Here is a 115,343-nt window from a genome sequence, read left to right on the forward strand (position 1 = left end):
TGCGCTGCCGGCGACGCTGCAGGTGCCGGTACTGGCCGTGCTGCACCTGCCGCGTGACCGTACCAGCCGCATCGCCGAGGTGCTGGCGCCGTACTGCGCGCTGCCGCTGCGCGAAGCCGAGGACAAGCAGCCGCTGCGGCCGGGCACGGTGACGTTCGCGCCGCCGGATTACCACCTGCTGGTGGAGGACGAGGGGGTGGTGGCGTTGTCGGTGGATGCGCCGGTGCTGTTCTCCCGTCCGGCCATCGATCCGCTTTTCGACTCCGCTGCTGCGGTGTTCGGCAGGCGGGTATTGGCCCTGCTGCTGACCGGTGCCAGCAGTGATGGAAGCGAGGGCGTTGCCGCCGTGCGCCGCGCCGGTGGCCGTGCCTGGCTGCAATGTCCCGAGGAAGCCGAAGCGTCGATGATGCCGGCCTCCGCCCTGCAGTACGCCGGCGCCGATGCCGTGCTGCCCCTTGAACTGATGTGTCGTCGCCTGAAGGAGTTGTTTGCATGAACCTGCTGCCACCGGACCCTGCGCAGTCGCAGTCCCCGGTCAACCTGCTGATCGTCGATGACGTGCCGCAGAACCTGGTGGCCATGCAGGCGCTGCTGCAGCGCGAAGGCGTGAATCTGCTGCTGGCCGGTTCCGGCGCGCAGGCGCTGGAGCTGCTGCTCGAGCACGAGGTGGCACTGGCCCTGCTGGACGTGCACATGCCGGAGATCGATGGCTTCACCCTGGCCGAACTGATGCGCGGTTCGCATCGCAGCCGCGACGTGCCGATCATCTTCCTGACCGCCTCCCCGGATGATCCCCTGCGCGTGTTCAAGGGCTACGAGAGCGGTGCGGTCGATTTCCTGCACAAGCCGGTGGCGCCGCAGGTGATCCTGAGCAAGGTCAACGTCTTCATCGAGCTGTACCAGCAGCGGCAGCTGCTGAAGGCGCGCAACGAGGCGCTGGAACGCGCGCTCAAGCTCAACGAAACAATGGCGGCGGTGCTGACCCACGACCTGCGCACGCCGCTGTCGGCGATCCTGCTGTGCAGTGACAAGCTGGCGATGGAGATCCCGCAGGACAATGCGGGCGCGCAGCAGACCCTGCAGTACCTGGAGGCCAGCACTCTGCGCATGGCACGCATGGTCGAACAGCTGCTGGACTTCTCACGGATCCGCAGCGGCGGCCTGCGCCTGCAGGCCAGTGCCTGCGATCTGGCCGACGTGACCCGCGCGGTGGTGGCCGAAGCGGGCAGCGCGCATGGCGCGGACCGGATCCATCTGGACATGCACGGCGATACGCGGCTGCAGGGCGATCTGGACCGTCTCGGCCAGGTTGCCGCCAATCTGGTCGGCAACGCGCTCACCCATGGCAGCGAGGCGAGGGTGGAGGTGGACGGGCGCGACCCGCGCAGCGTGCTGCTGCGGGTCAGCAATGCCGGCCGGATCGACGACGCGCTGCTGCCGCGGCTGTTCGAACCGTTCAAGGCCAGCTTCCACCAGAGCAAGGGCCTGGGGCTGGGCCTGTATATCGTCGATCAGTTCGTGCGTGCGCACGGGGGGCGCATCGCAGCGCGCAACGAGGCCGGGCAGGTGGTGTTCGAAGCCCTGCTGCCGAGACGCGCAGAAGGGCTGCCTGCAGCGGCAAACTGAATTCTTCAGGAAACATCCACGGGCACTGAGACGGACTCGTCCGCAACTGCTACCGTGGGTGTACATCTTGTCAAGGAAGCACCATGCCACTGCGTGCCATCGCCTACGTCAGCCAGGCGTTGCCGGATCTTTCCGCTGAACGGTTGCAGGCGCTGGTCGACGACGCCGCCCGCTTCAACAAGATGGCGGGCGTGACCGGTGTGCTGCTGCATGACGGCGGGCGATTCCTGCAGTACATCGAGGGGCCGCCGGACGGTATCGATTCGGTGTACGAGCGCATCCTGCAGGCCGGCAGCCATGTCGACATCATCGAGCTGGCGCGCGGCCGCCTGGGCCAGCGTCAGTTTCCGTACTGGTCGATGCGCGCGTTGCCGGTGGATGCAGCATTGCTGCGCCAGCTGTCGGCCAGCGACTGGTCGGGTTTCAGCCGGGCGCTGGAAGGTGATCGTTCGGCGCCGACCCCGGTGGATCTGCTCGACAACGTCGTGCAGCCTGCCCTGCACGCCGGCTGAGCGTCAACGCGAAGTGCCGCCGCAGTAGGCGGCATGCAGCGCCTGCAGCACGCCTAGTGCGGGCCCTTCAATCACGCGGTAGTGGATGGCCTGCGCTTCGCGACGCGTCGCGACAATATCCAGTTCGCGCAACACCGCCAGATGCTGTGACAGCGCCGATGCGCTGAGGCCGGTCAGTGCCTGCAGTTCCGGCACCGGTGCCTCACCTTCGACCAGGCGGCACAGCACGCGCAGCCGCGCAGGATGGGCCAGGCTTTTGAGCAGGGCTGCAGCCTCGGCGGCGTGTTCGGCCATGGCGGCGCTGTCGAGCGGGGTGCGGGCCATGGTTGACCTTTTTGTTTAGAAGTGTCTAATTTAGATAAATCTAAATCAAAGGGCAATCCCATGAGCGGCGTGAAAGAGGGCAGGGCATGAACCTGCCATGGACTGCGGTGGCTGGCGGAGCGCTGATCGGCGCCGCCGCGGTGTTGCTGCTCGCCACTGTCGGGCGCGTGGCGGGTATCAGCGGGATCGCTGCGGGCAGCCTGCGCGCAGCGGAAGGCGAGCGTGGCTGGCGCTGGGCATTCCTGCTGGGGCTGCTCGCAGCAGCGGGGCTGGTGCTGTGGTGGCAGTCGCTGCCCGAGGCCTCGCCACGTGTGCTGCTGCGCGATGCCTTGCCCGCCTGGCAGTTGATCGGCGCCGGCCTGCTGGTGGGCTTCGGCACGCGCCTGGGGAGTGGTTGTACCAGTGGTCATGGCGTCTGTGGCATGGCCCGCGGCTCGAAGCGCTCGCTGCTGGCAGTGCTGGTGTTCATGGCCTGCGCGATGCTGACCACGTTCCTGGTCCGTCACGGCGGAGGCCTGGCATGAGTCGCGCGGTCGTGGCCGCCGCGGTGGCAGGTGCGCTGTTTGGCGCGGGGCTTGCGCTCTCGGGCATGACCGACGCGCGTCGGGTACTCGGCTTCCTCGATGTGGCCGGTGATTTTGATCCGACGTTGATGTGGGTGCTGGGCTCGGCACTGCTGGTCAGTGCCGTCGGGCAGCGCTGGGTACTGCGACGCGCGCAGCCGTGGTTCGCGCTGCGCTTCCAGCTACCCAGTGCGCGTGATGTCGATGCTCGCCTGCTGCTGGGTGCTGCACTGTTCGGTATCGGCTGGGGATGGGCTGGTTACTGCCCCGGACCGGCCATCGCCGGGCTGGCTGTCGCATCGCGTGAAGCACTGTGGTTCGTGCCTGCCATGGTGGTGGGCTTCTGGCTGCACGATCGCTTCGTGCGCTGAGGCTTCACCCCTGTGTCACCATGGATCGGGTCAGATCGACGGACCACGGGGAAAGGAGCGTAACGACATGGCACGGATGAAGTGGAAGGGAAAGGCAATGCTGGCCATGGCGCTGGCATCTGCGATCACGCCGGCACTGGCCTGCACGCGTGCGGTGTATCGGGGCGACAACGGCGATGTGATCACTGCGCGCTCGATGGACTGGAAGGTCGATGTGGCGACCAACCTCTACGTGTTGCCGCGTGGCATCGCGCGCACCGGCCTGGCCGGTCCGAAATCGCTGGCCTGGACTGCGCGCTACGGCAGCGTGGTGGCCACCGGCTACGACGTGTCGACCACCGATGGCATGAACGAGAAGGGGCTGGTGGCCAACCTGCTGTGGCTGGTGGAATCGGAGTATCCGCAGCAGCGTGGCAACAAGCCGGGACTGGCGATCTCGCTGTGGGCGCAGTATGTGCTGGACAATTTCGCCACCGTGGACGAGGCGGTCGCGGCGCTCAAGCGTGAGCCGTACTCGATCGTCACCGACAAGGTGCCGGGCGAAGACCGCCAGGCGACGCTGCACCTGTCGCTGTCCGATGCCACCGGCGACAGCGCCATCGTCGAGTACATCGGCGGTCGCCAGGTGATCCACCATGACCGGCGCTATCAGGTGATGACCAACTCGCCGATCTTCGAGCAGCAGCTGGCCCTCAACAGTTACTGGCAGCAGATCGGTGGCACGGTGATGCTGCCGGGCACCAACCGCTCCGCCGATCGTTTCGCGCGCGCCTCGTTCTACATCAACGCCATTCCCAAGGCCGAAGACCCGGTGGAGGCCCTGGCCAGTGTGTTCAGCGTGATCCGCAATGCGTCGGTGCCGTATGGCATCACCACGCCGGGTGAGCCGAACATCTCATCCACGCGCTGGCGCACGGTGGCTGATCACAAGCGGCGGCTGTACTTCTTCGAGTCGGCGTTGACCCCGAACACCTTCTGGGTCGATCTGAACAAGGTCGATTTCGGCGGCCAGGTGCTCAAGCTCGATCTTGGCAAGGACCAGCGCAACACCTTTGCCGGCGATGCACTGGGCCAGTTTGTACCCAGCGCACCGTTCACCTTCCTTGGCGTCGAGGGTTAGTTCGACGCCTGGCTGGAGGCCGGGTAGACCGCCTGGATCGCGCAGCTGCCGCGGGTGTACTGCGGCAGCGGGGCGATGCTTTCACCGCGCAGATCGTCTGTCTCGAACTCGGCAGTCATGATCCGATCGCCGGGATTGCCACAGATCAGGCCGTTCTGCAGGCCCGAGTGGAAGCTCAGCTGCGGCGCACGGTCGAGCTGGCGGCAGTGGCTGCCGAGTTCGACCCGGTAGTAGCGGTGGCCGCCATTGCGGCGCGGATTGGTCTCCACCAGCACGCCCTGCGGGTCGGACGACCACGCGCGGACGTTGCGGGTGGCGAAGCAGTACGACGGCGAGCCGCCGAAGCTGCGGCGGATTTCCTTGCGCTCGCGGATGGTCACGGCGGGCAGGGTGGCCGTGCGCAGGCGGTCGCTGTCGCGGGCGACGCTGGCGTAGTCGCGATCCTGCAGCGGGGTGACCGCGCTGATGCCGCAGCGGCGGCCGTCGACCACGACGCGTTCGCTGGGACGACCGCACGCCCAGCCGGCAGGTGCTTCCAGCTTCAGCGAGGTAGCACCGCGGACGCCGGGGCAATCCTCGCTGAAGTCGATGCGATAGGCCTGTCCGGAGGCGGCGCGCAGTGCGATCGAGCGCGGTGATGCCTGCTCCACTTCCTGCACGCCGACCGCGTCCATGCAGTGCGGGGCCGGGGGCGTACGCTCCTGTGCGGACGCCGAAGCTGCGAGCGCCAGGCCGAGGCTGCTGGCGAGCACCAGTGACACCTGCCGATGGGTCATGTCCTGCACTCCCTGCGTTGGATGACGGATCGACTATAGCAGCGGTTTGCACGGCCGTTGCTACACGCGCACACTGCCCGGATGGGCGCCATCTTCCATCTGCGGCACTACGGCCAGGCCACCGGCCTGGACCGCCATGACTACGCGCAGTGGGTGCTGCCGCTGCAGGGCGAACTGCACTTCGAGATGGAAGGCCGCGGTGGTCGCCTCGACCTGCTGCAGGGGGTTTTCGTTGCGGCCGGCGAAGCGCATGACCAGATGGCCGATGGCCCGAACGGTTTCGTGATCGTCGATTGTCCTCCGGGCGTGCTTGATGACGGCACGCAGGAGCATCTGTGCCGGCAGCGCTGGCTGCACCTGCCGCATGCGCTGCGACAACGCCTGGCGGGCGTGCAGGACGGGCAGCCGATGCCGGCCCTGCTGCCGCAGCTGCTGCAGGTATTTGCACCGGCCGGCAGTGGCGCGCGCATGCAGGGACTGTGTGCGGCAGTGCAGGCCGATCCGGGCCAGGCGTGGCCGGTGGCGCGCATGGCCGCGTCTGTCGGGGTCAGCGAGAGCCGGTTGCACGCGCTGTTCCAGCGTGAGTTCGGGCTCAGCCCGCAGGCATGGCTCAGTGCAAGCCGGTTGCGCTGGGCCAAGCACCAGCTGCGCACCAGCACGGCGCCGATCAGTGATATCGCGCTGGCCGCAGGCTATTCCGAGCAGAGCGCACTGACCCGCGCGCTGCGCCGTGAGTGTGGGCAGACCCCCGCCGCGTGGCGCAGGAACGCCGGACTGTAGCGTCGAGCCATGCTCGACGGCTTCTGCACCGGCCACCTCGCGAACGGCAGTCGAGCATGGCTCGACGCTACAAAGGCGGGAGGGCAGTAGCCTCGGTCAAGAGCGCCCAGCGGCCAGCGCTTACACTGCGCGGCCTGTTCCTCCCCCCGAAGAACCCGAATGCGCAACAACCCGATGGCCCTGGGCATCGCCAATGGCGTTGCCGCTGGCGCGCTGTGGGGCGTGGTCTTCCTCGCGCCCGCCGTGCTGCAGTCGTTCAATGCCCTGCAACTGTCGGCCGGCCGCTATCTGGTCTACGGTCTGATCGCCGTAGCCCTGCTGCTGCCGCGCTGGAAGCGGCTGGCACCACGGCTGGGCCGCGCCGAGTGGATCGGCCTGTTGTGGCTGAGCCTGGCCGGGAACCTGGTGTACTTCCTGCTGCTGGCGACGGCGGTGCAGTGGGCTGGCGGTGCGGCGGCGTCCTTGATTGTCGGCCTGATTCCGGTGGTAGTGACCCTGGTCGGTGTGCGCGAGCAGGGCGCGGTGCCGCTGAAGCAGCTGCTGCCGGCACTGGGCCTGTGCGTGCTGGGCGTGGCACTGGTTGGCTGGGAAGCACTGATGTCTGAGCACCTCGCGACACCGTGGCGGCAGCGCCTGATCGGCCTGCTGTGCGCGTTCGGCGCGCTGTTCTCGTGGGCGTTGTACTCGATCGGCAACAGCCGCTGGCTGGCGCGCCGACCGGATCTGTCCAGCCACGACTGGTCGCTGCTGACCGGTGTCACCACCGGCGGCCTGGCTCTACTGCTGGTGCCGATGGCCTTCATCGGCCACACCGGCGGGCACACGGCGGCGCAGTGGAGTGGTTTCTGGGCGATCAGCGCGGGTGTGGCGGTGGTCGCCTCGATCCTTGGCAATGCGTTCTGGAACCGTGCCAGCCGCCTGCTGCCGCTGACCCTGACCGGCCAGATGATCGTGTTCGAGACCCTGTTCGCGTTGCTCTACGCATTCGCCTGGCAGCAGCGCTGGCCCTCGCTGCTCGAAGCGCTGGCGATCGTGTTCCTGGTGGCCGGCGTGATGCTGTGCGCGCATGCGCATCGCACGCCCCGCGCGATCGCCGAACATGCCGGCTGAATGTGGCCGTCAAGCATACTGATGGCCGCTTTGTCTCAGATGCAACCAAATGTCGGCACGTTGGCCGATGATCGCGGCAACGACTTTTTGCGCCGCAGCACTTGACAGCGGCCCGGCGCACGGTGTTCTCTGTGCGTCATGGTTCTTGATGCCGCCCACGCCAGCCTGATCGCCCCCGTTACTGCGGGCCGTTCGACTGCGCCGGTCGCCACCACCACCATTACCACCACCACCGTCACCACTGCCCTGGTGCGGCCCGTCGTCTTCGTGTAACTCCCGAAAACCACGGCCCCGCACCATACAGGTGGCGGGGAAACTCGACACCTGCATGCGACGGGGCCTCCTACCGAGGTCTGCATGTCTTCCCACGCCCCCGCTCATCCTGTTGCCCCGGCCGATCTGGCTGCACCGTCCATCGTCGTGCACAAGTTCGGCGGCACCTCGGTGGCCGATGCCGAACGCTACCGCCATGTTGCCGGCCTGCTGCTGGCCCGCCCCGAATCGCTGCAGGTCACTGTCGTCTCGGCGATGAAGGGCGTCACCGACGCACTGATCGATCTGGCCCAGCTGGCAGCCAAGGGGGACGACGGCTGGCGCGAGGCCTGGCATGCGCTGCGCGCGCGCCATCGTGGCGCCGCTGTGGCGCTGCTGGGCGAGCAGGTGGGCGAGACCGTCGAATGGATCGATGCCCGCTTCGATCAACTGGCCGACGTGCTGGCAGCGTTGGTGGTGATCGGCGAGCTGCCACGCGAAGTACTCGACCGCGTGCAGGGCCTGGGCGAAGTGTTTTCCGCGCAGCTGCTCGGCACGCACCTGCAGGCGCTGGGCGCAGACTGTGCAGTGCTGGATGCGCGCGACGTACTGGTGGTGGGACATGGCGAACTGGGCGTGGATGTCGACTGGGAAGCCAGCGCCGACCGCCTGGCCAAGTGGCGCCTGCAGCATCCGCAGCCACGCCTGGTCGCCACCGGCTTCGTCGCCCGTGACCGTCATGACCGCATCACCACGCTCGGCCGCAACGGCAGCGATTACTCCGGCGCGATCTTCGCCGCGCTGTTCAACGCCGATGAACTGCACATCTGGACCGATGTCGACGGCGTGCTGTCGGCCGACCCGCGGCTGGTGCCCGAGGCGGTGCAGCTGGAGTCGCTGAGCTACGACGAGGCCTGCGAGCTGGCTTATTTCGGCGCCAAGGTGGTGCACCCGCAGACGATGTCGCCGGCGATCCGCCTCGGCCTGCCGATCTTCATCCGCAATACCTTCCAGCCGGCGCATCCGGGGACGCGCATCAGCGCCGAGCGCTCGCCGCGCGGGCCGGTGAAGGGCCTGACCCTGAGCCCCGGCTTGGCCCTGCTGAACCTGGAAGGCACCGGGCTGATCGGTGTGCCCGGTACCGCCGAGCGTGTGTTTGCCGCCCTGCGTCAGGCGCAGGTGTCGGTGGTGATGATCTCGCAGGGGTCGTCGGAACATTCGATCTGTTGCGTGGTGCGTGCTGCTGAAGCCGGCCGTGGCCGCGAGGCACTGCTGCACGCGTTCGCGCATGAGCTGTCGGTGGGCCAGGTGCAACGCGTGCAGGTCAGTGAGGGCGTCAGCGTGCTGGCCGCGGTCGGTGACGGCATGGCCGGCCAGCCCGGTGTGGCCGCACGTCTGTTCGAGGCGCTGGGCCGTGCGCAGGTGAACATCCTGGCGATCGCGCAGGGCTCGTCCGAGCGCAACATTTCGGTGGCGGTGGACAGTGCCGATGCCACCCGCGCCTTGCGCGCTGCACATGCCGGCTTCTGGCTGTCGCCGCAGACCTTTGCGGTCGGTGTGATCGGGCCGGGCAACGTCGGTGCCGCACTGCTGGACCAGTTGCTTGCCGCACGCCCGCAGCTGCTGGCCAAGGCCAATGTGGATCTGCGCCTGCGCGCGCTGGCCTCGCGTTCGCGCATGCGCCTGGAAGTGGATGGCCTGCACGCCGACTGGCGGGAGGCCTTGCGCGAAGCGGGCGAGTCCAGCGATCTGGATCGTTTCACCGAACACCTGCTGGCCGCCCACCTGCCGCATGCGGTGGTGATCGACTGCAGTGGCAGTGCCGAGGTGGCCGAGCGCTATGAGGGCTGGCTGGCGGCCGGCATCCATGTGGTCACCCCGAACAAACAGGCCGGTGCCGGGCCGCTGCCGCGTTACCAGCGCATCCGTGCTGCAGCGGCGGCCAGTGGCGCGCGTTTCCGCTACGAGGCCACGGTCGGCGCGGGCCTGCCGGTGATCACCACGCTGCGCGATCTGGTCGATACCGGTGACGAGGTGCTGGCGATTGAAGGCATCTTCTCCGGCACGCTGGCCTGGCTGTTCAACCGCTTCGATGGCAGCCAGCCGTTCTCGCAGCTGGTCGCGCAGGCGCGGTCGATGGGCTACACCGAGCCGGACCCGCGCGATGATCTTTCGGGTGTGGATGTGGCGCGCAAGCTGGTGATCCTCGCCCGCGAAGCCGGCCACGCGCTCAGCCTGGAACAGGTACAGGTGGAAAGCCTGGTGCCGGCGCTGCTGCGCGAGGGCAGCGTGGATGCCTTCATGGCGCGGCTGGGCGAGTCCGACGCCAGCTTGCTGCAACGCCTGCAGGATGCGCGGGCGCGGGGGGCGGTGCTGCGCTATGTGGCACGGCTGGGTGCCGACGGCGCCTCGGTCGGCCTGCAGGAACTGCCGGCCGATCATGCCTTCGCCAACCTGCGGCTGACCGACAACGTGGTCCAGTTCCGCACCCGTCGTTACTGTGACAATCCGCTGGTGGTGCAGGGGCCGGGCGCCGGCCCGGAAGTCACCGCGGCGGGTGTGTTTGCCGACCTGCTGCGGGTCGCGGCCGGTGAAGGAGCGCGCCTGTGATCGCACGTGCGTTCGCGCCTGCCTCGGTGGCCAACGTGGCGGTGGGCTTCGATATTCTCGGCCATGCCATTGCCGGCATTGGCGATACCGTGAGCGTGCGCCGCATCGATGAGCCGCTGGTGCGCATCGAGGCGATCCGCGGCAGTGCCATTGAGTTGCCGCTGGATGCGGCTGGAAACACTGCGGGTGCAGCGTTGATGTCGCTGCGCGCAGGGCTGGGCCTGGACTTCGGTTTCGCGGTGGAGATCGACAAGGGCATTCCGTTCGGTTCCGGCATGGGCGGTTCGGCAGCGTCGAGTGTTGCGGCGCTGGTCGCCGCCAACGCGCTGCTGGATGTGCCGCTGTCGCGCGAGGCGTTGTATCCGTTTGCGCTGGATGGCGAGGCGGTGGCCAGTGGTGGCCGCCACGGTGACAACGTGGGGCCGCTGCTGCTGGGTGGTCTTGCGCTGTGCACGGCCGACCGGCTGCTGCCGATTCCGGTGCCGGCTACCTGGCACAGCCTGCTGGTGCATCCGCATGCGGTGCTGGAAACACGCCGCGCACGCCAGGCCCTGCAGGGCAGCTATGCGCTGGGCGAGTTCGTGGCGCAGAGCGCGAACCTCGCACTGGTGCTCAGTGGTTGCCATCGCAGCGATGCCGCACTGGTGCGCGCGGGACTGCGCGACGTGCTGGTGGAGCCGCGCCGGGCCGGATTGATTGCCGGCTTCGAAGCCGCCCGTGATGCGGCGCTGTCGGCCAATGCAATGGGCGCAGGCATCTCCGGTGCCGGTCCGAGCGTGTTCGCCTGGTTCGAGGATGCCGACCAGGCACTTGCCGCCGCCACACCGGTGCAGGCCGCATTTGCAGCCGCAGGTTTCGACAGTGACGCCTGGGTGTCGTCGCTGGATGCACCGGGAGCCCGCTTGTGCTGAATCCTTCCCCTTTACTGGATACCGAACCCATGCAATTTGTTTCGACCCGCGGCCAGTCTCCGGCCGTTGGCCTCAGCGCGGCGATCGCCGCCGGATTGGCGCCCGATGGCGGGCTGTATGTTCCGCAGATGCTGCCGGCGCCACGTGAGCTGCAGGCCGGCGCGACCCTGGCCGATACCGCCGCCGATCTGCTGATGCCGTTCTTTGCTGGCGACGCGCTGGAGTCTGCTCTGCCATCGATCTGCCGCGAGGCGTTCGACTTTCCGGTACCGCTGCGTGCGCTCGGCGACGGTGACCACGTGCTGGAGCTGTTCCATGGGCCAACGGCGGCGTTCAAGGATATCGGCGCGCGCTTCCTGGCCGGTACGCTGTCGCGGCTGCAGGCCGGCAAGGACCGCGATCTGACGATTGTCGTCGCTACCTCCGGCGACACGGGTGCTGCGGTGGCAGCGGCTTTCCATCGCCAGCCCGGCGTGCGCGTGGTGGTGCTGTATCCGGATGGCCGCGTATCTCCGCGCCAGGCGCATCAGCTCGGTTGTTTCGGCGACAACATCCAGGCCCTGCGTGTGGCGGGTGCGTTCGACGATTGCCAGGCGATGGTCAAGCAGGCACTGGCTGACCGCGAACTGCAGGCGCAGGTGCCGTTGAGCTCGGCCAACAGCATCAGCCTGGGCCGACTGCTACCGCAGATGAGCTATTACGCGCATGCGGCGTTGAGCCACTACGCGGCGCATCGTCGCCGGCTCAATCTGGTGGTGCCGACCGGCAACCTGGGCAATGCGATGGCGGCCGTGCTGGCGCGCGCGCTGGGCGTGCCGATCGGTCAGATCGTGCTGGCCACCAATGCCAATGCGGTGCTGCCGGCGTACTTCAATGGCGGCGAGTACCAGCCGCAGGCCAGTGTGGCGACGGTGGCCAATGCAATGGACGTGGGTGCGCCGAGCAACTTCGAGCGACTGCGCTGGCTCTACCACGGCGACGACGCGGAACTGCGTGCTGCGTTCCGTGCGTTCGCGGTGGATGACGTAACCATCCGCGCGACGATTGCGGCGGCGCATGCCAGCCGCGGCGAGCTGTTCTGCCCGCACACGGCGACGGCGGTGAAGGTGCTGCAGGACCTGCGTGCGCGTGGTGCGAAGGGCGACTGGGCGGTGGTGGCCACGGCGCATCCGGCCAAGTTCGAGGCCGTGGTCGAAACGCTGATCGGCGAAGCGGTGGCGGTGCCGCCTGCGCTGGATGCGTTGCTGCAGCGACCGGCGCACGCCGAACCGTTGGCGGCCGATTACGCGGCGTTGCGTGAGGTACTGCTGCGCTGAGCGGAGAGGGACGCGGTTGCCGGCCAGCGGCCGGCACTACCGGAGAGATACAGCACGGATCGGGCGCGGTTGCCGGCCAGCGGCCGGCACTACCAGGGAAATGCATTCGGGTAGTGCCGGCCGCTGGGGCCAGCGGCCGGCACTACCAGGGAAATGCATTCGGGTAGTGCCGGCCGCTGGCCGGCAACCCCACGGACCGCGATGCGGTCAGATCAACCCTTCACCGGCCAGCGTACGCAGCCCATCCTCGTCGAGGATCTCCACCACGTTCAGGTGGGGCAGGGCGATCAACCCCTGCTGGCGCAGCTTGGTGAAGGTGCGGCTGACCGTTTCCATGGTCAGGCCCAGATGGTCGGCGATATCGCCGCGGCCCATCGGCAGCGATACGCGCAGGCCGTCGCCGCCCAGCTTGGCCTCGCGCGCGGCCAGGCGCAGCAGGAAATCGGCCAGCTTCTCGGCCGGCTGCAGGCGAGCCAGTGCCAGCGCAGCATCCTGTGCGGCATCCAGTTCCTGGCAGGCGCGCTGCAGCAGCTTGCGCTCCAGGTGCGGGAAACGGCTGCGCAGGGCCTTCATCTGTGGCAGCGCGACGCGGCATACTCGGCTGTCGGCAATGGCCTCGATGTCGTAGCGGTGATGGTCGCTGCCGCTCAGGCCCAGGTAGTCGCCGGGCAGCACGAAGCCGTTGATCTGGCGGCGGCCGTCGGCCAGGGTGCGCACCAGGCGCAGTGCGCCGGCAGTCAATGTATAGACATGGTCGCGCTCTTCGCCGGTGCGGGCCAGCGTGCTGCCCATGCTGACCTGCTGCGAGACGGTGACCTGTTCCAGCGCCTGCACTTCATCGGGCGACAGCGCCGAGCACACCGCAAGGTGGCGAACCGAGCAGTGCAGGCAGTCCAGCGTGGTGCAGGACGGCGAGGCGGGATCGTTGGTGGCGGGCGGAGCGCCGGAAGGCCGTGACATGTTGCGGGGGGCGTATCGCGGGCGGGGAGGGCCTTATGATACTTCAAGCGGCCGTTCGACCCTGCCCGCGGCGGGGGCGCTAGAATGTCGCCCCCTCCCACGTCCCGTTCCAGCAGGAGTTCCGCCCGTGATCAAGCCCCGTACCCCGCCCGGCACCCTTGAACTGCTGCCGCGCGAGCAGATTGCGTTCCAGCGCATGCTGGACGTCATCCGCCGCAACTACGAGCGCTTCGGGTTCCTGCCGGTGGAGACGCCGGTGTTCGAGCTGTCCGACGTGCTGCTGACCAAGTCCGGTGGCGAGACCGAGCGCCAGGTGTACTTCGTGCAGTCCACCGGGGCGCTGGCGAACGCGGCCGAGTCGGGCGATCGCTCGCTGCCGGAAATGGCGCTGCGCTTCGACCTGACCGTGCCGCTGGCGCGCTACGTGGCCGAGCACGAACACGAACTGACCTTCCCGTTCCGCCGCTACCAGATGCAGCGCGTCTACCGCGGCGAGCGCGCCCAGCGCGGCCGGTTCCGCGAGTTCTACCAGTGCGACATCGATGTGATCGGCAAGGACAGCCTGAGCGTGCGTTACGACGCTGAAGTGCTGGCGGTCATCCATGCGGTGTTCTCGGAACTGCGCATCGGTGACTTCAGCATCCAGCTGAACAACCGCAAGCTGATGCGCGGCTTCTTTGAAAGCCTGGGTGTGGCCGAGGGTGAGCGCCAGCTGGCGGTGCTGCGCGAAGTGGACAAGCTGGACAAGCGCGGCGCCGATTATGTGCGCGAGACGCTGGTGGGCGAGGGCTTCAACATCCCGGCAGAACAGGTCGAGAAGATCCTGGCGTTCGTCGCCGTGCGTTCGCAGGGCCATGCCGATGCACTCGCGCAGCTGGCCACGCTGGAAGCCGACGCCGGTTCTTCGGAGATCCTGCGCACCGGCGTCGCCGAACTGCGCGAAGTGCTGCAGCTGGTGCAGGCGCTGGGCGTGCCGGAAACCGCGTATTGCCTGAACTTCTCCATCGCGCGCGGTCTGGATTACTACACCGGCACCGTCTGTGAGACCACGCTGACCGACCACCCGCAGATCGGCTCGATCTGCTCGGGCGGCCGTTACGAAGACCTGGCCAGCCACTACAGCAAGTCCAAGCTGCCGGGTGTGGGTATCTCCATTGGCCTGTCGCGTCTGTTCTGGCAGCTGCGCGAGGCCGGCCTGATCGACGGCATCGAAGCCAGCAGCGTACAGGCGCTGGTGGCGCTGATGGACGAGCAGGGCATGCCGCAGTCGCTGGACATTGCCCGCCGCCTGCGTGCCGGTGGCATCAACACCGAAGTGCAGATGGAGCCGAAGAAGATCGGCAAGCAGTTCCAGTACGCGGCCAAGGCCGGCATCCGCTTCGTGGTGCTGGCGGGTGAGGATGAACTGGCGCGCGGCGTGGTGGCAGTGAAGGACCTGCTGCGCGAGCAGCAGTTCGAAGTCTCCCGCGACGAGCTGGCCAGCACCCTGCTGGTGGAGCTGGAGCAGTCCAAGGCGATGGTGTGAAGCCTGCCGCCGCAGGAGTGCTGAGCGTGCTTCTGCTGGCGGGCTGCCAGAGCGACCCGGCGCTGCACAGCACGCGGATCGGGCCGGCGCAGTACCGGCTGGTGGTTGATCGCTGCCATGCGATCGACCGCGCACAGCTGGAGGACGATCTGCAGGCCCTGGCCTCGCGGACGTGCCGGGCGGGAGGGGGGGGGCGTTGGAGAACATCCAGCCCCTGCCGAGCCGGCAGGGCAGCCTGTTCGGCGAATGCCTGCGGCGCGGGGCGCTGCAGGCCGAGGTGCACTGTCTGCCCTGAGTCGGGCCAGGTTGTTGATTTGAAAGCAGAACGCCCACCCTTTGGTGGGCGTTCTGCGTTTCTGAACGAAGCGCAGTCGAGCATGGCTCGACTCTACAAAAGCCGTTCTCGATCACTTTCCCAGCGAGATCCAGCAGATCGCGGCCAACTGTCGAAGGCGGGGAGGGTCCGGTGGCAGGGGTGTGAGCGGCATGGATGCCGCGACCAAGCCCCCATGGATGGGTTAACGGCGTCCCCTGCCACCGGACCCTCCCCGCCAACGCTCAGCAAATCAGCATTTGCTTTTGCTCTGGCTCTTGGCGGGTGCAGGGCAGCAGCCCTGCCGCCCCCTCAATCCTCGATTTGACGCACTGCGCAAGAATGCGCTAATGTACTAACGCGCTATTACATTGATGCATGGAAACGACCCCGTGAAAGCCCGCCCCGAGATTGCCGCCAAAGACCCGAAGGCCGACCTGGAAGCCCTGGCCCAAGCCTTTGCCGCCCTGCGCGAGCCGGAACAGGTCGAAGCCTTCCTGCGTGATCTGTGCACCCCGGCCGAGCTGGAAGCCATGGCCGACCGCTGGAAAGTGGTGCCGCTGCTGCAGCAGGGCGTGCCGTACCGCGAGATTCACGAGCGCACCGGCGTCAGCGTGACCACCACCGGACGGGTGGCACGCACGCTTGAGCATGGCCATCGAGGCTATGCCGCCGCCATCGACCGCCTTGCCTCGCGCTGATCCGCGCCCCGTTCCGAACTTCGAGACATCCCCCATGAGTGCAACCCAGGCAGCGCCGGCACGAGACCGGTTGCGTATCGCCATCCAGAAGAGTGGCCGACTGGCCGAACCCGCGCGCAACCTGCTCAGCGCCTGCGGCCTGAGCTGGCGCGAGAGCCGCGACAAGTTGTTCTGCTACGGCGAATCGCTGCCGGTGGACCTGCTGCTGGTGCGCGACGACGACATCCCCGGCCTGATCGCCGACGGCGTCTGCGACCTCGGCATCGTCGGCCGCAACGAGCTGGACGAACAGGCCGCGGCACGCCGTCAGATCGGCCTGCCGGACGCCTACCAGGCGCTGCGCGGGCTGGGCTTCGGCCAGTGCCGGCTGATGCTGGCGGTGCCCGAGGAATGGCAGTGGCAGGGTCCGGCGCAGCTGGCCGGCACCCGCATCGCCACCAGCTACCCGGCCATCCTCAAGCAGTGGCTGGCCGAGCAGGGCGTGGACGCACAGGTGGTCGAGCTGTCCGGTTCGGTGGAGATCGCCCCGCGCCTGGGCACCGCCGACCTGATCTGCGATCTGGTCTCCAGCGGCGCCACCCTGCGCGCCAATCAGCTGACCCCGGTGCACAACCTGCTCGACAGCGAGGCGGTGCTGGCCGGCGCGGTGCGCGTGCCGGATGATGCACGTGCATCGCTGCGCGCAATGCTGCTGCGCCGCCTCGACGGCGTGGTGCAGCGCCAGGACCGCAAGCTGCTGATGTTCCGTGCCAGCGAGGACCGCGTCGACGCGCTGGCGCAGCTGCTGGCCGATGCCGAGCCGTTGGTGCGGTTGCCGGCCGATGGCGGCGCGCTGCGCCTGCAGACCATGTGCCCCGGCCCGCTGAGCTGGCAGCGCATGGAGGAACTCGAGCGCGCGGGTGCGCAGGGCCTGATGGTACTGAGCGTGGAGCGGTCGCTGGCATGAACCGTCTGATCTGGTCCCGACTTGATGAGGCCGCGCGCAGCGCGGCATTGACCCGCCCGGTGCAGACCGTGGCGCAGCAGACCCGTGACGCGGTGGCGGCCCTGATTGCACAGGTGCGCGCGCAGGGCGACGACGCATTGTGTGCGATTACTGCACGTTTCGACCGTGTCGAGCTGGCCTCGTTTGAAGTTTCCGAAGCCGAATTCGCCGCTGCTGAAGCGGCCGTGCCCGCCGAACTGCGCCAGGCGATGGTCGAAGCCGCCGAGCGCATCGCGCGCTTCCACGCCGCTGGCATGGGCAAAGGCTATGCAGTTGAAACCGCGCCGGGCGTGGTCTGCGAACGCATGTTGCGTCCGATCGGCCGGGTGGGCCTGTATGTGCCGGCGAGCAGCGCGCCGTTGCCGTCCACCGCATTGATGCTGGGCGTTCCGGCGCAGTTGGCCGGTTGCCCGCAGGTGGTGCTGTGCACGCCGCCGCGCGCCGACGGCAGCGCCGATCCGGCAGTGCTGGTAGCCGCCCGCCTGACCGGCGTGCAGCGCGTGTTCAAGCTGGGTGGTGCGCAGGCGATCGCCGCGATGGCCTATGGCACGGCCAGCATTCCGGCTTGTGACAAGCTGTTTGGGCCCGGCAACAGTTTCGTCACCGAAGCCAAGCAGCAGGTCGCACAGGATGGCGCGGCCGCCATCGACATGCCGGCCGGTCCCTCCGAAGTGCTGGTGATTGCCGATGCTGGCGCCAATCCGGCCTTCGTCGCCGCCGACCTGCTGTCGCAGGCCGAGCACGGTCCGGATTCGCAGGTACTGCTGCTGACCGACGATGCCGCGATGCTGGCGGCGGTCGAGGCTGAGGTGGAGCGCCAGGTGGCCCTGCTGCCGCGCCAGCAGATCGCGCGCCAGGCGCTGTCGGCGTCGCGCCTGATCCAGGTCGATTCGCTGGCCGAGGCGTTCGCGATCAGCAACCGCTACGCGCCCGAGCACCTGATCCTGGCCCTGCGCGATCCGCGCGCGTGGCTGGGAGAGGTGCAGGTCGCCGGCTCGGTGTTCCTCGGCGACTACACGCCCGAGGCACTGGGTGACTATTGCAGCGGCACCAACCACGTACTGCCCACCGCCGGAGCCGCGCGTGCCTACAGCGGTGTCAGCGTGGCCAGCTTCCAGAACCTGATCAGCGTGCAGAGCGCCAGCGCTGCAGGATTGGCGGCAATCGGCGGCTGCGCACGCATCATCGCCAGCGCCGAAGGCCTGGATGCGCATGAGCGTGCAGTGGCCCTGCGCATGGAGGCGGCGGCATGAACGCGTCTATCGATGAGGTGCTGGCGCTGGTGCGCCCGGACCTGCAGGCCTTCGCCGGCTACAGTTCGGCGCGCAGCGCGGCGGTGCAGGGCGAGGTCTGGCTGAACGCCAACGAGTCGGCCTGGGCCAATCCGGCTGATGTGGCGGGCAACAGCCGGCGCTATCCGGAACCGCAGCCGTTGGCGTTGCGTGAGGGCCTGGCGGCGCTGTACGGCGTGACGCCGCCGCAGCTGCTGATCGGTCGCGGCAGCGACGAAGCCATTGATCTGCTGGTGCGCGCGCTGTGCGTGCCGGGTCGCGATGGCGTGCTGGTCACGCCGCCGGTGTTCGGCATGTACGCGGTCTGCGCGCGCCTGCAGGGGGCTGCACTGATTGAGGTGCCCCTGGTGGACAGCGAAGATGGCCTGCGCGCCGATCTGGATGCGGTGATCGACACCGCCAGGGCACGCAATGCCACGCTGGTGTTCCTGTGCGCACCGTCAAACCCGGCCGGCAGTGACATCGCCCTGGACGAGGTCGAACGCGTGGCGGTTGCATTGCGCGGGCAAGCGCTGGTGGTGGTGGACGAGGCTTATGTCGAGTACGCGCAGCGCCCGTCGGCGACCACGTTGCTGGCCACGCACGCCAATCTGGCAGTGCTGCGCACGTTGTCGAAGGCGCACGCACTTGCGGCCGCGCGCATCGGCACCCTGATCGCCGCGCCGGAACTGATTGCCGTACTGCGGCGCTGCCAGGCGCCGTACCCGGTGCCGACCCCGTGCGCCGAGCTGGCCGTGCAGGCGCTGCAGCCGGTCGCACTGGCACGTACCGCCGAGCGCGTGGCCACGGTCATCGCCGAGCGCGAACGTCTGTTCGCTGCGCTGCCGGGCCTGCCTGGCGTTCGTCGCGTGTACCGCTCGTCCGGCAACTACCTGCTGGTCCGCTTCGCTGATGCGCAGGCAGCGTTCGACACCTTGCTGGATGCCGGTGTGGTGGTGCGCGACCAGCGCGCCGCGCCGCAGCTGGGTGATGCACTGCGCATCAGTATCGGCAGCCCCGAAGAGAATGACCGCGTGCTTGCGGCCCTGTCGGCGCGGAGGGCCGCAGCATGACACCAATCCTGTTCATCGACCGCGACGGCACCCTCATCGAGGAGCCGTCCGATTTCCAGATCGACGCCTACGAGAAGCTGCGCTTCGTGCCGCAGGTGATCCCGGCGCTGCTGAAGCTGCGCGATGCCGGCTACCAGTTCGTGATCGTCACCAATCAGGATGGCCTCGGCAGCGACAGCTACCCGCGCGCCAGCTTCGATGGCCCCAACGAGCTGATGCTGCAGATCTTCGAGAGCCAGGGCATCACCTTCCGTGACGTGCTGATCGACTGCAGCTGGCCGCAGGACAAGGCGCCGACCCGCAAGCCGGGCATCGGCTTGATGACAGGCTACCTGCAGGACCGCAGCATCGACTGGGCGCGTTCGGGCATGGTTGGTGACCGCATCACCGACCTGCAGTTCGCCGACAACCTCAACATCCGTGGCTTCCAGCTGCGCACCGAACAGTTCGGTGGCGAGTGGGACTGGCCGGGCATCGCCCACGCACTGGCCGACGCGCCACGCACCGCGGTGGTCCAGCGCAACACCAAGGAGACGAAGATCCGCGTTGAACTGGATCTGGACCGTGCCGGTGATGCGCGCATCGCCACCGGACTGCCGTTCTTCGACCACATGCTGGAACAGATCGGCAAGCACGGCGGGTTCGCGCTGGACATCCAGGCCGAGGGCGACCTGCACATCGACGAGCACCACACCATCGAGGACACCGGGCTGGCGTTGGGTCAGGCCCTGCGCGAGGCGCTGGGCGACAAGCGCGGCATCGGCCGCTACGGCTTCACCCTGCCGATGGATGAGACCCTGGCCAGTGCCGCGCTGGACTTCAGTGGCCGCCCCTATTTCGTGTTCGAGGGCGAGTTCAAGCGCGAGCGCGTGGGCGACATGCCGACCGAGCTGGTACCGCACTTCTTCCGTTCGCTGTGCGACGCCAGCGGCCTGAACCTCAACCTGCAGGTGCGCGGCGACAACGACCACCACAAGGTCGAGGCCTGCTTCAAGGCACTGGCGCGGGCATTGCGCCCGGCGTTGGCCCGCCAGGGCACGGCACTGCCGAGTACCAAGGGGGCGCTGTGAGCGACGTTGCGCTGATCGACGCCGGCGGTGCCAACCTGGGCTCGGTGCGCTACGCATTGGAGCGCCTGGGCGCGACGGTGCGGCTGGTGCGCGATGCGGACGGTCTGGTCGGTGCGCAGCGGGTGATCCTGCCCGGCGTCGGCGCCGCTGGTCCCGGAATGCAGCGCCTGCATGCGCAGGGCCTGGTGGAACCGCTGCAGCGACTGGAGGTGCCGCTGATGGGCATCTGCCTGGGCATGCAATTGCTGTTCGAGCGCTCCGAGGAGGCCGGCGTCGAGACACTGGGCTTGATTCCGGGCGTGGTGCGCAAGCTGGTACCGGCCTGTGGCATCCGTGTGCCGCACATGGGCTGGAACCGCCTGCTCCCGCTGCGCGAATCGCTGCTGCTGCAAGGCGTGCCGGAGCGCGCCAGCGCCTACTTCGTGCACAGCTATGCGGCGCCACTCAATACCCACACTGTTGCTGCCTGCGACCACGGTGGCCTGTTCACTGCGGTGGTGGAGCAGGGGCGTTACTACGGCGCACAGTTCCACCCCGAGCGCTCCGGTGAGACCGGTTCGCTGATGCTGCGCAACTTCCTCGAGGGCACTGCTGCATGAGTTTCATCGTCTACCCCGCGCTGGATATCCGCGACGGCCGCGTGGTGCGGCTGCGCCAGGGTGACTACGCGCAGGAAACCTCGTATGGCGACGATCCGCTGCCGCGTGCACAGGCCTTCGCTGCGCGGGGCGCGCAGTGGATGCATCTGGTCGACCTGGACGCTGCGCGTGCCGGTGGCTACACCCTTGCGCCGCTGCTGGCGTCGATTCGTGCGCAGACGCCGCTGCAGGTGCAGACCGGCGGTGGCGTGCGCGGCCGCGACGACGTGGCGCGCATCCTCGATGCCGGCGCCGGCCGCGTGGTGGTGGGTTCGCTGGCAGTACGCCGCCCCGACGAAGTGGTCGGCTGGCTACAAGAGTTCGGTGCCGAGCGCATCACCATCGCGCTGGATGCCCGCCAGGATGCCCAGGGCCAATGGCAGCTGCCGGTGCACGGCTGGACCGAGAACGCCGGCGTGACCCTGGATGACCTGGCCCAGCGTTATGCGCGTGCCGGCATGCGCCACCTGTTGTGCACCGACATCGCCCGCGACGGCATGCTGGCCGGGCCCAACATCAGCCTCTACCAGCACCTGTCGGCGCTGCTGCCGGGCGTGGCCGTGCAGGCGTCCGGCGGTATCCGTGACGTGGCCGATGTGACAGAAGCCCGTGCCGCAGGTTGTGGCGGTGCGATCCTCGGCAAGGCGCTGCTGGAGCAGCGCATGGACCTGGCGGAGGCGCTGGCATGTTGAGCCGCCGCATCATTCCGTGCCTGGACGTGCGTGATGGCCGCGTGGTCAAGGGCGTGCGCTTCCGCGACCACGTCGACATGGGCGACATCGCCGAGTTGGCGCAGCGCTATCGCGACCAGGGGGCGGACGAGCTGGTGTTCTATGACATCGGCGCCAGCCCCGAGGCGCGTTCAGTCGACGTTGCGTGGATCGAGCGCATCGCGCGGTTGATCGATATTCCGTTCTGCGTGGCCGGTGGCATCGACAGCGTGGAAACCGCGCGCCGCGTGCTGTTCGCCGGTGCCGACAAGGTGTCGATCAACTCGCCGGCGCTGGGTCGCCCGGAGCTGATCACCGAGCTGGCAGACGAGTTTGGCGTGCAGTGCGTGGTGGTCGGTGTCGATTCGGTGCGCGAGGCTGATGGCCAGTGGCGGGTACGCCGCTTCAGTGGCGACCCGGACAAGACCCAGGCGGTGCCGCTGCGCACGCTGGACTGGATCGTCGAAGCACAACGACGTGGCGCTGGCGAGATCGTGCTGAACTGCATGGACAGCGATGGCGTACGCCGTGGCTACGATGTCGTGCAGCTGCAGCAGGCGCGGGCCCTGTGCCAGGTGCCGCTGATCGCCTCCGGCGGTGCCGGTGCGATGGAGCACTTTGCCGAGGCCTTCGACCAGGCCGACGTCGACGGCGCGTTGGCGGCCAGCGTGTTTCACAGCGGCGCCATCGCCATTCCGGAATTGAAGCGCTACCTGCGCGGACAGCAGATCGAGGTGCGGGATGTCTATTGAAGTGAAGCCGTCACTGGATGCGCTGCAGGCGCTGGACTGGGGCAAGGGCGACGGCCTGCTGCCGGCGGTGGTGCAGGATGCCGACACCCTGCAGGTGCTGATGCTGGGCTATGTCAGCGCCGAATCGCTGGCTGCCACGCTGGCCATCGGCCACATGACCTTCTTCAGCCGCAGCAAGCAGCGGTTGTGGACCAAGGGTGAGCAGTCCGGCAACGTGCTGGTGGTGCAGTCGATCAGTGTCGACTGTGATGCCGACACGCTGCTGGTGATGGCACGCCCGGCCGGGCCGACCTGCCACACCGGCGCGGAGAGCTGTTTCGACGGGGCACCGAAGGACTTCCTGGGTGGGCTGGGCCAGCTGGTGGCGATGCGCGAGGCGCAACGCCCGCCGGGCAGCTACACCACCAGCCTGTTCGAGGGCGGCATCCGCCGCATCGCGCAGAAGGTGGGCGAGGAGGGCGTGGAGACGGCTCTTGCGGCGGTGGCGCAGGACGACGAGGCGCTGCTGGGCGAGGCCTCGGACCTGCTGTACCACCTGTTGGTGCTGCTGCGCGCGCGCGGGCTGTCGCTGGATGATGCGCGGGCGGTACTGGAAAAACGCCATCGTTGAAGAGCGGTAGTGCCGGCCGCTGGCCGGCAACCTCATGATCGTCGGGCATCGGCTGGTTGCCGGCCAGCGGCCGGCACTACCGGCAATGCGCCATCACGTGCGCGATGTCATCAGCGGAATCTACAATAGGCGGTCTTTCTTTCCCGGACCGCCCATGAAACTGCCTGCCGCCTGGCTGTGCTGCCTGTTGCTGACCTCGCCGGCCTGGGCCGCGGATACCGTGGTCAGCGGCAAGGTCTACCTGGAGCGCGACGGCAAACCCGGGCGCGGTGCGACCGATCCGGGTCTGGCCGGGGTGCAGGTTTCCAACGGCGAGACCATCGTCAAGACGGCCGCCGACGGCAGCTACAGCCTGCCGGTGCGCGACGGCCAGACCGTGTTCGTGATCAAGCCCGATGCGTATTCGTTCCCGAAGGCGGCCGATGGCCTGCCTTCGTTCTGGCGCCACTACCGCCCGAACGGTTCACCGGCGCTGAAGTACGCTGGCATCGCCGCGACCAGCGACGTCACCCGCAACTGGGATTTCGCCCTGCAGTCGGATCGCCATGACAGCCGCCGTGGTTTCCAGATGCTGGTGTTCACCGATTCGCAGACCGCCAGCCTGAAGGACATCGGCTACTACCAGCAGTCGATCGTGGCGCCGCTGGTTGGCCAGACCAGGGCGCGCATGGGCACCACCCTGGGTGACATCGTCAACGACGACCTGACCCTGTACCCGGCGATCAACAAGGTCACCACCGCGCTTGGCGTGCCGTGGTTCCACGTGCCGGGCAACCATGACCTCGACTTCGATGCGGCCAGCGACGAACACTCGCTGGACAGCTGGCGCAACATCTATGGCCCGGACACCTACGCGGTGGAAGAGGGCGGCGCCAGCTTCGTGTTCCTGGACGACGTGGTGTACGACCCCAAGGCCAAGCCGAAGTATGTCGGTGGCCTGCGCGAAGACCAGTTCGCCTTCCTTGCCAGCTACCTGAAGGGCCTGCACAAGGATCGCCTGCTGGTGCTGGGCATGCACATCCCGCTGTTCGACGCCGCGCCGGGGCGCGAGACCTTCCGCCACGCCGATCGCCAGCGCCTGTTCGACCTGTTGAAGGACTTCCGCAACGTGCTGGTGCTCAGCGGCCACAGCCACACCCAGCAGCACGTCTACCACGGCAAGGCCGAGGGCTGGAACGGCGACAAGCCGCTGCACGAATACAACGTCGGTGCCAACTGCGGTGCGTTCTGGTCGGGGGTGAAGAATGCCGCTGGCGTGCCGGACAGCACCATGAGCGATGGCACGCCGAAGGGCTATGCATTGCTCGACGTGGCCGGCAACGGCAGCTACAAGCTGCAGTACCGCGTGGCCGGCAAGCCGGCCAGCGAGCAGATCGGCCTGCATGCACCCAAGGTACTGCGCCAGGGGGCCTATCCGGCGTGGGGTGTCTACGCCAACGTCTACATGGGTGAGGACGCCAGCGTGGTCGAGTACCGCGTGGATGGCGGCGCCTGGCAGCCGATGAAGCAGGTCAGCCAGCCCGATCCGCGCCTGATGGTGGAGAACGTGGCCGATGATCTGGCCAACGGCCTGCGCGGCTACGACCGTTCGCCGGAGGCCACCGCGTCGCCGCACCTGTGGCGGGGCGCGCTGCCGACCGACCTGGCAACAGGCAGCCACAAGGTCGAAGTACGCTCCACCCAGCCTGATGGTGCAGTGTTCACCGCGACCACCAGCTACAGCCTGCAGACTGCCCAGCCCTGATCCAGGGCGCCGCTGCCCAACGCGAAAGGACCCCGCATGGATATCCGCTTCATGGCCGGCACCACGCCGGTGACCCTCAGCCGCCACTGGTTCACCGGCGCGATGCTGCTGCAGAGCGCCACCGAGAAGGTCTGGGTGCAGCACCCGCTGCATCCGGGCACCCACTTCTCGTTCTCGCTGGTACAGTCGTGGCTGCGTCACATCGCCGGCCACGAAGTACTGGTCGAGCGCACCCGGCCGCTGTTGTTCGCCGGCTTCCGCCCGCAGCGCCTGCGCGTGCTGGTGGATGGCGTGCAGGTGGCCGAACAGGAAGGCATGTAGGCCAACCTGAACCATCGGCGCGCTAGGCAAAGCCGCCCCGATGCCTGAGAATCGGGGCGATTCAATCGATCCAAGCAGGCCAGCGTGACCATCGCAGCAGCGTCCCCGGTTTCCTCCGACTCCGCCCGCGGCGGTCGTCCGCGCCATCTGGTCGTTGCCGATGTCGGCGGCACCTTCGCCCGCCTGGCCTTGGCTGAGACCCAACCCGGTCAGGCGCCGCGGCTGGGCAGCCATCGCACCTATGCCTGCGCCGAGCATCCCAGCCTGGCCGCGATCCTGGCCGATTTCACCGCATGCCTTGGCCAGCCGGTGCAGACCGCGGTGGTCGCCATCGCCGGCCTGCTCGATGGCGATGTGCTGATCAACTCGAACCTGCCGTGGACAGTCTCGCTGTCGACCACGCGCGAACAGTCCGGCCTGCGCGAACTGCAGCTGATCAATGATTTCGAAGCGGTGGCGCTGGCCATCCCGTACCTGCAGCCGGAAACCCTGGTCCCACTGAATGGCGACGCCGATCCGGCGCAGGCCTTCCCGGCGCTGGTGCTGGGTGCCGGTACCGGCCTGGGTGCCGCGCTGCGTTTCGCCGATGGCGAGCGCCCGGTGCTGGCCAGCGAGATCGGCCATGCCGCGCTCGGCGCCGGCAACGCGCTGGAACTGCAGGTGCTGGGCAAACTGCTGCAGCGCTGGCCGCACGTGGACAACGAACGGGTGCTTTCCGGCAGCGGCCTGATGAACCTGTATCCGTGCCTGTGCGAACTGCGCGGCGTCACCCCGGTGTGGACCAGCACCGAGGCACTGATCGGCGCCGCGCGCAGTGGCGAGGACGCGCTTGCTGTGGAAACGTTGCAGGTGTTCTGTGCCTGGCTGGGCAGCCTGGCCGGCGACGCGGCGATCGCCGTCGGCGCGCGCTCGGTATACCTGGCCGGGGGCATTTCCGCGCATGTGCAGGATTTCCTGGCCGATGGCCGCTTCCGTGAGCGCTTCCTCAACAAGGGCGTGCTGACCGAGGTGCTGCGCCAGGTGCCGGTATGGCGGGTGGAGCACGGCCAGCTGGGCGTGCTCGGTGCAGCGGTCTGGCACGCCGCACGGCAGCCCACGCACGACTGATCGGCAGGGCCGGCATCGGGCCGGCCGTGCATTGCAGACTGGGAGGGGAAGATGGTGGATCGCAGGCAGTTCCTGCAGGCCGGTGCCCTGGCCGCAGGCATGGCGGCATTGCCGGGCGTGCAGGCGCGCACGCAGGGTGGTGCCAGGGTGGTTTCGACCTGGGACTTCGGCGTGCCGGCCAACCAGGCCGCGTGGAAGGTGCTGGCGCAGGGCGGCAGCGCGCTGGATGCGGTGGAAGCAGGCGCACGCTGGGCCGAGAGCGAGCTGTGCAACCCCACCGTCGGCCATTGCGGCAACCCGGATCGCGACGGCGTGCTGAGCCTGGACGCGAGCATCATGGACGGCGATGGCCGTTGCGGTGCAGTGGCTGCGCTGGTCGACATCCTGCATCCGGTGTCGGTGGCGCGCAAAGTGATGGAGAACAGCCCGCACGTGCTGCTGGTGGGCGAGGGCGCGCAGCAGTTCGCGGTGCAGCAGGGTTTCGAGCGCAAGCACCTGCTGACGCCGCAGGCCGAAGCGGCCTGGCGCGAGTGGCTGAAGACCGAGAAGTACCAGCCGCAGATCAATGCCGAGCGCCGCGGTATTCCCGGCAACAGCGACAACCACGACACCATCGGCATGCTGGCGCTGGATGCCAAGGGCCATCTGGCCGGTGCCTGCACCACCAGCGGCATGGCCTGGAAACTGCACGGTCGCGTCGGCGACAGCCCGATCATCGGTGCCGGCCTGTACGTCGACAACGAAGTGGGCGCGGCCACTGCTTCGGGCGTGGGTGAGGAGATGATCCGCAACGCCGCCTCGTTCCTGGTAGTCGAGTTGATGCGGCAGGGCCGCTCGCCGGCGCGGGCCTGCCGCGAAGCGATCGACCGCGTGGTGCGCAAGCGCCCTGAAGCGAGCAAGACACTGCAGGTCTGCTTCCTGGCCATGAACAAGCAGGGTGAGGTCGGCGCTTACGCGCTGCATCGTGGTTTTGTCTATGCGGTGTGCGATGCACAGCGCCAGGATGACCTGCGCGACTCGCCATCGATCTACACGAGCACCCAGACGTGAGCACGCGGCTCACCCTGGAGATCGCCAGCAATTCGCTGGCATCGGCGCTGGCCGCGCAGGCCGGCGGTGCCGACCGCATCGAGCTGTTCGACAACCTGGCCGAAGGCGGCACCACACCGTCGTTCGCCAGCATTGCGATTGCCCGCGAACGCCTGTCGATTCCGCTGTTCGTGCTGGTGCGGCCGCGCCCGGGCGACTTCCACTACGACGGGCTGGAAGCCGAACTGATGCTGCGTGACATCGCGCAGTGCCGCGCACTGGGCTGCGATGGCGTGGTGATCGGCGCGCTGGATGTACAGGCCGGGATCGACGTGGCGCTGTGCCGCGAGCTGGTGCAGGCTGCCGGGCCGTTGCAGGTGACCTTCCATCGCGCCTTCGATGCCGCCCGCGATCTGCCCGCCGCGCTGGAGCAGGTGATCGGGCTGGGCTGCCAGCGCGTGCTGACCTCGGGCGGTCAGGTCAGTGCGGAGGCCGGTGCCGATGTGCTGGCAGGCCTCGTTACCCAGGCAGCAGGCCGCATTACGGTGATGGCTGGTGCCGGATTGGCACCGGGCAACATCGCTACCGTGGCAAGGCAGACCGGCTGCACCGAACTGCACGCCTCGGCCAAGGGCCTGCGCCGCTCGGCGATGCAGTTCCAGAACCCGGCGCTGCGCGGACTGGACCCGGACTGGAGCCAGACCGCGACCGCCACCGTAGCTTCGCTGCGGCAGGCGCTGGACGGTTGAACGCCGCCGGGGTCGGATCCCTTCGCAGAAGGGCTCCGACCCCACTGTTCGCGATGGATGGGGCGCTGGATCAGATGACGCTTCAGGCACATGTGATTGCCGGGGTCGAAGCGGCAAGTCACGGAAAGTAAACGTCATCTGCGTCTGCATATGGCGGAGCACGGTATCAGTCCGGACAGTGTGGCCGACCATCCTTCGACCGCGAGCGCCCAGATGTTTCAACTGCTTCCGCTGCTCTCCTGTTTGCTTGCGCTCAGTGCGAGTGGCGCCGAAGAGGTTTCGGCATCCGTGTGGCAGTGGCACGAAGCCAATGGCGAGGAAGGTCGAGAGATCCTGCCTATGCCCGGCGTGAAACTGGCGCCAGCCGCTCGGGGCGCATTCGTCGACAGGCGCATGCATGAAGTTGGGGGAAAGCGCTTTCGCGCGCTGTATCAGGTATTCGATTCAAACGCCGATAATCCGATGGGCCGTTGTGGCGCGGGGCGCGAGATCGAACTCTACGTCTACGAATTGATCCCGCCCAAGCCTGTCGAGCGGGGCAGGATACTGATCAGTAGTTGCCTTGAGACCGTGTCCCTGGCCAGCCAGAACTCGGGAAGTCCCGAAAGTGAGTCCGACTTTTCCTCGGTGGTCTGGCAGCACGACGGGTTCACCATCACGTGGTGGGGTGCCGGGTCCGACGGAAAGGGCTCAAGCCACTATGCACTCCGCAATGGCCGTTTTGTCCCGGCTCAATCGGACGAGAGAAGCCGCTGGGGGCGGACAAAATAGTTCCGCGCACGATTGTCGCGATCGTGTCATTGACGTGTGCGCCGTCTTCTCAGCGATGTTTCGCAACCCTTTGATTGTTCTGGATACCTGCAGCCGATAACGGCATTACGCCAAGTGTTGCTGCGTCGCCGCATGCCCGGCGCGGTTCAGCTGTGCTTTAGTTTGGATCGATCCACAGGGGAGGGCGCCGTATCGGTCTTGAACCGATCCAGGTGCCCGGATCAGCCGTAGTGCCGCGCCACCACCCGTCCGTGCGTCCACACTTTCGAAGAGCAACCACCCATGGCTCAGATCGTCCGCAAGCGTCGTCACCTGCTGTCCCAGGCCCTGGTCCTGGCCCTGTTGCCCCTGGCGGCCAGCGCGCAGGAGGCCGCCAACTCGTCCGCCAAGGATCTCGACGCGGTCACCGTCACCGGTTCGCGCATCAAGCGCGCCAGCGTCGAAGGTCCGGCGCCGGTCAACGTGATCACTGCCGCACAGATCCAGAAGGAAGGCTTCGTCAGCGTGTACGACGCGCTGAAGACACTCACTGAAGCCACCGGCACCGTCGAGGCGGCCTCGCAGTGGGGCTCGCATACGCCCAATGCCAGCGGCCTGAACCTGCGCGGGATGGGCCCGAACCGCTCGCTGCTGCTGGTCAACGGCCGCCGCGTGGCCGACTACCCGCTGCCCTACGGTGGCGAAACCAACTTCTCCAACTACGGCAACATTCCCGCTGCCGCAGTCGAGCGCATCGAAGTACTGACCGGTGGCGCCTCGGCCATCTATGGCTCGGATGCGATCGCCGGCGTGGTCAACGTCATCCTGAAGACCAACTATGACGGCGACGAAGTACGCGTGCGCGGTGGTACCTCCACCGAAGGCGGCCGCGATACCTGGGATCTGTCCTGGGCCGGCGGCAAGACCGGCGACAACTGGAGCGTGACCTACGCGCTGCAGTACACCAAGCGCGATCCGCTGTTCGGACGTGACCGTCCGCAGATGGACGATGCCGACGATGCGCCGTACCCGTCCTGGAACATGGAACAACGCAAGGTCGGCTTCCGTCCCACCGCCGGCCTGGCGCTGATCGATCCCACCACCGGCCAGCGCCTGGCGCCGCCCACCGGCACCTGCGAGAAGTTCGATGGCGAGTACTACACCGCCGATCGCCTGGTCTACAACTACGCCGCCAACACCATCACCAACACCGGCCGCCTGTGCGGCATGAGCGCCGACTACGCCAACTGGCTGCTCACCGGCGGTGCCGAGAACGTGTCCGGCAACCTGTATGCCACCTTCGATTTCAGCAATGACCTGCAGGCCTGGACCAACCTGGCGGTGTACCGCTCCGAAGCGATCTGGGGCACCAATCCGCCCGGCGTGTCGCTGATCGACGATGACAACGGCTACTACTGGGATGCCAACCGCAACCGCCCGATCCTCGGCGTGCGCCAGTTCACCCCGAACGAGGTGGGCGGCCTGGATACGCTGCGTAACACCAACCGCGAACTGTCCTGGGACTGGAGTGCGGGCCTGCGTGGTCGCCTGGCCGATCGCTTCGACTGGAGCGCCACGGTGGGCCGTTCCTACTACCGCGTCGAAGAGCGGCAGAACGTGGTCGACAAGCAGAAGTCGTACGACTATTTCCTCGGCCCGAAGCTGGGTACTACCGCCGACGGCGAGGCGATCTATGCGTTGAACGAATCGCGCTGGTGGAACCCGCTGACGCCGGACCAGTACTGGCAGATGGGCACGGTGGCGAACAACCGTGCGTCCTCATGGGTCAACCAGGCGTCGGCGGACATCACCGGCGAGCTGTTCCAGGGCTGGGCCGGCCCCATCTCGTTCGCGGCGGTGGCCGAAGTCGCGCAGCAGGGCTATCACCTCAGTCCCGATCCGCGCGCCGGCATCGACTTCGACCTGCAGAACGTCGATCGCGGTGGCGGCGAGCGCACCCGCTATTCGGCCGGTGTCGAGTTCAAGATTCCGCTGCTGGAAAGCGTGACCGCCACTGCGGCCGCGCGCTATGACCGCTATGGCAGCTACAAGGCTGACAACAGCGGCGAAGCGCTGGACATCGGCAGCCAGAAGGAGACCACCTGGAATGTCGGCCTGGAATGGCGCCCGGTGGAGTCGCTGCTGGTGCGTGGCTCCTATGCCACCAGCTTCCATGCGCCGGACATGCACTACCTGCTGGGCCAGCCCAGCAGCTCCGAAGTGCAGACCTATGACCGCCTGCGCTGCATCCAGAGCGGTGCGTACCTGGTCAACAACTGTGGCGTGGGCAATACCGATGTCTGGTACACGTTCGATGTGAACCGGCGTGGCACGCCGCTGCTGCGCTCGGAGACCGGTGATTCGTGGACGGTCGGTTTCGTCTGGGACGTGATGCCCAATCTCTCGGTCAGTGCCGACTACTGGGCAATCAAGCTGGAAGACATGATCGTCGACGTTGGCTCCGACGAGGTGCTGGCCAGCGAAGCGGGCTGCCTGACCGGCAAGAACATGGACGGTACGCCGTGGGCCAATCCGGCCGGTGGCGAGTACTGCGCCGGCATCCTGGCCCGCGTGAACCGTGACAGCAACGGCCGCCTGGTATCGATCGAGCGCGGCCCGTTCAACCTGGCCAGCCGCGAAGTGCGCGGCATCGACCTGACCGCGCGCTATCGCCTGGAAACCGCGCAGTGGGGCAGCTTCCAGCTCGGCCTGAACTACACCAACCAGATCTCAACCAAGGAACAGCGTTACGCCAACGATCCGAACCCGGAGCGTCGTGACCGTGACCTGCGCAGCAAGCTGCGCGCGAGCCTGGCCTGGCAGCGTGGCAATTGGAATGCCAATGTCTATGCCGATCGCATCGGTTCGGTGCCGGGCGTGCGCTACCACTGGGGCACCGATCGCCTGAACAATCCTGGCGGCTGCCTGCCGTTCGCCGATGGTTACGTGCCCAGCGACAGCCCGTCGCTCAACTGCCTGGAGCCGGCGACGCGTCCGGACGGCTCGCCGAATCCGAATCCCAACGCCGGCCAGCAGACGGCGCGCTACTACGGGCGGGTCGGGCCGTTCATCACCTGGAACTTCAACGTGGGCTACCAGGTGACCGAGCACGCCAAGGTCAACGTCTACGTCAACAACGCGTTCAACTCGGCCAGCTGGAACCACAAGGACCCGTACAAGCTGGATTACGACTTCGCCCCGACCCGGTTGCTGGGCGCGGTCGGCCGCGAGTTCGCGCTGGAGTATGTGTTCACCTTCTAACGAGACTGCCCATCGTCAGTAGATCCACGCCATGCGTGGATGCGGACACCTGGATGCCCATTCAGGAAATGCGGACAGGCTGGATTTGACCTTCCCACGATGGCAAGGTTTAGCCTGTCCGCATCCAGAAGGAACCCCGGGAATCCGATCATGAGCACGCCCCGCGCCACTGCAGTCCCCGCAAGCCCGTCCACCATCAGCCTGCCCATCGAGGGCATGACCTGCGCCAGCTGCGTCGGCCGTGTCGAAGCGGCGCTGTCCAAGGTCGAGGGCGTCGGCAGTGTTTCGGTCAATCTGGCCACCGAGCGCGCGGATATCCGCGCGTCCGGTCCGGTCGATCGCGCCGCGCTGATCCAGGCGGTGGAGCGGGTGGGCTATGACGTGCCGGCCGGCACCATCGAGCTGGCAGTGGAAGGCATGACCTGTGCCTCCTGCGTCGGTCGCGTCGAGCGCGCGCTGCTGGCGGTACCGGGCGTCAGCCAGGCCAGCGTCAACCTGGCCACCGAACGCGCCACGGTGCGCGGCGTGGCCGCTGTGGATGCGCTGGTAGCGGCCATCGACAAGGTCGGTTATGCCGCCCATGCCATCGAAGCGGGCGTTCAGTCCGATGACGAAGCGGCGGAAAAGAAGGATGCCGAGCGCGCCGAACTGAAACGCGACCTGATCGTGGCCACCGCACTTGCACTTCCGGTGTTCGTGCTGGAAATGGGGTCGCACCTGATTCCCGGCATGCACGAATGGGTGATGGCCACCATCGGCATGCAGACCAGCTGGTACCTGCAGTTCGTACTGACCCTGCTGGTGCTGGCCATTCCCGGCCGCCGTTTCTACCAGAAGGGTTTCCCGGCACTGCTGCGGCTGGCGCCGGACATGAACTCGCTGGTGGCGGTGGGTACCGCCGCAGCGTTCGGTTACTCGGTGGTGGCAACCTTTGCACCGCGGTTGCTGCCGCCGGGCACGGTGAACGTCTACTACGAAGCAGCGGCGGTGATCGTCGCGCTGATCCTGCTCGGCCGCTTCCTTGAGGCGCGCGCGAAGGGCCGTACCTCGGAGGCGATCAAGCGCCTGGTCAACCTGCAGGCCAAGGTCGCGCATGTGATCCGTGACGGCCGCACGATCGAGATCCCGGTCAACGAGGTTCTGAGCGGCGATGTGGTGGAAGTGCGCCCGGGCGAGCGCGTGCCGGTCGATGGCGAGGTGATCGAGGGGCGCAGCTACATCGACGAGTCGATGATCAGTGGCGAACCGATTCCGGTCGAGAAGCAGCCGGGCAGCAGCGTGGTCGGCGGCACGGTCAACCAGAAAGGTGCACTGACCGTGCGTGCCACGGCGGTGGGCGCGCAGACCATGCTGGCGCAGATCATCCGCATGGTCGAACAGGCACAGGGCTCGAAGCTGCCGATCCAGGCGGTGGTCGACAAGGTCACCCTGTGGTTCGTGCCGGCGGTGATGCTGGCCGCACTGGCGACCTTCGCGGTCTGGTTGATCTTCGGCCCATCGCCGGCGCTGAGCTTCGCGCTGGTCAATGCGGTGGCGGTGCTGATCATCGCCTGCCCGTGTGCAATGGGTCTGGCCACGCCGACGTCGATCATGGTCGGAACCGGTCGTGGCGCCGAGATGGGCGTGCTGTTCCGCAAGGGTGAAGCGCTGCAGTTGCTGAAGGACGCGCAGGTGGTGGCGGTGGACAAGACCGGCACGCTGACCGAAGGCCGCCCGCGCCTGACCGACCTGGAGATCGCCGACGGCTTTGATCGCGGCACAGTGCTGGCCGCGGTGGCTACCGTGGAATCACGTTCGGAGCATCCGATCGCCCGCGCCATTGTCGATGCAGCCACCGAGCAGGGCCTCGCGCTGCCGTCGATGATTGATTTCGAGTCGGTCACCGGCATGGGCGTACGCGCCAGCGTAGACGGCGCACGGGTGGAGGTCGGCGCCGATCGTTTCATGCGCGATCTTGGCGTGGATATCACCGCGTTTGCAGCGCTGGCGGCCGAACTCGGCGCGCAGGGCAAGTCGCCGTTGTACGCGGCCATCGATGGACGCCTGGCAGCGATCATCGCAGTATCCGATCCGATCAAGCCGAGCACGCCGGCCGCGATCGCGGCACTGCACCAGCTGGGCCTGAAGGTGGCGATGATCACCGGCGACAATGCCGGCACCGCGCAGGCGATCGCACGCCAGCTGGGTATCGATGAAGTCGTTGCCGAGGTGCTGCCGGAAGGCAAGGTCGAAGCGGTGCGTCGCTTGAAGGCCACGCACGGCCATGTCGCCTTCGTTGGTGACGGCATCAACGATGCGCCGGCGCTGGCCGAGGCCGATGTCGGCCTGGCCATCGGCACCGGCACCGATATCGCGGTGGAGTCGGCCGATGTGGTGCTGATGTCGGGAAACCTGCAGGGCGTGCCGAATGCCATCGCGCTTTCGAAGGCAACGCTGGGCAACATCCGGCAGAACCTGTTCTGGGCCTTCGCCTACAACACCGCATTGATTCCGGTGGCGGCCGGCGTGCTGTACCCGGTATGGGGTGTGCTGCTCTCGCCGGTGTTCGCCGCCGGTGCGATGGCACTGTCCAGCGTGTTCGTGCTGGGCAACGCACTGCGCCTGCGCCGCTTCCAGCCGCCGATGGCGGATGCCCCCGCTGCGAGCCACTGAAGGAGAACCGCATGAACATCGGTGAAGCCGCCAAGGCCTCCAGCGTTTCGGCGAAGATGATCCGCTACTACGAACAGATCGGCCTGATTCCTGCGGCCGATCGCACCGAGTCCGGCTACCGGGCATATTCGCAGGCGGACATCCACCGCCTGCGCTTCATTCGGCGGGCGCGCGATCTTGGCTTCCAGGTGGCCGAGATCGCCGATCTGCTCGGCCTGTGGAACGACACCTCGCGGCACAGTGCCGACGTCAAGCATCTTGCCGAACAGCACATCGCCGACCTGGAGCAGCGTATCGAAAGCATGCGGCAGATGGCCGACACGCTGAAGTCGTTGATCAGCTGCTGTGCGGGCGATGAGCGCCCGGAATGCCCGATCCTGCAGCGGCTGGGCGAAGACGAAGAGACCCTGGCACCGCCGGAGACCGCGAAGACCGGTGCAGTACGGCGCCGCACGCACAAGCACTGACCTGGCGTTGCATGCATGAAAAAACCCGCCCGGTGCAGCTGCACCGGGCGGGTTTTTCGTTGCAGGCGCAGGCTAGGGGATCAGGCCGTGCGCGGCGGGAAGCCGGCATCGGTCAGCGCCGCCACGATCTGCGCTTCGCTGGCCGAGGTCTGCACCTGCACGCGACGGCTGGCCGGATCTGCCTGCACGCTGGCCTGCGGATCGACCAGCTCGATCGCCTTGGTCACGCTGCGTGCGCAGCCGCCGCAGGTCATGCCTTCCACGTGGAATTCCATCTGTAGCTCCTTCGGTGCTCTTGGGGTGGCGCCAGTGTGCACCTTCCAACATTGGCAGGGTCAAGCGCAGGGCTGAACCGAAGACAAAGCACCAATGAAAACGGCAGCCACCTGTACCAGCGTGGCTGCCGTGGAGGAACGTCCCCGCCAGGGCGGGGCGTGGGTTGCACCCGGGCAGGCCCGGGCAACCCGGTGTTGCCTTAGAACTTCCAGGTAGCGCCGAAGTACAGCTGGCGGCCTGCGTAGGTATTGGAGATCAGGCGTGCCTTGGTGTCGCTGCCCAGGTGAACGCGCTGCTCGGACTTGGTGGCATTGATCACCGAGGCGGTCAGGGTCCAGTCCGGGGTCAGGTTGTAGGCCACGTTCAGATCCAGCTGGTCATACGGCTCGGTGTAGACGGTGAGGCCATTGTTGAGCCCACCGACCACCTGGCCGCGACGGTTGAACGAGGCGCGCGCGAGGAACTTCTCGTTCTCGTAGAACACCGTCACGTTGGCCTGGTTCTTGGCGCTGCCGACCAGTGGCGAGGAGCCGATTTCCTGCCCGTCCAGAACAATGGAAGCCAGGTTGGTGTCGTTGTAGGTGTAGTTGGCCTGCACGCCGAAGCCGAAATCGAACGTGTACTGGCCATACAGCTCGACGCCCTGCGAGACACCATCGCGGCCATTGGCCTGGGTCTCGTAGCGCTGCACGTTCACCGCTTCACCGTTGATGACCATCGGCGTGTCGCGCACCACCGGCAGGGTGAAGTTGTCCACGTTCTTGCGGAACAGGCCGACGCCGGCGACCGCGCCCGGCTGGAAGTACCACTCCAGGCCCAGGTCGAACTGGGTGGCCTTGAACGGTTCCAGTTGCTTGTTGCTGCCCTGGCCGACCCAGCCTGCGGTCGATGCGCCACCGGCAACGCGGCGATCATTGACGTACTCTTCGCTGTAGTAGCTCAGTGCGCCCGGTGCTGCGATGTCGGTGTAGCCGGGGCGGGCGATCACCTTCGATGCGGCACCACGCAGCACCAGCGTGTCGGTGATGTCCCAGGCGATATTGAAACTCGGCAGTACGTCAGTGTAGGTGCGATCCACGCCGATCAGGCTGTAGGTCTTGCTCTGCGCCAGATCGTGCGGCAGGCGCACGAAGCCGCTCTCGCAGCTGTAGGTCGGGTAGGCCGCAGCGGCCGGATCGGTGCACGCCATCGGTGCGCCGGACGCGTTGTCCAGGAAGTAGTCGTTGAACTTCTCGATCGAGTCGGAGGACTGCGCGAACTGCTTGGTGCGCACCACGCGCACGCCGACATTGCCGCGCACGCGTTCGGTGCGGAAGTTGGCCTGGAAGTAGCCCGAGTAGATCTTCTCGTTGACGTTGTAGACGAAGTCTTCCTCGGTGCGGTTGTGAGAACCACCGTAGGTCTTGTTCAGGTAATCGATGTAGGCCGGGTAGTTGATGCCCGGGAACACGTTGGCATTGAAGCCGCCCGCGATGTTGCTGATCGGATTGGACAGGAAGAAGCCCGGCTGCGCGTCGCCCGCAGTCGGATCGCAGCCACTCTGGTAGCGGCTGTTGTCATAGTCGGCCGGGTCGCGGCCCGGGCACACCCAGTAGGTGTTGCCGGTATTGCGATGGACCTTGCCGTCACGGTACTTGGCGCCGAACTGGATCGAGTCCAGCCAGCCGGACTCGAACAGCTTGGTGACGTCGGCCTGGAAGTAGTTCTGCTTGACCTCGGTGCGCTTCCACGACGAATCGGTCGAGCCGGTGTCGACTTCGGCGATGCCGTTCATCAGCTGCTGCTGCAGGTCGGGCGAGAAGGTGGCCGACGGCGTACCGGTCAGGTCCCAGGCGCTGTACAGGTTGCCCGACAGGTAATCGTTGCCGACCTTGCGGCGCGGCTTGGCCGACATCCGGAAGTTCATCGACGGACCACCTTCGGACCAGGTACGGCCGCCGGTGAACGAGGCCTTCCACAGCGGGCTGATGTCCCAGTCGATGGTCAGGTCAGCGGTCTGCGAGAGCGCCTTTTCCTTGCTGTAGCCACCGGTCAGCTGCGGCGTCGGAACCGTGCAGTCGTCTGGGCCCCAGCCGCCGGGCTTGAGGCCAGCGGCCTTGGCCTGGTCTTCGCTGCAGTAGTAGGTCTTTCCAGCCAGCTTTTCGAACTGGGCGCCGGTAACGGTGTTGCCGCTGGGATCGAAATCCAGGCCGTTGAGCAGGCGGCCGCCGGCCCAGTTTCCATCGCCGTTGAAGCGGGCCATGCTCCATTCCGGAATCTTCAGCATGTTCTGGGTGTAGTCACCCTGCAGCTCGAAGCGGAAGTAGTTGGCCGTCATCGTAACGTTGTCGACCGGCTTGAACTGGAAGGTCAGCTGGCCGCCCTTGCGTTCGCGCTTCTCTTCCTTCACCGCGAAGTTGACCGACGTCGGCATGAAGAAGTCGCTGTAGTTGCCGCCGGTCTGGTTGTTGAAGCCGGACTTGCCCCACCAGTAGTGGATGCCATCCTGCGCCTGCACGTTGCCATAGGCATCGCGCGCCTTGCCGGCGCCGTACCACTGGTAGTCCTCGGTGCTGGCTTCCATGGTGCGGGTGGTGCGCTTCTGCTGCGTCACGCCGATCAGCACGCCGAAACGCTCGTCCTTGCTGTGCCACGAATACAGGGCCGACGCCTGCGGGTCGATATCGTGGTGGGTATCGGAGGAGGTGCCCTCGAGCGTGACGAAGCCCGAGTTGGATTCCATGTCCAGCGGGCGACGGGTGTGCAGGATGACCGTGCCGCCGATGCCGCCTTCATCGATGCGTGCTTCCGGCGACTTGAACAGCTCGGCGCTGGACAGCATGTTCGACGGCAACAGGGTGTAGTTGAACGAACGGGTGGCTTCGTCGTTGGTTTCCGACGTGGCCACGTAGTTGCCGTTCAACTGGGTCAGGGTCAGGTCGGGTGCCAGGCCACGCACGCTGACGCTCTTGCCTTCGCCGCCACTGCGGGTGATGACCACGCCGGGCACGCGCTGCAGTGCGTCGGCCACGTTCTTGTCAGGGAACTTGCCGACGTCTTCGGCGGTGATCACTTCGACCACGGCGTTGGCGTCGCGCTTCTGCTCAAGACTCTTTTCAATGGCGTAGCGGTAGCCGGTGACCTGGACGCTGTCCAGGTTGGTGGCTTCCTGCGAGCCGGTGGAAGTGGCCTGCTGCGCGGCGGCGCCAGCCGGAATGACGGCGGCGACCAGGGCCAGCGCGATGGCCAGCGCCAGTGCGTCCTGGCCATGCGTACGTGTTGAATGCTTCATTCCCATCTCTCCCTCTCTCCTGGATTGATCCGGTGACGTGGCACGGACAACTTGAATCGATCTAATTTGAAGTGACATTGTCGCTATTGCCATGCAGTGGCAGTAGCACCGTGCGCGTGGCCTGGTACGTCCTGTTGCTGCTCCCCCAACTCCCGGCCATCGCAGTGTCGTTCTTGGATCGATCTAAGCGATGGGCGGGCGTTTTTTAGCATGGGTCGCCCGCGGGCGCATGCTGCTCCGCAATATGGTACTGGCGTGGCGAAGGCATGACGGTTTGCTGAAATCAGTGAAATCGTTTTCGTGCGCAGGGGAGGGTGGGGCGGCAGGGCTGCGCCCTGCACCTGCTGTAGTGCCGGCCGCTGGCCGGCAACAGCCAAAGCCAAAGCCAAAGCGGCTCTGGTTTTCTGTTGGTTTGGCGGGGCGGTGTCGGATTGCGGGGACGCCGTGAATCCGACCCTGGAGGCTTGGCCGCGGCACCCATGCCGCGGACACCCCGCAATCCGACACCGCCCCGCCTTTGACAGTTTCCCGGTGACGGTTGGATAGGTCCTGGAATCACGCGGGGTCATGGGATCAGATCCGTTTTCCGTTGGAAAACGGATCTGATCCCGATTGATTTCGTTATCCGACAGAGATTGATCCACGCATGGCGTGGATCTACTGCAGATCGCGAGAAACTGTCGAAGGCGGGGTGGGTCCGGTTGCGGGGGCGTGAGCCGCATGGATGCGGCGACCGAGCTTACATGGACGTACTTGCAGCGGCCCCCGCAACCGGACCCACCCCGCCTCCCCACAGGAAATCAGCTTCTGCTGTTGCTGTTGCTGTTGCTCCAGCTCGGAGCGGGTGCAGGGCGCAGCCCTGCCGAGCAGCCCCCTCTCATGCTGCGCCGCAGAATGCATTCGGCTGAACCTGCATGCTCTACTTGAATCGATCTAAATTCACGGTCTGGTGGGTCGGGCGTCATTCCAGGGGGAGCTTTCTGCCAGTCATGGCGAGGCTCAGCGGAAAGGTGCCGGACGGCCCCGGCCGTCTGCCTCCGCCTCATCGACTACAGGAACCCGACATGCGTCCAGTGCCGTCCGCTCCCGCCGTCCCATTGTCCTCGCGCCCGCTGATGCGCCTGGCCTGCCTGCTCGCACTATCGTCAGTGCCGGTGCTGCTGCAGGCTGCACCGGCTGCGCTGGAGCGCGAGGTCAACACCTTCATCGGCAGCAAGGACGACGGCAACACGTTCCCGGGCGCGTCGGCACCGTTCGGCCTGATCCAGGTCAGCCCGATCGGCAGCCACTATTCGGGCTGGCGCTACGACGACGAGAAGATCCGCGGTTTCGGCCACTCCTTCATCTCCGGCGCAGGTTGCTGGGAGCAGGGTGGCCAGGTGTCGGTGCTGCCGGTGACCGGTTCGATCGGTCCCGGCGGCGATTTCGATACCGGCAACGCGAAGAAGTTTGACCACAAGGCCTATGCCGCGTCGTACACGCATGACGGCGAGATCGGCCAGGCGGGCTATTACAAGGTGCGGCTGACCAGCTACGGCGGCATCGATGCCGAGACCACCGCGCGTACGCGTGCCGCGGCCGAGCGCTACACCTTCAGCCAGCGCAGTGGCGATGGCCACGTGCTGGTCAATGTCGGCCAGGCGAACGAGCGCCACTCGGTGATCGGCAGCGTGGTTGATGTGGTCGGCGACCGCGTGGTGGAAGGCAAGCTGGTCACCAAGAGTTTCTGTGGTGGCCATCAGTACACCACCTGGTTCCGCATCGAGTTCGACCGCCCGTTCAAGGCACACGGTACCTGGGGCGAAGGCGGTGGCCTGCCGGGTGCGCGCCACAGCATGGAAGGCGAGCAGAAGCCGAACGGCGCCTGGCTCAGCTTCGACCTGGCCAAGGGCCAGTCGGTGACGGCGGTCAGCGCGATCTCGCATGTGGACGCCGAAGGCGCGCGCATCAATCTGCGCGCAGACGGCATGCAGGGTGGGGCGCTGCTCGGTTTCGACCGCATGCGCGCACTGTCCCAGCAGTCGTGGCGCGAGCAGCTGGGTCGGGTGCGTGTGCAGGGCGGTACGGCCGATGACCGCACCGTGTTCTACAGCGCGGCCTACCACGCGCTGCTGCAGCCGATGACCGGCAACGATGCCGACGGCCGCTATCGCGGCTATGACGATGGTATCCACCGCGCCGATGGCTGGACCTACTACGAGTACTTCTCGCTGTGGGATACCTACCGCGCGCAGAACCAGTGGCTGGCACTGACCCGCCCGGACGTGGCGCGTGACATCGGCCGTACCCTGCTGGCGATCGACGAGCAGGGTGGCTGGCTGCCGCGCTGGGGCTATGCCAACTTCGAGACCAACATCATGACCGGCGATCCGGTCACGCCGTTCATGGTCGACCTGTGGCGCTTCGGTGCGCTCAAGGGCCGTGAATCGCAGGCGTGGGATGCGCTGCGCCGCAACGCGTTCGGCACGCCGCCGCTGAACTCGCGGATGGCCGGCCGTTCCGGCAACCCGACCTACCTGGACAAGGGCTACGTGGTCTACGACCGCGCATTCCCATCCAAGGGCATGGACGTCGATCCGCACCACGGCGGTTCGGCCACGTTGGAATACGCGCTGGCCGACTGTGCGCTCTCGCAGATGGCCGATGGCCTGGGCCATGCGCAGGACGCGGCGACGCTGCGTGAGCGCGGCCGCAACTGGCGCAAGGTGTGGGACCCGCAGGTGCGTGACGCCGAGACCGGCTTCACCGGTTTCCCGCGCCCGCGTACCGAAGATGGCCAGTGGTACACGCCGGCCGATGGCCATTACAGCCCGCGCTCGCACCATGGTTTCCATGAGGGGACGGCGTGGCAGTATCAGTGGCTGGCGCAGCAGGACGTGCCGGGCCTGGTCGAAGCGATGGATGGCCGCGAACAGGCTGGCCGCCGCCTGGATGCGTTCTTCGCGATGGACGCGCTGCAGGCCGACCCGCTCAATGCAGCCCGCAAGGAGTGGGTGGTCGGGCCGTACAGCTACTACAACCAGTTCCGCTACAACCCGAACAACGAGCCGGACCTGCACTCGCCGTGGCTGTACACGCTGATCGGCCAGCCGTGGAAGACCGCCGCCGTGGTGCGTGCCGCGCAGCAGTTGTTCACCAATGCCCCGAATGGCGTGACCGGCAATGATGACCTCGGCACGATGTCGGCCTGGTACCTGTTCAGTGCCATCGGCGTGTATCCGGCGGTGCCCGGCAGCGGCCAGTTCCTGCTGCACACCCCGCGTTTCAACAAGGTGGAAGTGGACATGGGCAATGGCCGCACCCTGCGCATCGACGCGCCGGGTGCCGATGGCCGCCGCCTGCAGTACGTGCAGGGTGTGAAGGTCGATGACCAGGCGCATGCGCCGGTGTGGCTGGATTGGAACCAGCTGCAGCAGGGCCCGCGCCTGCAGTTCGCGCTCGATGCGAAGGCGCCGGAGGAGGGCTGGGGCACGGCGGTGAAGGACCTGCCGGTGTCCTGGTGTGCGGCACCGGGTAGCCAGCTGCGCTGAGACGGACTGTGCCGTTCGCGGTGACCCAGCGAACGGCACGGCACGACAGGGCCCTGATCCATTAGGCTTGAGCATCCAGCGGAGTCCGGGAAGACGATGAACGACAACGGCAGCAGTCCCAGCAAGCGCGCCGGCAAGGCGGTGACGGTGACCGACATCGCGCGTGCCATCGGCGTGTCACGGGCAACCGTATCGCTGGTGCTGCGCGGCAGCCCGCTGGTCAACGTCGATACCCGCGCCAAGGTCGAGGCCGAGCTGCGTCGCCAGCGCTATGTCTACAACCGCGCGGCGGCCAACCTGCGCCGGCGGACCTCGTCGAGCATCGCGCTGGTGATCAACGATCTGTCCAACCCGTTCTTCGCCGAATTCGCGTCCGGCGTGGATGAGGCGCTGGGCGGACGCGGTTACGTGACCCTGCTCGGCAGTACCGGTGAATCGCCGGAGCGGCAGCAGGCGGTGCTGTCCACGCTGATGGAGCACACCCCGGCCGGCCTGATCCTGTCGCCGGCCGAGGGCAGCGATACCGCGCTGCTGCGGCAGGCACTGGGTGCCAATGCCAACGTGCTGCTGTTCAACCGCGAGCTGGACGGGGCCGACTGGGATTTCCTGACCCTGGACAACCAGCACGGCGCCTATCTGGCCACGCGCCACCTGATCGAACGCGGCCATCGCCAGATCGCCTTCTTTGGCGGCCACGCTGCATCGAGCTCGTGCCACCAGCGCCGTGCCGGTTTCCAGCAGGCGCTGGCCGAGGCCGGTCTGTCGCTGCCGCCGGGCTGGATGATCGAGTCGGCGCCGAACCGCCTGGAAGCTGCGGCGCGCACCGATGAGCTGTTTGCCGACGGCCATCGGCCGAGTGCAGCAGTCTGCTACAACGACACCGTCGCGCTGGGCTTGATGCTGGGCTTGAATTCGCGTGGCATCCGTCCGGGCGGTGACTTTGCCGTTACCGGTTTCGATGATATTTCCGAGGCGTCGGTCGCGGTGCCGCCGTTGACTACGCTCACTGCCGATCCGCGCGAGCGGGGCCGGCAAGCTGCCGCGCTGTTGCTGCAACGACTGGACGAGCCGGATGCGCCGCCACGGCGCACGGTCGCGCCGGTGCAGCTGCGCATCCGCGAAAGCAGTGCCGCACGACCGAACTGATTCCTTCCATACACCCCTTCCACGCAACAACGACCTTCCGCGCATCGAGGCGCGTACCGCATGCCGATCTCCGCAACGCCCCGTCCATCGGGTTCTTCGGGCAACGCACCCGCCGTTACCAACGGCAAGGCGCTGGCTGTCGTCACCACGATCTTCTTCATGTGGGGCTTCCTGACCTGCCTCAATGACATCCTGATCCCGCACCTGAAGGCGGTGTTCGAGCTGAACTACGCCAAGGCGATGCTGGTGCAGTTCACCTTCTTCGGCACCTATTTCCTGATGTCGCTGCCGGCGGGTCGGCTGGTGGCGGCGCTGGGTTACAAGAAGGGCATCGTGGCCGGCCTGGTGATCGCCGGCATCGGCGCGCTGGGCTTCTGGCCGGCGGCCGAGCTGCGCGTGTATGGCGCGTTCCTCGGCGCACTGTTCGTGCTGGCCACCGGCATCACCGTGCTGCAGGTCGCTGCCAACCCCTACGTTGCGCTGCTGGGCCCGGAGCAGACCAGCTCCAGCCGCCTGACCCTGGCGCAGGCGCTGAACTCGCTGGGCACGGCCATTGCGCCGATCTTCGGCGGCATGCTGATCCTGTCCAACACGGTCAAGAGTGCCGATGACATCGCGGCGCTGCCGGCCGCCGAGCAGCTGGCCTACCGTGCCGCCGAGGCGCAGGCCGTGCAGGGCCCCTACGTGGGCCTGGCGGTGGCGCTGGTGCTGCTGGCGCTGTTCGTGTTCCTGTTCCGCCTGCCGGCGCTGAGTGATGCCACCGAGCAGGCCGACCAGGGCCACCATCACAGCTACCTGGATGCGCTGCGCAAGCGCCACCTGCTGCTGGGCGTGCTGGGCATCTTCTTCTACGTCGGCGCCGAAGTGTCGATCGGCAGCTTCCTGGTCAACTACCTGTCGATGCCGAACATCGGCGGCTTCAGCGAGCAGCAGGCCACGCATTACGTGTCGGCCTACTGGACGATGGCGATGATCGGCCGCTTCGCCGGTTCGGCGCTGCTGGCGCGCTTCTCGCCCAGCCGTCTGCTGGCGATCTTCGCGCTGGTCAATGTGGGGCTGCTGGTCACGACCATGCTGAGCTCCGGCAACGTCGCGCTGTATTCGGTGGTGGCGATCGGCCTGTTCAACTCGATCATGTTCCCGACCATCTTCGCGCTGAGCATCGAGCGCCTGGGCCCGCTGACCAACAAGGGGTCCAGCCTGCTGATCATGGCCATCGTCGGCGGTGCCGTGGTGCCGTACCTGCAGGGCGTGCTGGCCGACCACATCGGTGTGCAGGCCAGCTTCATCCTGCCGTTGCTGTGCTACGGCTACATCATTTTCTACGGACTGGTCGGTGCGCGTACGCCGGCCTCCGCAACGCAGGGAGGCTGAGTCCGGAATGGGTGCCATCGTTTGCTTCGGCGAAATTTTGATCGATCTACTAGCGCAGCCGCCGGCCTCGGCCGATACCCCGCGCGCGTTCCTGCAGTACGCCGGCGGTGCGCCGGCCAACGTCGCGGTGGCGGCTGCGCGGCTGGGGGCGAAGACCCAGTTCGTCGGCATGCTTGGCCGCGACATGTTCGGTGACTTCCTGGCCGACAGTCTGGTCCAGCACGGCGTGGGCACGGATTACATCGTGCGCACCGACGCCGCCAAGACTGCGCTGGCCTTCGTCGCGCTGGATGCCAGTGGCGAGCGCAGCTTCAGTTTCTACCGCCCGCCGGCGGCTGACCTGCTGTTCCGTGACAGTGACTTCCAGGCGGAGTGCCTCGACAGCGCGCAGTGCTTCCACGTCTGTTCCAACAGCCTGACCGAGCCGGCCATCGCCGAGGCGACCTTCGCCGGCATGGATCGTGCGCGCGCGGCCGGTGCGGTGGTCAGCCTCGATCTGAATCTGCGCCCGGCACTGTGGCCCGTCGACGTCGATCCGACGCCGCGCCTGTGGCAGGCGCTGGAGCGCGCCGACCTGGTCAAGCTGTCGCGCGAGGAACTGGATTACCTGGCCGCACCGCTGGGCGCCGATGGCGAGGCGGTGGTGCTGCGGCGCCTGCTGGCCGCGCAGGCGCGCTGGGTGATCGTCACCGATGGCGCGGCCACGCTGCAGTGGTACACCCGCGACAACCACGGCACGGTGACCAGTTTCCGCGTGGCCACGGTCGACACCACGGCCGCCGGCGATGCCTTCGTCGGTGGCGTGCTGGTGGGCCTGCTGGAGCGGGGTGGGGCGGGTGCTGGTTTCGCCGCGTTCTGCCAGGACCCGGAGGCGATCACCGCCACGCTGCGCTTCGGCGCCGCCGTGGGTGCGCTGGCTGTTACCCGCAAGGGCGCGTTCGCCGCGATGCCCTCGCTCGATGAAGTGCAGCAGCTGCTGCAGGCCCAGGACATTACCGCATGAGCACCTCGCCCGATTTCCGTTCGCCCGCGTTCCTGCGCGCGCATATCGCCGACACGATGGCGTTCTACCACCCGCGCTGCATCGATCCGGACGGCGGTTTCTTCCACTACTTCCGTGATGACGGCAGCATCTACGATGCCAGCCACCGCCACCTGGTGAGCAGCACCCGCTTCGTCTTCAACTATGCGATGGCCTACCGCGAGTTCGGCAATGCCGAATACCGGGAGGCTGTCGAGCATGGCGTGCGCTATCTGCGCGAGGTGCACCGCAACCCGGCCACCGGCGGTTATGCCTGGACCCTGCGCGACGGCAAGGTCGAGGATGACATGAACCACTGCTACGGCGTGGCCTTCGTGCTGCTGGCCTACAGCTGCGCACTGAAGGCCGGCATCGAGCAGGCCCGCGACTGGATGGACGAGACCTGGCAGCTGCTGGAAGCACGCTTCTGGGAGCCGCAGCATGGCCTGTATAAAGACGAAGCCGATGGCCAGTGGAACTTCACCGGCTACCGCGGCCAGAATGCCAACATGCACATGTGCGAAGCGATGCTGGCCGCGTTCGAGGCCAGTGGCGAGCAGCGCTATGTCGAGCGCGCGCTGCAGCTGGCCGACAACATGACCCGCCGCCAGGCCGCCAAGGCCGGTGGCCTGGTCTGGGAACATTACGATGTGAACTGGGAAATCGACTGGGACTACAACCTGGACGATCCCAAGCACCTGTTCCGCCCGTGGGGCTTCCAGCCGGGGCATCAGACCGAGTGGGCCAAACTGCTGCTGATCCTCGATCGCCACGTGCAGGCCGACTGGCTGGTGCCGACCGCGCAGCATCTGTTCGACGTCGCCGTCGCACGCAGTTGGGACGACACCCGTGGTGGCCTGTACTACGGCTTCGCACCGGAATCGCGCCGGCAGCCCGGTATGGACGGCGCCCCGATCGGCGGCGACAGCTTCGTCTGCGACGACGACAAGTATTTCTGGGTGCAGGCCGAAACGCTGGCGACCGCCGCGCTGATGGCCAAGCGTACCGGCGATGACCGCTACTGGCAGTGGTACGAACGCATCTGGGCGTATTCGTGGGAGCACTTCGTCGACCACCAGTACGGTGCATGGTTCCGCATTCTCGATGCCGACAACCGCAAGTACAGCGACGAGAAAAGCCCTGCCGGCAAGGTGGATTACCACACCATGGGCGCGTGCTACGAAGTGTTGAACGTCGTGCGTTGAAGATCGTTCGAATGCAGTAGTGCCAGGCCATGCCTGGCAATCCGAAATCGGTAGCGCCGGGTCACGCCCGGCGGAAAAACAGGAGCACCACGTGCATCGCATTTCCCTCGTTGTCCGTCTGCTCCTGCTGCTGATCGCAGCGTCCGCTTTCCCGGCAACTGCGGCGCCTCTGCAGGCACAGTGGGAGTTCCGCATGCTGCCCGGCGACGCCGAGGGTGCAGCCCACCCAGGCCTGCAGCAATGGCGGGCGGCGAAGGTGCCGGGCAGCATACACACCGACCTGCTGGCGCATGGGCTGATCCGCGATCCCTATGTCGGTGCACCCGAGGCCGAGCTGCAATGGATCGGCCTGGCTGCCTGGGAGTACCGCGCCCGCTTTGACGTGGATGCGGCGACGCTGGCCAAGCCCAATGCCGAGCTGCGCTTCGACGGGCTGGATACCTATGCCGAAGTCAGCCTCAACGGCAGGCCGCTGCTGAGCGCGGACAACGCGCACCGCACCTGGCGTGCGCGCGTGGACGGGCGCCTGCGCGCGAACGGCAATGAACTGCAGATCGTGTTCCGTTCACCAATCCGCACGCTGTTGCCGGGTGTGCAGGCGATGCCGCACAAGATCGCCGGCAACTATCCTTCGCCCTATGGCGATGAGCCCAAGGACGCGATGGTCGGCAACTTCGCGCGCAAGCCGGCCTATCACTTCGGCTGGGACTGGGGCCCGCGCTATGTCACCGCCGGGGTCTGGCGCGGGGTCGACCTGCAGGCCTGGGATGCGCACCGCCTGACCGATCTTGCCGTGCGTACCGATGCATTGAGCGCGGAGCAGGCGAAGCTGGCCGTGCTGCTGGAGATGGAGCAGGGCGCGGCGGCCGGTTCTGCGGTGGTGAATGTCGATGTGCGCGATCCGCAGGGTCGCATCGTGGCCCAGGTGCAGCGCACGGTGCTGCTGAAGCCCGGCCAGAACGCCGTCGAAGTACCGGTCGAACTGGTCAAGCCGCAGCGCTGGTGGCCGGTCGGCCACGGTGCACAGGACCGCTACACCGTGCAGGCCCGCCTGGACGGTGGCGCCGATGCAGCGCTGGTGCGCGAGCAGCGCATCGGCCTGCGCACGGTTGAACTGCGCCGCGAGCAAGACGGCAAGGGCGGGCAGGGCTTCGCTTTCGTCATCAACGGCGTGGAGATCTTCGCAAAGGGCGCCAACGTCATTCCGTTCGATACCTTCCCCGCACGGGTCGACGCCGCGCGCCTGCGCCAGGTGCTGACCGCCGCACGCGACGCCAACATGAACATGCTGCGCAACTGGGGGGGCGGCTACTACGAGGACGATGCCTTCTTCGACATCGCCGACGAACTGGGCCTGCTGGTCTGGCAGGACTTCATGTTCGGTGGTGGCATGCAGCCGGGCTACGATCCGGCCTTCCGTGCCAGCGTGGTGGCCGAGGCACGCGACAATGTGCGCCGGCTGCGCCATCACCCCAGCATCGTGCTGTGGTGTGGCAACAACGAGGAAGAAACCGCCTGGAAGGACTGGGGCCACGGCCGCGACCTGAAGGCGGCCGACCCGGCGTTTGCCGAGAAGGTCTGGCAGGGCTATGTCGACCTGTTCGGCAATGACCTGCGCCAGGTAGTGGGTGAGGAGGGGCTAGGCGTGCCGTACTGGTCCAGCTCGCCCAGTAACGACCTGGACGAAAAGGCGAACGACTCGACCCGTGGCGACAAGCACTACTGGCAGGTCTGGGGCAATCCGGCGCTGCCGGTGCAGGCTTACCTGCGCGAGACGCCGCGCTTCATGTCCGAGTACGGCCTGCAGGCATGGCCGTCGGTGGCCACCGTGGACCAGATTGCCACCCGCGCCGAGCAGCGCATCGACAGCCCGGTGATCCGCGCGCACCAGAAATTCATGGCCGGCGAGGGCAACAGCCGCCTGCTGCACTACATCGAACTGGGCTACGGCACGCCGAAGGACTTCGAGGACTTCGTCTACCTCAGCCAGGTGATGCAGGCCGATGGCATCGCGCTGGCCGCGCTGCACCATCGCGCCTCGCGGCCGTACACGATGGGCTCGCTGTACTGGCAGCTCAACGACGTCTGGCCGGGTGCTTCATGGTCCAGCGTGGACTACTTCGGTCGCTGGAAGGCGCTGCACTACGCCGCGCGGCGCTTCTTCGCGCCGGTGGCGGTGGCGGCGCTGCGCGACGAGGGCAGCACGCGGGTGCGCCTGATCAACGACGGTGCCGCACTGGATGCACGCTGGCGGCTGCGGGTGATGGACGTGGAAGGGAAGGTGCTGCGCCGTCGCGAGGAAGCGGTGACGCTGGCGGCGGCCGGTGTCACCTCGATCGGTGATTTCCGCGATGCCGAATTGTTGGCCGGTGCCGACCCGAAGCGCACGGTGGCCGTGTTCGAACTGCTGCAGAACGGGGCGGTGAGTGCCCGCCAGGTGGTCGGCTTCGTCGAGGCCAAGGATCAGATCCTGCCGCGGCAGAAGCTCAAGGCCAGCCTGTCCATTGAAGGCGACCACTACCGTCTGCGATTGGAAAGCGCGGCCTACATGCGTTCGGCGTGGATCGACTTCGGTGCATTGGACGTGCAGGTGGAAGACAACCTGCTGGATCTGCTGCCGGGCGAAACCCGCGACATCGCAGTGCGTGGCCCGGTGGATCTGACGACGCTGCGCGAAGCGCTGAAGGTAAAAACCCTCAACGATCGTTGAGGGCGGCGCATCCTGTTTTGGTAGGTGCCAACCTTGGTTGGCACACCCCGAACATGCCAACCAAGGTTGGCATCTACCAGAAGCGGAGACGGGTAGGTGCGGACCGTTGGTCCGCACACATCTCTTCTTTACAGCTGGATCTGCTGAAAATTCTCGACGCGCTCATGGCCGTTGGCGGCCTGGCCGGTGCGCGGCAGCGGGTAGTCACCCAGGCGATCAATCAGGCGGGTCTGCAGGCCGGCTTCGCGGGCAGCATCCAGCTCTTCTCCGCCGCTTTGGTAGGTGTCAACCTTGGTTGACACATCGGTCGTATGCCAACCAAGGTTGGCATCTACCAAGAACGGTACCCGGTAGCCGATGCCGCAGAGCCCATCGGCGGGCCGCGTTTAGAGCTGGATCTGCTGGAAATTCTCGACCCGCTCATGGCTGTTGGCGGCCTGGCCGGTGCGCGGCAGCGGGTAGTCATCCAGGCGATCAATCAGGCGGGTCTGCAGGCCGGCTTCGCGGGCAGCATCCAGCTCTTCCACCACATCGGACAGGAACAGGATCTCGCCGGCCGGCACGCCAATGGCCTGCACGATGCGGCGGTAGCTGTCGGCCTCGCGCTTGCCGCCGACTTCGGTGTCGAACCAGCCCGACACCAACGGGCTGAGGTCACCGGCGTCGCTGAAGCCGAAGAACAGCTTCTGCGCCGGCACCGAGCCGGAGGAGTACACGTACAGCGGCAGGCCGGTGGCGTGCCAGCCCTTCAGCACCGGCGCCACTTCCGGGTAGAAGTGCGCGGTGTAGTCGCCGCGGCGGTAGCCTTCGTCCCAGATCAGGCCCTGCAGCGCCTTCAGTGCGGTGTGCTTGCGGTCCTGGTCGATCCAGCCCTGCAGCGTCTCGGCCACCAGGCTGTCCTGGCAGGCGCCGCCGATCTCGGTGGCCACCGCATCCAGCCAGCGGCGGACTTCCGGCTGTTGGCCGTGCTCGGCGACGAACGCGGGCAGCGCCTTGCGGGCATAGGGGAACAGCACGTTCTTGACGAACGAGATGCTGCTGGTGGTGCCTTCGATGTCGGTCAGGATGACGCGGGGCTGCATGGATCAGGACGCCTGGGTGGGTACGTAACGGGGGAACTTCTGCGCGATGTCGGTGCCGGTGAAGTGACCGACCCAGCCATCCGGCTCGGTGAAGAAGCGGATCGCCACGAAGCTGGGCTCGTCGCCCATGTCGAACCAGTGGGTGGTGCCGTCGGGCACGGCGATCAGGTCGTCCTTCACGCATTCGATCTCATAGACCTTGTCACCCACGTGCAGGGTGAACAGGCCGGAGCCTGCGACGAAGAAGCGCACCTCGTCTTCCTTGTGGAAGTGTTCGTCGAGGAACTTCTTGCGCAGCTCGGCGCGGTTTGGGTTGTCCGGGGCGATCGAGGCCACGTCCACACTCTTGAAGCCGCGTTCGGCTACCAGGCGGTCGATGTCCGCGCGGTAGGCGGCGAATACTTCATCCTGGCTGGCGCCGGGCGCAACCGGCGCGGTGGCCTGCCAGCGTTCGAAGGTGACGCCGATCTTCTGCAGTTCGGCAGCGATGACCGCGCCGTCCTGGGTATCCAGTAGCGGCGATTCGGGGCGGGTGTCGTCGTAGATGCGCAGTCGGCTCATGGCGGCGGCTTGAACGTCTCGGGGGGAAGACAGGGTAGCAGGGTGGGCGCGAGGTGCAGATTCCGGATCGGCATCTGCACCTGCGTGCCGGTTCAGCCGCGCAGTTTGCGCAGTTCCAGTTCGCAGTGGAACAGGAATTCGAAGGCTTCCAGGTGGCGGCGTGCCTCGGCCATGTCGCGGCCCCAGGCATACAGGCCGTGGCCGTCGATCAGGTAGCCCCACAGGTTCTGCCGGTCGAGCAGGTCATCGACCTGCTTCGAAAGCACGTTCATGTCCTGGGTGTTGGCGAACACCGGCACGTCGATGGCCATCTCGTGGGTGCTGTTGCCGGCGAAGGCCTTCAGCAGCTCGTAGCCTTCCAGGCGGATGTGGCCCTGCGGCGCGTACAGGCGCGAGGCGACGGTCTGCACCGGCGAGTGGGTGTGCAGCACGCAGCCGATTTCCGGGAAACGGCGGTACAGATGGGTGTGCAGCAGGGTCTCGGCGGACGGGCGCAGCGGGCGGCCGACGGCCAGGCCGTCGAAGTCCACCACCATGATGTCGTCCTCGATCAGGCGGCCCTTGTCCTTGCCGGAGACGGTGATCGCGGCGTGGCGGTCGTCCAGGCGGTGGGAGAAGTTGCTGCTGGTGGCCGGGGTCCAGCCGGCGTGGGCCAGTTCGCGGACGTTGTCGATCAGCAGCTGGGCCAGTTCGCTCAGGCGCGCGGTGTCGTACGGGAAGGTGGGGGCGTTCATGTCGGCGATTTTACTGGATTCGGCCAACGGCTGAGCCGCTCGTGGCTGTCTCGCCGGGCTGGATTTCTTGCTTTGGCCGGGCGGGTGGGCTGTGCAGGGGACGCCGTGAACCCGTCCATGAAGTGACCCCCGGGAGTTGGACGCTAGATCCAACCCCGAGGGATACATGAACAAATACGACGCGCGTTTCAAACTGCAGGTCGCCAAAGAGGCCTGCAAGACCTCCACATCGGTCAAAGCCATTGCCCGTCGCCACGGCCTGGAGTTCTCCACGGTCAGGCGCTGGGTGGCGACCTATCGGCTGCATGGTTGGCGGGGATTTCATCGCCAGGCCCGGTCCTATGACCTCCCGTTCAAGCTGGCTGTCCTGGAGAAGATGAGCCAGGACGGCCTGTCCGGGCGCGAGGCCACCACCTACTTTCAAATTGGCGATGCCGGCGCGGTGGGGCGATGGCGGCGCCTGTATGCTCAAGGCGGTGCCCAAGCGTTGGCACCCCCTCCGCCGCCGCCCCGAAAGCCGATGAAGAAGACCCGTTCGTCCAAGCCGCCTGAAGATATGAGCCGCGATGAGCTGCTCAAGGAAGTCGCCTATCTGCGTGCGGAGACCGACTACCTAAAAAAACTCGATGCCTTGATCCGGGAAGAGCAGGCGGCGCAGGACGCAAAGCGCAAGCCGTCCAAGGATTGAGGCAGGTTCATACGCTGTCGCTTCTGCTCGAAGCAGCTGAGCTGTCACGCAGTACGTTCTATTACCAGAACCATGTCCTGGCCCATCCGGATCAGGATGAGGCAGCCCTGTGCGAGCGCATCCGTGCAATCTACGATCAAAGCCAAGGGCGCTATGGCTATCGCACGGTGACGCTGGAATTAGCCAATCAGGGTCATCGGACCAATCACAAGCGGGTTCAGCGCCTGATGGGGGAGATGGGGCTGAAATCGCGGGTGCGTGTGAAGCGCTACCAGGCCTTCAAGGGGGCGGCCAATGTTGTGGTTGGCAATGACCTCAATCGCCAGTTCCATGCCGAGCGGCCCAACCAGAAGTGGGTGACTGACGTGACCGAGTTCAAGGTGCAGGGCATGAAGCTATACCTGTCGCCGATCATGGACCTCTACAACGGCGAAATCGTGGCTTATCAGATCAAGCGTCGGCCCGTATTTGATCTGGTGGGTCAAATGCTGGAGGAGGCCATCAAGAAGCTTTCCCCGGATGAGCGCCCCATGATCCACTCCGACCAGGGCTGGCAGTACCAGCATGAAAACTACCGGCACATGCTGGAAAAGCACTCGTTGAAGCAAAGCATGTCCCGGCGCGGCAACTGCCTGGACAATGCGGCGATGGAGAGCTTCTTTGGAACGCTGAAGTCGGAATTCTTCTACCTGAACAGCTTTGACAGCCTCGAGAGTCTGGAGGCTGGGCTGGTGGAATACATCCAGTACTACAACGAAGAACGCATCAAACTGAAACTGAAAGGTCTGAGCCCGGTAAAGTACCGGGAGCAGGCCCAATCGGCCGCCTGACCCCGTCCAAGTCTCGGGGGTCACTTCACCATGGGGGCTTGGCCGCGGCATCCATGCCGCGGACACCCCTGCACAGCCCACCCGCCCGGCCATGGACAGTTTCCGTGCGCGCCAGCCACGGAGTGAAGAAGGAAAAGCGAAAAGCGGGTCGCTTCGCTGCGCTTGCTCGGAGCGGAGCATGGCTCCGCTCTACAGAAACAGTCATTCCGGAACATTCGTTCAAGAGAACGTTTCATCCACGCATGGCGTGGATCCACCGGACGTGCCGGGAGAGTGTCAGGGGTGGGGAGGCATGGGTTCGCGGGGGTGTCCGCGGCATGGATGCCGCGGCCAAGCCTCCAAGGATGGATTCACGGCGTCCCCCGCGAACCCATGCCTCCCCGCCAAACCCTCAGCCCAGCTCTTGTCGTTGCTCCGGCTTCAAAGGCGGGTGCAGGGCCGCAGGCCCTGCAATCCCTCTACTTACCCCGCAGGCGGCTGTGCCTGAACCCGTAGCAGAAATAGATCACGAAGCCGACGAAGGTCCAGACACCCATCAGCATCCAGTTGTGCATCGTCATCGCCGACAGCAGCGCAAGGCAACTCAGCACGCCCAGGCTGCAGATCAGCCACGCCATCGGCATGCGGAACGGACGCGGCAGGTCCGGCTGGGTGCGGCGCAGGATCAGCACGCCCGCGCACACCGCCGCGAACGCGATCAGCGTGCCCATCGAGGTCAGCTCGCCCAGGATGTCCAGCGGGAACAGCGCCGCCAGCAGGGCGATGCCGATGCCGGTGATCACGGTGTTGATGTGCGGGGTGCGGTACTTCGGGTGGATCTTGGTGAACACCGGCGGCAGCAGGCCGTCGCGCCCCATGATCATGAAGATGCGCGGCTGGCCGATGATCATCACCAGCACCACCGAGGACAGGCCGACCAGCGCGCCGACCTCGACCACCCAGCGCAACCAGCCCAGCTGCGGATGCGCCGCCACGGCGGTCACCACCGGCTCATCGGTGCCCAGCAGCTGGAACGGCACCAGGCCGGTCATCACTGCGGCCATCGCGATGTACAGCACGGTGCAGATCACCAGCGACAGCATCATGCCGAACGGCATGTCGCGCTGCGGGTTCTTCGATTCCTGCGCCGCCACCGACACCGCCTCGAAACCGATGTAGGCGAAGAACACCATCGCCGCGCCACGCAGCACGCCTTCCATGCCGTACTTGCCGGGGCCTTCGTTGGCCGGAATGAACGGGGTCCAGTTGCTGGTGTCCACGTACTTCCAGCCGACCACGATGACCAGCAGGATCAGGCCGGTCTTCAGCACGACCATTGCCATGTTCATCGCCGAGGACTTGCTGATGCCGACGTAGCACAGCCAGGTCAGCAGCAGCACCAGTGCGGCGGCGGGCAGGTTGGCGATCGCGCCGGTCGGGCGCAGTTGCGCGTCGAGTGGCGCGCTGACCAGCGCCGCCGGTAGATGGATGTCGAACTGGCTGAGCAGGCTGAGGAAATAGCCGGTCCAGCTGACCGCGACCGCCGAGGCGGAGACGCCGTACTCGAGCACCAGCATCCAGCCGATGAACCAGGCGGAGAGCTCGCCGAAGGTGGCGTAGGTATAGGTGTAGGCGCTGCCGGAAACCGGCACCATCGAGGCGAATTCCGCGTAGGCCAGCGCGCAGAAGGCGCAGCAGATGGCGGCCAGCACGAACGACAGCATGATCGCCGGGCCGGCGTGGTTGGCGGCGGCCTGGCCGGTGATGACGAAGATGCCGCCGCCGATCACCGCGCCGATGCCCAGGGCGGTCAGGCCCCAGGGGCCGAGGTGGCGGCGCAGGCTCAGGCCGTTGGCGTCTTCATGGGCGGCATGCGGGTGCTTGGTGGCCCACAGTTGCTTGAACATGTGTGGTGGTCTTGTCGAAGCGCGCCATGACCGGCGCGCGGGGAAAACGGACGGGCCGGCGCAAGGCCGGCCCGTAGGCGGATCAGGGCGACTTGGCCAGCTTGCTGTTGCGGATGCCGTAGCCCAGGTAGATCAGCAGGCCGAGCAGCGTCCAGCCGACGAACAGGTGCCAGTGCACCACGAACGCCTGCCAGAACAGGAACAGGCAGGTCGCCGCGCCGAGCGGGCAGATGATCCACACCGCCGGCACGCGGAACGGGCGGTGGATGTCCGGCTTGGTATAGCGCAGCACCAGCACGCCGATGCAGACCGTGGCGAAGGCCAGCAGGGTGCCCATCGAGACCAGTTCGCCCAGCACGTTCAGCGGTACCAGGCCGGCCAGTGCGGCGGCGATCACGCCGACCACGATGGTGGCGACGTACGGGGTGCGGAAGCGGGCGTGGACCCTGCCGAAGAACTTCGGCAGCAGGCCATCGCGGGAGATGGTGTAGGCGATGCGGGTCTGGCCCATCATCATCACCAGCACCACCGAGGACAGGCCGGCGATGGCGCCGATTTCCACGAACGTCTTCAGCCACGACAGGGTCGGGTAGGGCTCCAGCGCGGTGGCCACCGGCTTGTCGGTGCCCAGCAGGTGGTACGGCATCATGCCGGTCAGCACCGCACAGACGATGATGTAGACGATGGTGCACACCGCCAGCGAGCCGAGCAGGCCGATCGGCATGTTGCGCTGTGGGTCCTTGGTTTCGCCGGCGGCGGTGGAGACCGCGTCGAAGCCGATGTAGGCGAAGAACACGATGGTGGCGGCGCGGAAGATGCCGCTCCAGCCGAACTCACCCGGCACGCCGGTGTTTTCCGGGATGAACGGCTGCCAGTTGGCCGGGTCGATATGGGCCGCGCCGATGCCGATGAACAGGCAGATGACGGTGACCTTGATCGCCACGATGATGGCGTTGACGAAGGCCGACTGGGTCACGCCCACGTACAGCAGGCCGGACACCGCCGCCACGATCAGCACCGCCGGCAGGTTGAACAGCTTGCCGGAGGAGACGAACTCGCTGCCGGTCCAGGCGATGGGCGCGGCGCTGAGCAGGTCCGGGAACGGCATGTGCAGGGTGGTGGTGATGAAGCTGATCAGGTACGCCGACCAGCCCACCGCGACCGAGGCCGAGGCGAACAGGTACTCCAGCACCAGGCACCAGCCGATGAACCAGGCCATGCCTTCGCCCAGGGTGGCGTAGGAGTACGAGTAGGCACTGCCGGAGACCGGCATCATCGCCGCGAACTCGGCGTAGCACAGGCCCGCCAGGGCACAGGCGAAACCGGCCAGCACGAACGAAAGCATCACCGCCGGGCCGGCATGGTTGGCCGCGGCCTGGCCGGTCAGCACGAAGATACCAGCGCCGATCACCGCACCCACGCCAAGCAGGATGAGGTGTTTAGCCGTGAGGGTCCGTTTCAACGTGGCTTCGCCGTCCAGGCTGCCTTCGATGGGTTCGCCAGCATCGACGTGCCCGGCCGGTTCAACCGGCTTGACCCTCAACAGAGCTTTCAGCATGCAGTACTTCCTAGTGATCGGATTGGGTGGGCCGCCGATACGTTGCCGGCAACCCTGGAATGGTGAAGGCCGCGCGAACGGCCCGCTGTACCTTAGCCAAAGCTGAAGCCAACGCACAAGCGCAATCGCAACAATGAACGGCGATAATGAGCAGTATTTTTCCAAACGCCGCCCATTCATGAGCCAGACCGCCGAAACCCTTGCCGTGCTTGACGATCGCCTGCGTGGCCTGCTGCGGGACTACGCCCGCCGCGAGCCCGCCCACGACGCATTGGCTGCCGAATTCGGCACATTGTTGGACGATCCGGAAGATCCGTTCCGGCGCGAGCGGCTGGCCGGCCACTTCACCGCCAGCTGCTGGCTGGTCAGTGCCGACGGCCAGCGCCTGCTGCTGACCCATCACCGCAAGCTGCAGCGCTGGCTGCAGCTGGGCGGCCACGCCGACGGTGACCGCGACCTGGCCCAGGTGGCACTGAAGGAAGCCGAAGAAGAATCGGGACTGAGCGGCCTGGTGTTGGAAGACCCGGCCATCTTCGATATCGACAAGCACTGGATTCCGGAGCGCAAGGAGGTGCCGGGCCACTGGCACTACGACGTACGTTTCGTGATCCGCGCGCTGGGCGGCGAAGCCTTCGTGCTCAGCGAGGAGTCACTCGACCTGGCCTGGCGGCCGGTGACCGAGGTCGCCGCCGATCCGGAATCTGACGAATCCATGCAGCGCATGGCCCGTCGCTGGCTGGCACGTTGAGGTAAAAGGGGACGGAGGGGATTAAGTCGTTTGCGGCACATGCGCCATAAACGACTTAATCCCCTCCGTCCCCTTTTTTCAGTACAGGATGCGCGTGCGCAGCGTGCCCGGAATCGCGGCCAGCTCGTCGCGCACGGCGGCGGCCTGTTCCTCGCTGGCGGTGATGTCGATCACCACGTAGCCCACCTTCGGGTCGGTGCGCAGGAACTGGCCGTCGATGTTGACGTTGTGGCGCGAGAAGATCTCGTTGACCTTGGACAGCACGCCCGGCACGTTCTGGTGGATGTGCAGCAGGCGCAGGCTGTCAGCGTGCTCGGGCAGGGTCACTTCCGGGAAATTGACCGCCGACAGGGTGCTGCCGTTGTCGCTGTAGCGCACCAGCTTGGCGGCCACTTCAACGCCGATGTTGTCCTGCGCCTCCAGCGTGCTGCCGCCCACGTGCGGGGTCAGGATCACATTGTCGTGGCGGGTCAGCGGCGATTCGAAGATATCGCCATTGCCCTTCGGTTCGACCGGGAACACGTCCAGCGCGGCGCCGCCGACGTGGCCGCTGGCCAGGGCCGCGTCCAGCGCATCGATGTCGACCACGGTGCCGCGCGCGGCATTGATCAGGTGCGCGCCCTTGCGCATCTTCGCCAGCTCGGTGCTGCCGATCATCCACTGCGTGGACGGGGTCTCCGGCACGTGCAGGGTGACGATGTCGGCGCGCGCCAGCAGGTCGTCCAGGCTGGCCGCCGCACGGGCATTGCCCAGTGCCAGCTTGGTTTCCACGTCGTGGAAGATCACCTGCATGCCCAGCGATTCGGCCAGCACGCCGACCTGGGTGCCGATGTGGCCGTAACCGATGATGCCCAGCGTCTTGCCGCGCACTTCATGGCTGCCGCTGGCCGACTTCGACCAGCCGCCGCGATGGCATTCGGCGTTCTTCTGCGGAATGCCGCGGGTCAGCATGATCGCCTCGGCGATCACCAGTTCGGCCACGCTGCGGGTGTTGGAGTACGGCGCGTTGAACACCGGGATGCCGGCCAGCTCGGCCGCGTCCAGGTCGACCTGGTTGGTGCCGATGCAGAAGCAGCCCACCGCGATCAGGCGCTTGGCCTCGGCCAGCACTTCGGCGCTGAGCTGGGTGCGCGAACGGATGCCGACGATGTGCGCCTCGGCGATGCGCGCCTTCAGTTCGTCCTCGGGCAGCGCCTTGGTGTGCGCTTCGATCTGGCTGTAGCCGGCGGCGCTGAACACCTCCACGGCGGTCTGGCTGACCCCCTCCAGCAACAGCACGCGGATATCCTGCTTCGGGAACGAGGTCTTCTTCGGCGACATGGGGCAACACGGCCAGTGGGACAGGGGCTGACCACTATGCCAGATCGTGCCGCCCATGGTGCAGTGCGCAATTGGTTGCATCCGTAGCTATCTGTACGGCTGCAGGGCTGGACGCTGGCGCGTGCCGCTGGCACGCTTGCCCGTTCTTCACGCACCGCGCTGGACCGTCATGACCGATTCCCGCATTGCCTCGCTGCAGCAGGCCTGTCCCGGCCTGAAGCTGAAGACCGATCCGTCCGACCTGGAGCATTACGGGCGCGACTGGACCCGGCGCTGGACGCCGGCGCCGCTGGCGATCGCACTGCCGGCCACGGTCGAGGAAGTGCAGGCGGTGATGCGCTGGAGCGCAGGCGAGGGCGTGGCCGTGGTGCCGTCCGGTGGCCGCACCGGCCTCTCGGGTGGCGCGGTGGCCGCCAACGGCGAGCTGGTGCTCAGCCTGGAACGGATGAACAAGGCGCTGGCCTACGACGCCGTCGATCGCACCCTGGTGGTGCAGGCCGGCATGCCGCTGGAGGCCGTGCACAACGCCGCGCTGGACCACGGCCTGATCTACCCGGTGGATTTCGCCGCGCGCGGGTCCTGCTCGATCGGCGGCAACATCGCCACCAATGCCGGCGGCATCCGCGTGATCCGCTACGGCAACACCCGCGAGTGGATCGCCGGCCTGAAGGTGGTCACGGCCGATGGCCAGCTGCTGGAACTCAACAAGGGGCTGATCAAGAACTCCAGCGGCTATGACTTCCGCCAGCTGCTGATCGGCTCGGAGGGCACGCTGGGCGTGATCGTCGAAGCCACGGTGAAACTGACCGACCCGCCGCCGGCCAGCAACGTGATGCTGCTGGCCGTACCCAGCTTCGAGGTGCTGATGCAGGTATTCGCCGCGTTCCGCGCGCGCCTGCAGCTGCAGGCCTTCGAATTCTTCACTGATCGCGCGCTGGAGCACGTGCTGGCGCATGGTGCGCAGGCACCGTTCGAAGAGGTGCACCCGTATTACGTGGTCACCGAGTTCGCCGCCAACGACGAAGCGCAGGAAGCGGCGGCGATGGCGGCCTTCGAGGACTGCATGGGCAACGGCTGGGTCAGCGACGGCGTGATCAGTGCCAGCGATGCCCAGGCTGCCCAGTTGTGGCGCCTGCGCGAAGGCATCACCGAATCGCTGGCGCGCTACAAGCCCTACAAGAACGACGTCTCGGTGCGAATCTCGGCGATGCCGGCGTTCCTGGCCGAGACCCAGGCATTGATCGGGCAGGCCTACCCGCACTTCGATGTGGTGTGGTTCGGCCACATCGGCGACGGCAATCTGCACATCAACGTGCTCAAGCCGGACGACACCAGTGACGCTGATTTCGTGGCGCAATGCGAGCACGTAACCAAGCTGCTGGCGCAGGTGCTGGCCCGCTTCGGCGGCAGCATCTCGGCCGAGCACGGCATCGGTCTGGTCAAGAAGGGCTACCTGGACAGCACCCGCGGCCCGGCCGAGATCGCCCTGATGAAGGCGGTCAAACGCGCGTTCGATCCCCAAGCGCGGCTGAACCCCGGCAAGCTGTTCGACGTTTGAGCCGGGCAAATCCTTCACGCACCCGTTACGCTCCACGCTTCCTAACAACCGGCTTCGAACCGATGACCCGTCCGCTTCTGCTGCTCGCCCTGCTGTCCCTGCCGCTGGTCGGCTTCGCTTCCAGCTTCGCCGGCACGTCGGCCGGTTCGGCCACGGGTGCTTCCTCCGGTTCCTCGGGCAGCAGCTCGGGTGACGACAAGGTGGTCCTGGCTGCACGCGACGATGCCGCTGCGTTCGTCGCCAGCGATGGCCAGATCCGTGGTGCCCGCCTGCAGGCCGCGCTGGTCCACCTGCGTGAGCAGAGCACTGCCGCGCAGCAGCAGAGCGACCTGGAACTGGCCCGCGCGCTGCTGGCGCGTTGATCCCGCCTTCGGGTAGTACCGGTCGCTGGCCGGCAACGCCATGACATCTGCACGGAACGCAGCCACGCACGGCGTGGCTCTACTGCTGATCGCTCATGTCGCGCACGCGGCTGATCGCCTGCAGCTCGATCCTGCGGGGCTGAGCCCTGCACAGCAGCAGGTGGCGACGCAGACCCTGGCCGACGTGCAGTCCTTGCTGCCAGATGGCCTGCTGCGCGCATTGCCAGCACACGTGCAGGTGCGCTGGAGCGACCACCTGCCGGCCGATGTGCATGGTCGCGCTTTCGCCGGCCGCATCGACCTGCGTCGCGAGCTGCTGGATGATGCCGTGCCCGGCGCACGCCGTGCACGACGCAGCGCGCTGGTGCATGAACTGACCCATGTTGCAGACCGTAGCGGCGCGAACTGGTCGCGCAGTGCGCGCTGGCGCGACCTGGCCGGATGGCAGCGCAAGCCCTGGCATCTCGGCCGTGGTGGCAACGACTTCCGTGACCGTAGTCCGGACGCCTATGAACTGAAGGATCCGGCCGAGTACCTGGCAGTGAACGCCGAGCATTTCGTGCTCGACAGCGAGTTTGCCTGCCGGCGCCCGGCACTGGCGCAGTGGTACCAGGCCCATTTCGGAACCCCGACATCGCTGCCGCAGTCGCACTGCGCGACCACGTTGCCATTGCTGCAGGCCGAACCGGAAGAGGGCGCGGCGTCGTTGCTGCAACTCGACCCGGCACGTGTCTACGCGGTGGACTACCTGTTTGCCGAAGGCAGCGCACAGCCGATGAGCCGGTGGGGCCACAGCATGCTGCGGCTGGTGATCTGCCGGCCGGGCCGTGCGCCGGGGCCGGACTGTCGCCTGGACCTGGATTACCACCGTGTGCTTTCGTTCCGTGCCTTCGTTGGTGACGTGCAGATTTCCAACTGGCGTGGCCTTACCGGTGGCTACCCGTCGCGACTGTTCGTGCTGCCGCTGCAGCAGGTGGTGGATGAGTACACCAAGGTGGAACTGCGCGGGTTGCAGTCGCTGCCGTTGCAGTTGTCGCCCGGCGAGATCGCCAGCCTGCTCGAGCGCACTGCGCAGGTGCACTGGAGCTATGACGGGCGCTATTACTTCGTCAGCAACAACTGCGCGGTGGAAACCGCCAAGCTGCTGCAGGCGGGTGTGCCTCGGCTGGGGGAGGCCGGGCTGGCCCAGCTGAGTCCGCGTGGTTTGAAGCGTCGGCTGTCGCAGCTGCATGTGCTGGACGAGCAGGTACTCACGGACCGCAATGCAGCACAGGCGCAGGGTTACTACTTCGCCTCGGCACGCGATCACTACCAGCAGTTGTTCGGCGTGGCGGCAGCCCAGCTGGCATTGCCCGCACGCGACGTACGCGGCTGGTTGAAGCTGCCCGCACAGCAGCGTGCGCTGTGGTTGCTGCAAGGCGACCTGCGCGCAAGCGCCGGCCTGCTGCTGCTGGAACAGGCTGCGCAACGCCGCGCCGAGCTGCGCGCGCGCGATGTGCTGAAACGGCGCCTGCTGGCCGCACCGGACAGTGCCGAGACCCGGGGCCTGCGCCAGTTGCTGGAGCAGGGTGGGCAATGGCTGCGCCCGGGTACGCTGCTGGCGGGCGGCGGCTACGGGTTGCCGCTGGCCGATGAGCAGGCGGTGCTGGCCGAAGCGGTTGCCACCGCCAGCGCACAGGCGGTGCCGGCCTGGCAGGCGCTGCGCGTACAGCTGCGTCAGCAGCTGCCGGAGAAGCAGCGCAACGAAATGGATGCGATCGACGCCAACCTCGCTGCGCTCGGTGCCCGCCTGCGGGAACAGGCAGCCACGCCGGCTATTGGCGCGGCAGCTCGATAACGAAACGGCTGCCACCAGCGTTGCCCGCCGTGCAGTAGACGCGGCCGCCGTGCGCGTCGGCGATGGCCTTGACCACCGCCAGACCGAGCCCGCTACCGCCACCCTGGCGCGAACGCGAACCGTCGGCACGCATGAACGGAGAGAAGATGTCGGCGTGCAGCTCAGGGTCGATGCCCGGGCCCTCATCCTCGATCGCTACCTGCACATGGCCCGGTGTGTCATGCACGGCAATCCGCACCTTGCCCGGGCTGGCATAGCGGCGCGCGTTCTCCAGCAGCGCCAGCAGCGCCTGGCGCAGACGGGTCGGGTCGCAGTGCGCGTTGTGTTCTTCGCGGCTGGTTTCCAGCTCCAGCACGAAGCCGGCGGCGCGGAACTGGGGATCGACCAGGGTCATCACCGAATGCACTTCGGCCACCACGTCGGTACGTGCGCGGCGCACGTCCAGCCGCGCATTGTCGGACAGGCTCAGCACGCGCAGATCCTCGATCAGTCGTGACAGGCCCTCGACCTGGGCGAGCAGGCTGCGGAACTGTGATTCGTCCGGCTGGAAGACGCCCTCGGCCAGGCCCTGCAGGCGGCCGCGCAGGATCGTCACCGGAGTCCGCAGTTCATGGGCGATGGCTGCATGCCACATCGCACGCTCGCTCTCCACGTGCTGCAGCCGCCGCGCCATGGCATTGAAGTCCTCGACCAAGGTGGCCACTTCGCCCGGCGAGTTTTCCTCGACGCTGGCACGGGCACCGAGGTCGCCGCCCGCGAGCGCGCGCACGCTGTCCACCAGCGAATTCAACGGCGACAGGATGCGATGGGCAAGACGGAACGAGGCGGCGATGGCCAGCGCCAGGCCGGTCAGGATCACGCCGACCATCCATGCCAGTTCAGGGCCGGTCGGCAGCCAGCTTTCCGGCTCCTCGGTAGTGCCGGGGAAAAATTCGACCAGCACTGCATACAGCAGCCACGATGACAGGATCATCATCACGATGACGCCGATCACCATCAGCGACATCGAGACGATGATGTGGCGGCTGAGCCCGGAGCGGCGCAGGCGGGTCATCAGCGGTCGGCCATCAACCGGTAGCCGACGCCACGCACGCTGGCCGGCACATTGACCATGCCCACTTCATCCAGCTTGCGGCGCAGCTTGCTGACATGGCTGTCGACCGTGCGCTCCAGCGCCTCGCTTTCCGGCAGGCATTCGTGCATCAGTTCACTGCGGCTGAAGATGCGGGTCGGCGCCAGCGCCATGCAGTGCAGCAGCTTGAACTCGGTGAGCGTGAGCAGCACTTCGTGGCTGTAGCCTTCGCCTTCCACGTGTACGGCGTGGGTGGCCGAGTCGATCAGCAGCGGGCCCGCCCGCAGCGCGGTCGGGGCATCCACGCGCGAGGCGCGCAACGTACGCCGCAGCACGGCGCGCACGCGCGCCGCCACTTCGGCCGGATTGAATGGTTTGACCACGTAGTCATCAGCGCCCATGCGCAGTGCGGTCAGCTTGTCCAGGTCCTGGTCCAGTGCGGTCAGCATGATCACCGGCGTCTCGCCGCGCTGGCGCAGCTGGGTCAGCACGCTCCAGCCATCCAGCCGCGGCAGCTGCACGTCGAGCAGGACCAGGTCGGGGCGGGCGCTGCGATGCAGGTCCAGTGCGCTGTGGCCGTCGGCGGCGCGCAGCGTACGCAGTCCTTCGCGTTCCAGATAGGCGGTAAGAATGTCGGCGATCTCGGCCTCATCCTCGACGATCAGGACGAGGGCGGCGAGGGCAGGGGCGGCATGCATGCAGGGGCGGGGCCTTAAGGTGCTTGCCTCCATCGTATCTCCACAGTTCCTCCATCGAAACCCCATCATCGCCACGCACACTGGGTTCTTCAGAACCTATCAGCCGCCCGCGCGGCATTGTGCACAGCAATGAGAACCTTCAGGACTCCGGTCGCGTTGATCGCGGCCCTCGCCCTGGCCATGACGGCCTGCTCCACCCCCGAAGCCACGCCCGAAGCCGCACCCCGCGTGAGCGTGGTTACCGTCGGCCCGCAGGTGGTGCAGCGTGACGACGAACTGCCTGGCCGCGTGGCCGCCGTGCGCACCGCGCAGATCCGAGCGCAGGTGGGTGGCATCGTGCAGCGCCGGCTGTTTGACCAGGGCGCGGAAGTAGACGCCGGCCAGGCCCTGTTCCAGATCGATCCGGCGGCCTTCCGTGCCGATGTCGATTCGGCACTGGCCGCGCTGCAGCGCAGTGAGGCCGCCCTGGGCCGCAGTCGCGTGCAGTCGCAGCGCCTGCATGCACTGGCCGCGGCACAGGCCGTCAGCCAGCAGCATCGCGACGATGCCAGTGCCGAGTACGAACAGGCCCGTGCCGCGGTGAATGAAGCGCGCGCGATCCTGGCCCGTCGCCAGCTCGACCTGCGCTATGCCACGGTCAGCTCGCCGATTGCCGGCCGCATCGATCAGGCGCTGGTGACCGAAGGCGCACTGGTCGGCGTGGCCGATGCCGAGCCGATGGCGGTGGTACAGCAGATCGACCAGGTCTACGTCGATGTGCGCCAGCCGGCGGCCCAGCTGGAATCGCTGCAGCGCAGTGCTGCCGGTGGTGGCGAGCTGCCGGTGACGATCATCGGTGCCGCCGGCAAGCCGCTGTCCGAGCGTGGCCAGATGCTGTTCTCCGGCATCAACGTCGATGCGCGTACCGGTGATGTGATCCTCCGCATCCTGGTCGACAACCCGCAGCGCCAGCTGCTGCCCGGCATGTATGTGCGCGCGAAAGTGCCGCGAGGTGCACCGGCCAGTGCGCTGACCGTGCCGCAGCAGGCCGTGCTGCGCAGCGCCGGTGGCCAGGCTTATGCCTGGGTGATCGGTGGCGACGGCAAGGCGGTGATCCGCACGCTGGAGGTCGACGGCAGCGTTGATCGCCAGTGGCTGGTGCGCACCGGTCTGAAGGCGGGCGAAAAGGTGGTGGTCGAGGGCCAGGAGCGCCTGCAGGAAGGCGTGGTGGTCGATGCGCGCGACTGGCAGGTGCCGGTCGCCAGCGCCGGCGCGGTGCAGGCCGGCAGCAAGGGCTGAGCCTTTCCCGGGCCAGCCCCTCCAGGAAAATCCAACATGGCACGTTTCTTCATCGATCGCCCGGTGTTCGCCTGGGTGCTGGCGATCTTCATCATCCTGGCCGGCGTACTGGCGATTCCGCGCTTGGCCGTGGAGCGCTATCCGGCGGTCGCGCCGCCCAGTGTCAGCATCTATGCCAGCTACCCGGGTGCCAGCCCGCAGACGCTGAATGATGCGGTGGTCGGGCTGATCGAGCGCGAGCTGTCCAGCGTCAAGCACCTGCTGTACTTCGAATCGTCGGTGGACACCTCCGGCGAAGCCTCGATCACTGCGACCTTCAAGCCCGGTACCAACCCGGAGCTGGCGCAGGTGGACGTGCAGAACCGGATCAAGGCGATCGAGCCGCGCCTGCCGCGCAGCGTGCGCCAGAACGGCCTGTTCGTGGAGGCCGCCGATTCCGGCTTCCTGATGCTGGTCGGCCTGCGTTCGCCGGATGCCAGCGTCAGCGAGGCCGCGTTGGGCGACTTCATGGCGCGCAACATCATCGAAGAGCTGCGCCGCATCGATGGCGTCGGCCGCGTGCAGCTGTTCGGTGCCGAACAGGCGATGCGCGTTTGGCTGGACCCGACCCGGTTGACCGGCTACGGCCTGACCATGGGCGATGTGGCCACCGCCATCGAGCAGCAGAACCTGGAGATCTCGCCGGGACGCATCGGTGATTCGCCGGGTGTTCCGGGCCAGCGCATCACCGTGCCGCTCAGCGCCGATGGGCAGCTGTCCACGCCGGAGCAGTTCGCAGCCATCGTGCTGCGCGCCGGGGCAGACGGTTCACGGGTGGTGCTGGGCGATGTCGCCCGCGTCGAACTGGGCGCGCAGAGCTATGCGTGGGGAACCCGCGAGGATGGCCACCCAGCGACCGCCGCCGGGGTGCAGTTGCGTCCTGGCGCGAACGCAGTGCGCACCGCGTCGGCGGTACGCGAGCGCATGGCCGAACTGGCGCCGCTGCTGCCGCGCGGCGTGGAGTCGAGCATTCCGTTCGACACCGCACCGTTCGTGAAGATCTCGATCCAGAAGGTGGTGCAGACGCTGCTGGAGGCCATGCTGCTGGTGTTCGCGGTGATGTACCTGTTCCTGCAGAACTGGCGCTACACGCTGATTCCGGCGCTGGTCGCGCCGATCGCGCTGCTCGGCACCTTCGCGGTGATGCTGGCACTGGGCTTCTCGATCAACGTGCTGACCATGTTCGGCATGGTGCTGGCGATCGGCATCATCGTCGACGACGCCATCGTGGTGGTCGAGGGCGTGGAACGGATCATGGCCGAGGAAGGACTGCCGCCGCGCGAGGCCACCATCAAGGCGATGCGCGAGCTGACCGGTGCGGTGATCGGCATCACCCTGGTGCTGACCGCCGTGTTCATTCCGATGGCGTTGGCCAGCGGCTCGGTGGGCGCGATCTACCGCCAGTTCACCGTGGCGATGGCGGTGTCGATCCTGTTCTCGGCGCTGCTGGCATTGAGCCTGACCCCGGCGCTGTGCGCGACCCTGCTGCGCCCGAATACCCATGGACACCATGGTCGTGGTGGGCTGTTCGGCGCCTTCAATCGTGGCTTCGAGGCGATGACCGGGCGCTACCAGCGTGGCGTGGCTTCGGTGCTGCAGCGCAGTGGGCGGGTGATGGGCGTGTTCGCCGCACTGGTAGTGGCACTGCTGCTGGGCCTGCACTGGTTGCCGGGTGCGTTCCTGCCGGAAGAAGACCAGGGCTATTTCATGACCTCGATCCAGCTGCCGGCCGAAGCCACCGCCGAGCGCACGCTGGCCGTGGTCGAAGCCTACGAGCGGCACGTGGCCTCGCGTCCGGGCATCGGCTCCAACCAGTCGATCCTCGGCTACAGCTTCTCCGGTTCCGGCCCGAGCGCGGCGCTGACCTACACCATGCTCAAGGACTGGGGTGAGCGTGCAGGGGCCACCGCAGCCGGCGAAGTGAAGGCCGCGCAGAAGGCGATGGCCACGATTGCGGAGGGCGAGGTGATGAGCGTGATGCCGCCGGCGATCGACAGCCTGGGCCGTTCGTCCGGCTTCTCGCTCGCCCTGCAGGCGCGTACCGGGCAGAGCCAGGCAGAGCTGCGTGCGGCCCTGCAGCAGCTGCTGAAGCTGGCCGAGGCCAGCCCGCTGCTGTCGGAGGTGCATGCCGATGGCCTGCCAGCAGGTACCAGCGTGCGGCTGGACATCGACCGCGCCAAGGCCGAGGCGATGGGCGTGGGGTTCGAGCAGATCAGCAGCACGCTGTCGGCGGCGATGGGCTCGCAGTACGTCAACGACTTCCCCAACAAGGGGCGGCTGCAGCAGGTGATCCTGCAGGCCGATGCACCCCAACGGATGGAGCTGGAGGATGTGCTGAGGCTGTACGTGCGAAACAGCGAAGGCGGCATGGTGGCGTTGTCGGAACTGGTCACGCCGCACTGGACCGAGGCGCCGCTGCAGCTGCAGCGCTATCTCGGCTTCCCGGCGCTGAACCTGTCCGGCGCACCGGCCTCCGGCGTGTCGACCGGCCAGGCCATGGCGGAGATGGAGCGGTTGGCGGAGAAGCTGCCGTCCGGTTTTGCCCTGCAGTGGACCAGCCAGTCGCTGCAGGAGCGGGAGTCCGGTGCGCAGGCGCCGTGGCTGTTGCTGCTGTCGATGCTGGTGGTGTTCCTGGTGCTGGCGGCGCTGTACGAGAGCTGGTCGATTCCGCTGGCGGTGATGCTGGTGGTGCCGCTGGGCCTGCTCGGCGCGGTCGCCGCCGTGTTGTTGCGCGGCATGCCCAACGACGTGTTCTTCAAGGTCGGCATGATCACGGTGATCGGGCTGTCGGCGAAGAACGCGATCCTCATCGTCGAGTTCGCACGCCAGCTGCAGCAGCAGGGCCGTGGCCTGGTCGAAGCGGCCTTGGAGGCGGCACGGCTGCGCCTGCGGCCGATCGTGATGACCTCGCTGGCGTTCGCGCTGGGCGTGGTGCCGCTGATGCTGGCGCAGGGCGCGTCGAAGGAAACCCAGCAGGCGATTGGAACCGGTGTGTTCGGCGGCATGGTCAGTGCGACCGTGCTGGCGGTGTTCTTCGTACCGGTCTTCTATGTAGTAGTGCAGGGCGCGCGGCAGTGGATCGCGCAACGCCTGCGCAGGCGCCGGCCGATGCCGGAAGGATCCGTGGATGGAACGGGACATCGTTGAAGACCTGCATGAGCGGCAGCTGGCAGCGCTGGAACAGCGCCTGCGGCAGGCATTGCTGGATGACGACCACGATGCGCTGACCGCGCTGGTATCGCCGGCCTTGTTCATGATGGATGGGCAGGGCGGGCGCATGCTCGATCTGCCCTGGCTGGGCGACTGGCTGGCCGGGAACCTGCGGGTGAGCAGCCTGCAATCGTACGCGGTGGAAACGCTGCTGTGCGGACGCCTGGCATTGTTGTCCAGCGACGTGCGCTTGTCGGTGCGCGGGCAGGGCCAGGAGCGCGAGCTGAAACTGCGCCTGCTGCGGGTCTGGACCTGCAGTTCCGGCGACAGCGGCGCGCAGCTGCTGTCGATGGCGGTGCTGGCCGCATGAGCGCGGTCAGGCCGCTTTCAGGCCCCGCTCACCGGCAGGTGGTAGGGTCGAAGATCTCTGTAGAGTCGACAAGGAGTCGAGCCATGCGTGTAGTCCCCAGTCTGTTGGCAGCCTCCCTCGGGTTGGTGCTGGCCGCGTGCCAGCCGGCCCAGCCGCCCGCCGCAGGCGGCAATGACGCCCCGCCTGCCGCGCCGCAGCCGAGCGCCAGCACCGAAGGTGGCAGCGAGACCACGTACCAGTGTGGTGATCTGAGCGTGCGCGCGACCTTCAATGGCGAGGATGCGGCCACGGTGGTGATCGGCGAACGCACCTTCGCCATGAGCTCCGAGCGTGCGGCGTCGGGTGCCAAGTACGGCGATGGCCAGGGCAACAGCTTCTGGACCAAGGGCAGCGATGACGGCCTGTTGAGCCTGAAGGGCGAGGCGGACCGAGAGTGCCATGCGGTCGAAGCCACTGAAGGCGATGGCAGCGCCGGCAATGCCGCATTCCGTGCCACCGGCAATGAGCCCGGCTGGCTGGCGGTTGTCGACGGCGACACGCCGGGCCTGCAGGTGGAAGTGGATTACGGTGAGCGTCGTTTCGATGTCGCCCAGCCCACCGCAGGTGCTGACGGCTGGAGTGGCAAGGCGTCTGATGGCACCGACGTCAAGCTCAGCTTCCAGCGCACGACCTGCCAGGATGACATGAGTGGCGAGGCGTTCGAGGCCAAGGTGAACCTGACCATCGGCACCCGCCAGTACCACGGCTGCGGCAATTTCGGCGCGAAGCAGCCGTAAGCTACCTGTAGAGCCGAGCCACGCTCGGCTGCAGTCCCTGTCCAACGCACAGCAGCCGAGCGTGGGCTCGGTGCTACACGACTGCTACATCCGATGGCCTGCCTGCGGCGAATGCGCCGCAGGCAGGGACAGGCAGCCGATCAGCGCGAGGCGATTAGTCGGCACGGCCCGCGAATTCGCCGGTGGCGGTGTTCACCAGCACGCGCTCGCCGTTGACGATGTACTCCGGCACCATGATTTCGATGCCGGTGTTGAGCTTGGCCGGCTTCGGGCGCTTGGTGGCGGTGCCGCCCTTCAGTTCCGGCGGGGTTTCAATCACTTCCAGCACCACCGAGGCCGGCAGCTGGATCGCCACCGGCTGCTCGTCGATCACCTGCACGTAGATGCCGGTCAGGCCGTCGGTGATGTAGCCGGCGTCGTCGCCGATCACGTCCGCGTCCAGGGTGTACGGGGTGTAGTCCTCGTCATCGAGGAACACGAACGCATCGCCGTCCTTGTACGAATAGGTGGACTGGCGGCGCAGCAGTTCGACCTCGACCAGGTTGTCGTCGGCATCGAAGCTGGCATCGAGCTTGTTGCCGCCCGGCACGCTGTACATGATGAAGCGGAAGCGGACGTTGCCGCCGCGACCCTGCGGCGAGCTGCGCTCGATGTCGCGGATCTGGTACACGCCGTTGTTGTACTCGACGACGTTGCCCTTCTTGATGTCGTTGGCTTTCATGGTGATCTAGGTCGTTGGGGGAGGGCGCCGTCCCGGCGCCCGGGGGGAATCACTTCGGAGCGAGGCGGGTAGCGCCGTCCAGGCGGATGGTCTCGCCATTGAGGTAGGTGTTGCCGAGGATGAAGCCGACCAGGCTGGCGAAGTCTTCCGGCTTGCCCAGGCGCGACGGGAACGGAATCGAGGCGGCCAGCGACTGCTGCACGGCCTCGGGCATGCCGTCCACCATCGGCGTCCAGAACACGCCTGGAGCAATCGTATTGACGCGGATGCCGAAGCGCGACAGTTCGCGCGCCATCGGCAGCGTCATCGACACCACGCCGCCCTTGCTGGCGGCGTACGCGGCCTGGCCGATCTGGCCTTCGTAGGCGGCGATGCTGGCGGTATTGATGATCACGCCGCGCTCGCCGTCGGTGCCGGCTTCGTTGTGCTGCATGCGGTTGGCCGCGGCCTTTGCAACGTTGAAGCTACCGACCAGGTTGACCATCACCGTGCCCTGGAAGCCGGCCAGCGGCATCGGCCCTTCTTTGCCCAGCACGCGGCCGGCGCCGAGGATGCCGGCGCAGTTCATCGCCACGTTCAGGCCACCGAGGAACTCGTGGGCCTGGTCGATGGCTGCCGAAACGGCCGCTTCATCGCTGACGTTGACGTTGAAATAGCGGGCCTTGTCGGCACCCAGCCCGGCAACGGCAGCAGCACCCTTGTCGTCGTTGAGGTCGAACAGGGCCACCTTGCCGCCCTGGGCGACGAGGTGCTGGGCCACGGCCAGGCCGAGGCCGGAGACGCCGCCAGTGATCACGGCACGTACGGAAGACAGCTGCATTGCACGGTCCTGCAGGTTCGAGAACCGCCGATTCTAACGGAAGCCGCGACCGCCGCTGTTGTGCACTGCGCCGCCCAACGGAGGGCGGCGCAGAACCTGGATCAGCTGGCCGCCAATGCCTGGCCGGTGCGGCTGGCAGTGGCGCGGCCGAGCAGGCCGGCCAGCCAGCGGCCGGTCTCGGCCAGTGCAGGCAGGTCCACGCCGCTGTCCAGGCCCAGGCCCTGCAGCAGGTAGACCACGTCCTCGCTGGCGACATTGCCGCTGGCGCCCTTGGCATACGGGCAGCCACCGGCGCCAGACACCGCGCTGTCGACCACGCGCACGCCTTCTTCCAGGCAGGTGGCGATGTTGGCGATGGCCTGGCCATAGGTGTCGTGGAAGTGCACGGCCAGTGCGGCCATCGGAATCTCGGCGGCAACCGCCTGCAGCATCGCCCGGGCCTTGCGCGGGGTGCCGACGCCGATGGTGTCGCCCAGCGAGATTTCGTAACAGCCCATCTGATGCAGGGCGCGCGCCACCCGCACCACGTCGGCCAGCGGCACCTCGCCCTGGTAAGGGCAGCCGAGCACGGTGGACACGTAACCGCGCACGCGCACGCCATCGGCGGCGGCGCGGCGCAGGATCGGCTCGAACCGGGCCAGCGATTCGTCGATGCCTGCATTGGTGTTGGTGCGGTTGAACGCCTCCGAGGCGGCGGTGAACACCGCCACTTCCTCCACGCCCACCGCACGGGCGCGGTCGTAGCCCTGTTCGTTCGGCACCAGCACCGGGTAGTGGATGCCGGGCCGGCGCTGGATGCCGGCGTAGACCTCGGCGGCATCGGCCAGCTGCGGGATCCACTTCGGGCTGACGAAGCTGGTCGCCTCGATGCTGCGCAGGCCGGTGGCCGACAGGCGGTTGATCAGTTCGATCTTGTCGGCGGTGGACACCGACTGCTTTTCGTTCTGCAGACCGTCACGCGGGCCGACCTCGACGATGCGGACGTAGTCGCTCATGCGGCCACCTCGTCGGCAGGGCGGTGGCATACCGCCTCGATGTTGTTGCCATCCGGGTCGAGCACGAAGGCGCCGTAGTAGTCGGGGTGGTACCACGGGCGCAGGCCCGGCGCGCCGTTGTCGCGACCGCCGGCGGCGAGAGCAGCGGCATGGAAGGCGTCCACCTGGGTGCGGCTGGCGCAGGCGAAGGCCACGTGCACACCGTGGCTGGCGGTGCCGCCATTGCCGAGCCAGAAGAACGGCTTGCCCTCGCTGCCGAAGCCGATGTGGTCGTGCGCGCCGGTCTGTTCGGCGGTGACTTCCATCACCACGCCGATCTGCAGCGGCGCCAGCGCCTGCAGGAAGAAGGTCTTGCTGCGCGCCAGGTCGGCGCTGGTCAAACCAAGATGATCGAGCATGTTCAGGCTTCCGTGACCCAGTGGGGCGCGCGCTTGTCGAGGAAGGCGCCCAGGCCTTCCTGGCCCTCGGCGGACACCCGCAGGCGCGCGATCAGGGCGGCATTATCGCGATCCAGGGCATCGCGGTCATGGCTGTCATGCACCTGCCGCACCAGCTGCTTGGCGCTGGAAGAAGCGATCGGGCCGGCCTTGTCGAGCAGGGCCAGCTGGCGCTGCACGGCCTCGTCCAAGCGTTCCGGCTCGACCAGCTGGTGGACCAGGCCGATGCGCAGTGCGGTATCGGCATCGAAGTGCTCGCCGGTGGCGAACCAGCGACGGGCCTGGCGCGGGCCGATGGCCTCGATCACGTAGGGCGAGATCACCGCCGGCAGCAGGCCGAGGCGGCTTTCGGTCAGGCCGAAGCGCGCCGCGGTGCTGGCGATGGCGATGTCGCAGCAGGCGACCAGGCCGACGCCGCCACCGAAGGCCGCGCCGTGGACCCGGGCCAGGGTTGGCTTGGGCAGCTCGTCCAGGGTGCGCATCAGCCGCGCCAGGGCCAGCGAGTCCTCGCGGTTGTCGGCCTCGCTGGCGGCGGCCATGCCACGCATCCACTGCATGTCGGCGCCGGCCGAGAAGGAGGCGCCGTGGCCGGCCACCACTACCGCGCGCACCGCGTCGTCGCGTCCGGCGGCTTCGAGGGCGGCGGTCAGCCGCGCTATCAAGCCGGCGTCAAAGGCATTGTGCAGCTCGGGCCGGTTCAGCCAGAGGGTGAGGACGGCGCCGCTGCGCTCGATCTGCAAAGCATCGTTCATGGGATTCCAGGGTCACTCCATACCTGTATGGATCATAGCGGGCCATTGGTCATGGGCCATGACGCGACGCGGGAATGTTAGAATCGAGAACCATTTACATCCAGCAGAGAATGCGCTAGATGACGCTGTCCGAACTGCCGCTGCACGCCTCGGCCGTGGTCGAGTCCGTGCAGGACCTCCATGCCAACGATGCCATCGCCCGTCGCCTGCGCGAGCTGGGTTTCGTGAAGGGCGAGGAAGTGCGCCTGGTGGCCAAGGGCCCGGTCGGTGGCGAGCCGCTGCTGGTGCAGGTCGGGTTCACCCGGTTTGCGCTGCGTATCAGTGAAGCCAAGCGCGTCGTGGTCGACGCCAACCGCCAGGAGCGTCGCGCATGACCGCTGCAACTTCTACCGCGCCCCTGCGCATTGCGCTGGTCGGTAACCCCAACAGTGGCAAGACCGCGCTGTTCAACCAGCTGACCGGCAGCCGGCAGAAGGTTGCCAACTACACCGGCGTCACCGTCGAGCGCAAGGAAGGCCGCCTGCGCGCGCCGTCCGGCCGCGAGTTCGCCGTACTCGACCTGCCCGGTGCCTACAGCCTGCACCCGGCCAGCCTGGACGAGGCGATCACCCGTGACCTGTGCCGGGGCTTCTACCCGGGCGAGGCTGCACCGGACGTGCTGCTGTGCGTGATCGACGCCACCAACCTGCGCCTGCACCTGCGCTTCGCGCTGGAACTGCGCGAGCTGGGCAAGCCGATGGTGGTTGCGCTGAACATGGTCGATGCGGCCCAGCGCCGTGGCATCCAGGTGGACGTGGCCGCGCTGGAGCGCGAGCTGGGCGTGCCGGTGGTGGAAACCGTGGCGGTGCGCAAGCAGGGCGCCAAAGCCCTGGTCGAGCGCCTCGATGCGATGGTGCCGCACCTGGATGCGCCGGTGCCGGGCCCGGAAGGTGGCATCGACTACCACGCCAAGGTGCGCGAGATCCTGTCAGTGGCCGTGCGCATGCCGGCGCGGACCGCCAAGGTCGACGACGCGTTGGACCGCTGGCTGCTGCACCCGGTGTTCGGCCTGATCAGCCTGGCGGTGGTGATGTTCCTGATCTTCCAGGCGGTGTATGCCTGGGCGACACCGTTGATGGACGGCATCGAGGCCGGTTTCGCCTGGCTTGGTGCGTTTGTTGGCAGCGTGCTGCCGGAAGGCCCGCTGGCCAGCCTGCTGACTGACGGCATCATCGCCGGTGTGGGTGGCGTGGTGGTGTTCCTGCCGCAGATCCTGATCCTGTTCTTCTTCATCCTGGTGCTGGAGGAATCCGGCTACCTGCCGCGTGCGGCGTTCCTGCTCGACCGCATGATGGCCGCCGCAGGCCTGTCCGGCCGCTCGTTCATCCCGCTGCTGTCCAGCTTCGCCTGCGCGGTGCCGGGCATCATGTCCACGCGCAGCATCCAGGACCCGCGTGACCGCCTGGCCACGATCCTGGTCGCGCCGCTGATGACCTGCTCGGCACGCCTGCCGGTGTATGCGCTGCTGATTGGCGCGTTCATCCCGCAGAAGACGGTGTGGGGCGTGTTCAACCAGCAGGGCCTGGTGCTGTTCGGCCTGTATGCGGCGGGCATCCTCAGTGCGCTGGCGATGTCGTGGATCATGAAGAAGTGGCGCCGCGACAAGAGCGAGCACCCGCTGATGCTGGAGCTGCCGTCGTACCGCCTGCCGCACGTGCGCGACCTGGCGGTGGGCCTGTACGAGCGCGGCATGATCTTCCTCAAGCGCGTTGGCGGCATCATCCTGGCGCTGACCATCCTGCTGTGGGTGCTGCTGTCGTTCCCGGCGGCTCCGGCCGGCGCCACCATGCCGGCCATCGATTACAGCTATGCGGGCCAGATCGGCCATGCGATGGCGGTGTTCTTCGCGCCGCTGGGCTTCAACTGGCAGATCTGCATTGCGCTGATTCCGGGCCTGGCCGCGCGCGAAGTGGCGGTGTCCTCGCTGGCGACCGTGTACGCGCTGTCCGCAGCCGATGACGATGCCGCCAGCCAGGCGCTGACCCCGCTGATCAGCGACGGCTGGTCGCTGGCCACCGCGCTGTCGCTGCTGGTCTGGTACATCTACGCCCCGATGTGCATCTCGACGCTGGCCACCATCAAGCGCGAGACCAATTCGTGGAAGACGATGGCCTTCTCGGCGTTCTACCTGTTTGCTGCGGCCTACGTGGCGGCGCTGATCACCTACCAGGTGACCAAGGCGCTGGGTGGCGGCTGATGGATACCGGCCTGCTGCTGCAGTACCTGATCATCGCGGTGGCCGTGCTGGTCAGTGCCTGGGTGGTGCTGAAGAAGCAGTTCCCCGGCACCGTGCGCAAGCTGCGCGGGGCGCTGGCGCTGGCCCTGCTGAAGCCGGGCCGCGCCGCCTGGATGCAGGCGCTGGGACGGAAAATCGCGCCGCCGGCCACGGGCGGCGGTGGTGCCTGTGGCGGTTGCGACAGCTGCGGGCCGACGCCGCCCAAGCAGCACTGAATGTGTCCTGGTAGGTGCGAACCTTGGTCCGCACACTCCTGGAGTCCATCCACGCATGGCGTGGATCTACTAGACCTCTCTGCGGATGATCGCGCGGAAGCTTCCGTCCTGATTCAACCGCCGCACCGATTCCCGGTTTCCATGCGTTGCCGCGAAGCCCGCCACGTCGGCAAGGGCATCGAGCAGCAGGCCTTTGAACGCGTCGCGATTACCCGCCTCCAGCAGATCGTCCAGGTCCTGCTGGATGAAGGTCCGGCGCAGGCCCGGCGTTTCTTCGATCCGCCAGTCGACATGGGGCGTGGGGATGCTGGAGCGGTACCGGAAAGCCGTTTCAAGATCGTCAGGCGCCAGGGGGTACTCGAGCAGCTCTGGAAAGTAGAGCCCGGCATTCACATAGAAGCCTCGGCTTTCGCTGGCGCGTTGGTGATTCACGACAAGCAGGGCGTCATCCAGCACCCGGTAGCGGGTCGTCGACGTGCCGGCAAAGCCGGTCTTCCTGGCGCACTTGCTGAAGACAGTCGAGGATTTCATGGGCTTTGCCTGGGCCGTAAGAAGTGCCCACAGCCTTGAGGCACGGTGCCTGGCGGTCAATTGGCAAACGCGACACACGCAACGAGCGCCCCAGGTGGGTGCGAACCTTGGTTCGCACGCTTCGCCCATGGCCGCGGATCTACCCGGCCCGCGAACCCAGCTCTGCTGCCAGCGCCAGCCAACTGCTGCGTTGTGCCGGGGTACTGCTGCGCACCGCACCGAGACGGCTGACCCGCACCGGGCGGATGCCGCAGAATTCCAGAATGGTGGCGCGGATCTGGGTGATGCCCGGGTCGCGGTAGATCCAGCGGTAGTACCAGGGCGGCGTATCCAGCGTGGTGATCACCCGCGCGCTGCGCCCGGCCAGCAGCCGGTCCCACCACACCGAATCGCGCCGGTAGCGGAAGGCGTACCCCGGCAACAGCGCGCGATCGAAGAAGCCCTTCAACAACGCCGGCATCGCACCCCACCAGGTCGGGTAGACCAGCACCAGGTGATCGCAGGCCTCGATCGCATCGGCGGCGTCCTGCAGATCGGCTTCCAGTGGCTGGATCTGGCGATAGCCATGCCGCAGCACCGGATCGAACTCAAGGTCGCCCAGTGCGATCAGTCGCACCCGATGACCGGCGTTCTCGGCGGCGGTGGCATAGCGCTGGGCGAGGGCGCCGCACAGGCTGTCGCGGTCGGGATGGCCGAGCAGGATCAGGATGGAACGGGACACGGCAACCTCGGGCAATGGAAAGTGCGCGAGGTTGGGCTATGCCCTAGGGGCAGAGTCAAACGCCAGAGGTGCAGCCGCTGGGTTGCAGGATGCAGTCACCGCTGCCAGAGCGCAGCCACTGCTGCAGTTCGTCGCTGACCTGCTGCAGGTCGAGCTCGACCTGCGCCAGCCGTGCCCGCTCGCTGGCAATGCGGCTGCGCTGCTGCTCAAGCAGGGCCAGCACCGCCGACCAGTCGAGCCGTCCATCGCGGCCCTGCAGGCGGGAGATTGCGGCCAGCGTGATGCCCAGCGCCAACGCCTGCCGGATCAGCTGCACCCAGGCCACGTCCTGTTCGCTGTAGTCGCGATAGCGGTTCAGTCGTGGCACCGGCGGCAGCAGTCCGCGTGCCTCGTACAGGCGGATGGCCTTGGCGCTGGCCCCGGTCAGGCGGCTGACCTCGGAGATGCGCATCGGCTCAGTCCCGCACCAACCCGCCGTCCACCACCAGGTTCTGGCCGGTCACCGCGCGTGACCACGGGCTGGCGAAGAACAGCGCCGCATCGGCGAACTCGGCCGGGGTGGTGACGCTGCGCAGCGGGGTGTTGGCGGCGATGTAGTCGAACACCGCTTCCGGCGTGGCGGCGCTGGCATCGGTGGTGCGCAGCAGGCCGCCGGACAGCATGTTCACGGTGATGCCGTGTGGGCCGAGGTCGCCGGCCAGGGTGCGTGTCAGCGACAGCAGCGCGGCCTTGGCAGCGGTGTAGTCGTGGTAGGGCACCACCGGGTTCTGGAACAGGTTGGTGCCGATGTTGATCACGCGGCCGAAGCGGCAGGCCTGCATGCCGGGCAGGGCGGCCTGCACGGTGTTCAGCGCGCCACGCACGCTGCCCTCGAACTGCGCCTGGAAGGCCGGCCAACCGATTTCCGCGGCGCCGTCGCGGGCATCGCCATTGAACGAGAAAGCGGCCAGCGCGTTGTTGACCACGGTGGTGACACCTTGGCCGAAGTGGGCCAGCGCGTGCTGCAGCATCGCATCGACCTGGGCGCGGTCGGTGACGTCGGCCGGCAGCGCGATCGCCTGTCCGCCCAGCTCAGTGGCCAGCGTACGTGCGGCGGCTTCGCTGCGGTGGTAGTTGATGATGACGCGGGCGCCCTGGGCGGCGAAGGCGCGGGCGATGTGCTTGCCAAGGCCGCGGCCGGCGCCGGTGACCAGCACCAGCTGTTCGCTGATCTGCATGAAGGAGCTGCCATCCATTGCATGAAAGGGCATGCAGCGAAGCAGCGATGGCGCTTGCCGGAGCGGGCGTGCTGCCGCTAGCCTGCAGGCATGAACCAGACTCCCCTGCGATTGCTCATTCACGGTGCCTCCGGGCGCATGGGCCAGGCCCTGCTGCGGCTGGCCGCCGAACATCCCGAAACCCTGCAGATCGTGGCTGCGGTAACCGGCCGCGCGCCGACCCAGCGCGTGGTCGACGGCGTGCCGTTCTTCGGCGCCAGCGAACTGCCTGGCGCGCCGGTGTTCGATGTGGCGATCGACTTCAGCCTGCCGGAGGGCTTCGACCCGATGCTGGCGCTGTGCGTGGAGCGGGGTGCGGGCCTGGTCTCGGGCACTACTGGCATCTCCAGCACACAGCGGCAGGCGCTGGAGGCCGCGGCGGCGTCCATCCCGCTGGTCTGGGCGTCGAATTTCAGCCTGGGCGTGGCGGTACTGGACGAGCTGGTCGAGCGCGCGGCGCAGGCGCTGGCCGGCTGGGACTGCGACATCGTCGAATCGCACCACACGCAGAAGAAGGACGCGCCGTCGGGTACCGCGCTGACCCTGGGCGCGGCCGCGCAGCGGGGTGGGGCGGAGCCGCATTACGCCAGCCTGCGTGCCGGTGACATCGTCGGCGAGCATCTGGTGCAGTTCACAGGACTGGGTGAGCGCATCGAGCTGGTGCACCGGGCCACCAACCGCGACATCTTCGCCCGCGGCGCCCTGTTTGCCGCCCGTCAGCTGCAGGGCCGCGCCCCGGGCAGCTACCGGGTGCGGGACCTGCTGCAGTAAGGCGGTAGTGCCGGCCGCTGGCCGGCAGCTTGCGGGCGCCCGAAGGCGTGGGGATTGCCGGCCAGCGGCCGGCACTACCAGGCGCCTGATGGCATGCAGATTGCCGGCCAGCGGCCGGCACGATCTGGCGGCGGACCCTGCATACGCCGCCGGATTGAAATGAATGCGCAATCGCCTGTTCATGAAGTGCGATAACCGCTGGCGCGAGCGCCCCGGCAGCGCTACAATTCGCACTCGCCGAATCACGAAAGCCGGACCGGTCCCAGACCGCACGTCCGCGCTTTTTTGCAACCGGATTTCCGTGAAGCGCAGGCGTGACTTCGGCAGCCCCCTCGGTAGCCAAAGTGAGATTCCCGTGACCCAAGCCGCAATCCTCGTCCTCGAAGACGGCACCGTATTCGAGGGCGAATCCGTAGGCGCGCCCGGCCTGTCCGTCGGTGAGGTGGTGTTCAACACCGCCATGACCGGCTACCAGGAAGTGCTGACCGACCCGTCCTACGCCCGGCAGATGGTCACGCTGACCTATCCGCATATCGGTAACACCGGCATGACCGACCAGGACAATGAAGCGTCCAAGGTGTGGTCGGCCGGCCTGATCGTGCGCGATGTTCCCCGCCGTCCCAGCAACTGGCGCAGCCAGGTGTCGCTGCAGGACTGGCTGATCCAGCGTGGCGTGGTCGCCATCGCCGGCATCGACACCCGCAAGCTGACCCGCATCCTGCGCGAGAAGGGCGCGCAGAACGGTGCGCTGATGGCCGGTGACATCGACGTGGAAAAGGCACTGGAAGCCGCCCGCAAGTTCCCGGGGCTGAAGGGCATGGATCTGGCCAAGGTCGTCACTACCGAGAAGACCTACACCTGGACCGAGGGCCAGCTGGACCTGGATGCCAACGCCTTCGTCAGCGTGCCGGCCAAATACAAGGTCGTGGCCTACGATTTCGGCGTGAAGACCAACATCCTGCGCATGCTGGCCGAGCGTGGCTGCGAAGTGACCGTGGTGCCGGCACAGACCCCGGCCGCCGAAGTGCTGGCGCTGAAGCCGGACGGCGTGTTCCTGTCCAACGGCCCGGGTGACCCGGAACCGTGCGACTACGCCATCGAAGCGATCAAGACCTTCATCGACGTGAAGATCCCAACCTTCGGCATCTGCCTGGGCCACCAGCTGCTGGGCCTGGCCTCGGGCGCGCAGACCATGAAGATGGGCCACGGCCACCACGGTGCCAACCACCCGGTGCAGGACCTGGACAGCGGCCGGGTGATGATCACCTCGCAGAACCACGGCTTCGCGATCGATGAAGCGACCCTGCCGGCGACCCTGCGCGTGACCCACCGCTCGCTGTTCGATGGCACCAACCAGGGTGTCGCCCGCACCGACGTGCCGGCGTTCTCGTTCCAGGGCCACCCGGAAGCGTCGCCGGGCCCGACCGATGTCGGTCCGCTGTTCGACCGCTTCGTGGTGCTGATGGAGCAGGCCAAGGCGTGATCAGTACGCCGCCGGCCCCCCGGTGGCGTCGCGATGGACCGTAAACCCCGCAACGCTGCTGCCGCTGGCGCGGCGCTGCGGATCAAGATTCCTGATCGACAGCGTGCGATCACCCCCCTTGTCACGCTGTACTGACTTAGAGAAGAAAATGCCCAAGCGCACTGACCTCAAGACCATCCTCATCATCGGTGCTGGCCCGATCGTCATCGGCCAGGCCTGCGAGTTCGACTACTCCGGCGCCCAGGCCTGCAAGGCCCTGCGTGACGAGGGTTACCGCGTGGTGCTGGTCAACAGCAACCCGGCCACGATCATGACCGACCCGGAGATGGCCGACGCCGTCTACATCGAGCCGATCAACTGGCAGACGGTCGAGAAGATCATCGCCAAGGAAAAGCCCGATGCGCTGCTGCCGACCATGGGTGGCCAGACCGCGTTGAACTGCGCGCTGGACCTGGCCGACAACGGCGTGCTGGAGAAGTACAACGTCGAGCTGATCGGCGCCAAACGCGAAGCGATCCGCATGGCCGAAGACCGCGAGCTGTTCCGCGTCGCCATGGGTGAGATCGGCCTGGAATGCCCGACCGCCGCCGTCGCCCATACCCTGGACGAAGCGCTGGAGATCCAGACCCGCGTCGGCTACCCGACCATCATCCGCCCCAGCTTCACCCTGGGCGGCAGCGGTGGCGGCATCGCCTACAACCGCGAAGAGCTGGTCGAGATCGTCAGCCGCGGCCTGGAACTGTCGCCGACCACCGAAGTGCTGGTGGAAGAGTCGGTGCTGGGCTGGAAGGAGTTCGAGATGGAAGTGGTCCGCGACACCGCGGACAACTGCATCATCGTCTGCTCGATCGAGAACCTGGACCCGATGGGCGTGCACACCGGTGACTCGATCACCGTGGCGCCGGCGCAGACCCTGACCGACAAGGAATACCAGCGCCTGCGCGATGCCTCCATCGCCGTGCTGCGCAAGATCGGCGTCGATACCGGTGGCTCGAACGTGCAGTTCGGCATCAACCCGAAGACCGGTCGCGTGGTCGTCATCGAGATGAACCCGCGCGTGTCGCGTTCCTCGGCACTGGCCTCCAAGGCCACCGGCTTCCCGATCGCCAAGGTCGCCGCCAAGCTGGCCGTGGGTTACACCCTGGACGAACTGAAGAACGAAATCACCGGTGGCCTGACCCCGGCCTCGTTCGAGCCGTCGATCGACTACGTCGTCACCAAGATCCCGCGTTTCGCCTTCGAGAAGTTCCCGGCCGCCGATGCCCGCCTGACCACCCAGATGAAGTCGGTGGGCGAGGTGATGGCAATGGGCCGTACCTTCCAGGAGTCGGTGCAGAAGGCGCTGCGTGGCCTGGAAACCGGCAAGGTCGGCTTCGACCCGACCGGCCTGGACCTGAGCAACGAAGAAGACCTGCAGACCCTGCGCCGCGAGCTGAAGGCCCCGGGCCCGGAGCGCCTGTTCTTCGTCGCCGATGCGTTCCGTGCCGGCATGAGCGTGGAAGAGATCTACGCACTGTCGTTCATCGATCACTGGTTCCTGGACCAGATCGAGGAAATCATCGCTGCCGAGGCTGAAGTCGCTGCTGGTGGCATCGACGCGCTGGACGCTGCACGCCTGCGCAAGCTGAAGCGCGCCGGTTTCTCCGACGCACGCCTGGCGCAGCTGACTGGTACCAACGAAGCCGCCATCCGCGCGCTGCGTCGTGCGCACAAGGTGCGCCCGGTCTACAAGCGCGTCGATTCCTGCGCCGGTGAGTTCTCCACCGGCACCGCCTACCTGTACTCGACCTACGAGGACGAGTGCGAGGCCGCGCCGAGCAACCGCGACAAGATCATGATCCTGGGCGGTGGCCCGAACCGCATCGGCCAGGGCATCGAGTTCGACTACTGCTGCGTGCACGCGGCACTGGCGCTGCGCGAGGATGGCTATGAAACCATCATGGTCAACTGCAACCCGGAAACCGTGTCGACCGACTATGACACCTCCGACCGCCTGTACTTCGAACCGCTGACCCTGGAAGACGTGCTGGAAATCGTCGAACTGGAACAGCCGAAGGGCGTGATCGTGCAGTACGGCGGCCAGACCCCGCTGAAGCTGGCGCGCGCGCTGGAAGCCAACGGCGTGCCGGTGATCGGCACCAGCCCGGACTCCATCGACCTGGCCGAAGACCGTGAGCGCTTCCAGCAGCTGGTCGACAAGCTGGGCCTGAAGCAGCCGCCGAACCGCATCGCCCGCAACGACCAGGAAGCCCTGCTGCTGGCCCGCGAGATCGGCTACCCGCTGGTGGTGCGCCCGAGCTACGTGCTGGGCGGCCGTGCGATGGAAATCGTCTACGGCGAAGCCGACCTGGCCCGCTACGTGCGCGACGCGGTGAAGGTGTCCAACGATTCGCCGGTGCTGCTGGACCGCTTCCTCGACAATGCCGTGGAGTGCGACGTCGACATCATTGCCGATGCCCAGGGCAACGTCCTGATCGGCGGCGTGATGGAGCACATCGAAGAGGCCGGCGTGCACTCGGGCGATTCTTCGTGCTCGCTGCCGCCGTACTCGCTGTCGGCTGAAACCCAGGCCGAGCTGCGTCGCCAGGTGGTGGAACTGGCCAAGGCCCTGAACGTGGTCGGCCTGATGAACACCCAGTTCGCGATCCAGACCAGCGATGAAGGTGCCGACACCATCTACCTGCTGGAAGTGAACCCGCGTGCCTCGCGCACCGTGCCGTTCGTGTCCAAGGCTACCGGCATGCCGCTGGCCAAGATCGCCGCCCGCTGCATGGCCGGCAAAACGCTGGCCGAGCAGGGCGCCACCAAGGAAATCGTGCCGGACTACTACTCGGTGAAGGAAGCGATCTTCCCGTTCGCCAAGTTCCAGGGCGTCGACCCGATCCTCGGGCCGGAGATGCGCTCCACCGGTGAGGTGATGGGCGTCGGCCGCACCTTCAACGCTGCCTTCGCGCGTGCGCAGGAAGCCGGTGGCATCAAGGCACCGCCGGTCGGCAAGGCCTTCGTCTCGGTCCGCGATCCGGACAAGAAGCGCGTTCTGCCGGTGGCCAAGGCGCTGCTGGCGCGTGGCTACAGCCTGGTCGCCACCCGTGGCACCGCCGCGTGGCTGCAGCAGCACGGCATGGACTGCGAGATCATCAACAAGGTGGTCGAAGGCCGTCCGCACATCGTCGACTCGATCAAGAACGGCGAGATCGTCTACATCGTCAACACGACCGAAGGTCGTTCGGCGATCAACGACTCGTTCTCGATCCGTCGCGAGGCGCTGCAGCATCGCGTCACCTACTCGACCACCATTGCCGGCGCCAAGGCGCTGGTGGATTCACTGGAATTCCGCGGCACCGGCCCCGTCTGGTCGCTGCAGGAGCTGCACAAGGAGTTGAATGCATGAGAGCCCCCATCACGATGAAGGGCGCGCAGAAGCTGCGCGACGAGCTGGATCACCTGAAGTCGGTCAAGCGCCCGAAGGTCATTGCGGCCATCGCCGAAGCGCGTGAGCATGGCGACCTGAAGGAAAATGCCGAGTACCACGCCGCGCGCGAGGAGCAGGGCTTCATCGAAGGCCGCATCAAGCAGCTGGAAGGCGAGCTGTCGCACGCCGAGATCATCGACGTGAGCAAGCTCAATGCCGGCTCGAAGGTGGTGTTCGGCGCCAGCGTGACCCTGGCCGACGTGGAAACCGACGAAGAGAAGAAGTACCAGATCGTCGGTGACCTGGAAGCGGACATCAAGCTGGGCCTGATCGCCATCTCTTCGCCGGTGGCGCGCGCGATGATCGGCAAGCTGGAAGGCGATTCGATCGTGATCGACGCCCCGGCCGGCCAGCGCGAGTACGAGATCGTCAGCGTCAGCTACGTGGACTGACCCGGTGGCAACGGCGACCCTGCTGTTGCCCGCGCGCAGCCGCTTTGCCGCGGCTGCGCTGCCTGATGACGTGGCGCGTGCCCTGGGCCGCGCCAACGCCTCGCAGTTCGAAGCCGGCGAGCGGGCACAGCTGCAGCGCCACTTCACGGTTGCCGCGCCGCACTTGCCGGTGGCCGCGTTGACCCGCCAGCGCGACGTCGGCGATGCCGCCGGCGCCAGCTGGCTGCGCGCCGATCCGGCCTGCATGGTGCCGGACATGCATGGCGCGCGGATGATGGCCTACGGCGAAACGCTGCGGCCGACGCTGGCCGACTGCCTGGCCCTGCTGCCGGTGCTGCAGCCCTTGTTCGCCGATGCCGGGTTCGTGCTCGACGCGCCCGATCCCTCGCGCTGGTACCTGCGGCTTCCGATCGACCTGACCCTGCCGGACTTCGACAGTCCGGACGAGGTGCTGGGCGATGACCTGTTCTCGCACCTGCCGGAAGGCGAGGGTGGCCGCCGCTGGCGGGCGCTCATGACCGAAGCGCAGGTGCTGCTGCACAACCATTCCTGGAACCAGCAGCGCGCCGCGCAGGGACAACAGCCGATCAATTCGCTGTGGTTCTGGGGTGGCGGCGTGATGCCGGTGTCGGTCAGTACGGCGCATGCGCAGGTGCGCAGTCGTGATGCCCTGCTGCAGGGCCTGGCTCTGGCGGCAGGCGTGGCCGTGGATGGCGAGCAGGCGGTGGATGCACTGGTCGACCTGCGCCAGCTGCGCTCTTTGCAGCAGCTCGGCAATGATGCGATCCGTCCGCTGCTGGCCGCGCTGAAACGTGGCGAGCTGCAGCGGCTGGTGCTGGATTTCGAGGATGGCCTGCAGTTCCAGCTGGATCGTGGCCTGCGCTGGCAGTTCTGGAAGAAGCCGCGGCAGTTTCACGATTGAGCGGGATCGGATCCGTTTTCCATCGGAAAACGGCTCTGACCCTGGACGTTTGCCGGGGTTGCCGGCCAGCGGCCGGCACTACCGCAGGAGCCGGGCGCAATCCCGCCAGCCTCTCCCGCGCGCGGTATCATCCCTCTGTCTTTCGTAACCGGCGATGCCGATGTCCCTTGCCGCCGATGCCGTGCAGCCCTCCTCTGATACGCCGACGATCCGCCGCCGCGATGCGGTTGCGCCCGCCAACTGGCCGGAGGGCACTCTGCCGTTGCTGGCGCGGCTCTACGCCAGTCGCGGTGCCGGTACCCCGGAGCTGGCGCTGCCGAAGCTGGGCAGCCTGCATGCGCCCGAGCTGCTGACCGGCATCGACGATGCAGTGGGCCTGCTGGTCGAGGCCATCGCCAACGACAAGCGCATCCTGGTGGTCGGCGATTTCGACTGCGATGGTGCTACCGCCTGTGCGGTCGGTGTGCGTGGCCTGCGCATGCTCGGCGCGCAGCATCTCTTCCACGCGGTGCCGAACCGCATGGTGCACGGCTATGGCCTGTCACCTTCACTGGTGGAGGAGTTGGCCGAGCTGAAACCGGACCTGCTGGTCACGGTCGATCACGGCATTGCCTGCCACGCGGGCGTGACCGCGGCCAAGGCGCGTGGCTGGCAGGTGCTCGTCACCGATCACCATCTGCCGGGCCCGCAGCTGCCGCCGGCTGACGTGATCGTTGATCCGAATCTGGACGGCGACGCCTTCCCCAGCAAGTCGTTGGCCGGTGTCGGCGTGATCTTCTACGTGCTGATGGCGCTGCGCCGGCAGATGCGCGAGGCCGGCGTCTTTGCCGATGGCAAGGGGCCGGACCTGACCACGCTGCTGGACCTGGTGGCGGTCGGCACCGTTGCCGACCTGGTGGCACTGGATCCGAACAACCGTGCGCTGGTCAGTGCGGGCCTACGCCGTCTGCGTGCGGGGCAGGGCTGTGTCGGCCTGCGTGCGCTGATCGAAGCCAGTGGCCGTGATGCCGCGCGACTGACCGCCACCGATATCGGCTTCGCACTCGGCCCGCGCCTGAACGCTGCGGGCCGGCTGGAAGACATGGCGCTGGGCATCGCGCTGCTGCTGACCGAAGACCCGCGCCAGGCGCGCGAGATCGCGCAGACGCTGGAGCAGATCAATTCGGAACGGCGCGCCGTGCAGCAGTCGATGACTGACGACGCCGAGCAGGCGTTGACCCGCGTGGTGCTGGACATGGCCGGCCAGCGTCCGGTGGCCGCCTGCCTGTTCGATGCCGATTGGCATCCGGGCGTGGTCGGCCTGGTCGCGTCGAAGATGAAGGATCGCCTGCATCGCCCGGTGATCGCCTTCGCCCCGGCCGAACCGGGCGCCGACACGCTGCGTGGCTCGGCGCGCTCGATTCCCGGCCTGCACATCCGTGACGCACTGGCACTGGTCGATGCGCGGCATCCGGGCCTGATCGAACGCTTCGGTGGGCATGCCATGGCGGCTGGACTGAGCATGCGGCTGGATCACGTCGATGAGTTCAAGGCCGCGTTCGTCGGTGTGGTGCTGGAGATGCTCGACCCGGCGGCGCTCCAACAGCAGGTGTTGAGCGACGGCGAACTGGCCGCCGACGAACTCGATCATCGCCATGCCGATGCGCTGCGCCTGGCCGGCCCGTGGGGCCAGGGCTTCCCCGAGCCGCTGTTCGACGGCCACTTCGAAGTGGCCAACTGGCGCGTGCTGAAGGAACGCCACCTCAAGCTGGAACTGCGCCTGCCGGGCGTGCCTGGCACGATCAATGCGATCCATTTCGGCGGCTGGCACGGCAACGCACCCGGCCGTCATGTGCATCTGGCCTATCGACTGGCCTGCGACGACTATCGCGGCGGCAGCGCCATCCAGCTGATCGTCGAGCACTGCCTGCCTGCATGAAAAAAGGGGACGGAGGGGATTAAGTCGCTTGTGCCTTGTTTGCCACTTGCGACTTAATCCCCTCCGTCCCCTTTTTCTGTGGCGTCAGCGGACCTCGCTGACCAGCATCGGCAGTTCCCAAGTGCCACCGGGTACGCCCCGGCATAGACCCGGTGCCACCTCGGACGTCGCGATGAAGTTCGTCCCGTCCCACGTCCAGGCTGCGTGCGACATGCAGTCAGCGAGGCCGCGGCCCTTCTGCGCGGCAATGATCTGGCCGTCGGCGTAGTCGATCGCATCGCTGGTCACCCATTGCGCCTGGAACGGCGCCTGCGGGCGCGCGACCCAATAGCCATCGCCGATGTTGTAGGCCCCGCGCCAACACGGGACCGTGACCAGCACATGCTGCGCGTCCAGGCGCCGGACCTGCAGCGGGGAGTTGCTGAGCGGAACGTCGGCGTCGGTTTCCTGAAGGCCTTCGCAGCTGTCGTCCTCCAGCGTGGCACGCAGTGCTGCGCGCAGGGCGGGTGAGGCGGCCAGCCGCGCGAACGCCGGGTCGTCCGGGGTCGAGTCCAGGGTGGCGGCCTTGCGCACAACCGGCACCGGCAGTGCGGCGGGGACGCTGGATTCAGGCGTGCTGCCCTTGCGCATCACGGCGCCGGGCGTGCCGAGGCGGCCCTGGTACTCATCGATCTTCAGCAGTACCGCTGCGGCACCCTTGTCCGACAGCGGCCAGCGATGGCCAGCGCCATCGGTCACGCTGATTCCTCCATCGCGTACCAGTGCGGACAACAGTGCGCTGGTCTGAGCGGCATTCAAGTTGTGCGTGCCTTCGCCCTTTGCGGTTGCCAGAACGCCCAGATCCTGCTGCTGGATGCGCAGATGCAGTGCGCCCTTGGGCTGGGTCTGGCCTTCTTCCGGCTGCAGCGTCAGGCGGCTCTGGATGGCCTGGCCCGGGCCGCCCTTGCGGGTGAGCAGCACACTCAGGGTGCTGTCATCGTCGGTGGCGTAGCCGGCGGCGCGGCAGGTCAAGGTGTTGTCACAGGCCACGACCCAGTCGTGGTGCTGGAAATACAGGCTTTTGGCCGGAGCCGCAGCAAGGGCCGTCAGGGGGCAGGCCAGTGCCAACAGAGTGGCCAGCAGGGGCAATCGCATCGGCATCCTTGCGCGTGTGGGAGCGTAAGGAATGGTGCCTGTGGGTGGGGGCAAAGAAAAGCCGCGCACGGTCCAACCCCATTCCGGCTGTCCATGCGTTCAAATGTCCACGATCCCACTGGAGCCCTGTCATGGTCTTCGTCCGTTGCTGCGCTGTGTTGTTGCTGGCCCTCGCGGCTGGGCCTGTCGGCGCTCAGTCGCCACGTATTGCCAGGTCGCAAGCCACCACCCCGCTGTTGATTGCGCCCGCCGCCGAACAGCCGGTGCAGCTGCAGCGTGCCCGCATTGAAGGCGAGGTCCAGGCCGGCATCGCCCAGACCCGGATCACGCTGGAGTTCCACAATCCGAACCGGCGCGTGCTGGAGGGCGAACTGCAGTTCCCGTTGGCCGATGGCCAGCAGATCAGCGGCTTCGCACTTGACATCAACGGTGAACTGCGCGACGCCGTGCCAGTGCCCAAGGACCGTGGCCGCCAGGTGTTCGAGGAAATCGCCCGCCGCGGTGTCGATCCGGGCCTGCTGGAACAGACCGCTGGCAACCAGTTCCGCCTGCGTATCTATCCGCTGCCGGCCGGTGGCAGCCGACGCGTGCAGCTGGTGATTCGCGAACCGCTGGCCTTCGCTGGCCAGGGCTGGCAGTGGACGCTGCCGCTGCAGTTCGCCGCCGGTGCAGCCTCGGTTGAACTGAAGCTGCAGGCCCCCGGCGCGACCGCCGCGGGTACGGCGCCATTCCGCATCAGCGCGGGCCGGCTGCAGTGGCAGGGAAAGGGCGCGCAGTTGCCGTCGCAGCTGCAGTGGAGCCTGCCCGCAGCACGTCAGGCGCAGGTGCAGGTGGCGCCCTGGCAGGACGGGCACTACCTGTTGGCGCAGCTGCCGGTGTCGCCCAGCAGCACGCCCCGCACGTTGCCCAGCGAGATCGGCCTGCTGTGGGATGGCTCCGGTTCGGCGGGCCAGCGCGACCGTACACGTGAGTTCGCCCTGCTGGATCGCTATTTCGCCGCGATGGGTGACGGCACGGTCGCATTGACCGTGCTGCGCGACCGCGCCGAACCGATGCGTCGCTTCCGTGTCCGTGCAGGCAACTGGAGCGAGCTGCGTGCAGCACTGCAGGCCGTACGCCCTGACGGTGCCAGCGCGCTGGCGCAGTGGCAGCCGCAACCGAGCGTGAAGGAATACCTGCTGGTCAGCGATGGCCTGCTGACCTATGGACCGGAAGCATTGCCAGCACTCGCACCGCAGCAGCGCCTGTTCGCGGTCAGCAGTGCTGGTGCGCGAACCGATGCAGTGCGCCTGCGCGGCTGGAGCGAAGCGCATGGCGGTCGCTTTGTCGCGCTGGGCAAGGATGTTGATGCGGCCGCTCGCGAACTGCTGTCGTCGCCGTTGGATGTGCAGGTCGATGCGGGCCGTGGCGTACAGGATGTTGTGATCGATCGTCGCAGCGAGGCCGAAGGCTGGCTATGGCTGCATGCCCGCCTTGCGGCGGACGGCGTGCCGATGCGGGTGCGCGTGGGCGGCGGTGAATGGCAGGCGCTGCCGGCAACGCAGAAGAGTGACGACGGTGAACTGCTGGCCGGCTTGTGGGCGCAGGCCCGTCTGCAGCAACTCGGCGCCGACCGCCGAGGCAACCGCGAGGCAATGCAACTGCTGTCGCAGCAGTTCGGCCTGGTCGGACCGGATACCTCGCTGATCGTGCTGGAAACCCTGGAGGACTACCTGCGCTACGCGATCCGCCCTTCGGGCAAGCTGCGCGCCGAGTACGACGCCAGGTTTGCAGTGCAGGTAAGTGATCGCGCCGCTGCTGATCGCCGGCGTCTGGATGAAGTGGCGGCACGTTGGAAGGAGCGCCAGCAGTGGTGGAACCGAAGCTGGCCGAAGGGAGCGCCTCCGCAGTTGAAGGGCGGGGCGCTGGAAGTTGCATCCGCGGACTACGCGATGGACTCGGCGCCGGTGGCGATGCTCGCTGCGCCGGCCCCCGCGGCACCGCCCGCGCCGGCACCGATGGCCGCAGCTGCCGAGCAGCGCATGGAAGCCAGCAGCGCGCGTGCACGTCGCTCAGCGTCCGCATCGAACAAGGCCCTGGATTCAATCACGGTCACTGGTGGTCGTGTCGCTGCGCCCGCTGCCGCCAACAATGGGGAGCTCGGCATCCAGCTGGCGGCGTGGCAGCCGGATTCGGCCATCGCCCGGCGCCTGCGCCAGGGCCCGGCGTCGCAGCTCTATGACCGCTATCTGGCCGAGCGCGATGCACACGCCGATAGCAGCGCATTCTTCCTCGACGTGGCCGACCTGTTGCTGGAGCAGGGTCAGCGCGACCTGGCACTGCGTGTGCTGTCGAACCTGGCCGAGATGGATCTGGACAACCGCCACTTGCTGCGCGTGCTCGGCTACCGGTTGATGCAGGCCGACGCGCCGGCACTGGCGGTTCCGGTGTTCGAGCAGGTGCTGGCGATGGGCCAGGAAGAACCGCAGAGCTTCCGCGATCTTGGCCTGGCACTGGCGGCTGCGGGCAAGCCGCAGCAGGCGTTGGCGCCGCTGTACCAGGTGGTGGTGCGGCCGTGGGACAACCGCTTCGACGGCATCGCCCTGATCGCGCTGGATGAGCTGAACAACCTGGTGGCACGCAGCACGCCACGGCTGGATACCCGCAGCATCGACCCGCGCCTGCTGCAGGCGATGCCGCTGGACCTGCGCGTGGTGCTGTCGTGGGATGCCGACAACAGCGACATGGACCTGTGGGTGACCGACCCGAACGGCGAGCGCGCGTACTACGGCAACCGCCTGACCTATCAGGGTGGGCAGATGTCGCAGGACTTCACTGGTGGCTATGGTCCCGAGCAGTTCTCGCTGCGCAACGCCAAGCCCGGCAAGTACAAGGTGGAGGCCAACTACTTCGGCAGCCGCCAGCAGCTGGTGACCGGTGCGACGACCCTGATGCTGCGCCTGACCACGCACTGGGGCACGCCGAAGCAGAAGGACCAGATGGTCACGATGCGGCTGAAGGATCGTGCCGAGACTGTGCTGGTTGGCGAGTTCGAGGTGAAATGATCGATCCCGGGCTTTTGTAGAGTCGAGCTTGCTCGACTGCCTCAAGGTAGAGCCGAGCCCATGCTCGGCTCTATACGACGCAATCCTGCTGCTATTTCCCGCGCATCCATGCGTCGAGTTGCCTAGCCAACGTACGATTCTTGTAGGCAGATGCAGCTGAGCCAGTGCCTGGAACCAGATTGATTCCTAGTCGTGCGTTTATCTGCTTGACCCATTCAGGGAAATGATCAAGCGTGGCGCCGATGATTGGCGGCAATTGGAAATCATTGCTGGTGGGTTCGTCCCGGTAGGCGACGTAGGAGCCATTGCCGACGCTCAGATTGATTGACCAAGGGGTATCAGGCCAGCTGTTGAGATCAAGTCTGATCCGGGGATGCCCCGGCTCGCTGCTGTACTCACCTCCGTGATAGAGGGTGATGCTGGCATTCCAATCACGGATGTTGTCAACGTGCCAGCCCTCCCGCTGCGCCAACTGGACTGCGTCGCCCGTCATGATCCGGGTGTCGTGCAGCTGCGCCAGATGTTCGCAGAGAACGTCGAACTCGGCGTCCGCTGCGCAATGGGGCCGGGTCGCCTCGGCGGTGTGATGAAGCAGGGAGAGCACATGGCCGCGTTCCCTGTCTTCGGGCCAGTTCCTGGCTATCAGGTCGTTTGTCATCTGGATGCGTGTGTCCTCATCGAGCAGTGCAATGAGCGCCATGCCCCAATAGAGGATTCGACCCATACCCTTGATATCGTGTTGCAGGAACCGAGCTGTCTCGAGAATGGTTCGCGCAAATGGGCGATATGGCAGAAATTTATCGACCTTCTCTCGCTGGGCCTGGAACGACTGGTACTTCCTGCAGTGCTCCACCAGACGCGTGCGCTGTTTCAGATCCGCGGCATTGGTAACCACACCGCTTGGCAGCTCGCCATGTTCATTGAAGCCGAAGCAGAAGAGATGCGGGAGGCTGAGGCCTGGCTGGCGTGTGTCGTAGCCCACAGGGAGCTTCGTGAGCTCCTGGTACGCGGCAACAAGGATGGGAAAGTCTCTCTGCGGAAGTCCTGCGACCTTCCAGTCTCCCACTCGCAGCCAATGGAAGTAGAAGCGTTGCAGCATATCCTGGGGCAGGCCGTTACCAGCCCTTGGTGCGAGTGCCGCGAGTTGATAGTGATAACTCGGATAGAAGTCGCCCTGACGTTCTTCAGCAAGCGCAGCCTCCTCTGATTCAATGAAGGCGGCCAGCATATTGATGTCGGATTGATCCATTGCAGGTCTCCAGGGCAAAGGTCCACTTCCGTCTGGAAGGCGACCAGGGAGAATCGCAAGGTTCTTGGGAACATCCAATGCGAATAGTTGCAAATGCCGTGAAGGTAACCAACAGGTAGGGTTAGTCTCAGACCTTGGAGACCCCATGCGGAATCCACTGCATCCACCGCGCCAGTGCCACACCGCCACCGAGGATCAACAGCGTGCCAACGGTCTGCCACAGCACTTCGGTCGCCGGTACATCAGGCAGCGGAATGGCCGCGGCGAACAGATCGATCAACGGCCGTGCCAGTAGATAGATCACCACCACAGCCAGCACGCGCAACCCCCGCTGCACGATGTTCTTCGGATCCACCGGCCAGCCGCGCCATTGCAGCCACGCCACCAGCAGGCCCAGCGCGAGCAGTCGTCCGGCTTCACCAACTGGAACGAAGCGGGTGGTCGCTGCCGCCCACGCCAGCAGCACGCCAAGCCCCAACAGGACCGGCAGCTGCCACTGTCTGCTTGAGCGCATCCCTGGCATCAGCTGCCATGCCAACAGAGCCACGCCGATGCCGATCAGCCATCCGCCCACCACGTCGGCCAGGAAATGCCGGCCCAGGTACATCCGTGACAGCGCCATCAGCAGCGGCCAGCCCAGCGCCAACGTCCAGCGCAGCCAGCGTCGGCGAATGCCGAAGGCCAGCAGCAGGCCGACGCAGGCAGCGGTGGCCACGCCCACATGGCCACTGTTGAAGCCATAGTCGGCGTCGGGCTGCGCGCGCAGCATGGCGGTGGACTGCGCATCGGGCAGTGACCAGAACGATTGTCCGCCGCCGTTGACCACGAAGGGGTGCGACGGCACCCCTTCATCCAGCACGCGCGCATCCACATCCGACGGGCGGGGCAGGGCGGCACCCTGCTTGATCGCGTGGGTGGCGCAGGCCATCAGCAGTACCGCCAGCATTACGCACAATCCGGCGCGCAGCCGTGCGCCGAACGCGCATAGCAGGATCAGCGCCGTGTAGGCCATTTCGTAGCCGAACAGGCTGATGAAGTGCATCAGCGACAGCATCCCGCCGGCGTCGAAGGTCTGCTGCAGCCACAGGTGCCAATGGGTCTGGAACATCCGTTGTCCTCATTGCGCTGTTGCCATACGCGTAGGTGCTGACATTGGCGGATTATCGGTTGGTGGACGGGTAGAGCCGAGCCCATGCTCGGCTCACGACAGAAGCAGCCGAGCGAGGGCTCGGCTCTACAACGGCACCGAACTCAGCGCGCCGTTGCGGCGCGTGCAATCGGCGACGCTGGCGGATCGGCACGGAGGCCGAACAGCGGCCGCAGCCAGCGCGAGCGGCGGATCAGCAGCTCGTGGATCAGCAGGCAGCCGCCGATGGTACCGGCCAGCAGCAGGGCCGGTTCCATCCACGGGCCCAGTTGCAGTGGCTTGAGCCAGAACAACAGCACGATGATCAGGCTCTGGTGCAGCATGTACCAGGGATAGATGGCCTCGGTGCAGTACCGCAGCCAGCGGAACGGGCGATCAAGGAAGACCTTTCCCCAGCCCAGGATGGCCAGCAGCGCGGTCCATACGTACAGCGACTGGCTGGTCCGGACCTGCAGGTCCCAGAACGGTTCGGGCCATTGCCGCAGGGGGGAATCGGCCGCCAGCACCTGGCCAAGGATGCGCAGGCCCATGTACCAGCCGACCGCAGCCAGCGCCAGCCACAGCGTGGTGCGGCGCAAAGCCACCACCCGTTCCCAGAACAGTGGCTCGCGACCCAGCAGGTAGCCGGCCAGGAATACCGTGGCGTACTTCGCGTGCTGGTACCAGTCGCCGAGCAGGGCATTGGTGGACGGATAGATCGGCTCCAGCCAGATCACCCAGGCCAGCAACAGGGCGAACGGAATGCCGATCAGCAGCGCGGGCGAGGCTGCAACGCGTGCCATCGCGCCGCGCACCACTGTCGTTCCCAGCAATGGCATCAACAGGGCCAGCGCCAGGGTGTAGTTCCACAGGTAGACCAGGTACCACAGGTGGTTCCAGGTGATGCCGTACTGCCAGCCGGCGAAGCTGCCTTCCGGCCAGGGCCGCACCTGCCAGTAGCGCAGCAGGAAGTGGCCGAAGCCCGGCGCTACATGGCCGTTGGCCACGCCTTCGCAGTACGGCTGGATGGGTACGATCACGAACATGCCGAACAGCAGGGGCAACAGCAGCTTCCAGGTACGCAGGCCGGCGAAGCGCAGCAACCTGCCTTCGGGTCGCATCAGTGCGATGGCGATGCCCGAGATCAGGAACAGCAATGACATCCGCCAGCGATTGACGAACACCATCGGCCACTGCAGCCATTCGGCCGTGTGCACGCTCTTGAGGTGGAAGCCCCAGTCGTCCACATAGGCCATGGCGGTGTGATAGAGGATCAGCAGGGCGAAGGCGAACACGCGCAGGGCGTCGATGTCGTGGCGTCGGGTCATGGGGGTGGTGTGCCGGAGAGTCGAGCCAAGGTGACGCCGCCCGGTCCGAGCAGCGACTTCCAAGGGGCCGCCGGAAGCCGCGCAGTGACCAATGGCGGGGGTGGTGGGACCAATGGAGCCGCTACCCTCGGTCCCTTGAGGCAGGCTGGAGCATCGCAACGACATGGATGCAGCAATGACCCAGGGCCGACCACCGCGCTGGCGCACGTCAACCCGCCTGCTGGTATGGGCGGCCATCCTGTCCGCTTCAGCAGTGACCAATGCGTTGGTGGAAGTGATGGATGCCGCTCGCCGTGGTGCCGATCTGGGTTTGTGGGAGCCGATGATCTGGGAGTTCAGCAGCCTCGTCCCGATCCTGCTGACCCTGCCGCTGCTGTGGCGGGCCTGCGAGCGTTGGCCGCTGCATGCCGATACCTGGAAGCAGCGATTGCCGCTGTATCTGCTGGCCAGCGTCGGCTGGTCGCTGCTGCACGTGGTGGGGATGATGCTGCTGCGGCACCTGGCCTATCGAGCGCTGGGCTATCGGTACCAGGACGATGCCGGCTGGCTGGAGCGTTTTGCGTACGAATACCTGAAGGATGTACGCACGTTTGCGATGTTCGTGGCACTGGAGCACTTTGCCAGCTGGTTTGGCCGGCGCCGGCAGGGTGAGGCGAGCCTGCTGGCCGAGCCCGATGTCGGCCCGCCGGTGGAACCGGTCGAGCGCCCCCAGCACTTCCTGGTGCGCAAGCTGGGCAAGGAGTTCCTGGTCGCCACCGCCGACGTGGAGTACGCCCAGGCGGCGGGGAACTACGTGAACCTGCGGGTACGCGGCCACGACTACCCGCTGCGGATCACCATGGCGGTACTGGAACAGCGGCTGGACCCGGGCGAGTTCCTGCGCCCGCACCGCAGCTGGCTGATCCATCGCGGCCAGCTGCGCTCGATCGAGCCGCTGGACGGCGGCGAGGCCCTGCTGCACATGGCCGACGGGGCGAAGGTGCCCTGCAGCCGGCGCCAGCTACCGCTGCTGCGGCAGGCGCTGGGGGCAGGGTGAGTCCCTCATTCCGGGCATCCCCGGCCTGCGGTATCATTACCAGTCATCTTTTGAATGCATAACCGCCGACATGATCGAACTGAATCCTGTCCGCCAGCGCATCACCGATCTGACCGATCGCGTGCTGTCGCTTCGGGGGTATCTTTGACTACGACGCCAAGAAAGAGCGTCTTGAAGAAGTAACGCGGGAGCTGGAAAGCCCCGACGTCTGGAACAACGCCGAATACGCCCAGAACCTGGGCCGTGAACGTTCCAGCCTGGAAAAGACCGTGGGCGGCATCGCCTCGGTGCTGGACGGCCTGGCTGATGCCACCGAACTGCTTGAGCTGGCCGAGTCCGAGCAGGACGAGGACACCGCACTGGCCGTGGTCGCCGACCTGGACAAGCACCAATCGCACGTGGAGAAGCTGGAGTTCCAGCGCATGTTCTCCGGCGAGATGGACAATGCTGCCGCGTTCGTCGACATCCAGGCCGGTGCCGGTGGCACCGAAGCCCAGGACTGGGCCGAGATCCTGCTGCGCATGTACCTGCGCTGGTGTGAATCGCGCGGCTGGAAGACCGAGCTGATGGAAGTCTCCGGTGGCGACGTCGCCGGCATCAAGTCGGCCACGCTGCGCGTGGAAGGCGACTATGCCTACGGCTGGCTGAAGACCGAGACCGGCGTGCACCGCCTGGTGCGCAAGTCGCCGTTCGACTCGGACAACCGACGCCACACCAGTTTCACCTCGGTGTTCGTGTCGCCGGAAATCGATGACAACATCGACATCACCATCAACCCGGCCGACCTGCGGACCGACGTGTACCGTTCGTCCGGTGCCGGTGGCCAGCACGTGAACAAGACCGAGTCGGCGGTGCGTATCACCCACATCCCGACCAACATCGTCGTGGCCTGCCAGACCGGCCGCAGCCAGCACCAGAACCGCGACAACGCGATGAAGATGCTGGCCGCCAAGCTGTACGAGCTGGAGATCCAGAAGCGCAACGCCGAAAAGGACGCGGTGGAAGCCACCAAGTCCGACATCGGCTGGGGCAGCCAGATCCGCAATTACGTGCTCGACCAGAGCCGTATCAAGGACCTGCGCACCGGCATCGAGCGTTCGGATACGCAGAAGGTGCTCGACGGCGACCTGGACGAGTTCGTCGAAGCCAGCCTGAAGGCCGGCCTGGCCGTGGGCTCCAAGCGCGTCGATGCCTGATCGACGTGCCTGCGCGGATATCATCACCCTCCGTGATGGAGGGCGATGATGCGCAGCGAAAGTGAACGCAAGGAACTCGGCGGCTTCCTCAAGGCCTGCCGCGCCCGTGTCGATCCTGCCACGCTCGGCCTCCCGGCCGGGCGCCGGCGCACCCCGGGCCTGAAGCGGGAGGAAGTCGCACTGGCGATCGGCGTCAGCGTCAGCTGGTACACCTGGATCGAACAGGGCCGCGAAGTGCGCGCTTCGCCGGAGGTGCTTGAGCGCTTGGCGCAGGTACTGCGAATGAGTGACGACGAACGCGCCTATGCGTTCGCGCTGTCCGGCTACGGTGTGCCACTGGAATCTCCCGATGAGACAGTGACCGATGGCCTGCGCCAGCTGGTCGAGGCCATGCAGCCGATCCCGGCCTACGTGCGCAACACCCGCTTCGACATCCTGGCCTGGAACCCGGCCATCGCCGATCTGTTCGTGGACTACAGCCAGCTGGCGCCGCATGAGCGCAACACGCTGCGGCTGATGTTCCTGTACCCGCCGTACCGCACGCTGATCCTCAACTGGGAAGAAATGACCCGCGGCCTGCTGGCAGGCTTCCGCGCGGCGATGGCGCAGGCGCCGGACAAGGCCCCGTTCCTGGCACTGGTCGAGGACATCGCGGCGCACAGCGAGGAGTTTCGCCAGTGGTGGCCGGAGCACGACGTGCGTCGGTTCGATGAAGGTGCGAAGAAGCTGAACCATCCCACGCGCGGGTTGCTGGACCTGCAGTACGTGGCGCTGGTGCCGGAGAGCCGGCACGACCTTTCCCTGGTGACCTACCTGCCGCGTAGGTAGGGGGGTGTTCGGCAGGGCTTGCAGCCCTGCACCTGCAGAGGCTGAAGCAACGGCAACAGCAACAGCGGGCATTCCGTGGGATGGCGGGGCGGTGTGGGTTGGCAGGACACGCCGTAAACCCGTCCATGGGGGCTCGATGGCGCCATCCATGGCGCCAACGGTCCTGCCAACCCACACCGCCCCGCCTCTGACAGATTTCGCGCGGTTGTTGGTAGGTGTCGACCTTGGTCGACACATCTGTCAGATATCGAAAGAAATTCCGGGGTCAGATCCGTTTTCCTACGGAAAACGGATCTGACCCCAAGAGCATTTCCGACAGATCGCGGAAATCTGTCGAAGGCGGGGTGGGTCCGGTTGCGGGGGCGTGAGCGCCATGGATGGCGCGACCGAGGCTACATGGACGTACTTGCGCCGTCCCCCGCAACCGGACCCATCCCGCCGTCCCACGGAATGCAGGCCTTTGACCTTGACGTTGCCCTGGCCTCTGCGGGTGCAGGGCGCAGCCCTGCCAGGACAACCCACCCCATTCAGGCAGGTAAGTGCAGGTCACAGGATAAGCAGACGCCTTGTTGTGCCCCTCCATCGGGTCCACATTCCTGTGCAGGAGACGGGCCGCCGCCCGTTGTCGAGACACCAGGAGACCTGCATGTCCGCTGCCCCCACCACCGCCATTTCCCGCGATCCGGCTACCGGCCTCCAGATCGCCAGCCATCCCTTCGCCACCGATGCCGAGCTGGATGCGATCCTCGATCGTGGCCAGGCTGGCTTCGCTGCCTGGAGCGCCAGCAGCCTCGAACAGCGAGCGCAGGTGTTGCGCGCGATGGCGGGCGTACTGCGCCGTGACCGCGACAAGCTGGCTGCGCTGGCCACCGCCGAGATGGGCAAGGTGCAGGCCGAATCGCTGGCCGAGATCGAGAAGTGTGCCGTGCTGTGCGACTGGTACGCCGACCACGGTGCGCAGTTCCTGCGCGACGAACCGACCCAGGTGCCTGACGACAAGGCTTACGTGTCCTACCTGCCGCTGGGCGTGGTGCTGGGCATCATGCCGTGGAACTTCCCGTACTGGCAGGTGATGCGCGCGGCGGTGCCGATCCTGATGGGCGGCAACGGCTTCCTGCTGAAGCCGGCCGAGAACATCGTCGGTACCGCGCAGCTGCTCGACGCCGCCTGGCGCGATGCCGGCTTGCCGGAGGGCACCTTCATCGCGGCCAACATCAGCCGCGAGGGCACCAGCCGCGCGATCGCCGATGACCGCATCGCGGCGGTGACCCTGACCGGCAGTGTGGCCGCCGGTCGCAGCATTGCTGCCCAGGCCGGGAAGGCGCTGAAGAAGGTGGTGCTGGAACTGGGCGGTTCCGATCCGTTCATCGTCCTGGCCGATGCCGATCTTGATGCGGCCGTCGATGCGGCGGTGGCCTCGCGCTTCCAGAACACCGGGCAGGTCTGCATCGCCGGCAAGCGCATCATCGTCGAAGACGCGGTCTACGATCGTTTCGTGGCGCAGTTCTGCCAGAAGGTGCAGGCACTGACCATTGGCGACGGCCGCGACCCGGCGAACCGCATCGGCCCGATGGCGCGCCAGGATCTGCTGGAGCAGCTCGACGCGCAGGTACGTGCTTCGGTCGACGCCGGTGCGCAGCTGCTGGTCGGCGGGCACCAGCTGGATCGTCCGGGTGCGTTCTATGCACCCACCGTGCTGGCCGGGGTTGAGCCGGGCATGCAGGCCTTCGACACCGAAACGTTCGGGCCGGTGGCCTCGATCAGCCGCGCCCGCGACGCCGACCATGCGGTGGAACTGGCCAACCAGAGCGAGTTCGGCCTCAGCGGCAACCTGTGGAGTGGCGACCGCGCCCGTGCGATGCAGCTGGCGCGCCGGCTGCAGACCGGCGGCGTGTTCGTCAACGGTTTCTCCGCCTCTGACCCGCGCGTGCCGATCGGTGGCGTGAAGAAGAGCGGCTTCGGCCGTGAGCTCTCGCACTTCGGCATCCGCGAATTCGTCAACGCGCAGACGGTGTGGTTCGACAAGCGTTGACGCGCAGCTTCCATCCTTCCTGCAACGATCCATCATCAGTCCAGCGAAAAGGACGGCATTCCAATGTCCAAGGGTTCAGATCTGCTCGTCGCCGCGCTTGAGAACGAAGGCGTCGAGCGTATTTTCGGTATTCCCGGCGAAGAGAATCTCGACGTGGTCGAGTCGCTGCGCCATTCCAGCATCGAGCTGGTCATCACCCGCCACGAACAGGCGGCCGTGTTCATGGCGGCGACTTATGGCCGGCTGACCGGCAAGCCGGGTGTGTGCCTGGCCACGCTCGGCCCGGGCGCGCTCAACTTCACCACCGGCGCCGCCTACGCGCTGCTGGGTGCGTGGCCGGTGATCATGATCACCGGCCAAAAGGGCATCGTCGCCAGCAAGCAGGCGCGTTTCCAGATCGTCGACATCGTCAGCACCATGAAGCCGCTGACCAAGCAGGCGCGACAGATCGTCTCGGCGCGCACCATACCGACCATCGTCCGCGAGGCATTCCGTACCGCGCTGGAAGAGCGCCCGGGCCCGGTGCTGCTGGAGCTGCCCGAAGACATCGCGGCCGATGAGGTCGGGGAGGTGGCGCTGATTCCGCCGCACGCGGTGGATCGTCCCATTGCCAGTCCGGAAGCACTGGACCGCGCGGCGGAGATCATCCGCAACGCCAGGCGCCCGCTGCTGATGATCGCCTCGGCGGCGTCGCGGCCGCAGTCCAGCGAAGCGCTGTCGGCGTTCGTGCTGCGTGCCGGCATTCCGTTCTTCACCACGCAGATGGGCAAGGGTGCGGTGGCCGGTGGTTCGGGCCTGTACATGGGCACCGCCGCGCTGACCGAGCGCGACTACGTGCACATGGCGATCGACCAGGCCGACGTGATCGTGACGATCGGCCACGAGGTCACCGAGAAGCCGCCGTTCGTGATGCGCCCGGGTGGGCCGACCGTGATCCATATCGGCTATTCGCAGGCGGCGGTGGAGCAGGTGTACTTCCCGCAGGTGGAAGTGATCGGTGATATCGGCCGTTCGCTGACCCAGTTGGCCGACCGTATCGAAGGTGCAGTGCCGAACGCCGACGCGCTGCTGCCGCTGCGCGCGACCATTCTGGAACACTTGGCTGACCGAGCCGAGGAAGCTGGATTCACCCCGCAGCGGCTGGTGCACGACGTGCGCCAGGTGATGCCGCCGGACGGCATCGTGGCGCTGGACAACGGCATGTACAAGATCTGGTTTGCGCGCAATTACCGCACCCAGGTGGCCAATACGCTGCTGCTGGACAACGCGCTGGCGACGATGGGCGCGGGCCTGCCGTCGGCGATCATGGCCTCGATCCTGTACCCGCAGCGGAGGGTGTTAGCGGTGTGCGGCGATGGCGGTTTCATGATGAACAGCCAGGAGCTGGAGACCGCGCGTCGGCTGGGCCTGAACCTGGTGGTGCTGATCCTCAACGACGGCGCCTACGGGATGATCCGCTGGAAGCAGGCGGTGGATGGCTTCACCGACTACGGCATGACGTTCAGTAACCCGGATTTCGTGAAGTATGCGGAAGCCTATGGCTGCAAGGGGCATGAGGTGACGGCCATCGAGCAGTTCATCCCCACGCTGGAGGCGGCGTTCAACGAGGGTGGGGTGCACCTGGTATCGGTGCCGATCGACTACTCGGAGAACCAGCGGGTGCTGGTGGACGAGCTGCGGCAGGCGTTCCCCGGGAACGGTTGACGCCTACCGGGGCATCGGTTCCCCGGAATCCCGTAGGTGTCGACCTTGGTCGACACGCGGACCGCCAACCAAGGTTGGCGGCTACCAGAGTGGCGGGCAGCGGACCTGGTAGGTGTCGACCTTGGTCGACACGATGGAGCGCCAACCAAGGTTGGCGGCTACCAGAGCGGCGGGCAGCGGACTTGGTATGTGTCGACCTTGGTCGACACGATGGAGCGCCAACCAAGGTTGGCGGCTACCAGAGCGGCGGGCAGTGGGCCTGGTAGGTGTCGACCTTGGTCGACACACGGACCGCCAACCAAGGTTGGCGACGACCAGGCGGGGGCCCGGCCCAGGGCTGGGGCGGGGCGGTTTTGGTATGCTGGGCAACCGGCTGTGCCGGGCGCAACATCCCCCCTCACTACACGATTCCCGCAGATCCATGAGCGAAGCTACCGATACCCCCCCCGTTGACGAAAACAAGTTGATCGCCGAGCGCCGCGAGAAACTCAAAACGCTGCGTGGGCAGGGCATCGCGTACCCGAACGATTTCCGTCGCGAGGACTTCGCCGGCCGCCTGCAGGAAGAATTCGCCGACGCCGAGCAGTGGACCGCCGAGGCCCTGGAAGGCAACGGCCGCCAGGTGAAGATGGCGGGCCGCCTGATGGCAAAGCGCATCATGGGCAAGGCCAGTTTCGCGCAGATCCAGGACGAGTCCGGCCGCATCCAGCTGTTCCTGCAGGGCACGGTGCTGGGCGATGCCTACACCGCCTTCAAGGGCTGGGACGTGGGCGACATCATCGCCGTCGAAGGCGGCCTGACCCGTACCAAGACCGGCGAGCTGTCGGTCAAGGCCGAATCGATCCGCTTGCTGACCAAGTCGCTGCGCCCGCTGCCGGACAAGTGGCATGGCCTGGCCGACGTCGAGCAGCGCTACCGCCAGCGCTATGTCGACCTGATCGTGACCCCGGAGTCGCGCGCGGTGTTCATCAAGCGCTCGAAGATCATCCGCGCCATGCGCGCGTGGCTGGACAACCGCGACTTCCTGGAAGTCGAAACGCCGATGATGCATTACATCCCCGGCGGCGCGGCGGCCAAGCCGTTCACCACCCACCACAATGCGCTGGACCTGGACCTGTACCTGCGCGTGGCGCCGGAGCTGTACCTCAAGCGCCTGACCGTGGGTGGCCTGGAGCGCGTCTACGAGATCAACCGCAACTTCCGCAATGAAGGCGTCAGCACCCGCCACAACCCGGAATTCACCATGATGGAGCTGTACGAGGCCTATGCCACGTACAACGAGATCATGGACCTGACCGAAGGCGTGATCCGTGACGTGGCCAGGACGGTCAATGGCGGCACCGAGGTGGAGTGGGATGGCGCGAAGATCGACCTGGGCCCGGCGTTCCGCCGCTGGCGCATGGACGAGGCGGTCCGCCACCACAACCCGGAAATCTCTGCTGCCGACTGCACCGACCGCGATGCACTGCTGCGCCATTGCGAGCGCTTGAAGATCCGCGTCAAGCCGTCCTACGGCTGGGGCAAGCTGCTGCTGGAGATCTTCGAGGCCACGGTCGAGCACACCCTGATCCAGCCGACCTTCATCACCGACCATCCGGTGGAGGTCTCGCCGCTGGCCCGTGCCAACGACAACGATCCGGGCTACACCGACCGCTTCGAGCTGTTCGTCAACGGCAAGGAGCTGGCCAATGGCTTCTCCGAGCTGAACGACCCGGAAGACCAGGCCCAGCGTTTCCAGGCCCAGGTGGCGGCGAAGGAAGGCGGCGATGACGAGGCCATGCACTACGACGCCGACTACATCCGTGCGCTGGAGTACGGCATGGCACCGACCGGCGGCCTCGGCATCGGCGTCGATCGCCTGGTGATGCTGCTGACCGGCAGCAGTTCGATCCGTGACGTGCTGCTGTTCCCCTACATGCGTCCGGAGCAGTAAGTCGTCTTTTTGACTCCTGTTTGTGCGCGCCGTCGCGAAATGAGACGGCGCGATTGACGCCTCCCGCACTCGGCGTATCGTTAATGCACTACCTTGACGTCTGTTGTGGCTTGATCGGCGCCAGGGGGAGTGCGCATTGTGGAGAGTCCGCTTCACAATGTGATGACGATCATGAACCGGGACGCATGACACGGGAGTCAGGCCGATGCAGGGTGCGAGCGTTCGCAGCGGCAGGGTATCCTCGCCTGCTGATGATCCAGCATGGTCGAGAAACCAGGCAGAGTACGCGTTGAACATCGTCATTGTTGACGACCAGACGTCCGCCCGGACGATGCTGCGTCACGTCATCGAAGATATCGCGCCGGAACTGAGCGTGTATGACTTCGGTGATCCGCTGACCGCATTGGCCTGGTGCGAGGCGCATCCGGTCGACCTGCTGCTGCTCGATTACCGCATGCCGGAAATGGACGGGCTGGAGTTCGCCCGCCGTTTCCGTCGCCTGCCCAAGCATCGTGACATTCCGGTGATCCTGATCACCGTAGTCGGCGACGAGCCGATCCGTCAGGCGGCGCTGGAAGCGGGGGTTATCGACTTCCTGGTCAAGCCCATCCGTCCGCGCGAACTGCGCGCGCGCTGCTACAACCTGTTGCAGCTGCGCCAGCAGACCGAGAACGTGAAGCAACGCGCGTTGTCGCTGGAGCAGCGCTTGCTGGCCAGCATGCACGAGGTCGAGGAACGCGAGCGTGAGACCCTGTCGCGGTTGGCGCGGGCGATCGAGTTCCGTGATGCCGGCACCAGTGCCTACCTTGAACGCATGGCGCGCGTGGCAGGGCTGATCGCCGAGCAGCTGGGCCTGCCCGAAGACGACGTGCGCCTGATCGAGATGGCCGCGCCGCTGCATGACATGGGCAAGATCGCCATTCCCGATGCAGTGCTGCTCAAGCAGGGCAAGCTCAACGACGAGGAGCTGGCGATCATGCGCCGGCACCCACGCATCGGCCATGAGCTGCTCAGTGGCAGCCAGAACCGCTTCATCCAGGTCGGCGCATTGATCGCGCTGCGCCACCACGAACGTTACGACGGCAGCGGCTACCCGGATGGGCTGGTCGGTGAGGCGATTCCGCTGGAAGCGCGCATCGTCGCCGTGGCCGACGTCTTCGACGCACTCATCTCACCCCGTCCGTACAAGGAAGCATGGACCATGGAAGCCACACTGGCCTATCTGTATGCCCAGCGTGGCCGCCTGTTCGATCCACGCTGCGTGGATGCGCTGATGCGCGGCCACCAGCAGTTGATGGATATCTGCGCCCAGCACTCGACGGCATCGACGCGACCGGGTGGGTGACATGCAGGACCTGTTCGCACGCGTGAGGCGTCGGCTGGCGCAGCGTCCGGATTCGGAACATGGCCAGGCGATCGTGCGGGTGGTGCTGATCTCGCTGATCCTGGTCTATGTGCTGCTGTCCGGTGCGCGCCTGCACCGTCTGGAGCAGTACCAGGGCGTGCTCGCGACGGTACTGACCGGATTGGGACTTTCGCTGCTGCTGTTCGGTTGGCTGCTGTGGAAGCCGGAGCGCTCCGATCCGCGGCGGGTGGCGGGAATGCTGGCCGATTACGGCCTGATCGCGGTCGGCATGATCCAGATGGGTGAGCCGCTGGCGTGGGTGTATGCGGTGGTGATGTGGGTCACGGTGGGCAACGGCCTGCGCTTCGGGCCGCGTTACCTGGCCGCTGCCATCGTGCTGGCGATGGTCAGTTTCGGCACCACCGTGCTGTTGACCCCTTACTGGCAGGCCAACCTGGGGCTGGCCATTTCCCTGTGGTTGGGGTTGCTGGCAGTACCGTTGTGCTGCTCTTCCCTGCTGCGCCGAAGGATGCGACATCCGACCATGGATACGACTCCCGCCGCTGGCTCCGACAAGCGCTCGCTGCTGGCACGCATCAAGCAACGCCTGTCCGGGCGCGAGGACAGCGAGCACGCGCAGAACCTGATCCGCATCATCATCACGGCGCTGTTCATCAGCTATCTCGGCTGGCGCTCGCTGAGCGGCGGCGGTGAGGCACTGACTGCGACGTGGCTGATCCTCGCCTTCGAGCTGACCATTTCCGCCGGCCTGCTGACCGCGATCCTGGTCAATCCGGGTGTGTCGCATGTGCGCCGGGTGATCGGCATGCTGACCGACTACACCTGCATGGCCTGGATCATGACCATCCAGGGTGAGCCGGCGGCACCGCTGTATGCAGTGATGCTGTGGGTCACGATCGGCAACGGCATGCGCTACGGCAGCACCTACCTGCGCGTGGCCACGGCCATGGGCTGCCTGGCCTTCCTGTGCACGGTGATGCTGTCGCCGTACTGGCGCGGCCACGACTATCTGGGCTGGGGCCTGCTGCTCGGCCTGGGCGCGATTCCGCTGTACTTCGATTCGCTGCTGCATGCCTTGACCCGGGCGGTGGCAGAGGCGCGCCAGGCCAACGAAGCCAAGAGCCGTTTCCTGGCCAACATGAGCCATGAGTTCCGCACGCCGTTGAACGGGCTGGCCGGCATGACCGAAGTGCTGGCCACCACCCGCCTGGACGACGAACAGCGCGAGTGCCTGAACACCATCCAGGCCTCGACCCGCAGCCTGTTGGCGCTGGTGGAAGAGGTGCTGGACATCTCCGCGATCGAAGCCGGCAAGGTGCGCGTGGAGTGGCACGAGTTCGCGCTGGCCGACGTGCTGCAGGCGATCAACCTGATCCTGACCCCGCAGACCCGCTCCAAATCGCTGGACTATCGCGTGCAGGTGGATGACAACGTGCCGCCGCGCCTGCTGGGTGATGCCGGTCATCTGCAGCAGATCCTGCTCAATCTGATGGGTAACGCGGTCAAGTTCACCGACAGCGGCTACGTGCATCTGCGCGTGTCCAGCCCCGATGCGCTGGGCAGCGAGCGGATGCGCCTGCGATTCGAGATCGTCGATACCGGCATCGGCGTGCCGGTGGCGTTGCGCGGACGCCTGTTCAATGCCTTCGAGCAGGGCGATGTCGGCCTGGCCCGGCGCCATGAAGGCACCGGTCTGGGCACCGCCATTGCCAAGGGCCTGGTCGAGTCGATGGGCGGGCAGGTCGGCTATGCGCCGAACAGCCCGCGAGGCAGCGTGTTCTGGGTCGAGATCACGCTGGACGTCGCAGACACCTCATCAGCCCCGGCGGTTCCGTCCGAGGTGACTGAAGCCGGCAATGTCATCGCGTTTTCCAACCCCTTCCTGCGCCATCGTGCACGGGTGCGGAGCCTGCGGGTTCTGGTCGCCGACGACCACGAGGCCAACCGCATGGTGCTGCAGCGGCTGCTGGAGAAGGCCGGCCACAAGGTCACCTGCGTCAACGGCGGCGCCGAAGTGCTCGATGCGCTGGAGCAGGCCAGTTACGACGCAGCGATCGTCGACCTGCACATGCCCGGCATGAGCGGACTGGATCTGCTCAAGCAGTTGCGGGTGATGCAGGCCAGCGGCATGCCTTACGTTCCGGTCATGGTGCTGAGCGCAGACGTCACCCCCGAGTCCATCCTGCGTTGCGAGCAGGCCGGCGCTCGCGCCTTCCTTGCCAAGCCCGTGGTGGCCACCCGCCTGCTGGAAGTGCTGGCCGATGTCGCCGCCAACACCCGCGCCGAACCCGGCATCCAGTCGGTGCCTGCATTGCCGGTCGGCGATGGCGTGCTCGATACCGCGGTGCTGGACGAGCTGGCGTCGCTGGGCATGGGCGATGGCTTCGAACGCAAGTTCATCGACCAGTGCCTGGCGGACGTCGACGCGAGCATGGGCCAGCTGCAGGGCTGCGGCGAGCGCCAGGCCTGGGAGGATTTCCGCGAGCACGCACACGCGCTGCGCGGGGTGGCGAGCAACCTGGGGCTTGTCCAGGTTGCCGCCTCCAGTGGCGAAATCATGCGCATGGCGGACTGGCAGCTGAAGGGTGAATGGAACGCCCGCCTCGGCAGCCTGGCGACCGCCCTGCGCAACGGCAGGAATGCGTTGGCTGCCCGTAGTGCGGGAGCATCGCACCGCGACGACAGCGAGCGCAGCCCGTCCTGACCCGCCAGACGGTCAGGCCGGGTCGCCATTGCGCCGGGCCTGCGCCCGTACCAGCCGATCCATGGTGCGCAGGGACTTCTCGCCGAGCTGCATGGCGGTGTCCACCCAGATCTCGGTGATCCGCATCATTTCATGCAGCGGCACCATGGTGGCGATCTCGTTGACCTCACGCATCGCCGCCCACGCGTGCGGAATGCGCCGGCTTTCCTTGATCACCTGTTCGACCGCGGCAACGCCTTCGCCCACCGGCACCACGATGTCGACCAGGCCCATCTCCTTCAGCTGGCTGGCGGTGTAGAGGTTGCCTTCCAGCATGATCTTCTCGGCCAGGCGCGGGCTGATCCGCTGGCACAGGAAGGAGTAGGCGCCCATGCCCGGGAACAGGTCGAACAGCACCTCGGGCAGGCCCATCAGCACGCCTTCCTCGGCGACGATGGTGTGGCAGCTCAGTGCGGCCTCGAAGCCGCCACCCAGTGCATTGCCCTGGACCAGGGCGATGCTGTGGGCACGGGTGCCCAGGCCGGCATGGAAGGCATGCACGCCGCGCACGCAGCGTTGGGCATAGTCGAGCAGGCGGGCACGGTCGCCCTCGCGGATCAGGCGGCAGAACAGTTCGAGATCGCCACCCAGGTTGAACACGTCGCTGTCCGAGGCAAGAACGACATGGGGTGACAGAGCGTGCGAGGCGCTGAGGCGATCGCCCAGTTCGCGCTGGTAGTCGACGATGTCATCGACCAGGCGCGAGGCGAAGCACGGCCGGCCCGGCTGGTTGACCAGGTTGGCGTGCATGTGGATCCAGTAGACATCCCGCTCGGGTTCTTCGGTGATACGCAGGGTAGGGTGCTGCGAGGGACGGGTGATGATGGGGCGTACTGCGGACATGGGAGTTCTCCGTGTGACCGTCCGGCCAACCGCAGAGCGGACGGAGAGGAGTGAGGGGGCGGGCTGAACGTGCGGCGGCGACTGATTCTATGCACCCGTCGTGAACCGCCCGCAAGCGCTGTACCGGCCATGTTCCGGTAATAAAAAGACCCCGCCGTCTCCGGCGGGGTCCCTGCACTCTCCCGTTGCCCGGAAACCCTTACTGGGCGGGCGTATCACGCAGCTCGCGACGGAGAATCTTGCCGACGTTGGTCTTCGGCAGCTCCTTTCGGAATTCTACGATTCTGGGGTGCTTGTAACCGGTCAGGTTTGCCCGCGCATGTTCCTTGACCATTTCCGCGGTCAGGTTCGGGTCCTTCTTCACGATCACGACCTTGACCACTTCGCCGGACTTTTCGTCCGGGACACCGACGGCGGCGACTTCCAGCACGCCCGGCATCATCGCGATGACGTCTTCGACCTCATTCGGGTACACGTTGAAGCCGGACACCAAGATCATGTCCTTCTTGCGGTCGACGATGTAGAAGAAGCCCTGTTCGTCCATCTTCGCCATGTCGCCGGTGTGCAGCCAGCCGTCCGCATCGATGGCGGTGGCGGTTTCTTCCGGACGCTGCCAGTAGCCCTTCATTACCTGCGGGCCCTTGATGCACAGCTCGCCCACTTCGCCCAGCGCCAGGATGTTGCCGTTGTCGTCTTTGATGCAGGCATCGGTGGACGGGATCGGCAGGCCGATGGCACCGTTGTACTCGGGCAGGGTGAGCGGATTGATGCAGGCCGCGGGCGAGGTCTCGGTCAGGCCATAGGCTTCGACCAGGGTCACGCCGGTGACCTTCTTCCAGCGTTCGGCCACGGCACGTTGCACCGCCATGCCGCCGCCCAGGGTGAACTTGACCGAAGAGAAGTCGATCTCGTCGAAGCCCGGGGTGTTGAGCAGGCCGTTGAACAGCGTGTTGACGCCGGTGATGGCAGTGAAGCGGGTGCCCTTGAGCTCCTTGACGAAGCCCTTCATGTCGCGTGGGTTGGTGATCAGGTGGTTGCAGCCACCGAACTTCATGAAGACCAGCCCGTTCGCGGTCAACGCGAAGATGTGGTACAGCGGCAGGGCAGTGATGATCACTTCCTTGCCCGGCTCGATGCCCGAGGTGGACAGCCACGCCGACGCCTGCTGCATGTTGGCGATCAGGTTGCGGTTGGTCAGCATCGCACCCTTGGCCACGCCGGTGGTCCCACCGGTGTACTGCAGGAAGGCAATGTCGTCGTGGTCGATCTCGACCGGCGGAAGCGCGTGGCGGCTGCCCAGCTTGAGCGCCTGCTTGAAGCGGACGGCGCCCTTGATGTGGTAGTTGGGCACCATCTTCTTGATGTACTTCAGCACGAAGTTGACGATCGCGCCCTTGGCGCCGAGCAGGTCGCCCAGGCCGGTGGTGACCACGTGCTTGACCGGCGTATCGGCGATGACCTGTTCGACGGTGTCGCCGAAGTTGTCGACCACCACCAGGGCGCTGACGCCGGCATCAACCAGCTGGTGCTTGAGTTCGCGCGCGGTGTACAGCGGGTTGACGTTGACCACGGTCAGGCCGGCGCGCAGCACGCCGAAGGTGGCCACCGGGTACTGCAGGCAGTTGGGCATCATCAGGGCGACGCGGTCACCCTTCTTGAGCTTGAGCTCACCCAGCAGGTAGGCGGCGAACTGGGTGACCAGCGCGTCCGTCTCACCATAGGTGAGGACCTTGCCGAAGCTGGAGTAGGCGGGACGGTCGCGGAATTTCGCGACGGAAGCGTCGAAGACCGAGGCGACCGAATGGAATTCGTTGACGTCGATTTCGGCGGGAACGCCTTTCGGATAGCTCTGCAGCCAGGGACGATCCAGACTCATATTCCCCCTCCAGGAATCGTGATGTTTTAGGTTACGGCCCTGAGCGTATCCACAATGGCCGTTCATTGCAGCATACCCCGCCGTAGGGAAAACGCGAAGAGGCCCCGAAGGGCCTCTTTGCTTGGTAATGCCGGCCGCTGGCCGGCATCTGCGCTCGATCGGGATTCCGGTGGATGCCGGCCAGCGGCCGGCAGTACCGTGGCCCCAAGCGGGGCGCTTGCGTCAGCCCTGCTTGCGTACCGGTGCGCCGTTGGCCTTGTAGTACGGCGCGGTGCTGCGGGCCAGCGGAGTGCGGCCACGGATCACGTCGGCCAGCTTCTCGGCCATCATGATGGTTGGTGCGTTGAGGTTGCCGGTCACCACCTGCGGCATGATCGAGGCATCGACGATGCGCAGGCCTTCCAGCCCGTGCACGCGGCCCTGGCCGTCGACCACCGCCATCGGGTCATCGGCATGGCCCATCTTGTTCGAGCACGACGGGTGGTAGGCGGTCTCGGCATGCTCGCGGACGAACGCATCGATCTGCGCATCGGTCTGCAGTGCGCTGCCCGGCGAGATCTCGCGGCCGCTGTACGGAGCCAGTGCCGGCTGCGCGAAGATCTCGCGGGTGATCCGGATCGCCGCGCGGAACTCGCGCCAGTCCTGGTCGTGCGACATGTAGTTGAACAGGATGCTCGGATGTTCGCGCGGATCCTTCGAACGCACGTGGATGCGGCCGCGGCTGGGCGAGCGCATCGAACCGACGTGCATCTGGAAGCTGTGTGCCTTGATCGGGTTGGAGCCGTTGTAATTGATCGCCACCGGCAGGAAGTGATACTGCAGGTTCGGCCAGTCGAACTCGGCGTCGCTGCGGATGAAGCCACCGGCCTCGAACTGGTTGCTGGCGCCGATGCCGGTGCCCAGGAACAGCCACTCGGCACCGATTGCCGGCTGGTTGTACAGCTTCAGTGCCGGCGCCAGCGAGACCGGCTTCTTGCACTCGTACTGCAGGTACATCTCCAGGTGATCCTGCAGGTTGGCGCCGACGCCCGGCAGGTGGTGCACCAGGTCGATGTCCAGGCTGCGCAGCAGATCGGCCGGGCCGACGCCCGAGCGCTGCAGGATCTGCGGCGAGGCGATGGCGCCGCCACACAGCAGCACTTCGCGGCGGGCGGTGGCACGCTGCGGCTGGTCGTTGTGCAGCCACTGCACGCCCACCGCACGCTTGCCCGAGAACAGGATGCGGTCGGTCAGCGCGTGGGTGACGATGGTCAGGTTCGGGCGCGGCTTGGCCAGGTCCAGGTAGCCGCGGGCGGTGCTGGAACGACGGCCCTTCGGGGTCACCGTGCGGTCCATCGGGCCGAAGCCTTCCTGCTGGTAGCCGTTGAGGTCGTCGGTGCGCGGGTAGCCGGCCTGCACGCCGGCCTCGACCATCGCGGCGAACAGCTCGTTGTTGCCGGCCTTCGGCGTGGTCACCCGCAGCGGGCCTTCGCCACCGTGGTAGTCGTTGGGGCCGATGTCACGGGTTTCGGCCTTGCGGAAGTACGGCAGGCAGTCCAGGTAGGTCCAGTCTTCCAGGCCCGGCATGCTGGCCCAGTTGTCGTAGTCCATCGCGTTGCCGCGGATGTAGCACATGCCGTTGATCAGCGACGAGCCACCCAGCCCCTTGCCACGGCCGCAGTCCATGCGGCGGTTGTTCATGAAGGGCTCGGGATCGGTCTTGTACGCCCAGTTGTAGCGCTTGCCCTGCAGCGGGAAGGCCAGCGCCGCCGGCATCTGGGTACGGAAGTCGAGCCGGTAGTCCGGGCCACCGGCTTCCAGCAGCAGCACGCTGACATCGGCATCTTCGGTGAGGCGGGTGGCCAGCACGTTGCCGGCCGAACCGGCGCCGATGATGATGTAGTCGTACTCGTTATGGGTGCTCATGGGTGTCTCCTGCAGGCCGGGGCGCGCTGCGTGCAGGCGTCCCGGCGGAATGTCGGATCGGCGCAGTGGCCGGACGAAGGTGCGCGCTCGCGGCGCGCCGATCAGAACACGCTGGCGTAGTCGCCCAGTTCCACCTGCACAGACTTGATGCGGGTGTAGTGGCCGAGGGTGGAAATGCCGTTCTCACGGCCGACGCCGGATTCCTTGTAGCCGCCGACCGGCATTTCGGCCGGCGATTCGCCCCAGGTGTTGATCCAGCAGATGCCGGCTTCCAGGCGGTGGATGATGCGATGGGCGCGGCTGATGTCCTTGCTGACCACGCCGGCGGCGAGGCCGAAGGTGGTGTCGTTGGCACGACGCACCACTTCGTCTTCGTCGTCGTAGGCAAGGATGCTCATCACCGGCCCGAAGATCTCTTCCTTGACGATGGTCATGTCATCGCGGCAGTCGGAGAACACGGTCGGCAGCACGTAGGCGCCATTGGCCAGCGCGCCTTCGGTGGCACGGCCGCCGCCGGTCAGCAGGCGAGCGCCTTCGGCCTTGCCGCTTTCGATGTAGCGCAGCACGTTTTCCATGTGCGGGAAGCTGGTCAGCGGACCGAAGTTGGTCTCGGCGGCCATCGGGTCGCCGATGCGGATGCGCTTGACGCGCTCGACCACGGCGGCTTCGAACGCGGCCAGCATGCTGCGCGGCACGAACACGCGGGTGCCGTTGGTGCAGACCTGGCCGGAGCTGAAGAAGTTGGCCATCACCGCGATGTCGGCGGCGCGGTCGAGGTCGGCGTCATCGCAGATCACCAGCGGCGACTTGCCGCCCAGCTCCATGGTCACTTCCTTCAGCGACGAGGATGCGGCGCTGGCCATGACCTTCTTGCCGGTGGCGACGCCGCCGGTGAAGGAGATCTTCTCGATCACCGGGTGCTCGGTCAGCCACTGGCCGATCTCGCGGCCCGGGCCCTGCACGACGTTGAACACGCCGGCCGGCACACCGGCTTCGGTGTAGATCTCGGCCAGGCGGATCGCGGTCAGCGGGGTCACTTCGGACGGCTTGAACACCATCGCATTGCCGGCGGCCAGGGCCGGGGCCGACTTCCACATGGCGATCTGGATCGGGTAGTTCCAGGCGCCGATGCCGGCGACCACGCCCAGCGGCTCGCGGCGGGTGTAGAAGAAGCTCGATTCGCGCAGCGGCAGCTGGATGCCTTCGATGGCGGTGGCCAGGCCGGCGTAGTACTCGACCACGTCGGCACCGGTGACGATGTCCACGGTGGTGGTTTCGGCCAGTGCCTTGCCGGTGTCCAGGGTTTCCAGGTGGGCCAGTTCGTCGTTGCGCTCGCGCAGGATCTCGACGGCGCGGCGCAGGATGCGCGAACGCTCCATGGCAGTCATCGCCGCCCACACCTTCTGGCCTTCGGCCGCGCTCTGCACGGCGCGTTCGACGTCGGCCTGGCTGGCGACCTGCACTTCAGCGATCACGTCACCGGTGGCCGGGTTCACGGTCTTGAAGGTCTTGCCGCTGGTGGCATCGACGCGCTGGCCGTGGATGTAGAGCTGTTGGACGGGCAGGGTGGTCATGGGGCGTACTCCTTGGAAGGGGGCGGGTGCTGAAGCGCTTATAGCGCGACAGCCTGCAACTGGAAGTCGATGTAGCCGTAAGCAATGCGCCGGGACTTCTCGGCGTTGAACTGGCCGCCGACCAGGCTGCCGCGCAGCCACAGGCCGTCGATCATCGCGGCCAGGCCACGGGCGGCCAGGCGGGCCTGCGGGTGGGGCAGCAGGCGGTTGAACTGGTGGCACAGGTTGGAGAACAGGCGCTGGTCGTTGGCGCGCTGCAGCCGGGCCAGTTCCGGCTGGTGCATGCTGGCGGCCCAGAAGGTCAGCCAGACGCGCATCGCGGTGCCGTTGATCTGGCTGTCGTCGAAGTTGCCGTCGACGATGGCGCGCAGCTGCTCGCGCGGGTCATCGCCAGCGTCGGCACGGTAGCGGGCGACCGCGTCCTTCAGTTCACGCAGGATCTGCCGCATTGCAGCATTGAGCAGGCCGTCCTTGTCGCCGAAGTAGTGGGCGACGATGCCGCTGGACAGCCCTGCTTTCTTCGCGATGGTGGCGACGGTCGCATCGGCCATGCCGATCTCGTCGATGGTCTGGAAAGTGGCCCGGATCAGCTGCTCGCGCCGTACCGGTTCCACGCCTTTCTTCGGCATTGTCTCTCCACGGATTGCGACCCGAAGGATCGGGCTGCCCGCCATTATGCTTTTTATTGATTGAACGTTCAATCAAT

94 protein-coding genes and 1 pseudogene (1 of these 95 cut by a window edge) are annotated in these 115,343 nt (G+C 66.7%); 63 read left to right on the top strand and 32 right to left on the bottom strand.

Features of this window, described 5'->3' with window-relative positions:
- The 3 genes from MG068_RS09355 to MG068_RS09365 form a co-directional block, all read left to right on the top strand.
- A protein-coding gene (locus MG068_RS09355; protein WP_132810000.1) for a chemotaxis protein CheB crosses the window boundary here: on the top strand, positions 1-496 show its 3' portion. The gene continues 80 nt to the left of window position 1, outside the view; only the last 496 of its 576 coding nucleotides appear in the window; its start codon lies beyond the left edge, outside the window; its stop codon occupies positions 494-496.
- Complete coding sequence (locus MG068_RS09360) at positions 493-1,626, top strand: hybrid sensor histidine kinase/response regulator (RefSeq protein ID WP_032127426.1); 1,134 nt, start codon at positions 493-495, stop codon at positions 1,624-1,626. The genes MG068_RS09355 and MG068_RS09360 overlap by 4 nt, the downstream gene beginning before the upstream one ends.
- Positions 1,627-1,709: 83 nt before the next feature.
- Positions 1,710-2,138: a BLUF domain-containing protein gene (locus tag MG068_RS09365; RefSeq protein WP_032127425.1), complete on the top strand. Its 429-nt coding sequence runs from the start codon at positions 1,710-1,712 to the stop codon at positions 2,136-2,138.
- A 3-nt stretch (positions 2,139-2,141) separates the two neighbouring features.
- On the opposite strand, the gene MG068_RS09370 is transcribed toward MG068_RS09365, so the two are convergent.
- On the bottom strand, positions 2,142-2,462 hold the full coding sequence (locus MG068_RS09370; RefSeq protein ID WP_049398524.1) for an ArsR/SmtB family transcription factor: 321 nt from the start codon (positions 2,460-2,462) through the stop codon (positions 2,142-2,144).
- 86 nt (positions 2,463-2,548) lie between these two features.
- On the opposite strand from MG068_RS09370, the gene MG068_RS09375 reads away from it, so the two are divergent.
- The 3 genes from MG068_RS09375 (at position 2,549) to MG068_RS09385 (ending at position 4,516) form a co-directional block, all read left to right on the top strand.
- Complete coding sequence (locus MG068_RS09375; RefSeq protein ID WP_032127423.1) at positions 2,549-2,986, top strand: YeeE/YedE family protein; 438 nt, start codon at positions 2,549-2,551, stop codon at positions 2,984-2,986.
- A complete protein-coding gene (locus MG068_RS09380) occupies positions 2,983-3,396 on the top strand; it encodes a DUF6691 family protein (RefSeq protein ID WP_032127422.1) in 414 nt (137 codons plus the stop codon). Before MG068_RS09375 ends, MG068_RS09380 begins: the two co-directional genes overlap by 4 nt.
- Positions 3,397-3,463: 67 nt before the next feature.
- Positions 3,464-4,516, top strand: coding sequence for a linear amide C-N hydrolase (locus MG068_RS09385; RefSeq protein ID WP_049462027.1), 1,053 nt, complete (start codon positions 3,464-3,466; stop codon positions 4,514-4,516).
- On the opposite strand, the gene MG068_RS09390 is transcribed toward MG068_RS09385, so the two are convergent.
- Positions 4,513-5,292, bottom strand: coding sequence for a DUF6491 family protein (locus MG068_RS09390; protein WP_071228890.1), 780 nt, complete (start codon positions 5,290-5,292; stop codon positions 4,513-4,515). The two genes, MG068_RS09385 and MG068_RS09390, sit on opposite strands and share 4 nt — an antisense overlap.
- Before the next feature lie 81 nt (positions 5,293-5,373).
- Between MG068_RS09390 and MG068_RS09395 the strand changes: the two genes are divergently transcribed.
- The 5 genes from MG068_RS09395 (at position 5,374) to thrC (ending at position 12,271) form a co-directional block, all read left to right on the top strand.
- Entirely contained in the window at positions 5,374-6,072 is a 699-nt protein-coding gene (locus tag MG068_RS09395) for a helix-turn-helix domain-containing protein (protein ID WP_049462025.1), read from the top strand.
- A gap of 159 nt (positions 6,073-6,231) precedes the next feature.
- A complete protein-coding gene (locus tag MG068_RS09400) occupies positions 6,232-7,182 on the top strand; it encodes a DMT family transporter (protein ID WP_049462024.1) in 951 nt (316 codons plus the stop codon).
- 357 nt (positions 7,183-7,539) lie between these two features.
- Positions 7,540-10,044, top strand: a complete 2,505-nt coding sequence (thrA, locus tag MG068_RS09405) for a bifunctional aspartate kinase/homoserine dehydrogenase I (protein WP_132810001.1) — start codon at positions 7,540-7,542, stop codon at positions 10,042-10,044.
- A complete protein-coding gene (locus MG068_RS09410; protein WP_132810002.1) occupies positions 10,041-10,955 on the top strand; it encodes a homoserine kinase in 915 nt (304 codons plus the stop codon). The genes thrA and MG068_RS09410 overlap by 4 nt, the downstream gene beginning before the upstream one ends.
- Positions 10,956-10,984: 29 nt before the next feature.
- A complete protein-coding gene (gene thrC, locus MG068_RS09415; RefSeq protein WP_132810003.1) occupies positions 10,985-12,271 on the top strand; it encodes a threonine synthase in 1,287 nt (428 codons plus the stop codon).
- A gap of 207 nt (positions 12,272-12,478) precedes the next feature.
- Here thrC and MG068_RS09420 read toward each other — a convergent pair whose 3' ends face one another.
- Positions 12,479-13,231: a Crp/Fnr family transcriptional regulator gene (locus MG068_RS09420; RefSeq protein ID WP_010482595.1), complete on the bottom strand. Its 753-nt coding sequence runs from the start codon at positions 13,229-13,231 to the stop codon at positions 12,479-12,481.
- A 127-nt stretch (positions 13,232-13,358) separates the two neighbouring features.
- Here MG068_RS09420 and hisS point away from each other — a divergent pair, with 127 nt between their 5' ends.
- From hisS to cueR, 19 genes are all read left to right on the top strand, one after another.
- Positions 13,359-14,756, top strand: a complete 1,398-nt coding sequence (gene hisS / locus MG068_RS09425) for a histidine--tRNA ligase (protein WP_132810004.1) — start codon at positions 13,359-13,361, stop codon at positions 14,754-14,756.
- Positions 14,757-15,461: 705 nt separating this feature from the next.
- Positions 15,462-15,770 (top strand): YerC/YecD family TrpR-related protein, encoded by a 309-nt coding sequence (locus MG068_RS09435; protein ID WP_088025802.1) that lies wholly within the window; start codon positions 15,462-15,464, stop codon positions 15,768-15,770.
- A gap of 34 nt (positions 15,771-15,804) precedes the next feature.
- Positions 15,805-16,716, top strand: coding sequence for an ATP phosphoribosyltransferase (gene hisG / locus MG068_RS09440; RefSeq protein ID WP_010482592.1), 912 nt, complete (start codon positions 15,805-15,807; stop codon positions 16,714-16,716).
- A complete protein-coding gene (hisD, locus tag MG068_RS09445; RefSeq protein WP_132810005.1) occupies positions 16,713-18,008 on the top strand; it encodes a histidinol dehydrogenase in 1,296 nt (431 codons plus the stop codon). Before hisG ends, hisD begins: the two co-directional genes overlap by 4 nt.
- The gene (gene hisC / locus MG068_RS09450) at positions 18,005-19,099 is read left to right on the top strand and encodes a histidinol-phosphate transaminase (RefSeq protein ID WP_132810006.1); all 1,095 of its coding nucleotides are present in this window, start codon (positions 18,005-18,007) and stop codon (positions 19,097-19,099) included. The genes hisD and hisC overlap by 4 nt, the downstream gene beginning before the upstream one ends.
- A complete protein-coding gene (gene hisB, locus MG068_RS09455) occupies positions 19,096-20,169 on the top strand; it encodes a bifunctional histidinol-phosphatase/imidazoleglycerol-phosphate dehydratase HisB (protein WP_132810007.1) in 1,074 nt (357 codons plus the stop codon). The genes hisC and hisB overlap by 4 nt, the downstream gene beginning before the upstream one ends.
- A complete protein-coding gene (gene hisH / locus MG068_RS09460; RefSeq protein ID WP_008268504.1) occupies positions 20,166-20,768 on the top strand; it encodes an imidazole glycerol phosphate synthase subunit HisH in 603 nt (200 codons plus the stop codon). Before hisB ends, hisH begins: the two co-directional genes overlap by 4 nt.
- Positions 20,765-21,499, top strand: a complete 735-nt coding sequence (gene hisA / locus MG068_RS09465; protein ID WP_071229226.1) for a 1-(5-phosphoribosyl)-5-[(5-phosphoribosylamino)methylideneamino]imidazole-4-carboxamide isomerase — start codon at positions 20,765-20,767, stop codon at positions 21,497-21,499. Before hisH ends, hisA begins: the two co-directional genes overlap by 4 nt.
- Complete coding sequence (gene hisF, locus MG068_RS09470) at positions 21,493-22,269, top strand: imidazole glycerol phosphate synthase subunit HisF (RefSeq protein ID WP_005409431.1); 777 nt, start codon at positions 21,493-21,495, stop codon at positions 22,267-22,269. Before hisA ends, hisF begins: the two co-directional genes overlap by 7 nt.
- The gene (hisIE, locus tag MG068_RS09475; protein ID WP_071229225.1) at positions 22,259-22,879 is read left to right on the top strand and encodes a bifunctional phosphoribosyl-AMP cyclohydrolase/phosphoribosyl-ATP diphosphatase HisIE; all 621 of its coding nucleotides are present in this window, start codon (positions 22,259-22,261) and stop codon (positions 22,877-22,879) included. The genes hisF and hisIE overlap by 11 nt, the downstream gene beginning before the upstream one ends.
- A gap of 154 nt (positions 22,880-23,033) precedes the next feature.
- Entirely contained in the window at positions 23,034-24,623 is a 1,590-nt protein-coding gene (locus MG068_RS09480; protein WP_132810008.1) for a calcineurin-like phosphoesterase C-terminal domain-containing protein, read from the top strand.
- Between the two features lie 36 nt (positions 24,624-24,659).
- The gene (locus MG068_RS09485; protein WP_005409434.1) at positions 24,660-24,944 is read left to right on the top strand and encodes a hypothetical protein; all 285 of its coding nucleotides are present in this window, start codon (positions 24,660-24,662) and stop codon (positions 24,942-24,944) included.
- A gap of 84 nt (positions 24,945-25,028) precedes the next feature.
- Positions 25,029-26,051, top strand: a complete 1,023-nt coding sequence (locus MG068_RS09490) for a glucokinase (RefSeq protein ID WP_071229223.1) — start codon at positions 25,029-25,031, stop codon at positions 26,049-26,051.
- Positions 26,052-26,102: 51 nt separating this feature from the next.
- Positions 26,103-27,101, top strand: coding sequence for a glycosylasparaginase (locus MG068_RS09495; RefSeq protein WP_132810009.1), 999 nt, complete (start codon positions 26,103-26,105; stop codon positions 27,099-27,101).
- Complete coding sequence (locus MG068_RS09500) at positions 27,098-27,829, top strand: copper homeostasis protein CutC (protein WP_071229221.1); 732 nt, start codon at positions 27,098-27,100, stop codon at positions 27,827-27,829. Before MG068_RS09495 ends, MG068_RS09500 begins: the two co-directional genes overlap by 4 nt.
- A gap of 213 nt (positions 27,830-28,042) precedes the next feature.
- The gene (locus MG068_RS09505) at positions 28,043-28,600 is read left to right on the top strand and encodes a hypothetical protein (protein WP_049398561.1); all 558 of its coding nucleotides are present in this window, start codon (positions 28,043-28,045) and stop codon (positions 28,598-28,600) included.
- Between the two features lie 282 nt (positions 28,601-28,882).
- Complete coding sequence (locus MG068_RS09510; RefSeq protein WP_132810010.1) at positions 28,883-31,840, top strand: TonB-dependent receptor plug domain-containing protein; 2,958 nt, start codon at positions 28,883-28,885, stop codon at positions 31,838-31,840.
- Positions 31,841-31,990: 150 nt separating this feature from the next.
- Entirely contained in the window at positions 31,991-34,492 is a 2,502-nt protein-coding gene (locus tag MG068_RS09515; protein ID WP_132810011.1) for a heavy metal translocating P-type ATPase, read from the top strand.
- Between the two features lie 11 nt (positions 34,493-34,503).
- Entirely contained in the window at positions 34,504-34,959 is a 456-nt protein-coding gene (gene cueR / locus MG068_RS09520; protein WP_132810012.1) for a Cu(I)-responsive transcriptional regulator, read from the top strand.
- Between the two features lie 80 nt (positions 34,960-35,039).
- Here cueR and MG068_RS09525 read toward each other — a convergent pair whose 3' ends face one another.
- Together MG068_RS09525 and MG068_RS09530 are read right to left on the bottom strand one after the other, a co-directional pair.
- Complete coding sequence (locus MG068_RS09525) at positions 35,040-35,234, bottom strand: heavy-metal-associated domain-containing protein (protein WP_021204511.1); 195 nt, start codon at positions 35,232-35,234, stop codon at positions 35,040-35,042.
- A 200-nt stretch (positions 35,235-35,434) separates the two neighbouring features.
- The gene (locus MG068_RS09530) at positions 35,435-38,512 is read right to left on the bottom strand and encodes a TonB-dependent receptor (RefSeq protein WP_132810013.1); all 3,078 of its coding nucleotides are present in this window, start codon (positions 38,510-38,512) and stop codon (positions 35,435-35,437) included.
- Positions 38,513-39,570: 1,058 nt separating this feature from the next.
- On the opposite strand from MG068_RS09530, the gene MG068_RS09535 reads away from it, so the two are divergent.
- The 6 genes from MG068_RS09535 to MG068_RS09560 all read left to right on the top strand — a co-directional run bounded on the left by MG068_RS09535 (position 39,571) and on the right by MG068_RS09560 (position 49,492).
- Entirely contained in the window at positions 39,571-42,036 is a 2,466-nt protein-coding gene (locus MG068_RS09535; RefSeq protein WP_132810014.1) for a GH92 family glycosyl hydrolase, read from the top strand.
- Positions 42,037-42,132: 96 nt separating this feature from the next.
- Positions 42,133-43,182: a LacI family DNA-binding transcriptional regulator gene (locus MG068_RS09540; RefSeq protein ID WP_049424705.1), complete on the top strand. Its 1,050-nt coding sequence runs from the start codon at positions 42,133-42,135 to the stop codon at positions 43,180-43,182.
- Positions 43,183-43,242: 60 nt separating this feature from the next.
- Positions 43,243-44,556 carry an L-fucose:H+ symporter permease gene (fucP, locus tag MG068_RS09545; RefSeq protein ID WP_071228226.1) on the top strand — a complete coding sequence of 438 codons (1,314 nt, stop codon included), beginning with the start codon at positions 43,243-43,245 and terminating at the stop codon, positions 44,554-44,556.
- Between the two features lie 7 nt (positions 44,557-44,563).
- Positions 44,564-45,559: a carbohydrate kinase family protein gene (locus MG068_RS09550; protein WP_071228227.1), complete on the top strand. Its 996-nt coding sequence runs from the start codon at positions 44,564-44,566 to the stop codon at positions 45,557-45,559.
- A complete protein-coding gene (locus MG068_RS09555) occupies positions 45,556-46,782 on the top strand; it encodes an AGE family epimerase/isomerase (RefSeq protein ID WP_049398497.1) in 1,227 nt (408 codons plus the stop codon). Before MG068_RS09550 ends, MG068_RS09555 begins: the two co-directional genes overlap by 4 nt.
- 91 nt (positions 46,783-46,873) lie before the next feature.
- Complete coding sequence (locus MG068_RS09560; protein WP_132810015.1) at positions 46,874-49,492, top strand: beta-mannosidase; 2,619 nt, start codon at positions 46,874-46,876, stop codon at positions 49,490-49,492.
- Between the two features lie 128 nt (positions 49,493-49,620).
- Here the strand turns inward: MG068_RS09560 and MG068_RS09565 are convergent.
- From MG068_RS09565 to MG068_RS09580, 4 genes and pseudogenes are all read right to left on the bottom strand, one after another.
- Positions 49,621-49,758, bottom strand: a pseudogene (locus tag MG068_RS09565) (acireductone synthase); the annotation flags it as partial.
- A 120-nt stretch (positions 49,759-49,878) separates the two neighbouring features.
- Positions 49,879-50,574, bottom strand: coding sequence for an acireductone synthase (mtnC, locus tag MG068_RS09570; RefSeq protein ID WP_132810016.1), 696 nt, complete (start codon positions 50,572-50,574; stop codon positions 49,879-49,881).
- Between the two features lie 3 nt (positions 50,575-50,577).
- Positions 50,578-51,135, bottom strand: a complete 558-nt coding sequence (locus tag MG068_RS09575) for a 1,2-dihydroxy-3-keto-5-methylthiopentene dioxygenase (protein WP_094001930.1) — start codon at positions 51,133-51,135, stop codon at positions 50,578-50,580.
- 92 nt (positions 51,136-51,227) lie between these two features.
- Positions 51,228-51,869, bottom strand: a complete 642-nt coding sequence (locus MG068_RS09580; RefSeq protein WP_071228231.1) for a methylthioribulose 1-phosphate dehydratase — start codon at positions 51,867-51,869, stop codon at positions 51,228-51,230.
- A gap of 166 nt (positions 51,870-52,035) precedes the next feature.
- Between MG068_RS09580 and MG068_RS09585 the strand changes: the two genes are divergently transcribed.
- Positions 52,036-53,387 (top strand): IS3-like element ISStma2 family transposase gene (locus tag MG068_RS09585; RefSeq protein WP_132809301.1). Its coding sequence is split into 2 segments (ribosomal slippage): positions 52,036-52,483 and positions 52,483-53,387, totalling 1,353 coding nucleotides; the frame shifts between segments, so codons are not numbered across the junction.
- A gap of 458 nt (positions 53,388-53,845) precedes the next feature.
- Here the strand turns inward: MG068_RS09585 and MG068_RS09590 are convergent.
- On the bottom strand, positions 53,846-55,273 hold the full coding sequence (locus tag MG068_RS09590) for an amino acid permease (RefSeq protein WP_010482555.1): 1,428 nt from the start codon (positions 55,271-55,273) through the stop codon (positions 53,846-53,848).
- Between the two features lie 82 nt (positions 55,274-55,355).
- Entirely contained in the window at positions 55,356-56,831 is a 1,476-nt protein-coding gene (locus MG068_RS09595) for an amino acid permease (RefSeq protein ID WP_132810017.1), read from the bottom strand.
- A gap of 133 nt (positions 56,832-56,964) precedes the next feature.
- On the opposite strand from MG068_RS09595, the gene MG068_RS09600 reads away from it, so the two are divergent.
- Positions 56,965-57,579: an NUDIX hydrolase gene (locus tag MG068_RS09600; protein ID WP_132810018.1), complete on the top strand. Its 615-nt coding sequence runs from the start codon at positions 56,965-56,967 to the stop codon at positions 57,577-57,579.
- Between the two features lie 78 nt (positions 57,580-57,657).
- Here MG068_RS09600 and serA read toward each other — a convergent pair whose 3' ends face one another.
- Positions 57,658-58,899, bottom strand: coding sequence for a phosphoglycerate dehydrogenase (gene serA / locus MG068_RS09605; protein WP_014037034.1), 1,242 nt, complete (start codon positions 58,897-58,899; stop codon positions 57,658-57,660).
- 169 nt (positions 58,900-59,068) lie between these two features.
- On the opposite strand from serA, the gene MG068_RS09610 reads away from it, so the two are divergent.
- The 3 genes from MG068_RS09610 to MG068_RS09620 all read left to right on the top strand — a co-directional run bounded on the left by MG068_RS09610 (position 59,069) and on the right by MG068_RS09620 (position 62,656).
- A complete protein-coding gene (locus MG068_RS09610) occupies positions 59,069-60,457 on the top strand; it encodes an FAD-binding oxidoreductase (RefSeq protein ID WP_132810019.1) in 1,389 nt (462 codons plus the stop codon).
- A gap of 62 nt (positions 60,458-60,519) precedes the next feature.
- Complete coding sequence (locus tag MG068_RS09615) at positions 60,520-60,819, top strand: DUF2388 domain-containing protein (RefSeq protein ID WP_132810020.1); 300 nt, start codon at positions 60,520-60,522, stop codon at positions 60,817-60,819.
- Between the two features lie 40 nt (positions 60,820-60,859).
- On the top strand, positions 60,860-62,656 hold the full coding sequence (locus MG068_RS09620) for an Lnb N-terminal periplasmic domain-containing protein (protein ID WP_132810021.1): 1,797 nt from the start codon (positions 60,860-60,862) through the stop codon (positions 62,654-62,656).
- Here the strand turns inward: MG068_RS09620 and MG068_RS09625 are convergent.
- Positions 62,634-63,710 (bottom strand): ATP-binding protein, encoded by a 1,077-nt coding sequence (locus MG068_RS09625; RefSeq protein ID WP_132810022.1) that lies wholly within the window; start codon positions 63,708-63,710, stop codon positions 62,634-62,636. The genes MG068_RS09620 and MG068_RS09625 overlap by 23 nt on opposite strands.
- Entirely contained in the window at positions 63,710-64,426 is a 717-nt protein-coding gene (locus MG068_RS09630; protein WP_020424480.1) for a response regulator, read from the bottom strand. Before MG068_RS09630 ends, MG068_RS09625 begins: the two co-directional genes overlap by 1 nt.
- 129 nt (positions 64,427-64,555) lie before the next feature.
- On the opposite strand from MG068_RS09630, the gene MG068_RS09635 reads away from it, so the two are divergent.
- The 4 genes from MG068_RS09635 (at position 64,556) to MG068_RS09650 (ending at position 70,039) form a co-directional block, all read left to right on the top strand.
- Positions 64,556-65,704, top strand: a complete 1,149-nt coding sequence (locus MG068_RS09635) for an efflux RND transporter periplasmic adaptor subunit (protein ID WP_132810023.1) — start codon at positions 64,556-64,558, stop codon at positions 65,702-65,704.
- Between the two features lie 36 nt (positions 65,705-65,740).
- The gene (locus MG068_RS09640; protein ID WP_132810024.1) at positions 65,741-68,890 is read left to right on the top strand and encodes a multidrug efflux RND transporter permease subunit; all 3,150 of its coding nucleotides are present in this window, start codon (positions 65,741-65,743) and stop codon (positions 68,888-68,890) included.
- Positions 68,871-69,263 carry a nuclear transport factor 2 family protein gene (locus MG068_RS09645; RefSeq protein WP_032128783.1) on the top strand — a complete coding sequence of 131 codons (393 nt, stop codon included), beginning with the start codon at positions 68,871-68,873 and terminating at the stop codon, positions 69,261-69,263. Before MG068_RS09640 ends, MG068_RS09645 begins: the two co-directional genes overlap by 20 nt.
- An 83-nt stretch (positions 69,264-69,346) precedes the next feature.
- On the top strand, positions 69,347-70,039 hold the full coding sequence (locus MG068_RS09650; protein ID WP_107432684.1) for a COG3650 family protein: 693 nt from the start codon (positions 69,347-69,349) through the stop codon (positions 70,037-70,039).
- 154 nt (positions 70,040-70,193) lie between these two features.
- Here MG068_RS09650 and yeiP read toward each other — a convergent pair whose 3' ends face one another.
- The 5 genes from yeiP to MG068_RS09675 all read right to left on the bottom strand — a co-directional run bounded on the left by yeiP (position 70,194) and on the right by MG068_RS09675 (position 73,764).
- Positions 70,194-70,760, bottom strand: a complete 567-nt coding sequence (gene yeiP, locus MG068_RS09655) for an elongation factor P-like protein YeiP (protein ID WP_005409468.1) — start codon at positions 70,758-70,760, stop codon at positions 70,194-70,196.
- A gap of 49 nt (positions 70,761-70,809) precedes the next feature.
- Positions 70,810-71,580 (bottom strand): SDR family oxidoreductase, encoded by a 771-nt coding sequence (locus MG068_RS09660; protein WP_132810025.1) that lies wholly within the window; start codon positions 71,578-71,580, stop codon positions 70,810-70,812.
- 101 nt (positions 71,581-71,681) lie between these two features.
- Positions 71,682-72,575: a hydroxymethylglutaryl-CoA lyase gene (locus tag MG068_RS09665; protein ID WP_132810026.1), complete on the bottom strand. Its 894-nt coding sequence runs from the start codon at positions 72,573-72,575 to the stop codon at positions 71,682-71,684.
- Positions 72,572-72,973 (bottom strand): VOC family protein, encoded by a 402-nt coding sequence (locus MG068_RS09670; protein WP_132810027.1) that lies wholly within the window; start codon positions 72,971-72,973, stop codon positions 72,572-72,574. The genes MG068_RS09665 and MG068_RS09670 overlap by 4 nt, the downstream gene beginning before the upstream one ends.
- Before the next feature lie 2 nt (positions 72,974-72,975).
- Positions 72,976-73,764: an enoyl-CoA hydratase-related protein gene (locus MG068_RS09675; protein WP_132810028.1), complete on the bottom strand. Its 789-nt coding sequence runs from the start codon at positions 73,762-73,764 to the stop codon at positions 72,976-72,978.
- A gap of 119 nt (positions 73,765-73,883) precedes the next feature.
- Here MG068_RS09675 and MG068_RS09680 point away from each other — a divergent pair, with 119 nt between their 5' ends.
- The 3 genes from MG068_RS09680 to MG068_RS09690 are packed head-to-tail and all read left to right on the top strand — an operon-like array spanning position 73,884 to position 76,254.
- Positions 73,884-74,138, top strand: coding sequence for a FeoA family protein (locus MG068_RS09680; RefSeq protein ID WP_032128790.1), 255 nt, complete (start codon positions 73,884-73,886; stop codon positions 74,136-74,138).
- Entirely contained in the window at positions 74,135-76,000 is a 1,866-nt protein-coding gene (feoB, locus tag MG068_RS09685) for a ferrous iron transporter B (protein WP_049400127.1), read from the top strand. Before MG068_RS09680 ends, feoB begins: the two co-directional genes overlap by 4 nt.
- Positions 76,000-76,254 (top strand): DUF6587 family protein, encoded by a 255-nt coding sequence (locus tag MG068_RS09690; protein WP_132810029.1) that lies wholly within the window; start codon positions 76,000-76,002, stop codon positions 76,252-76,254. Before feoB ends, MG068_RS09690 begins: the two co-directional genes overlap by 1 nt.
- A 69-nt stretch (positions 76,255-76,323) precedes the next feature.
- On the opposite strand, the gene MG068_RS09695 is transcribed toward MG068_RS09690, so the two are convergent.
- The 4 genes from MG068_RS09695 to MG068_RS09710 all read right to left on the bottom strand — a co-directional run bounded on the left by MG068_RS09695 (position 76,324) and on the right by MG068_RS09710 (position 78,723).
- Positions 76,324-76,785: a DUF4304 domain-containing protein gene (locus MG068_RS09695; protein WP_132810030.1), complete on the bottom strand. Its 462-nt coding sequence runs from the start codon at positions 76,783-76,785 to the stop codon at positions 76,324-76,326.
- A 139-nt stretch (positions 76,786-76,924) separates the two neighbouring features.
- Positions 76,925-77,506: an NAD(P)H-dependent oxidoreductase gene (locus MG068_RS09700; protein ID WP_132810031.1), complete on the bottom strand. Its 582-nt coding sequence runs from the start codon at positions 77,504-77,506 to the stop codon at positions 76,925-76,927.
- Between the two features lie 55 nt (positions 77,507-77,561).
- Positions 77,562-77,957, bottom strand: coding sequence for a MerR family transcriptional regulator (locus tag MG068_RS09705; protein WP_132810032.1), 396 nt, complete (start codon positions 77,955-77,957; stop codon positions 77,562-77,564).
- 4 nt (positions 77,958-77,961) lie between these two features.
- Positions 77,962-78,723 (bottom strand): 3-oxoacyl-ACP reductase, encoded by a 762-nt coding sequence (locus tag MG068_RS09710; protein WP_489686042.1) that lies wholly within the window; start codon positions 78,721-78,723, stop codon positions 77,962-77,964.
- Positions 78,724-78,861: 138 nt separating this feature from the next.
- Between MG068_RS09710 and MG068_RS09715 the strand changes: the two genes are divergently transcribed.
- The 6 genes from MG068_RS09715 to recJ all read left to right on the top strand — a co-directional run bounded on the left by MG068_RS09715 (position 78,862) and on the right by recJ (position 87,720).
- Positions 78,862-79,533 carry a 4-hydroxy-tetrahydrodipicolinate reductase gene (locus MG068_RS09715; RefSeq protein ID WP_240792142.1) on the top strand — a complete coding sequence of 224 codons (672 nt, stop codon included), beginning with the start codon at positions 78,862-78,864 and terminating at the stop codon, positions 79,531-79,533.
- 355 nt (positions 79,534-79,888) lie between these two features.
- A complete protein-coding gene (gene carA, locus MG068_RS09720) occupies positions 79,889-81,016 on the top strand; it encodes a glutamine-hydrolyzing carbamoyl-phosphate synthase small subunit (RefSeq protein WP_032128798.1) in 1,128 nt (375 codons plus the stop codon).
- A gap of 148 nt (positions 81,017-81,164) precedes the next feature.
- Positions 81,165-84,407, top strand: coding sequence for a carbamoyl-phosphate synthase large subunit (gene carB, locus MG068_RS09725; RefSeq protein WP_032128799.1), 3,243 nt, complete (start codon positions 81,165-81,167; stop codon positions 84,405-84,407).
- Between the two features lie 8 nt (positions 84,408-84,415).
- Positions 84,416-84,880, top strand: coding sequence for a transcription elongation factor GreA (gene greA, locus MG068_RS09730; protein WP_026347191.1), 465 nt, complete (start codon positions 84,416-84,418; stop codon positions 84,878-84,880).
- A 4-nt stretch (positions 84,881-84,884) separates the two neighbouring features.
- Positions 84,885-85,802 (top strand): phosphoglycerate mutase, encoded by a 918-nt coding sequence (locus MG068_RS09735; protein WP_132810034.1) that lies wholly within the window; start codon positions 84,885-84,887, stop codon positions 85,800-85,802.
- A gap of 160 nt (positions 85,803-85,962) precedes the next feature.
- A complete protein-coding gene (gene recJ / locus MG068_RS09740; protein WP_132810035.1) occupies positions 85,963-87,720 on the top strand; it encodes a single-stranded-DNA-specific exonuclease RecJ in 1,758 nt (585 codons plus the stop codon).
- 84 nt (positions 87,721-87,804) lie between these two features.
- On the opposite strand, the gene MG068_RS09745 is transcribed toward recJ, so the two are convergent.
- The gene (locus tag MG068_RS09745) at positions 87,805-88,854 is read right to left on the bottom strand and encodes a DUF1176 domain-containing protein (protein WP_132810036.1); all 1,050 of its coding nucleotides are present in this window, start codon (positions 88,852-88,854) and stop codon (positions 87,805-87,807) included.
- A 131-nt stretch (positions 88,855-88,985) separates the two neighbouring features.
- Here MG068_RS09745 and MG068_RS09750 point away from each other — a divergent pair, with 131 nt between their 5' ends.
- A complete protein-coding gene (locus MG068_RS09750; RefSeq protein ID WP_132810037.1) occupies positions 88,986-91,898 on the top strand; it encodes a DUF2135 domain-containing protein in 2,913 nt (970 codons plus the stop codon).
- 91 nt (positions 91,899-91,989) lie between these two features.
- Here the strand turns inward: MG068_RS09750 and MG068_RS09755 are convergent, their stop codons facing one another.
- The 3 genes from MG068_RS09755 to MG068_RS09765 form a co-directional block, all read right to left on the bottom strand.
- A complete protein-coding gene (locus tag MG068_RS09755) occupies positions 91,990-93,147 on the bottom strand; it encodes a hypothetical protein (RefSeq protein ID WP_107432699.1) in 1,158 nt (385 codons plus the stop codon).
- A gap of 127 nt (positions 93,148-93,274) precedes the next feature.
- Entirely contained in the window at positions 93,275-94,255 is a 981-nt protein-coding gene (locus tag MG068_RS09760; protein WP_132810038.1) for a phosphatase PAP2 family protein, read from the bottom strand.
- 143 nt (positions 94,256-94,398) lie between these two features.
- Positions 94,399-95,601 carry an acyltransferase family protein gene (locus MG068_RS09765; RefSeq protein WP_132810039.1) on the bottom strand — a complete coding sequence of 401 codons (1,203 nt, stop codon included), beginning with the start codon at positions 95,599-95,601 and terminating at the stop codon, positions 94,399-94,401.
- A 175-nt stretch (positions 95,602-95,776) separates the two neighbouring features.
- Between MG068_RS09765 and MG068_RS09770 the strand changes: the two genes are divergently transcribed.
- The 8 genes from MG068_RS09770 to MG068_RS09805 all read left to right on the top strand — a co-directional run bounded on the left by MG068_RS09770 (position 95,777) and on the right by MG068_RS09805 (position 108,400).
- A complete protein-coding gene (locus tag MG068_RS09770) occupies positions 95,777-96,637 on the top strand; it encodes a LytTR family DNA-binding domain-containing protein (protein WP_132810040.1) in 861 nt (286 codons plus the stop codon).
- 70 nt (positions 96,638-96,707) lie between these two features.
- A protein-coding gene (gene prfB / locus MG068_RS09775) for a peptide chain release factor 2 (protein ID WP_097048047.1) occupies positions 96,708-97,833 on the top strand; the annotation gives its coding sequence in 2 pieces (ribosomal slippage) (positions 96,708-96,782 and positions 96,784-97,833; 1,125 coding nt in all).
- A 45-nt stretch (positions 97,834-97,878) separates the two neighbouring features.
- Positions 97,879-98,661: a helix-turn-helix transcriptional regulator gene (locus tag MG068_RS09780; protein ID WP_132810041.1), complete on the top strand. Its 783-nt coding sequence runs from the start codon at positions 97,879-97,881 to the stop codon at positions 98,659-98,661.
- A 646-nt stretch (positions 98,662-99,307) separates the two neighbouring features.
- Positions 99,308-100,693: an NAD-dependent succinate-semialdehyde dehydrogenase gene (locus MG068_RS09785; protein ID WP_132810042.1), complete on the top strand. Its 1,386-nt coding sequence runs from the start codon at positions 99,308-99,310 to the stop codon at positions 100,691-100,693.
- Positions 100,694-100,756: 63 nt separating this feature from the next.
- Positions 100,757-102,397, top strand: coding sequence for an acetolactate synthase large subunit (locus tag MG068_RS09790; protein WP_132810043.1), 1,641 nt, complete (start codon positions 100,757-100,759; stop codon positions 102,395-102,397).
- 421 nt (positions 102,398-102,818) lie between these two features.
- Positions 102,819-104,330 carry a lysine--tRNA ligase gene (gene lysS / locus MG068_RS09795; protein WP_049424637.1) on the top strand — a complete coding sequence of 504 codons (1,512 nt, stop codon included), beginning with the start codon at positions 102,819-102,821 and terminating at the stop codon, positions 104,328-104,330.
- 205 nt (positions 104,331-104,535) lie between these two features.
- Positions 104,536-105,675, top strand: a complete 1,140-nt coding sequence (gene rpfG / locus MG068_RS09800) for a cyclic di-GMP phosphodiesterase response regulator RpfG (RefSeq protein WP_006364528.1) — start codon at positions 104,536-104,538, stop codon at positions 105,673-105,675.
- Between the two features lies 1 nt (position 105,676).
- Complete coding sequence (locus MG068_RS09805; protein ID WP_132810044.1) at positions 105,677-108,400, top strand: response regulator; 2,724 nt, start codon at positions 105,677-105,679, stop codon at positions 108,398-108,400.
- A gap of 12 nt (positions 108,401-108,412) precedes the next feature.
- Here the strand turns inward: MG068_RS09805 and rpfF are convergent, their stop codons facing one another.
- The 5 genes from rpfF to betI all read right to left on the bottom strand — a co-directional run bounded on the left by rpfF (position 108,413) and on the right by betI (position 115,266).
- Positions 108,413-109,282: a diffusible signal factor synthase RpfF gene (gene rpfF / locus MG068_RS09810; protein WP_012480080.1), complete on the bottom strand. Its 870-nt coding sequence runs from the start codon at positions 109,280-109,282 to the stop codon at positions 108,413-108,415.
- Positions 109,283-109,481: 199 nt separating this feature from the next.
- Complete coding sequence (locus MG068_RS09815) at positions 109,482-111,158, bottom strand: long-chain fatty acid--CoA ligase (RefSeq protein WP_032129834.1); 1,677 nt, start codon at positions 111,156-111,158, stop codon at positions 109,482-109,484.
- A 222-nt stretch (positions 111,159-111,380) separates the two neighbouring features.
- A complete protein-coding gene (betA, locus tag MG068_RS09820) occupies positions 111,381-113,063 on the bottom strand; it encodes a choline dehydrogenase (RefSeq protein WP_014037074.1) in 1,683 nt (560 codons plus the stop codon).
- A gap of 101 nt (positions 113,064-113,164) precedes the next feature.
- Positions 113,165-114,637, bottom strand: a complete 1,473-nt coding sequence (betB, locus tag MG068_RS09825) for a betaine-aldehyde dehydrogenase (RefSeq protein WP_071229326.1) — start codon at positions 114,635-114,637, stop codon at positions 113,165-113,167.
- 38 nt (positions 114,638-114,675) lie between these two features.
- Positions 114,676-115,266 carry a transcriptional regulator BetI gene (gene betI, locus MG068_RS09830; RefSeq protein WP_005416394.1) on the bottom strand — a complete coding sequence of 197 codons (591 nt, stop codon included), beginning with the start codon at positions 115,264-115,266 and terminating at the stop codon, positions 114,676-114,678.
- Positions 115,267-115,343 lie beyond the last annotated feature (77 nt).

Origin of the sequence: Stenotrophomonas sp. ASS1 (genome assembly GCF_004346925.1) — a bacterium.
Lineage (GTDB): Bacteria > Pseudomonadota > Gammaproteobacteria > Xanthomonadales > Xanthomonadaceae > Stenotrophomonas > Stenotrophomonas maltophilia_A.

What these genes read in the sequence shown, in the direction of transcription:
- MG068_RS09370 (WP_049398524.1), bottom strand. Translation starts at nt 2,462, where the DNA reads ATGGCCCGCACCCCGCTCGACAGCGCCGCCATGGCCGAACACGCCGCC.
- MG068_RS09615 (WP_132810020.1), top strand. Translation starts at nt 60,520, where the DNA reads ATGACCCGTCCGCTTCTGCTGCTCGCCCTGCTGTCCCTGCCGCTGGTC.
- MG068_RS09770 (WP_132810040.1), top strand. Translation starts at nt 95,777, where the DNA reads ATGACCCAGGGCCGACCACCGCGCTGGCGCACGTCAACCCGCCTGCTG.
- MG068_RS09765 (WP_132810039.1), bottom strand. Translation starts at nt 95,601, where the DNA reads ATGACCCGACGCCACGACATCGACGCCCTGCGCGTGTTCGCCTTCGCC.
- MG068_RS09790 (WP_132810043.1), top strand. Translation starts at nt 100,757, where the DNA reads ATGTCCAAGGGTTCAGATCTGCTCGTCGCCGCGCTTGAGAACGAAGGC.
- betI (WP_005416394.1), bottom strand. Translation starts at nt 115,266, where the DNA reads ATGCCGAAGAAAGGCGTGGAACCGGTACGGCGCGAGCAGCTGATCCGG.
- hisC (WP_132810006.1), top strand. Translation starts at nt 18,005, where the DNA reads ATGAACGCGTCTATCGATGAGGTGCTGGCGCTGGTGCGCCCGGACCTG.
- mtnC (WP_132810016.1), bottom strand. Translation starts at nt 50,574, where the DNA reads ATGCAGCCCCGCGTCATCCTGACCGACATCGAAGGCACCACCAGCAGC.
- MG068_RS09530 (WP_132810013.1), bottom strand. Translation starts at nt 38,512, where the DNA reads ATGGGAATGAAGCATTCAACACGTACGCATGGCCAGGACGCACTGGCG.
- MG068_RS09580 (WP_071228231.1), bottom strand. Translation starts at nt 51,869, where the DNA reads ATGAACGCCCCCACCTTCCCGTACGACACCGCGCGCCTGAGCGAACTG.
- MG068_RS09745 (WP_132810036.1), bottom strand. Translation starts at nt 88,854, where the DNA reads ATGCGATTGCCCCTGCTGGCCACTCTGTTGGCACTGGCCTGCCCCCTG.
- MG068_RS09665 (WP_132810026.1), bottom strand. Translation starts at nt 72,575, where the DNA reads ATGAGCGACTACGTCCGCATCGTCGAGGTCGGCCCGCGTGACGGTCTG.
- MG068_RS09395 (WP_049462025.1), top strand. Translation starts at nt 5,374, where the DNA reads ATGGGCGCCATCTTCCATCTGCGGCACTACGGCCAGGCCACCGGCCTG.
- fucP (WP_071228226.1), top strand. Translation starts at nt 43,243, where the DNA reads ATGCCGATCTCCGCAACGCCCCGTCCATCGGGTTCTTCGGGCAACGCA.
- MG068_RS09815 (WP_032129834.1), bottom strand. Translation starts at nt 111,158, where the DNA reads ATGAGTCTGGATCGTCCCTGGCTGCAGAGCTATCCGAAAGGCGTTCCC.
- MG068_RS09505 (WP_049398561.1), top strand. Translation starts at nt 28,043, where the DNA reads ATGTTTCAACTGCTTCCGCTGCTCTCCTGTTTGCTTGCGCTCAGTGCG.
- MG068_RS09710 (WP_489686042.1), bottom strand. Translation starts at nt 78,723, where the DNA reads ATGCAGATCAGCGAACAGCTGGTGCTGGTCACCGGCGCCGGCCGCGGC.
- MG068_RS09620 (WP_132810021.1), top strand. Translation starts at nt 60,860, where the DNA reads ATGACATCTGCACGGAACGCAGCCACGCACGGCGTGGCTCTACTGCTG.
- thrA (WP_132810001.1), top strand. Translation starts at nt 7,540, where the DNA reads ATGTCTTCCCACGCCCCCGCTCATCCTGTTGCCCCGGCCGATCTGGCT.
- lysS (WP_049424637.1), top strand. Translation starts at nt 102,819, where the DNA reads ATGAGCGAAGCTACCGATACCCCCCCCGTTGACGAAAACAAGTTGATC.
- MG068_RS09510 (WP_132810010.1), top strand. Translation starts at nt 28,883, where the DNA reads ATGGCTCAGATCGTCCGCAAGCGTCGTCACCTGCTGTCCCAGGCCCTG.
- MG068_RS09785 (WP_132810042.1), top strand. Translation starts at nt 99,308, where the DNA reads ATGTCCGCTGCCCCCACCACCGCCATTTCCCGCGATCCGGCTACCGGC.
- MG068_RS09625 (WP_132810022.1), bottom strand. Translation starts at nt 63,710, where the DNA reads ATGACCCGCCTGCGCCGCTCCGGGCTCAGCCGCCACATCATCGTCTCG.
- feoB (WP_049400127.1), top strand. Translation starts at nt 74,135, where the DNA reads ATGACCGCTGCAACTTCTACCGCGCCCCTGCGCATTGCGCTGGTCGGT.
- MG068_RS09535 (WP_132810014.1), top strand. Translation starts at nt 39,571, where the DNA reads ATGCGTCCAGTGCCGTCCGCTCCCGCCGTCCCATTGTCCTCGCGCCCG.
- MG068_RS09650 (WP_107432684.1), top strand. Translation starts at nt 69,347, where the DNA reads ATGCGTGTAGTCCCCAGTCTGTTGGCAGCCTCCCTCGGGTTGGTGCTG.
- MG068_RS09555 (WP_049398497.1), top strand. Translation starts at nt 45,556, where the DNA reads ATGAGCACCTCGCCCGATTTCCGTTCGCCCGCGTTCCTGCGCGCGCAT.
- betA (WP_014037074.1), bottom strand. Translation starts at nt 113,063, where the DNA reads ATGAGCACCCATAACGAGTACGACTACATCATCATCGGCGCCGGTTCG.
- MG068_RS09600 (WP_132810018.1), top strand. Translation starts at nt 56,965, where the DNA reads ATGAACGGCGATAATGAGCAGTATTTTTCCAAACGCCGCCCATTCATG.
- rpfF (WP_012480080.1), bottom strand. Translation starts at nt 109,282, where the DNA reads ATGTCCGCAGTACGCCCCATCATCACCCGTCCCTCGCAGCACCCTACC.
- MG068_RS09695 (WP_132810030.1), bottom strand. Translation starts at nt 76,785, where the DNA reads ATGAAATCCTCGACTGTCTTCAGCAAGTGCGCCAGGAAGACCGGCTTT.
- MG068_RS09760 (WP_132810038.1), bottom strand. Translation starts at nt 94,255, where the DNA reads ATGTTCCAGACCCATTGGCACCTGTGGCTGCAGCAGACCTTCGACGCC.
- MG068_RS09755 (WP_107432699.1), bottom strand. Translation starts at nt 93,147, where the DNA reads ATGGATCAATCCGACATCAATATGCTGGCCGCCTTCATTGAATCAGAG.
- MG068_RS09675 (WP_132810028.1), bottom strand. Translation starts at nt 73,764, where the DNA reads ATGAACGATGCTTTGCAGATCGAGCGCAGCGGCGCCGTCCTCACCCTC.
- MG068_RS09660 (WP_132810025.1), bottom strand. Translation starts at nt 71,580, where the DNA reads ATGCAGCTGTCTTCCGTACGTGCCGTGATCACTGGCGGCGTCTCCGGC.
- MG068_RS09365 (WP_032127425.1), top strand. Translation starts at nt 1,710, where the DNA reads ATGCCACTGCGTGCCATCGCCTACGTCAGCCAGGCGTTGCCGGATCTT.
- MG068_RS09515 (WP_132810011.1), top strand. Translation starts at nt 31,991, where the DNA reads ATGAGCACGCCCCGCGCCACTGCAGTCCCCGCAAGCCCGTCCACCATC.
- hisIE (WP_071229225.1), top strand. Translation starts at nt 22,259, where the DNA reads ATGTCTATTGAAGTGAAGCCGTCACTGGATGCGCTGCAGGCGCTGGAC.
- MG068_RS09360 (WP_032127426.1), top strand. Translation starts at nt 493, where the DNA reads ATGAACCTGCTGCCACCGGACCCTGCGCAGTCGCAGTCCCCGGTCAAC.
- MG068_RS09610 (WP_132810019.1), top strand. Translation starts at nt 59,069, where the DNA reads ATGACCGATTCCCGCATTGCCTCGCTGCAGCAGGCCTGTCCCGGCCTG.
- rpfG (WP_006364528.1), top strand. Translation starts at nt 104,536, where the DNA reads ATGCAGGGTGCGAGCGTTCGCAGCGGCAGGGTATCCTCGCCTGCTGAT.
- MG068_RS09640 (WP_132810024.1), top strand. Translation starts at nt 65,741, where the DNA reads ATGGCACGTTTCTTCATCGATCGCCCGGTGTTCGCCTGGGTGCTGGCG.
- MG068_RS09670 (WP_132810027.1), bottom strand. Translation starts at nt 72,973, where the DNA reads ATGCTCGATCATCTTGGTTTGACCAGCGCCGACCTGGCGCGCAGCAAG.
- recJ (WP_132810035.1), top strand. Translation starts at nt 85,963, where the DNA reads ATGTCCCTTGCCGCCGATGCCGTGCAGCCCTCCTCTGATACGCCGACG.
- hisA (WP_071229226.1), top strand. Translation starts at nt 20,765, where the DNA reads ATGAGTTTCATCGTCTACCCCGCGCTGGATATCCGCGACGGCCGCGTG.
- MG068_RS09485 (WP_005409434.1), top strand. Translation starts at nt 24,660, where the DNA reads ATGGATATCCGCTTCATGGCCGGCACCACGCCGGTGACCCTCAGCCGC.
- MG068_RS09540 (WP_049424705.1), top strand. Translation starts at nt 42,133, where the DNA reads ATGAACGACAACGGCAGCAGTCCCAGCAAGCGCGCCGGCAAGGCGGTG.
- MG068_RS09525 (WP_021204511.1), bottom strand. Translation starts at nt 35,234, where the DNA reads ATGGAATTCCACGTGGAAGGCATGACCTGCGGCGGCTGCGCACGCAGC.
- MG068_RS09575 (WP_094001930.1), bottom strand. Translation starts at nt 51,135, where the DNA reads ATGAGCCGACTGCGCATCTACGACGACACCCGCCCCGAATCGCCGCTA.
- MG068_RS09375 (WP_032127423.1), top strand. Translation starts at nt 2,549, where the DNA reads ATGAACCTGCCATGGACTGCGGTGGCTGGCGGAGCGCTGATCGGCGCC.
- MG068_RS09385 (WP_049462027.1), top strand. Translation starts at nt 3,464, where the DNA reads ATGGCACGGATGAAGTGGAAGGGAAAGGCAATGCTGGCCATGGCGCTG.
- hisD (WP_132810005.1), top strand. Translation starts at nt 16,713, where the DNA reads ATGAACCGTCTGATCTGGTCCCGACTTGATGAGGCCGCGCGCAGCGCG.
- cueR (WP_132810012.1), top strand. Translation starts at nt 34,504, where the DNA reads ATGAACATCGGTGAAGCCGCCAAGGCCTCCAGCGTTTCGGCGAAGATG.
- hisG (WP_010482592.1), top strand. Translation starts at nt 15,805, where the DNA reads ATGAGTGCAACCCAGGCAGCGCCGGCACGAGACCGGTTGCGTATCGCC.
- yeiP (WP_005409468.1), bottom strand. Translation starts at nt 70,760, where the DNA reads ATGAAAGCCAACGACATCAAGAAGGGCAACGTCGTCGAGTACAACAAC.
- MG068_RS09635 (WP_132810023.1), top strand. Translation starts at nt 64,556, where the DNA reads ATGAGAACCTTCAGGACTCCGGTCGCGTTGATCGCGGCCCTCGCCCTG.
- MG068_RS09550 (WP_071228227.1), top strand. Translation starts at nt 44,564, where the DNA reads ATGGGTGCCATCGTTTGCTTCGGCGAAATTTTGATCGATCTACTAGCG.
- MG068_RS09420 (WP_010482595.1), bottom strand. Translation starts at nt 13,231, where the DNA reads ATGTCACGGCCTTCCGGCGCTCCGCCCGCCACCAACGATCCCGCCTCG.
- betB (WP_071229326.1), bottom strand. Translation starts at nt 114,637, where the DNA reads ATGACCACCCTGCCCGTCCAACAGCTCTACATCCACGGCCAGCGCGTC.
- MG068_RS09690 (WP_132810029.1), top strand. Translation starts at nt 76,000, where the DNA reads ATGGATACCGGCCTGCTGCTGCAGTACCTGATCATCGCGGTGGCCGTG.
- MG068_RS09805 (WP_132810044.1), top strand. Translation starts at nt 105,677, where the DNA reads ATGCAGGACCTGTTCGCACGCGTGAGGCGTCGGCTGGCGCAGCGTCCG.
- MG068_RS09750 (WP_132810037.1), top strand. Translation starts at nt 88,986, where the DNA reads ATGGTCTTCGTCCGTTGCTGCGCTGTGTTGTTGCTGGCCCTCGCGGCT.
- MG068_RS09715 (WP_240792142.1), top strand. Translation starts at nt 78,862, where the DNA reads ATGGGCCAGGCCCTGCTGCGGCTGGCCGCCGAACATCCCGAAACCCTG.
- serA (WP_014037034.1), bottom strand. Translation starts at nt 58,899, where the DNA reads ATGTCGCCGAAGAAGACCTCGTTCCCGAAGCAGGATATCCGCGTGCTG.
- MG068_RS09680 (WP_032128790.1), top strand. Translation starts at nt 73,884, where the DNA reads ATGACGCTGTCCGAACTGCCGCTGCACGCCTCGGCCGTGGTCGAGTCC.
- hisF (WP_005409431.1), top strand. Translation starts at nt 21,493, where the DNA reads ATGTTGAGCCGCCGCATCATTCCGTGCCTGGACGTGCGTGATGGCCGC.
- MG068_RS09780 (WP_132810041.1), top strand. Translation starts at nt 97,879, where the DNA reads ATGATGCGCAGCGAAAGTGAACGCAAGGAACTCGGCGGCTTCCTCAAG.
- MG068_RS09590 (WP_010482555.1), bottom strand. Translation starts at nt 55,273, where the DNA reads ATGTTCAAGCAACTGTGGGCCACCAAGCACCCGCATGCCGCCCATGAA.
- MG068_RS09645 (WP_032128783.1), top strand. Translation starts at nt 68,871, where the DNA reads ATGGAACGGGACATCGTTGAAGACCTGCATGAGCGGCAGCTGGCAGCG.
- MG068_RS09390 (WP_071228890.1), bottom strand. Translation starts at nt 5,292, where the DNA reads ATGACCCATCGGCAGGTGTCACTGGTGCTCGCCAGCAGCCTCGGCCTG.
- MG068_RS09595 (WP_132810017.1), bottom strand. Translation starts at nt 56,831, where the DNA reads ATGCTGAAAGCTCTGTTGAGGGTCAAGCCGGTTGAACCGGCCGGGCAC.
- carB (WP_032128799.1), top strand. Translation starts at nt 81,165, where the DNA reads ATGCCCAAGCGCACTGACCTCAAGACCATCCTCATCATCGGTGCTGGC.
- MG068_RS09400 (WP_049462024.1), top strand. Translation starts at nt 6,232, where the DNA reads ATGCGCAACAACCCGATGGCCCTGGGCATCGCCAATGGCGTTGCCGCT.
- thrC (WP_132810003.1), top strand. Translation starts at nt 10,985, where the DNA reads ATGCAATTTGTTTCGACCCGCGGCCAGTCTCCGGCCGTTGGCCTCAGC.
- MG068_RS09480 (WP_132810008.1), top strand. Translation starts at nt 23,034, where the DNA reads ATGAAACTGCCTGCCGCCTGGCTGTGCTGCCTGTTGCTGACCTCGCCG.
- MG068_RS09705 (WP_132810032.1), bottom strand. Translation starts at nt 77,957, where the DNA reads ATGCGCATCTCCGAGGTCAGCCGCCTGACCGGGGCCAGCGCCAAGGCC.
- hisB (WP_132810007.1), top strand. Translation starts at nt 19,096, where the DNA reads ATGACACCAATCCTGTTCATCGACCGCGACGGCACCCTCATCGAGGAG.
- MG068_RS09495 (WP_132810009.1), top strand. Translation starts at nt 26,103, where the DNA reads ATGGTGGATCGCAGGCAGTTCCTGCAGGCCGGTGCCCTGGCCGCAGGC.
- MG068_RS09630 (WP_020424480.1), bottom strand. Translation starts at nt 64,426, where the DNA reads ATGCATGCCGCCCCTGCCCTCGCCGCCCTCGTCCTGATCGTCGAGGAT.
- MG068_RS09380 (WP_032127422.1), top strand. Translation starts at nt 2,983, where the DNA reads ATGAGTCGCGCGGTCGTGGCCGCCGCGGTGGCAGGTGCGCTGTTTGGC.